Genomic DNA, 105131 nt, shown 5'->3' with positions numbered 1-105131 from the left:
CAGGCCGCCCGCCCCCACCGCGCCCGCCATCGCCGACGCGTTGATCATGGCGATGACGCTGACCGTCATGCCGCCGATGATGCCCGGCAGCGCCTCGGGCAGCAGCACGTGCCGCACGATGTGCCAGCGCCGGCAGCCCATGGCGCGCGCCGCCTCGACCAGACCGGGGTCCACGTCGTTCAGGCTGACCTGCGCAATGCGCGCAAAGAACGGAATCAGGTTGGCCGACAGCGGCACGATCGCGGCCCATGTGCCCAGCGTCGTGCCGACCAGAAAGCGCGTGAACGGCAGCATCGCCACCAGCAGGATGATGAACGGGATGGCGCGGAACGTGTTCACCGTGATCGACAGCGCCTTGTTGAACCGCGGACGCGGGTAGAGATTGCCGGGCGCCGTGATGGTCAGCACCACGGCCAGCGCCAGGCCGGTCGCGATGGCGATGGCGGCGGAAATGCTTACCATCGTCAGGGTCTGCAGGAATGCCTGCAGGTACTTGTCAAGCATCGGTAGCGACATAGCCCAGCACCTTGATCTGATCGGCCACCAGCGCGGCGCGCGCGGCCTCTTCCTGTAGCGCGTGCGCGGGCACGGACACCAGCAGACTGCCCTGCGCATGGCCGCGCAGCCGGTCCAGTCCGCCGTGCAGCAGCGTGGCCCCCGGCCCCATTGCCGCCAGCGCCTGGAGCGACACGCCCTCCGGCCGATCCTGTCCTGTGAAGCGCAGGCGCAGCACCGCGACGCCGGGGCGTCCTTGCAGGTCGGGCACCAGCTTGGCCGCCAGGTCCGCTGGCAGGTCGTGCTGCAACGGCCGCAGCAGGGCGCGCGTGGCGTCGGCCTGGGGGTTGCCGAACACGCGCCACACTTCGCCCAGTTCGACGTTGCGGCCGCCGTCCAGCACCAGCACGTTGTGGCAGACCTCGCGGATCACGGCCATGTCGTGCGTGATCAGCACGACAGTCAGGCCCAGCTTGCGGTTGATGTCCAGCAGCAGGCCCAGGATCGACTGCGTGGTTTCGGGATCGAGCGCGGAGGTCGCCTCGTCGCACAGCAGGATCTCGGGCTCGTGGACCAGCGCCCGCGCAATGCCCACGCGCTGCTTCTGGCCGCCGGACAGCTTTGACGGATACACGTCGGCCTTGTCCCGCAAGCCCACCATCTCAAGCAGCGCTTCGACCCGCGCCCGCGCCGCGGCGGGCTTCACGCCGGCCACGCGTAGCGGCAGCGCGACGTTCTCGGCCACCGTCTTGGCGGACAACAGATTGAAGTGCTGAAAGATCATGCCGATCCGGCGGCGCAGGCCGACGAGCGCATCCTCGTCCAGGCTGCCCACGTCCACGCCGTCCACCCGCAAGCGGCCAGCGCTGGGGCGTTCCAGCATGTTGATCGAGCGCAGCAGCGTCGACTTGCCCGCGCCGCTGCGGCCGATGATGCCGAAGACCTCGCCGCGCGCGATCGAGAACGACACGTCCGACAGCGCCACGACGGGGCCCGCGGGCCCTTGATATTGCTTTTGCAGGCCCTCGAACACGATGTGCGCGTCGCGCCCCGGCGATGGCGCTGCGCCGGCCGCGTCCGCGGCCAGGGAAAGTTCGCGTTGCATCTTGGCTTAGAAGACCGGAATCACCGAACCTTCGAACTTGGTCAGGATGAACTGGCGAACCTCTTCCGAGTGATACGCCTTGACCAGCGCGGGCACCCACGGCGCGTCCTTGTCCTTCTCGCGCACGACGATGATGTTCACGTATGGATTGTTTTCTTTCTTCTCGACCGCGATGCCGTCGCGCGTGGCGATCAGCCCGGCCTGGTACGCAAAGCTGTTGACGATGGCCGCGGTGTCCACGTCGGGCAGCGAACGCGCCAGCACGACCGATGCGCTTTCCACGAAGTTGAGCTTCTTGGGATTGGACGTCACGTCGGCCAGCGTGGCGGTGCCGGTGGCCGGGTCGAAACCGTCTTTCAGCGTGATCAGGCCCTGGTCGCGCAGGATGACCAGCGCGCGCGTCTGGTTGCTGGGGTCATTGGGAATGCCGACCTTCGCGCCCTCCGGCAAGTCCTTGAGCGACTTGTATTTCTTCGAATAGAACGCGATGGGCGAGATCAGCGTGTTCGCGACCGGCACCAGCTTGTAGCCGCGCTGTTTGATCTGGTCGTTCAGGAAGGGAATGTGCTGGAAGGCGTTGGCTTCCAGGTCGCCGTTGTTCAGCGCTTCGTTCGGGCTGGCGGTGCCGGTGATGACGACGGGCTCGACGGCCAGGCCGTTTTTCTTGGCCACCTGCGTCACCACTTCCCAGATCTGCTCGTCCACGCCGCCGCGCACACCCACCTTGAGCGGCTTCGGGTCTGCCGAGAACGCCGGGCCGTGGAACATGGCGGCCGAGGCCAGCACGGCGCCCAAGAGGCGCTTGAACAGCGGCGTCCATGCGATGCGCGATTGCTGCGCGCCTTGGGAAACGCCTGCATCCGCGGAAGCCCCGGCGGCAAGAATACGGATAGTCATGATGGAATCGCCTCTAAGTCAACGCAGTTATGAGAGAGACGATTCTAGGGACGGGGCTTATGCGCGCGAACGAATAGTTGGTTGAGTCGTTATTACGGGGTTTTTTGGATATGGCGCGTTGGCATATGGCGCGCCGGCGCGGTGCCGAACGCGCAATCAGGCCGGGTCGATCAGGCCGGGTCGATCAGGCCGGGTCGATCAGAACGGCTTGACCACGGCCAGCGTCACGATGGCCGTCGCCGCCAGCACAACATAAGGCGCCTGCAGATCGATCAGGGGCGGCCGCTTGCCGCTGCCGCCGGCCATGCGCCGCAGCGATGCACTTTGCATGCCGAGCAACCCCGACAGGCTCAGCGCAAAGGCCACCTTGATCCAGATCCAGTTCATCGCGAACCACCCGAACGTCATGGCCAGATGCAGGCCGATGAGCCAGGTGATGACCATGGCCGGTGTAGTGACGTAGAGCGTCCAGCGGCGTAGCGCGTGGAGCATCTTGCGTTCCTTCGGCGCATCTTCACCTTCCTGCGGCTGCGAGGTCAGAAGAAACAGGGCAACGAAGAGCGAGCCGCAAAGCCACGCGACAGCGGCCGCGACGTGGGCCATTTTGAGGAGTTGATATGTCATGCGCGGCATTATCGCCGCTCGCCGGAAGACCCGTGCGGCGCGTGCGCGCAGGCAGTTTGCGATACGGCAAACCGGGCGGCGGTCGATGCGCCAGGGTGTGGGGCGCTAGTTGCCGGACTGCGGCGCGGGCGACGTGGCTGGGGCGGCAGGCGAACCCGTATCGGGCGTCGCTGCTGCGGGCGCTTTTTCCGTGGCCGATCCGGCAGCCGGCGCCCCTTGGACAGGCGAACCTGCGGCAGGCGAACCTGCGGCAGGCGACCCTGCGGCAGGCGATCCTGCTGCAGGCGACCCTGCGGCGGGCGCTCCCCCCGTAGGCGTCTTCGCAGGCGCTGCATCGCCAGCCGGGGCCGGCTTGTCACCGCCAGCCTCCGTCGGATTCAACGTATCCGCCGGCGCATTCGGAGCCACCACCGGGTCTGCGGGCGCGGGCGCCGGGGCGGACTTGGGCGCGGCGCCCTTCGTCCGCACGGGCGGCTCATGCGGCGCGGCAGCCGCCTGCGCATCCGGCAGGAACCGCTGCAGCAACTGGAAGAACCCGTCATAGAACTTGGGCCGCGTCACCGTCTGGCTGGCGGTCTTGACCAGCGAATCGTCGCTGCCCCCAAACGGCATGGACACCTGCCCCAACACGCTGACGCCCACGCTGGCCGAGTTGCCGGTGCGTTTGATCGAATAGCGGTCCTGCACGGCGTTCGCAAATACGGTGGTGCGGTCGCTCGCACCGCCGTCCGATGCACATTCGACGTTGAAGCTGATCTGCGTATGCTGCCCGTCCTCGCCCTCGAAGTTCTTGTGGCCGGTGACGCGAGACGGCTCGTACTTGTCGATGAGATAGCCCTGGCTGAGCAAGGCGCGGCGGCCCGCGTCGCACGCGGCGCTGCTGGCCGCCGGAACGCTGCGCGAATAAGTATCCGTTTGCGCGAAGTCCTCGCGCTCGTAGACGGGCTTGGGGGAAGAACATCCGGCCAGGACGGCCGTCAGGGTGGCAAACAACGGAAAACCGATACGGCGGGTGACGCGAGGCATGAGAGGTCCGGCGTGGGGCGACGACCTGCATTATCGGACAAGAAAACCGTTTATTTATTGGGGACAGGATACGCCGGAGATATGTTGAAACAGGTTCGAGCGGTCCGTCATGACCGTCAAAGCGGTTCCCCCTGCGTGCCGGCGGGCGCATCCCGTACCGACACACGTCGTAATTCGTATCGAAATCGGCGCGCCATTCCATGGCCCGCGCGCAACACCCTTCGCAACGCGTCAGTGCACACGTTCCTGAACCATGCCGATGCGCCGCGGGCCTGCTGCCGGCGTGCGGCGCAAACCCGCAATCAACGCGCGGCGCGGGCCGAGGACGGCTGCTCGTCCAGCTCGCCCAGGATTTCCGCCGCCAAGCGCACACGCGCTTCGTTCGGATAGTTGCGATTGGCCAGAATGACGATGCCCAACTTGCGCGCGGGCACAAACGCCACATAGGCGCCAAAGCCGTTGGTCGAGCCTGTCTTGTTGATCCAGCTCTCGGCCAGCGGCGCCAACGGCGGTTGCAGCGCCTGGGCCGGATGGCTCTGGCTGTTCAGCGTGCCGGCGTTGGCCGTCAGCAGCGTGTCCAGCGCCACCGGATACGGAAACTGTTCCCACGCCATGTCCTGCGTCATGCCGCCCACCTGGTAATAGCCGACGTGGGTGTCGGCGAGCGCGCGGCGGATGTCCTTGTCCAGCACGTCCATGTCCATGCTGGCTTCAACGTAGCGCAGCATGTCGCGCGCGCTGGACTTGACGCCATAGGCCTCGGCCGCGAGCACGCCGGGATTCACGCGCACCGGCGCGCCCTGCTTGTTGTAGCCCTGCGCATAGCGCGACATCTTGGCGGCGGGCACATTGATATACGTGCTGGACAGGCCCAGCTTCGGAAACAGGTCCTTTTCCATCGCCTGCGCGAACGGCTGCTTCATGCTGGCGGCGGCCACGACGCCCAGCATGCCGATGCTGGGATTGGCATACGAGCGATACGTGCCCGGCGCGTGCTCGGGCTTCCATGCCTTCAGGTATTGCATCAACTGCGCGTTGTCGCGCACGTCGTCGGGCACCTGCAACGGGAAGCCGCCCGTGGTGTGCGTGGCCAGGTTCACCAGCGTCAGCTTGGCGAACTCGGTGCCGGCAAGCTCGGGTACGAACCGCGCCGGACTGTCGGTCAGCGTCAGCAGCCCCTTGGCCTGCGCGTAGGTGGCGAGCGTCGCGGTGAAGGTCTTGCTGATCGACCCCAGCTCGAAGAGCGTGTCCCGATTGACCGCGCGCCGCGTTTCCAGCGATTCGACGCCGTAGGTGTAGAAGCGCTGGCGGCCCTGATGCGTGACGGCGATCACCATGCCCGCGATGTCGTGCTGCCGCATGACCGCGCGGGCCGCTTCGTTCACGACGCTGTCGATGTAGGGCAATTCAGAGCGGCCAAGGGCGGGACCGGACACGGCCGTAAGAAGGCCGGCGCAAAAGAGGCCGGCGCAGAGGTGTCTACGGGTGGTCATGCAACGTTCTCAGGGAGGGGGACGGACAAACCGGCGGGATGGGCGGCGCGGCGATGCTGAATCGTACCGCGACGCGCGTCCATCCAGGCGCATTTTTCCCTCCCTGCCGTGGCCTCAGGGCCTGGCGCAGGCGCGCCTTCGCCCTGCGCCCTGCGTCAGGCTAAGGCCGGCTCCGCGCGCAGCGGCTGAGCCGCATTCCCGATCCCCGTGCCGTCCTGCACCGTGCCGACTATGTCTTTGCAGACTTTCCCCTCCTTCATCACCAGAACGATCCGCGCGGGATCTACCAGCAGCGACAGATCGTGCAGCGGGTTGCCGTCCACCATGACGACGTCGGCCAGATACCCCGCCCGCAGCATCCCCAGCTCGTCAGGCCGCTGCATGATTTGCCCGCCCAGCCGCGTGGCCGCGACCAGCGCCTCGACCGGCGTCATGCCGATGTAGTCAACGAAGTATTGGAGGTCGTTGGCATTCGTGCCGTGCGGCATCCAGGCGAATCCGTAGTCGCCGCCCGGCAGGATGCGTATGCCGCGCTTGTGCATCTTGCGCAGGCTCTCCGCGGCGATTTCCAGCTCGCGCTTGTAGCCCATGCTTTCGGCTATGGCGGGCGTGATGCCGTAGTCGGACGCATGATAAGCGGTACGGACCAGCCAGCCGATGCCCGGCGCGACGAAATGCTTGTCCTTGTTGGCCTCCAGCATGTCCAGCGCTTCGTCGTCCGCGAAGCTGGCGTGATAGACCATTTCGATGCCGTGGCGCACGCATTGCTTGACCGATTCGCTGGACCGCGCGTGGGCCGCGATCCGCTTGCCGTACCGCTTGGCCTCCGACGCCAGCATGGCGATCTCGTCTTCCGCGAAGGGCGACATTTCGGCCGGCAGGCCGGCGATGTATTCGCCCGACAGATTGATCTTCAGATGGTCGACGCCGTACTTGATGAACGTCCGGACCGAGCGGCGAATCTCTTCGGGACCGCTGCAGACGCTGCCAAAGCTCAGCTCCTCGAAGTGCATGTGCGGCAAGGTGTTGTCGCCCAGCGCGCCGATGGTCGTGATCTCCTGGCTGCCAGCCAGGTAGCGCGGCCCCGGGCACTCGCCGGCCTCGATCGCGTTGCGCAGCACCACGTCCAGCCGCGGCTTGGCCGCCGCCGCGCCAATGGCGGACGTCCACCCCATTTCCAGATAGCGCTTGGCCACGCGGACACACCAGAGGATGTGCTCCTCGGGCGGCATGAACTGAATGGCCGCCAGCGTGGGCTGGTCATTCCACGAGAAATGCGTGTGCGCCTCGGTCATGCCCGGCATCAGGAACCGGCCTTTGCCATCGATGACGCGGGCGCCGTCCCGGTTGACGCGTTCGGGCTGGCGCGCCACCTCGGCGATGCGGCCGCCGTCGATGAGTATCTCTCCGTCAAAGACGTCGTCGCCGCTTCCGTCAAAGATGACGGCATTGGTAATTGCGATTTTGGACATGCGTAGTCTCCTCCTGGCCCGCGCAGGGCCGGAATTTTTTTATGAAAAGTGTTGATGCGAAATCGGTGCTGCGGATCGATGCTGCGAAGCCGGTGCTGCGGACCAGGTACGGCGAGCCTGGCAGTCAGCCGCGCCTCACCGGACCAGGCCCGAATGAAACGCCTGGAACGCTTCGATGCAGGCACCCGGCTGCTCAAACGTGGTCCAGTGCCCGCAGTCCGGCACGATGGTGCAGCGGCTGCCCGGGATACGCCCTGCCATCACCTGCACGTTCGCTGGCGGCGCCACGCCGTCCTCTTCCCCCGTCACCAACAGCACCGGCACGTCCAGGCGTTCAAGATCGGCAGACTTCGCGTCGGCCAGCGCTTCGCAGCTTTGCGCATACCCGTCCGGCGGCTGCCGCATCACGCTTTCGCGGACCAGGGCCAGCACCGCCGGCAGATCCGCCTTGGTGCGGCGGCTGGTGGCGCCTTTGACGATGGCATCGGCGATCTCCTGCATGGCAGGCGCGCCCTGCCGGGCCAGCGCCGCGCGTGCCCGGATGCCCGGCCTCCCCGCCTCCGGCGGTTCGGCCAGCGGCCCGAACAGCACCAGCGACCGGACCCGGGCCGGTTCCTTCAACGCCAGATGCTGCGCGACGATGGTCCCCAACGAATGCGCCGCAACGTGCACCGCGCCGCAGTCCAGCGCTTTCAGCACCGCGACCAGCGCATCGACATAGCCCGCGATGGACAGTTCGCCATCCGGCAAAGGCGACCTCGCGCTGCCGGGCAGATCCGGGCGGATGACGCGATACCCCGTCAACGCGCCCATCAGCGGCGTCCACGTGTTGGACGAGCCGCCCAGCCCGTGGATGCACAGCAATGCGGGCCCGTCGCCGTCGACTTCCACCGTCAGGCCATTGATCGTCGTTGTCGTCATGACGCCTTCTCCACGAATTCGTTCTCGATGCTGCCCAGCCCTTCCACCTCCACGCGCACCACGTCGCCGGTTGCCAGATACCGGGGCGGCGTCATGCCCATGCCGACACCCGCCGGCGTCCCGGTGGCAATCACGTCGCCCGGGTACAGCGTGATGCCGCGCGAGATCGTTTCGATCAAAGCCGGGATGTCGAAGATCATGTTTTCCGTGGGACCGTCCTGCCGGAGTTCGCCGTTGACCCAGCAGCGCACGCGCGTCCTCGTCCCATCGAACGCATCCGCGGTGACGATCCACGGCCCCATCGGACAGAAGGTATCGAACGACTTGCCCATGTCCCATTGCTGGTGCCGCATCTGCACGTCGCGGGCGGTGACGTCGTTGATGACGGTGTAGCCGAAGACGTGATCCATGGCGGCGCCGCGCGCGATGTTCTTGCCCGTCTTGCCGATGACCACGCCCAGCTCGGCCTCGTAGTCGATCTGCGCGGACACGCCGACCGGCAGCAGGACCTGCGCACGCGGCCCCACCACGCATTCCGGCACCTTGGTGAAGACGATGGGCCACGATTCCGGATTGGCGTCGTTGTCCTTGAAGACGGACGCAGACAACTCCTTTGCATGCGCGTGGTAGTTGCGCCCCACGCACCAGACGTTGCGCCGAGGCCGGGGCAGCGGCGCCCGCAGGTCGACGTCGGACAGGCGCAGCGGCGCCAACGTGCCGGGCAGCGGGCGGCCCGCCGTCAACAGGTCGATCACGGCCTGCGCGCCGAGCTGCCTACCCGCGTCGTCAAGCGCCAGCGGCGCGACCGTCAGGCCGTCGTCCGAGACCAGGCCGACGCCGGGCTCTCCATTCATCAAGTAACTTGCAATGCGCACCGCGGTCTCCTTCGTGCTTCGGAAAATCGGCGAGCGGTTCATGCCTCGCCGTCAGCACGACTTTAGGAGCGCCGGCGTGGCCGCGCTTATCGTTCGGTGCGGGAACTTATCGCAGAGTCAGATGGCGTGATAGGTGTATACACCTAGAGCCCGGCAATGCCCGAAACCACGCCCATAAAATTCCCGCAGAAGGCCCCGGCGGACAGGTGGCCCCGGCGAGGCGAGCGCGCGCTCATCGCCCGATCAGAAACTGGGAGACAGATCATGCAAGAGACTTACGCCTTGCACGAAGGCGCGTTCGGCCGCGCGGTCGTGCTGGAGCTGCGCGGGGATTTGATTGCGCATGCGCATGCGGAAGTGCAGCTTGCCCTGTGGCTGGGCGGCGCAAGAGCCGAGGCGCACGTCGGCTCGAAACTGGTGCCTTACAGCGAACACCTGGCGTTGGGCACCAACACCTACGAATCCCATGACGCCCGCCTGCTCGACCGCTCGGGTCCGGCCGTCTTCCTTGTCCTGTACATCGCCAAGCCCTGGCTGGACGAGCGCCGCGCCGCCACCGGTCGCCCGTTTCATTTCACCGCGCCCGGCGTGCCAATCGATCCGGCCGTGCGCCAGGGCTGTTGGAGCCTGCTGGACAAGATCGTCGCGCCGCAGGACCATCCGCGCGCCGACATCGACGCCGAGGTCGAAGCGCTGCTGCAGGCGGCGATCGAATCGTCCTCCCAGGCCAGGCGCCCGCCCGGCGCGGCCTCCCGCCCGCAGACGCTGGACCGGCGGCTTCGCACTGCCATCCTGTACATGCGCGAAAACGTCCACGAACCGGTTGCCGTGGAAGATATCGCCAGCAAGGTGGGGTTGTCGCGAGGCCACTTCTTTGCGCTCTTCCGGGACCAGCTCAACACCACGCCGCAGGTGTTCTGGAGCGCGGTGCGCGTGGAGGAAGCCGTGCGCAGGCTGGTCCAGCAGGAACAGCCGCTGACCTCGGTGGCGATGGACCTGGGGTTTTCGACGCCCGGCAACTTCTCGCGGTTCTTTCGCGATCACATGGGCGTGTCGCCGTCGCGCTTCCGGCGCGCGGCCTCCGGGTCTGCGCCGCATCTGCTGACGGGGATTCCCTGACTACGCTTCTCCGCACTCCCAACGCGGAACCACCTCGAAAGGCGCATCCTCCGCCGGCGGCAACAGCGCCAATGCCGCGTCCACGGACGCCTCATTGATCCAAACCGTCGAGCCGTCCACCGGCGCTGGCGGGGCATCCGCCATCAACCGGTCCAGTTCCGCCTGCATCACCGGCGGCAGGTATTCCTTCAATGCGTTGATGTTCGCCGCGACACAAGCCACCGCCTCGGCCGCCGTGAGGCCATCCTCGACAAGATGCCCCACGTCCGCCGCGCTACGCACCAGCGCGTCGAACACAAACGCCTCGAACGATGCCCACTCCACGCGCGCATCGCCGCTGTCATGCCAGACGAGCGCAACGCCCACGCCGCCGCCCGCCGTGGGCGTCAGGCAATAGGCATCGCCCGCGCCGGACTCTGCAAAGGGCAGAAAGCGCCTGCCATGCTGATAGCCGGGATTGAGCCATTCCTCGGCCGTTTGGCGCGCCTGCTGCGCGTCGATCCATTCCAAGTCATCCATGCAGGACAGCACGGGCCGCGCGGCCAGCGTATTGCCCTTCCAGTCGGCGCGCCACGCCGCGCTGTCCTCGCCATAGCCGGTGCGGCCGGCATCGATCAACCGGGCCAGCATGCCGGGCAAGGCTACGCCGCAGTCCGCGGCCAATTCGGCAAACGTTGCCATTCGTCTTTTTCCTTCGTCAGAACTCAAGCACATCCAGAAAGCACTCGGCCTCGACGGGGTCGCCCAGCACAATGGTCAGCGACTGCAACGCACGCGTCCGATGCTCGGGCCTGATTTCCCAGTCATCGTTGCGCAGGTCTTCGTCGGCCTCCAGGCAGACGACGCCGACCGCGGCCACCGCGGCCGCGAACGTCGGCAGATCGGGCGCCACCACGGCGGCGTCCCATGCGCCCGTGCCGTGCATGGCGTAAAGAATCTTGCCGGTTTCCGTGTCCAGGATGAAGGGGTCCGCGTTCTGGTCGGCAATCACCAGCCAGTTGTCCTGCCATTCTGCTACGCGTTCGCCGTTCGACGCGTCCCAGCGATAGCCGGCCTGCCGTTCCCAGAGCTTGTAGAGCGGCGGAAAGCTGATGTTGGTTTCGGAAAGCGTGATGCCGACCGGTCCCACGTTCTGGTGATAGGTGGCGCCCCACGGCCCCACCTGTTCGTAGAAGTCGGCGAGCACCTGTGGCAGCGCAATGTCGCCCTGCCACGCGTCGCGCGGCTGCGGGCGCAGTTCGCCAAACCGGGCGAACTGCGCCCGGAGGGATTCAAAGGAATTCATGTTGGATGCGTATCTGGACAACGTATTAGCGATAAATCTTGCCGCGCCGTCAGCGCGGACGGTAGCGCGGGTGGTAGCAACTGAACTTCGCACGCGGCGCCAGACCGCATTTTGCTACATTTGAACGCCCTGCTCCGAGGCGACGCACGATTGAAGCGCCACAGGGCGGCGGCAGAAGAAAACCGCTTTCGACAACGGACAATCCATGCGCCTACCGTTTGCAGTTTCCGCCTTAACCTTTGCCGCACTCCTCGCCGGCTCCGGCGCTCACGCGCAGCAATGGTTCGAAGTGCCGCCGCGTCCCGATCACCCCAACGTCTCGATCCGGATCGGGGGCCTGCCCAACACACAGCAAGCGTCGGGCAACGCCCGCGGCAGGATGGAACTGCGCTATACCGCTGCGCAGACCATTCCGGGCGCGGACAAACAGCCCGTGCGCTATGACCGTTCGGTGACCGAGGTGCTGTTCGATTGCCGCCGGTCGCAGGTCGGCTTCTTGCCGGCCACCAGCTACTTCCTGAACGACACCCTGGTCACCACCATCAAGGACGAGACACTGGACGAAAGCCAGGTTCAGTTCGTGCGCTTTGCGCAAGGCAGCCCGCAGATGAAGGCGTTGCAGGCCGCCTGCGGAAAATAGCGGCGCTAAGCAAGCATCAACGTGCCCGGGGCGCGAGTGGGATCTTGCTCCGGTCCGCGCCGCGTGGCGTCTTCGGACAGCCGGAACACGCCCACCGCCCGCACCAGCTCGCGTGCCTGGTCCTGCATCGAGCCGGCGGCCGCGGCGGCTTCCTCGACCAGCGCCGCGTTCTGCTGCGTCACCTCGTCCATCTGCGCCACGGCAAGGTTCACCTGATCGATACCGCTGGCCTGTTCGTGCGACGCGGCGGCGATCTCGCCCATGATGTCCGTCACATGCTGCACGGCGGTGACGATCTCTTGCATGGTGGCGCCCGCGCCCTCGGCCTGACGCGCGCCCGCGCCCACCTTGCCGGCGGAATCCTCGATCAAGGCCTTGATCTCGCGCGCGGCCTGCGCGCTGCGCTGCGCCAGCGAGCGGACTTCGCCCGCCACCACGGCAAAGCCCTTGCCCTCCTCGCCCGCACGGGCCGCTTCAACGGCCGCGTTGAGCGCAAGGATGTTGGTCTGGAACGCGATGCCGTCGATCACCGACACGATGTCGGAAATCTTGTGCGAGCTGGCCGAGATCTCCTGCATGGTGCCGACCACCGCGGACACCGCCGCCCCGCCGCGCAGCGCGATTTCCGATGCGCTGGCTGCAAGGTGGTTGGCCTGGCGCGCGTTGTCCGCGTTCTGCTTCACGGTCGAGGCAAGCTCCTCCATCGACGCCGCGGTTTCCTCAAGCGATGCCGCCTGTTCTTCGGTGCGGCTGGAGAGATCGGCGTTGCCCGCCGCGATCTGGCTCGAGGCGCTGGAAATCGTTTCCGACCCGTGCCGGATCGCACGGACGGCGCCCGCCAGCCGCTCCTGCATGTCCTGCAAGGCGTGAAGCAGGCGCCCGGTCTCATCGCGGGAGCCTGCTTCGATCCGCTGGCCCAGGTCACCGCCCGCCACGGTTTCGGCGGCCTTGACCGCACGCGCCAGCGGACGGGTGATCGACCGGCTGACCCGCCACGCGAGCAACGCGCCCAAGGCGAGCGCCAGGCCGGCCAGGCCCACGTTCAGGCGCTCGGCTTCCTGGATGACGGCCTGGCTTGCAATGCCGGCCTCGTCCATGTCGGCCGACTGTTCCCGGGACAACGCGATGATGTGATCCTGCAGGCTGTCCAGAATGGGCAACGTCTCTTGCAGCATGCGCTGGCGGGCGCCGTCGCGATCAGCGCTCCTGAGCAGGGCGCCCACCGACTGGAAGGACTTCACGTAGCGGCCCCGAGCCTCTTCCAGCGTGCGCAGCCGGGCGCTGGCATCGGCCGTCGCCATCAACGGCCGCAGGGTGGCCAGGGCGTCGTCGATGCGTTTACGGTTGGCCTCGATCTGCTGGAACAGCTTGTCCATCGCGGCCGGGTCGGCGTTGACGATCAGTTCCAGATTGACGCGGGCGTTGGCGCGCGTCGTGACGTCGACCACCGAGATCGCGTTGGCCTTCACCCAGGTTTCCTGCGTGATGGCGCGGTTGATGCTGCCGATGCGTGTCAGTTCGAAATGCGACACGCCGGCCAGGGCCAGCAGCAGGGCCAGCACTACGCCGAAGCCCAGGCCCAGTTTGGTGCCGATGGAGAGATTGCCGAAATGGGTGCGGAGCTTCATAGGGGGGCCTCAGGGAAAACCCCAGTCTATGTTTCCCGACACATTTCGCAAACATTTGCGCGCGGCGTTGTTTGCGATTCCACAAAGACAACGAAGATAAGGCGTGGCGCAGCAACACTGCTGAAACAAGCTTGACGTCGGCCCGCGAGCGGCAGCGTTCAAGCGGAGTTTGCCGCGCAATCGCCGTGCTATTGATACCGCTCGCGATATCCCACGGGCGACATGCCGCAGTATTTGTTGAAGATGTCGCGGAAGGCCTTGGTGTCGTTGTAGCCGACTTCGTACATGACTTCGGCGACGCTCTTGCGCGAGCTTTCCAGCCGCTGCTTCGCGGCTTCGACGCGCACGCGCTGAACGTATTCCACGATGCTGTTGCCGGTGGCCTGGCGGAAGCGCCGCTCCAGCGTGCGGCGGCCCAGCGCGTGGCGGCCGGCCAGTTCCTCGACGGTGATCTTTTCCTGGTAGCGGCCTTCGATGTATTCCTGCACCGCCCGCACGATCTCGTCCGCGTGCGACTTCTGACCCATGAAGACGGAGAACGGCAACTGGCTTTGGCGGCTCCAGTCCAGCTGGAAATACTTGGCGCACCAGATCGCGGTGTCGCGGTCGGTGTACTTTTCGATCAGGTGCAATACCAGATGCGCGGCCGAGAATGCGCCGCCGCTCGTATAGACCCCGTTTTCTGCCATGACGACGCGATCGCTGGTCCATCGCACCGTCGGAAAAAGGCTGGCGTACAGGTTTTGCGCAACCCAGTGCACCACCGCCTGCTGCCCGTCGAGCACGCCGCCCGCGGCGAGCAGCGCGGCGCCCATGCACAGACTGGCGACCTCGCCGCCTTCGCGGTGATGGCGCGACAGCCATTCGATGAGTTCGCGGTTGGACAGGACCGCGTCCGATACCGAACCCAGAAGCGGCGGCGCAATGCAGATATGGATGTCGGTGGCGTCGGCCAGCACCATGTCGGCCTGCACCTTGATGCGTCCGTCGTCCAGACTGACCTCGCGCGTCAGCGCTAGCGTGCGCACATGGAACCGCGGCTCGCGGCCGTGCGCGCGCAGGTATTCGTTGGCCACCATGAAGCCGTGGCGCGCGGTTTCCAGGGACGCAATATTGGTCCCCTTGGGCAGCAGGAACGCGACGTTTTTCATGTTGCCAAGCATACGCCTGCAGGCTGACGCAATCCACCCGCAAGATTGTCGCAATTGCCTATCTGAAAGCCGCGCGGATCCCGATAAAGTGGTTCCTGCCGATCCAGGAATCCGGACGGCGGCCGGAACGGATTGCGGACGTGCCGGCCCAAACCAGAACAACACGGACGTGAGGAGTGATCGATGGACAAGTACATAGACGGTTTCCTGCTGTGCGTACCCAAGGCCAACCTGGAGACGTACAAGAAAATGGCCACGCACGCCGAAGGCATCTGGCGCGAGCACGGCGCGCTGGACTACCGCGAAGGCGTGGCCGACGACATCGACGGAGAAGGCTTCGCGTCGTTCAGCGCGGCAGCCGGCGCGCGCGAAGGCGAAGTCGTGGTCTTTGCGTGGATCCTGTACCCCAGCAAGGAAGCGCGCAACAGCATCAACGCCAAGGTGATGTCCGATCCGCGCCTGGCGGACATGTGCTGCGAGGGCGTGTTCGACGTCAAGCGCATGTGCTGGGGCGGCTTTGCCACGCTGGTCGGCAACTAGCGCGCGCGGCCACGCCCCGAGCGCAACCATTCAACCCGCAGCCGTTCAATAAACCTGGAGACACATCATGGCCACCAAAGCAGCCAAGCCCATTCCCGACGGCATGCACACGCTGACGCCGCATATCATTTGCGAGGGCGCCTCCGACGCGCTCGCCTTCTACAAGAAAGCCTTCAATGCCGAGGAGCTGATGCGGCTGCCCGGACCCAACGGCAAGATCATGCACGCGGCCATCCGGATCGGCGATTCGGTCCTGATGCTGATGGATGATTTTCCGGAATGGGGCAGCCTGGGACCGAAGGCGCTCAAGGGCACGCCCGCGGTGCTGCATTTGTATGTGACCGACGCAGACGCCGCGATCCAGCAGGCGGTCGCGGCGGGCGCGCAAGTCACGATGCCCGCTGCCCACATGTTCTGGGGCGACCGCTACGGGCAGGTGGTGGACCCATTCGGCCACCGCTGGTCCATCGCCACGCACATGCAGGACCTCACGCCCGAGGAGATCCAGCAGAACATGGCGAAGATGGGGCCGATGGATGGCTGCGGGGACTCGTCAAAAAAATGAGGCTGTGGCGCGACGCGGGCGACACCGCGTCGCCTGGTTTCATCAGGGGGCCAGTTGCGGGTACGGTCCCAGGAAATCCAGCTTCCCGATCGGCACGCCAGCCTGGCGCAGGATGCCGTAGGCGGTGGTCACGTGGAAGTAGAAGTTGGGCAGCGCGAACGTCAGCAGATACTCGTCGCCCTGGAATTCAGGCTTGAAGTTGCCAAAGCTCAGCGTGATGCGGCGGCCTTCGGCGCCGTCGACCTGCTCGGGCTTGACGCTTTCCAGATATGCGATCGTGTCCGCGACGCGCTGCTGCAATTGCGCAAGCGTGGTCTCGGTGTCGGCGAATTTCGGGGCGTCGCCTTGCGACAGGCGCTGTGCCGCGAACTTGGACGCATCGCTGGCACGTTGCACTTGGCCCGACAGCGGATACATGTCGGGCGCGAGGCGCGCGTTAACGAGTTCCGCAGGGTCGATGCCGGTGGCTTGCGCATGCGCGGCAGCCTTTTCCAGCAGCGCGGCCAGCACGTTCAGGCCGCGGATGAAGACAGGCACGGACGCCTGGTACATGGACAGGGGCATAAAGACGATTTCCGTAAAAATGGGGGTTGGCGAAGGGTATCAACGGGCGCCAGGCGCTTTGGGATGCAGCGATGTTACGCCGCCGCGGGGTCGCCCGGACGCCGGTGCCGGCGACAACATCATTCTGGATGCCCGGACAATGGCGCACCGCAGCCGACCACCTGCCTGCTGCCCACCGCCAGCCACCGGCCAGTCCTTTTTGACGCCGGTGTCTGTCATTGCGCAACGGCAATCGCGCCCGTACGCCGCTGACTCTGAAAGAACCGCCACACCAGCGCGGAGGCATCAGGACCGCTGCGCGCGTGATACCGGATGGCAGGATCCCCGCCACTCCAGGCGTGTTCAAGCCGCGTGATCTCGCACAACCGCAGCACCGTCTTGCGGCCTCGCAGCACATCCACCCTGCGGTACGCTTTTTCGGTGCCCAACCCCAGCACGCGCTCGATCGGCAACGCGTGCGGATCGGCGGCATTCAGGTTGCGGAACTGTTCGAACAACTGCCTGGCATTGCGCGGCGCCACGGCCGGATCAAGCTGGCCGTGCAGGATCAGTGCCGGCATGCCCAGGTCGAAAACGGCGGGGTCCGCCACGGCTTGCACCAGCGGCGCCAACGGCTTGATACTGCCGCGCCGCATCGTGCTCAGGCCATTGCCGGCGTTATGCGCGTCGCCCACGACCGGCCCCGAGTGCATGGCCACCGCGGCGATCAGGCTTGGATGACGCAGGGCGACCAGTGCCGCCATGCCCGCCCCTGCCGACAGGCCCGCCACGTAGACGCGTTCGGGGTCCAGACCGTGGCGCACGACTTCCGACCGGATCAGGGCCGCGATCAGATCAGCCTCGGCCCCGCCATGATCGTCATCCGGCTGAAACCAGCGCCAGCAGCGCTGCACCTGACGCGCCAGGGATTGCTGCGGATACAGCACCATGAAATCCCCGGCGTCCGCCCACTGGTTCATGCGCGATCCACGCGCGAAAGCCTCGGCTGTCTGCCGGCATCCGTGCAGCATTACGACCAGCGGCATGCCGGCGGCTGTGGCAGTTGCGGAGGCGGGGGTGTAACGCGCAAAGGCCAGCCGGCGGCCGGTCTTGTCCGTGAACTGGCGGGAGGCCTCCCAGCGGCCGGCGCCAAGCGACGCCGCCTCGGGCGCCGCTGCCCTGCCCGCGCCCGCCGTCCCGCCCGGCCGCGCCGTCTTGACCGCCCGCCCCGCCGTGGTGCCGGCGGCCGTCTTGCGCGCCGGCGTGGCGCGCTTGCGGGCGGGTTTGGGGGCCGCCATGCGCATTGCCGTGCGCTGGAGGCGGGTGATTTTTTTTGCCGCTTTGAAAAACAGACTGCTGAAACTGCGCGCCATTGTTAGGGCCTGTTCGGAGGTTCCTGTTTGCCGCGCCGCCCGGGGTGCCGGGGTTGGCAGCGCCGGACGGCGGTCGCCGCGGCTACGCCGCTCCGCAAGGCGGATGCCTGTCGTCTGGTGCGCACGCGTGGACGGGCGGAGAGGACGCCCCAACCGAAAGACCTGGAGCCGGATTCATTGAGTGCTTCCCCTAAGAGTGTCGATCACGGCAGCGCCTGGCGCGGCCGACGTGCAAGCCCGGAGTGAAGAACATGCGACGCCTCTTTGGGCGGTTCGTTCGCGGGACGAATGTATCACAGCGTAACGACGTTGCGATCGGTCAAGCCTACTCGACGCGCGCCTTGAGCGCGCATGCCAAAAAGCCTAAGGTGGAAAACTTGTCATCAACAGGCTCCCCATGTTTCCCAACGACCGACCCCAGACCCTGGGCGAAGAAATCGCCAACAGCATCAGCCACGGCCTGGGCGCCGTGGGCGCGCTGGCCGGCACGCCGCTCCTGATTGCCGCCGCCGTGCGCCAGGGCGATGCCGCCTTCATCGCTGGCGCCGCCGTGTTTGCCGCGTCAATGTGCCTGCTGTACCTCGCGTCCGCCATCTATCACGCCCTGCCCCGCTGCCGCGCCAAGCAGATCTTCAATGTGCTGGACCACTCGGCCATCTACCTGCTCATCGCGGGCACCTACACCCCGTTCGCGCTGGGCGCGCTGCGTGGCCCTTGGGGGTGGACCCTCTTCGGACTGGTGTGGGGCCTGGCGCTGCTGGGCGTGGGCCTGAAGGCCAGCAAGCGGCTCAACCGGCCCGCGCTATCCACGGGCCTGTATCTGGCGATGGGCTGGATCGTCGTTATCGCGGTCAAACCCTTGCTTGAACTGGTGCCGACCGGCGGCCTGTGGTGGCTGGTGGCTGGCGGCCTCGCCTACACCGGCGGTGTGGTCTTCTTTGTGTTCGACAACCGCTGGCGCTACAGCCATTTCATCTGGCATCTGTTCGTGCTGGCCGGCACCGTCTGCCATTTCTTCGCGGTGTTCTGGTACGCGGCGTAAGCCCGCAAAAGCGCCCGATCCGCTTCCGAAGGACAAACCTAAGGACACATCGCGGCCAGCAGCGACTACGAAACCGCGCAAAACGTTTCGAACGCGAGGGACCGGCGTCCCCCGGGGCTGCCCCCGCACCGCGCGTCAGAGATCTCGTGGTCTGCCGACACAGGAAAACACATCGCGAAACTTGTCCCACGGCGGTCCGGCTGGTCATCATGGTCGGACTTTCAACCGGAACAAGGAGTTTTGATGCAGCGTTCCAAATATGCATTCCTATCCGCCGCCATTCTGACGACGGCGCTGTCCGGTGCCCCTGCCCTGGCTCAACAGGCCGCCCAGGCTCCGGCGCAGACGCAAGCTCAGCCGGGCATGGCGCCCGCCGTGCAGAAGCCGACGGATCAGCAATTGCAGAAGTTCGCTTCGGCGTCGCAGAAGATCTCTGGCGTCGTTGACGAATACCGTCCGAAGGTCGAAGCCGCCAAGACCGACGACGCCAAGCAGAAGGTCGTCAAGGAAGCGGACGAAAAAATGGTCAAGCTGGTCCGCGCGGACGGGCTGTCGGTCGAGGAATTCAACGGCATCGGCCAGGCCGTGCAGCAGGATCCCCAGCTTCGTGATCGCCTGATGAAGATGCAGCCGGCGCGGTAAGCCCGGGCGCAGACGGGCACGCAGTCACGCAACCCACGACGGCCGCCTCGTAAAGACAAGGCGCCGCATGCCCTGAACGGAAATGCGGCGCCTTGCGCATTTTGCGCGGCCTGACGCTGCTGTTGTATCAGGTCTTCAGGCGGTAGCCCGTCTTGAAAATCCACCGCACGCCGATCAGGCATGCAACCAGGAAGGCCAGCGTCATGCCCACGCTGACGCCGATGCTGACGTCCGCCACGCCAAAGAACGCCCAGCGGAAACCGCTGACCAGGTAGACCACCGGATTGAACAGCGTGACGGTCTGCCAGAACGGCGGCAGCATGTTGATCGAATAGAACGTGCCGCCCAGAAAGGTCAGCGGCGTGATGATCATCAACGGAATGATCTGCAGCTTTTCAAACCCGTCGGCCCAGATCCCGATGATGAAACCGAACAGGCTGAACGTGACGGCGGTCAGCACCAGGAACGACAGCATCCAGAACGGATGCGCCACGTCGAACGTCACGAACAGGCGCGCGGTGGCCAGCATGATGAGGCCCAGGATGATGGACTTGCTGGCGGCCGCGCCGACGTAGCCCATCAGGATTTCCACATACGAAATGGGCGCCGAATGGATTTCGTAGATCGTGCCTGAAAAGCGCGGCATGTAGATGCCGAACGAGGCGTTGGCCACGCTCTGCGTCAGCAGCGACAGCATGATCATGCCGGGCACGATGAACGCGCCGTAGCTCACGCCGTCAATCTCGACCATGTGCGAACCGATGGCGGAGCCGAACACGACGAAGTAGAGAGACGTTGAAATCACCGGCGACAGCACGCTTTGCATGAGCGTCCGCCAGGCGCGGGCCATTTCGAAAAGGTAGATGGCGCGGATGGCGTAGAAGTTCATGATTGACCGTGCACCAGGCTGACAAAGATGTCCTCGAGCGAGCTTTCCGAGGTGTTCAGGTCTGCAAATTCGATCTGCAGGCGGCTCAGGTCCTGCAGCAGACGCGAAATATCGCCGCCGCGCTCGTTGTCGTAGGTATAGACGAGCTTGTAGCCGTCGGGCGAAAGCTCGAGCTGGTAGGCGTCCAACGCTGTCGGGATGCCGGGCAGCGGCGCCTTCAGTGTCAGCGCAAGCTGGCGTTTGCCCAGCTTGGCCATCAGCGCATTCTTTTCCTCGACCAGGATGATTTCGCCCTTGCGGATCACGCCGATGCGGTCCGCCATTTCCTGGGCTTCTTCAATGTAGTGCGTGGTGAGGATGATGGTGACGCCGCTTTCGCGCAGCCGTCGCACCATTTCCCACATGCCGCGCCGCAATTCGACGTCGACACCCGCGGTGGGTTCGTCCAGGAACAGGATGGCCGGTTCGTGCGACAGCGCCTTGGCAATCATGACGCGCCGCTTCATGCCGCCGGACAGCGCCATGATGCGGCTGTCCTTCTTGTCCCACAGCGACAATTCGCGCAAGACCTTTTCGATATAGGCGGGGTCCGCCGGCTTGCCGAACAACCCGCGGCTGAAGGTGACCGTGTTCCAGACGCTTTCGAAGGCGTCCGTGGAAATTTCCTGTGGCACCAAACCGATCTTGGACCGGGCGGCGCGGAAATCGGACACGATGTCGTGGCCGTCAGCCAGCACCGTGCCGTGGGTGGGATTGACGATGCCGCAGATGATGCTGATCAGCGTCGTCTTGCCCGCGCCGTTCGGCCCGAGCAACGCGAAGATTTCGCCGCGCTGGATGTCCAGGCTGACATTCTTGAGCGCCTGGAATCCCGACGCATATTGCTTGGATAAGCCTTGTACTGAAATGACTGGCTGCACGCGAGCCCCCAACTGGACCATAGCCGGAGGATTTTACCCGTCGCGCGGCCCGCGCTTGTTCAACCTGGCGGAACGGTGTGTTTTCTTTTTGGGAACACTGGAACTAGTTTTTGGAACACTGGAACTAGAAGTCGTCGTCCTCTTCAACCTTGGGCATCAGGTACGCCGTCAGCGCGCTGGACAGGCCGGCCATCACCCACAAGACAAAGAACGACACCGTGTAGAAGCCCATTCTGCCGGTTGGGACGTAGCCGAAAATGGCCACGTCCAGCGGATCGATCAGGGCGAAGATCAGTGCGCTACCCGCAGCCGCCGCCATGAACGACGGCCACAGGATCCACATCAAAGATCGCAATCCCATGCCTGAACTCCCCCGATCAAGGTTTGGCGGCTGCAGAGCCGGCGGGCGTCGGCGCCGGGCTCGCGGTCGCGCCGGACGCGGTCTGTTCGATGACCAGACCGCGTTTGACCACACCCTCCTGGATGGGCTGGCTGGCGAATTGGGTCATCGCGAAGTAGATCGTGATGAAGCAGCCGACCATGGCGGCGAACGGACCCGCCATCAGGATCCACGGCCACGGCTCGCGGTACCAGGGCTTGGCGGGATGCGCCGCGTCGGCGGCGTCAACGGTGATTTGTGCAGCGTTCATGAAGATTCCTTTTGGTGACCAGGGCGGTGTCTGCCCTACTCGGGCACGTAGAAACTGGCAGCTTCGTCGGTTTCAACCTGCCGGTTCTCGCCATCCTGCCCCTTGGCGCGCAGCGTGATGGGATGGGCGCCGGGCGCCGCGCCCGCCGGGGCGCGGATGACCATCGGCACCAGTTTGTTGGCGGCGGGTTCGACCTCGACCACGTCCGATCCCTGTTGGCCCGCCAGCACCGCCAGGTCGGGCATGCCTTCGGCCGTCAGGCGCAGCCGCATGGGCGCGTCCGACGTGTTGATGATCTGCAGGCGATACACGTTTTCGATCATGCCCCCTGCCACCTCGCGGCCCAGCACGCCGCGGTCGCGGATCACATCGACGCGCAGCGGGTTGCGGACCACCAGCGAGACGACGAAGGCGATCGCCAGCAACAGGATCAACGTGCCGTAGATCAGGACGCGGGGCCGCAGCAGATGCGACCGCGCGCTCTTCGTGGACAGGCCATCCAGCATGGCGCGCTCGGACGTGTAGCGGATAAGGCCCGGCTCGTACTGCATCTTGTCCATCACCTGATCACAGGCGTCGATGCAGGCGCCGCACCCGATGCACATGTACTGCAGACCGTCACGGATGTCGATGCCGGTCGGGCAGACCTGCACGCAGAGACTGCAATCGACGCAGTCGCCCAGCCCCTTCGCCTTGTGGTCCACCTTGCGCGAGCGGCCGCCACGCGGATCGCCGCGGCGCTTGTCGTAGGTGACGACGAAGGTGTCCGGGTCGACCATCACGCTCTGGAAGCGGGCGTACGGGCACATGTACTTGCACACCGATTCGCGCATGAAGCCGGCGTTGCCCCAGGTGGCGAAACCGTAGAACAGCATCCAGAACCACTGCCAGGGTCCGAGCTGCAGCGCGAAGAGTTCGTGGCCGAGCTCGCGGATGGGCGCGAAGTAGCCGATGAACGTAGAGCCGGTCCACCAGGCCAACGCGATCCACAGGAAGTGCTTGGTGAACTTCAGGCGGAACTTGCGCCAGCTCCAGGGGGATTCGTCCAGCCGGATGCGCGCGATGCGGTCGCCTTCGACCTTGCGCTCGATCCACATGAAGATTTCGGTGTAGACGGTCTGGGGACAGGCGTAGCCGCAGAACAGGCGCCCGGCCACCGCGGTGAAGAGAAACAGCGCCAATGCCGAAATGACCAGCAGCACGGCAAGGTACACGACGTCCTGCGGCCACAGCACCAGGCCGAAGATGTAAAACTTGCGCGCGCCCAGGTCGAACAGCACCGCCTGGCGGCCGTTCCATTCGAGCCAGGGCAAGCCATAGAAGATGATCTGCGTGATAAAGACGAACGCGATGCGCCAGCGGGCAAAGATGCCACTGACGGATCGCGGATAGATCTTGCTGCGCACCCCCGCCAACGTCTGCTCCAGGGTCTCCTGGCCAGGACGCGGCGGCCGCGTATGCGGCCGCCAGGGCGGCGGGTCACCGCCAGGCGAACTGCTGACGCTTGCGGTTGACCCATCTTCCATTTGCTGCTCCGTGCTTGTAAGTGCTTAGTGATATGGGAGGCCGCGCGGCCTCCCATTTACGTGCTGCCGGTTCACTGCTTGGCAGTGCTGGCCTCGGCCGGCGCGGCAGCGGTCTGCGTAGACGCGTCGGGCTTGTTGGACAGTCCCCAGACCCACGCAGTCAGGATCTTGATCTGCTCGGAACTCAGGATGTGTTCGTGCGCCGGCATGCGGTTGTCGCGGCCATCAAGAATGGTCTTGACGATGCTGGCTTCCGAACTGCCGTAGAGCCACACGTCGTCCGTCAGGTTCGGCGCGCCGACAAGCTGGTTGCCCTTGCCATCGACACCGTGACAGGCGACGCAGAAGTTGGCGAACTCGCGCTTGCCGCGGAACACGCGGACCGGATCGGCGGTCAGGCCCGACAGCGAACGCACGTACTGCGCGATGTCGCCGGCCATCTTGGGATCGATCGAAGCCTTCCAGGGCGGCATGATGCCGTGGCGGCCTTCCTTGATGGTCTGCATGATGGCTTCGGGCGAACCGCCGTGCAGCCAGTCGCCGTCCGTCAGGTTGGGAAAGCTGGGCGCACCCTTGGCGTCGGAGCCGTGGCACTGCGCGCAGGTGTTCAGGAAGAGACGCTGGCCGATTTCACGGGCGCCCGGATCCTGCGCAATCTGCGGCACCGTCATGGTCTCGAAGCGCGCATAGATGGGACGCACGGCTTCAGCCATCTTGGCCTGCTGCTGCGCCACTTCGTCGGCGCTGCTGTAGCCCAGCTTGCCCTTGTATTCGCCCAGGCCCGGCATCAGGAAGAGGTATCCCAGTGCAAAGGCGCAGGCCAGCAGGTACATCCACGTCCACCAGGTGGGGACCGGGTTGTTGAGTTCGGTCAGGTCGCCGTCCCAGACGTGCCCGGTGTCCTCGACCTGCCCGCTGGCCGGCTTGGCGGTGAGCCAGCGGCGTTGCGTGTACAGCAGCCACACGCACCACACCACCCCGCCCACGGCGACGATCGAGATGAAATACCCCCAGAAGCCATTGACGAAATCGCTCATGACCGATTCGCTCCATCTTGTTGTGCCTGCCCGAATTCATCGGGCAGTGCGAACGGCAGCATGGCCGACTCGCGGTTGGCGCCCTGGCGGCCGCGCGAGCAGGCCCACCAGACGATGCCGAAAAAGGTTGCCATCGAGATGGCGGTGACGATTGCGCTCAGGTAGCCGACCATGATCAGCCTCCCGTGGCCGCTTGCGCGGCGGGTTGCACGGCGGATTGGGCAGCGGGTTGCTGAGCCTTCTTGGCCGCTTCCGCCTTGGCCTCTTCGGCCTGCTTGGCAAGCTGCGCCTTGCGCACGCCGACACCCAGGCCTTGCAGATAGGCCACCAGCGCGTCTTCTTCCGTCTTGCCTTCGATGGCCTTGGGCGCGGCGGCGATTTCCTCGTCGGTGTAAGGCACGCCCAGGGCACGCAGGGCACGCATGCGCTGGTCGACGTTCTGGCCGGTGATGACCGTCTTTTCCAGCCACGGATACGCCGGCATGTTGGATTCCGGCACCACCTTGCGCGGATCGCGCAAGTGGATGCGGTGCCAGTCGTCGGAGTAGCGCTCGCCGACGCGCGCCAGGTCCGGACCCGTGCGCTTGGAACCCCACAGGAACGGGTGATCGAACACCGACTCGGACGCCAGCGAGTACGACCCGTAGCGCTGGACTTCAGCGGCGAGCACGCGCACCTGCTGCGAGTGGCAGCCCACGCAGCCTTCGCGGATGTAGACGTCGCGGCCCATCAGCCGCAGCGGGCTGTAGGGCTCGACGCCCGCCACGGGCTGGGTGGTGCTGTGCTGGAAGAACAGCGGGATGATTTGCACCAGGCCTGCGAAGGAGACCACCAGGATGCTGGCGATGATCATCCAGCCGATGTTCTTCTCGAGGGTCTGATGAGAAAAGAAGCCGTGATTCTTGTTGGCCATGATGTCCTCGTCAAACAGTGGCCGGCACGGCGGTCGCGGGGACCGACGGACGGGCGGCATGGGGATCGTCTTGCGGAATGGCGGGATTGACCGCGGTCGCGCCGCTCACCGTCTTCCATACGTTCCAGGCCATGACGAACACACCGCACAAGAACAGGGTTCCACCCAGCAAACGGATCAGGTAGTACGGAACGCGCGTCTTCAGTTCTTCGACGAAGCTGTAGACCAGGGTGCCGTCCGGCGCCGTGTCGCGCCACATCAGGCCCTGCTGCACGCCGGCGATCCACATGGCGGCGATGTACAGCACCACGCCGATGGTCGCGATCCAGAAGTGCAGTTCGATGGCCTTGACGCTGTACATCTTTTCGCGGCCATAGAGGCGCGGGATCAGGTAGTAGAGCGAGCCGAACGAAATCATGGCGACCCAGCCCAGCGCGCCGGAGTGCACGTGGCCGATGGTCCAGTCCGTATAGTGCGACAGCGCGTTCACGGTGCGGATCGACATCATCGAGCCTTCGAACGTGGACATGCCGTAGAACGACAGCGCAGTGACCATGAACTTCAGGATCGGGTCGGTGCGCAGCTTGTACCAGGCGCCCTGCAGGGTCATGATGCCGTTGATCATGCCGCCCCAGGAAGGCGCCAGCAGGATCAGCGAGAAGGTCATGCCCAGCGACTGGGTCCAGTCGGGCAGCGAGGTGTACAGCAGATGGTGCGGGCCCGCCCACATGTACGTGAAGGCCAGCGCCCAGAAGTGGACGATGGACAGGCGGTACGAGTAGATGGGACGGCCGGCCTGCTTGGGCACGAAGTAATACATCATGCCCAGGAAGCTGGTGGTCAGGAAGAAGCCCACCGCGTTGTGGCCGTACCACCACTGCACCATGGCGTCCTGCACGCCCGCGTAGGCGGAGTAGGACTTCCACATCGACACCGGCATTTCAATGTTGTTGAAAATGTGCAGGATGGCGATGGTGAGGATGTACGAGCCGAAGAACCAGTTGGCCACGTAGATGTGCTTGGACCGGCGCTTGATGATGGTGCCGAAGAACACGATGGCGTAGGCGACCCAGACCAGCGTGATCAGGATGTCGATGGGCCATTCGAGTTCGGCGTATTCCTTGCTGCTGGTAAAACCCATGGGCAAGGTGATGGCGGCTGCGACGATGACGACCTGCCAGCCCCAGAACGTGAAGGCGGCGAGCTTGTCGCAGAAGAGGCGCGCCTGACAGGTGCGCTGGACGACGTAGTAGGACGTCGCGAAAAGTGCGCTGCCGCCGAAGGCGAAGATCACGGCGTTGGTGTGCAGCGGGCGCAGGCGGCCGTAGCTGAGCCATGCGGTGTCGAAATTCAATTGAGGCCAAATTAGCTGAGCGGCCAGAAAAACACCGACAGCCATGCCGACAATGCCCCAGACCACGGTCATGATGGCGAACTGCCGCACGACCTTGTAGTTGAAGGTATCGGACTTGCTTGCGATTGCGGGGCAATCGTTCATCACCCATCCCCTAAAGTAACAAGAACTTCCAGGCTTCGATGATGGGACTAGTCACTCGAGGAGGCGTTGATTTGGATCAACCGGGTTGCGACGCCTTGGACATCGCTGCATAACCGCAACGCTATTAGGGGTATCGGGCCGTGAAAAGACCTGGCCGATGCGCCGCGGCGGGGTCCGCAGAGGCGCATCGGCGGCGGTAATTTGCGCCGCGGCGATCAGCGGCGGCCGGCGGCGCCGCTGTCGTCGTCGCGCAAGATGGCCGTGCCGGCGCTGTCGGTGTCGTCGTACTGACCGTTGAAGACGGCCCACCAGAGCGACACGCCGATCGCCAGCACGAAAAGCAGCGACAGCGGCAGTAGCAGGTAGAGGATGGTCATGGCGCTGCTCCCAGTGCGGCGCCAGCGGCCAGACGGCCCGACCAGTCGCGGCGGCACAGGCGCCAGGAGTTGTAGGCCACGGCCAGCGACGACACCAGCATGGTGATGGCGGCAAGCCAGGGCGTGACCCAGCCCACCAGGGCCAGCGGCGTCATTAGCAAATGCCAGACGAGCGAGCCGTAAAGATTCTGCCGCGCCTTGCGCCGGGCTTCGGCAAGCAGCGCGTCAAGCGCGGCCTCGGGCATGTCGGGGTGCGCTGCCAGCGCGCTGTGCGCGGAAGCCATGGCGGTGGGAACGGCCATGGACATGGCACAGGGACAGCTCATGACCAGCAGCGCCACCATGACGGGAATGCTGTGGGCGGGATCGATGTAGGCCCAGCCCGCCGCGGCGGCCAAGGCCAGCGCGACCTGCACCATGACGAAACGCGACGCCACGCGGTCGGCGCGCGTGCCGAGCAACAGGCGCTGGTCTTCGACGCGGGCATGGCGGCGGCCGGCGGAACCCGCGCCGCCGAAGGATTGTCGGGCGCACAGTTCCAGATAACGTGCGGTCAGCAGGAACGCGACGAACATCGTGACCGAGTCGAAATAGACTTCGCCCCGCCCCGTATACGTGGCGTGGACGCTGGGGATGAAGGCGGCGATGATGCCTAGCGCCACCGGCACATCCATGCCGGCGCGGCCCTGCCGCAGATTGGCGCCCGCGTGGCGCCAGATGGGCCATGCCGAATACAGGACGACGGGCACGGTCAGCGCGAAGCTGGCCCAGTTCATGAGGACGATGGCCCAGTCCAGGGTTTCCAGCGCGTCGGCGGGCATGGATTCATGGCGCAGATAGCCGGGCCAGGCGAACATCATGACCTGCATCATTGCCAGCCAGGCCAGCGACAGACGCACCAGCGCATGGCGGCGTTGCTGGCGGTCGGCATCGGGCAGGCTGGCCGGGACGGCGAAAATCGATTTGGCACGCATGTTGCCGATGGTAGTCAGGCCTGTCCCCGACCGCCTTGATCTGAATCAAGACGCCAAAGACGATTTGCCACTGCCCCGCCGCCGCGCTTCGGCAACATGCCGCCCGCCCATCCTCCGGCACTGATCTATGTGACGGGTGGCGCGCGGACGGGGCAACTGATAAAACGGTGCTCTGGCCGCTGCGGTTGTCCATTGCGCTGCCGCAGCCGCCTCCCCTACGCCCGCGGCACGTCCGCAGGTTCCGGCGCTGTCCGGCCGCGCTCGACCAACATGGGGCCGTGGTGACCATTCACCTGGCTTGCGGTATGCAGAAGACATCGACGCGGCGCCCCGTCGGGGTTTTTGTAACCGGCACCGATACCGGTATCGGCAAGACGCTGGTGTCGGCCATCCTCGCCCGCGCCTGGAACGCCGACTACTGGAAACCCGTGCAGACGGGTGTCGCCGAGGATCCGGGCGATACCGACACCGTGGCCCAGCTGGCGCAGTTGCCGCCCCACCGCCTGCATTTGCCTGCCTACGTCCTCCAGGCGCCGCTATCGCCATGGGCGGCAGCCACGCTGGAAGAGACCGTGGTCGATGCCACCAGCATCGTGCCGCCCCCGACACGCGCGCCGCTGATCGTGGAAGGCGCGGGCGGCCTGTATGTGCCGATCGACGATACGCACATGATGATCGACCTGATCGCGCGCCTGGGCATGCCGGTGGTGTTGGCGGCGCGCAGCGGACTGGGCACCATCAACCACACCTTGCTCAGCCTCGCGGCGCTGCAGCGGCGCGGCATTCCGGTGCTTGGCGTGGTCATGAGCGGACCGCTCTCCGCGGGCAACAAGGAAGCCATCGAACGCTTTGGCCGCGTGCGGGTGCTGGCCGAGATACCGCCGCTGCCGCGTGTGGACGCTGCCGCGGTCGACGAACTAGCCAAGGGCATTGCGCCGCTGACCGAATGTCTGGCGTCGCTGTACGGCGCCGAGGCCGAAGCGGACTAGCCGGGTCGGCAGCTTCGTGCGCGGCGCGTCACTGCCGCGCCATGTCGATGAACGCCCGCAGCGCCGATGACACACGGCGCTGGCGGGGGTAATACAACATGAATCCGGGGATCGTCGGGCACCAGTCCTCCAGCAGCCGAACCAGCTTGCCGGATGCCAACAGCCCGGCAACGTAGTTTTCCGGCACGTAGCCGATGCCGATGCCGTCGGCGGCCGCCCGCACCTCGGCGTGCACGTCGCTCAGGGCCAGACGCCCCGGCACGTCGAACTCCAGCACCTCGCCGTCCCGCTTGAATTCCCACTTGAAGTACCGGCCACTGGGGAAACGATAGCGGACGCATTCGTGCCTCATCAGGTCAGCCGGATGCCGTGGCGGCTCGCGCTCCCGCAGGTAATCCGGCGAGGCCACCACCACGGAGCGCAGCGCCGGGCCGATAGGCACGGCCACCATGTCCTCGGGCACCGCTTCGAGCAGACGCACACCTGCGTCGAAGCCGGACTTCACGATGTCGACAAAGCTGTCGTCTTCGCCGATCTCCAGGCGGATGTCCGGGTAGGCGGCCAGGAACTGAGCCGCCATCGGCATCAGCAGCAGGTACGACGCCGCGCGCGACGTATTGATGCGCAGCGTGCCGGCGGCGGAGCCGCGAAAGTGGTTCATTTCGTCCAGCGCATCGTCCAGACCGTGCAGTACCGGCTGCAGGCGCTCGGCCAGGCGGTGGCCGGCTTCGGTCAGGGCGACGCTGCGTGTGGTCCGGTTGAACAGGTTCACGCCCAACCGCTCTTCGAGGTTGCGGATGGCATAGCTGACCGCCGACGTGGACAGGCTGAGCTCTTCGCCCGCTTTGCGGAAACTGCCCAGGCGGGCCACCGCGGAGAACGCGGCAAGGTGGGACAGGTTGTCGAGCGCCATGATTGTGCAAATTTGTTCAATAAATCATGCCGAAATTCTAGCTTGAACCGCAAAGCAGCCCGGGATTATTGTGAACACCTGCTCAATAAACATCCCAAGAGGCCGTCATGATCCAAGCCCAAGGCTACGCCGCCCACAGCGCCGACACCCCGCTCGTCCCCTTCAGCTTCACGCGCCGTGAACCCGGCGATGACGATGTACTGATCGACATCCTGTATAGCGGCATCTGCCACTCCGACCTGCACCAGGCGCGCGGCGACTGGGGCAATTCCATGTACCCCATGGTGCCCGGCCACGAGATCATCGGCCGCGTCGCGCAAGTGGGCAAGAACGTGTCGAAGTTCAAGGTGGGCGATTACGCCGGCGTGGGTTGCATGGTGGACTCGTGCCGCCATTGCAAGGCATGCCAACTGAACCTTGAACAGTACTGCGAGGAAAACGCCACGCTGACCTACAACGACAAGGAACGCGGCAGCGAACAGCTGACGTTTGGCGGGTATTCCGATCGCATCGTGGTCCGCGAGCATTTTGTCGTGAAGGTGTCCGACAAGCTCGACCTGAAGGCCGTCGCGCCGCTGCTGTGCGCCGGCATCACCACCTACTCTCCGCTGCGCCACTGGAAGGTCGGCCCCGGCAAGAAGGTGGGCGTCATCGGTCTGGGCGGCCTGGGCCACATGGGCGTCAAGTTTGCACACGCGATGGGCGCTCACGTGGTGATGATCACGACGTCTGCCGACAAGGCGCGCGACGCCAAGCGTCTGGGCGCGGACGAAGTGCTGGTGTCGCGCGATGCCGACGCCATGGCCGCGCACGCCGGCACGTTCGACTTCCTGTTGAACACCGTTCCCGTCAGCCACGACGTCAATCCCTACATGGCGCTGCTGGCGCTGGACGGCACCATGGCGCTGGTGGGTGCATTGACGCCGCTGGATCCGATCCCCGGCGCCAACCTCATCATGGGCCGCAAGTCCCTGGCGGGCTCGGCGATCGGCGGCATGGAAGAGACTCAGGAGATGATGGACTTCTGCGCCGAACACAACATCGTCAGCGATGTCGAGATGGTGCCGATCCAGGCCGTCAACGAGGCCTACGAGCGGCTGGTGAAGAACGACGTGAAATACCGCTTCGTGATCGACATGGCTTCGCTGAAGGAAGAACGCGCCGCCGCGTAGGTCAACACACACGCAATGCAAAGCGGGGCCGGGTTCGTTACGGATGCAAACAAAAAAAGCGGACCCTGATTCACGTCGTCAATCGGGATGGCGGCCGACCTGCGCGCCGCAGACCTACACCGCATCGCTTAGGACAAAAGGTTGAGATTTCACTTCAACCGTTCCTCTGGCCTCATCCACCCTACAACCTTCGTTCGCATCCATCCGGCTTTTCCGGCCGTTGCTGCGGTCGCTCGTGGAATCGCGTGCGGGCGCAGCCGGGGCACGCGCGGCCTCCCGTCACGACATTGACGGCAGACGCGGCGGGCGGATAGATTTTTGCCACTTGCACCGTTCGATTCAGATCGGGCAAATCAAGCAGTCCGACATTCAAGCAGTTCGCTGTGCGCAGTTCGATTCGCAGGTAGCTGGACCATCGCCCTTACACGGGCATGGGCAGGGATTTGTTTCCCGGGTTCCTTGTTTGGAGAACTGGCATGGCCACGAAAAAGCCTCGTCCGGCCGAGAAGACCGACACCGTGAAACGCCGCGAACCTGCGGCAGGCGAACCTGCGGCAGGCGGCCCGGCGGCGGGCAAACCTACAACGGGCGGACCCACCGCAGGCGGACCAAGGGTGGTGATCGATGGCGGCGTTGTCCGCATCCCGCCCATCCTTCCCCTCTTTCCGCCCGATCACAACCGCAACTTCTTCGACGGCTCGCGGCCCGGCCATCCGGTATTGCGCGCCGATGATCTGCTGGCCTTGCGCATCGAACTGCGCAACCTGACCATCACGCCGGGACAGCCGCCGCGGCTGCAAAAAACCGCCAGCGGCGCCGCGACGTTGATCCTGCACTTTCCGCCGCAGTCCATCGCCGAGGAAACGTTCTTCGAGACTGCGGCCGCCGGCACGAAGAACCCCGACCCGCCGCGTCCCGGCACGCCCGCCAAGCCCGAGCCGTCCGGCGGCGGCGCCGAGCCGCCGACCGGCCCGCCGGTGCGCGCCCGCATCGCCAACGAGTCCCGGCTGGCCTTTACCGTGCCGGACGGCTTTGACGTGCCGTACACGCTGGAGGGCGTGCTGCAGGCCGTCGAGTCGCTGCCGTTGGCCGTACCCGCCAACGCACGGCCGCCCACGGCCAAGGCGCCGCGCCCCCCGCTTCGCTGGCACGACCTGCTGGAGATCGGTTTTGACAAGCGCGTGGCCAAGCTGCCCCCGGCGCAGCGCGCGGCGCTGTCGAGCTTTGCCTTGCGCAACGCGCGCATCGCCATGCAGCCCGACGCCCCCGGCGCCAATCTGCTGCTGCGGCAGGCAAGCGGCAGTCCGGGACTGCGGGCCTACCGCCTGCCGGCCGTCCGGACCGACGCACCGCCGCTGCGCGCCGGCGACATCGCCATCCCCGTGCCGCGGGGGCCGCGCCCCGCGCCGCCAACGGCGCAGCAGACGGCGATCGAACTGCCGTGGCGGCTGATCCTCAGCCCATATGCACAGGAGCGCTGGCGCCACGCGAAATCCCCCGCCACGTCAACAGCCACGCTGCATACGGAGCTGTGGCACTCGCGGCTGCTGGCGCCGGCGTCGTCCGATCCCGACGTCGAACCGCCGCAGGCCGACGCCCAGCGCACCGTGCGCGCGGTCTGGGCATTGGGCGGCGAAGGCACCACGAAGCCCATGCAATCGGCCTTTCCCGTGCCGGCCAGCACGTATCTGCCCGCCCCCGGCATCAGCCCCTTCCGCATGCCGATGGACGACTTCGACCGGTTCCAGATCGCGCATCTGTCTTCCAATTTCTCGGTGGCCAATTACGCGCCGCAGGCCATCGGCACAAACCTGCTGATGTTGTCCGCGCTGGGCGCATGGCTGGATTCTCGCGGCAACTGGGATGCGCCCGGGCTGTCGCTGGAAGAATGGACGCATCGCGGCGCGATGGGCCGCGACCACTATGTGCGCGTGGTCTACAAAGGTCTGCTGTTTCCGTTCGGCCATCGCGTCTCGCTCATCAAGGTCAGCGAACGCAAGTTCCATCGCGACCGCAGCGGCAATCCGGCGTACCTGCGCCAACGCCTTTTCATCGTCGTGCGCGAGCGCGAAAAGGTTTTTGCGCATCCCGACTACGTGACGCGCGATCCGGCGGGCAACACCGTGTTCCTGCACCGTCAGATGCCGTTGACCAGCGTGCGCATCCTGACCTCGTCCACGCCCAACCTGGATTCGCCGCTGGCATCGCCCGGCGGCGTCTTGGGCCAACTGCTGTTCTGGCCCTACGTGGGCGGGGCACCGTTCCGCTTCGCCTGCGCGGCCACGGACATCGACGGGCGCGTCATGCAGTTCGACCTGCCCATGATCTTCATGGACGGCGGCGAGGCCTGCCCGCGCAAGCAATCCGGGCAATGGCTGACTCCCATGTTCGACAAGGCGGAGGACTTTGCCGAAACCGCCCGGACCGCGTGGCGAAACGCCCCGCTGTCGCAGCGCAGCGCGCCCATGAACCAGCAGCAGGTAACGCTGGCGCCCAGCCAGAAGGCGGGCGACACCGCTGCGCAGGCCGACTCGCTGGAATTCGACGCGGTCGTCGACAAGGGCAATGTGCAGTTGCGGGCGTACAGCGACGACCTGACCGGCCCCGTCTTCTATCCTTACATCCGGCGCGCCGCCATCCGCATCGCCGCGCTGGCCAAGCTGACCGGCAGCGCAAAGAACAGCACGCTGACATGGAATCCGTACTACCTGGCGCACGGCTTTGACGGCAATGCCGGACAGGTGTTCGGCGACATCGATGCGGAGCCCGGCTACCAGGGCGGCGCGTCCCTGGACTTTTCGGCGCAAGGCGACCGCTCGGGCGGCTTCGTGCAGCCGAATCTGCGGCCCACGGCGCTGTCGCGGCTGGCGGGCCCGATCAGCGGCAAGGCCGACGACTTCATCGCCGGGCGCATGATCGGCGCCGACGTATTCCCCGCATCGGGCGGCGGGCTGCCGTTGCCGCTGTTGTTTGGCTGCATTCCGCTGGGCGACGTGATCCAGGTCGTGGAGGACGTGGCCGGGCAGGCGGACAAGGTGCCGCGCTTCGTGGCCGAGGCCTGCTCGCAGCTCGAAAGCCTGGTGAACGACGCGGGCCGGCTGTACGGGCTGGTGGCGGGCATGGTGCAGGAACCGGGCCGCATCGCGCAAGGCGCCCTCACCGCGCTGGACGACACGCTGGACGACCTGCAGGCGCAGGCCGAGGCGTACGCGCAACCCCTGGTGCAGAACGCGCGCGACCAGGTGGACGCGCTGGCGGCGGCGGCCACGGCGATCAGCGCCCAGGTAGCGCAGCTGGCCGGCATGTCCTTCGACACGGCGCCCGCCCTGCCCGGCCTGCCAGCAGCGTTGACCGCAGCGCAAGGCGCCATCACCAACTTGCGGGGCGCGGCGGATGCCAAGGTCGGCGGCGTCTCGCTGCCGTCGGGTCTGCGCCAGTCGCTGCTGGAAGCGGCACGGACAGCCGAAATCCTGGTCAACGGCCTGGGCGTCGTGCCCGTGCTGCTGACGCAAGGCAAGACGCTGTACGACGCGCTGGATGCGCTGGTCGGGCAACCCGATCAACTGGGCGCGATCTTCTCGGACCCCACGGTGCTCAAGCCCCGGCTGCAGGCCGTTTCCGCGGCGGTGCAGCCGCTGGCCGACACGATTGCCGCTTCCGTACTGCTGGACGGCGCGCCGCGCCAATTGCTGACCACCGCGCTGCGCGCCGTGAAAACCGCCATGGACGCGGTGCTGGCCAGCGCCGAGCTGCTGGAGATGCTGACCGGCGACGAATTGACACTGCGCTTTGACTGGAACCCCGCGATCAAGAGCTGGTCGCTGGTCGCGGGCGAACCGCCGCTCTTTCGCGCCAATGACCCGCAGGGCTTTCGCGTGGCCGTGGAAGCCAAGGTGCGCAAGAACGGCCAGAGCGCGCCCAAGCTGTCGGTGACGTGTTCGCTCAAGAGCTTTGACCTGGTACTGATCGCGCCGGCCAGCTTTCTGGAGCTGAATTTCGAGAAGATCGAGTTTCGCGTGGACACCGCGTCCAAGATAAACGTGGACGTGCTGCTGACCGGCATCAAGTTCGTCGGGCCGCTGTCGTTCGTGGAAACGCTGCGCGACCTGATTCCGCTGGACGGCTTCTCCGATCCGCCGCATCTGGACATCACGCCGCAAGGCATCGACGCAGGCTACAACGTGGCGCTGCCGGCCATCGCCATCGGCGTGTTCAACCTGTCCAACCTGAGCCTGGGCGCGGGCTTCACGGTGCCCTTCATCGGCCAGCCGCTGTCGGTGCGCTTCAACTTCTGCACACGCGAGCAGCCCTTCAATCTGTCCGTCTGCATGTTCGGCGGCGGGGGCTTTTTCGGCATCACGCTGGATCCGAAGGGCGTGCAGATCATGGAGGCGGCGTTCGAGTTCGGCGCCAGCGTGTCCGTGAACCTGGGCGTGGCCTCGGGCGGCGTGCACGTCATGGCGGGCATCTATTTCCGCATGGAGCAGACCGCGTGCTCGCTGACCGGGTACTTCCGCATGGGCGGGTACGTCAGCGTGCTGGGCTTGATCAGCGTGTCGATCGAGCTGTACCTGGAGATGCGCTACGAGTTCGAAAGCGGCAAGTGCGCCGGACGCGCCACGCTGACGATCGAGATCGAGATCTTCATGTTTTCCAAAACCGTGGAGATCAGTTGCGAGCGCAAGTTCGCGGGCGCCAACGGCGACCCGGGATTCCGCGACCTGATGGGCCCGCGTCCCGACCTGCCGCTGGACGAGGAACTGGCGCTCATCGACGACGACAGCCGCTACGCCTGGCGCGAATACGCCGAAGCCTTTGCCTGAGGACTGCCCATGCCCAAGCAAACCATCCTGTGGACCGTCATTCCCAACGGCCGCGTGCCGGACGGTGAATTCGCCGGCCGTCTGCGCGTGTCCATCGTGACGTCGCCCCGGCTCACGCCGCAGACCGCCGACGAGCAGCGGCTGGATGCCTACGCGGACTGGGTCGACTGGCCCGCCACGCTTGCCCGCGCGCGCTTCACGCTGAACGCCGATGGCGAGGAGATCCCGCTGGAAACGCTGCCGCAGGCCGATTCGCAGCTCTGGACGCGGCTCCTGCCGCCCGCAACGCCCGTGGCGGGCTTTGTGTTCCGCGACATGAGCCGCGTGAACCTGTTTTCGTTTTCCGTCGCCAGCGTACTGAGCCTGACGCGCGAGCATTACGGAAACCTGGCGCTCAACGCCACCACCACGCACCCGACGCTGCTGCCATGGCGCAACGCGCATCCCGGGTTGCGCGGCCTGCTGGAAGCCTGCGGCACCCGGACCGAACACGTGCGCGGCGACGGCCGCGAGCGCGTCGAACAGCTGGTGCCGGGCCTTGACCGGTTCTTCGGCGATCGCGAAGGCGGCATCGACCGCGCGCTGCGCGGACAGGTCTATGGCGAGCACAGCGTGTATCCCGGCAAGACCACTGCCCCTGGCGGCGAGGCCGATGGCAAGCCGCAGGCCGGCCCCACGTTTGCGCTGCGCGCCATGCCGGGCCGGTGGCAGGACCCGGCGCATCAAGGCGTGGACCAGAGCCTGATGGCGAGCTGGCGCTCGCAGGGCGAGTACACGCTCTTCATGGCCAACCGCTTCTACCGCCGCGATCCGCCCACTGCCGCCCAGCGTGCGATCCGGCGGCCCGACGGCAAGAACGTACCGCCTCCGCCCAAGCAGCCCGAGATGGATTTCCACGCCATCGTGGCCTCGTATGGCGATTACCCGGCGCTGATGCGGCGGCTGGGGCTGGTGATCGACTGCGTGCTGCCTGCCGATTCGCCGCTGGACAAGCGGATTGCCGCCGGGCAGCAAGCCCAGGGCCGAATCTTTTTGGCGCCGCGCTGGGACGGCGGACAGGCCGAAGGTGGCGCCTTTCCCGCAACGGCCTGGTGGGGCGATGCCGAGCGCTTCACGACGCGGCCGCGCAGCCCCGACCATGAACGCGGCATGCTGCGGCTGCGCAGCGCCGACGACCGGTGGAATCTTACTGAGCCGCGCAATCCGCTGTTCGACGTCTACCAGCTGGATCCGGACGGCGCCGCGCTCAAGACGGTCGACTTCGTTTTGACGGCACAGAACCTGATCGGCCGCAGCCTGAAGCACGGCGCCGACGGCGAGGTGACCTACAGCACCGGAGACAAGCAGCCGGTGGCGGCGCTGCGTTCCGGCGGCCTGGGCATTTCGCGCCGCGACCGTGCGCGCGAAGTCGCGCAGAATGCGGCCTCGGCGGCGCTCAAGAATGCGGCGCTGGAAGGTGCGCCGGGCAGCATGCTGCTCTACACGGAAGACCTGCTGCGCGGCTACCGTATCGACGTCCAGCCCTACCCGGCCAATGACCCGCAAAAGTGGCAATCGCTCTGTCATCGCCACGGCGTGTACCGCTGTACCGACGGCGGCCCGGACCTGGATCTGCCAGACGACGAAGGCTACGTCAAAGGCGCGTCCGCCACGGGTGGCGGGCAGCCCGACGATCACTACCTGCACGAATCGCTGTTCCGCTGGACGGGCTGGAGCCTTGTCGCGCCGCGCCCCGGGCGCACGCTGCGCGACCAGACGGACCCGGCAAGCGGCGTGCAGGGCGAACGGCCCGAGGACGTGCAGGACACGGTCACGGACAAGGGCAACGGGCTGGCGGTGACCTTCAGCGCAGTCAAGGGCAGCCTGCCGCGGCTGCGCTACGGCATGCCTTACCGGCTGCGGGCGCGTCTGGTCGACCTGGCAGGCAACAGCCTGTCGCCGGACGATCCGTCGCTGGAGAAAGACGACAACGTCACGCAGCCGGTGACCTATTGGCGCTTCGAACCTGTGGATCCGCCCGCGCTGGTGCATCGCACGCGGACCAGCGAGGGCGAATCGCTGGAACGCCTGGTGATCCGCAGCAACCGCGGCCAGGATCCGCAGGCCTATCTGGCCAGCCCGGATTTCCTGGCGTCGGTGACCACCACCGATTTCACCTACAGTCCGGTCAACGAACGGCATGTGGTGCCACCGAAAGCCGCCCAGCTGCAATGCGAAACGCATGGGCTGTTCGACAGCATGTTCGGCACCGCGGATGGCATCAAGAAGGCGTACGAGATTTCGGCGCGCGACATCGGCACGCTGTTCGACAAACTGCCCGGTTCGCAGGTGGAGCTGATTACCCCGCAAGCGCTTGCCGAGGTCGCCCGGACGGATCAGGTGCCGCCGCAGCAGCCCAGCGCTGAAGAACCCACGGGTCAGCGTCTGGCCCCCGGCCAATACGTGATCCACGGTGAGGCGCAGGTCCGCACGCCGTATCTGCCCGACGCGGCCGCCTGGGGCATCTGCCTGCGTGCGCAACCCGGCTACAGCCTGCCGGGCGTCACGGGCCCGGCCTTGCTGGGGGAAGGCGTCGCCGTGTTGGCCACGCCTTCCGCCGGCGAACTGGTGCTGCTGGTCACCTACGCGGGCCAATGGCCCGACACGCAGGGCCTGCGCATTGCGCTGGCCGAACGCCCCGCCACGCTGACCGATCCGCCGTGCGCCGAAAGCTATCCGGACGACGGCATGCCCAAGTGGGACAAGGACAACCGGATCCTGACGTTCTTCCTGCCCAAGGGCATGATTGCGCGGCTGCGTTATTCCAGCTTCGTGCACCACGGCCTGCTCAATACGTTCGGCCTGCCGGAATGGACCGGCACCGACGCCGGCCGCAAGACCTTGCAGACCGCCGCCATCCTGGGCAACTGCTGGATGCTGACGCCGTACCGCCCGCTCGTGCTGGTGCATGCCACCCAGCAGCCCGTCTGCGACCCGCTCCTGCTGCTGCCCGGCCAACCGCAGCGCGAGCCCGGCGCGGCGCATGTCGATCTGGAAGCGCGCGTGCGGCTGCACGGGCCGACGACCGGCAAGATCGAGATCGAGGCCGACTGGCACGAATGGGAAGACGATCCGGCGCGGCCGCGTCCAAGACGGCTCGACGGTCACGGCGTGCTGGCCGAAATGCCGCTGGCCGAGAACTATCCCAACCTCTTCAGCCTGAGCCACATCATCGCGGAACAGTCGTTCAACGGCACACGCCAGCGCGCGCCGGGCAACCGCCATGAATTCGGCGATACGCGCTTCCGGCTGATCCGGTACCGGCTGCGCGCCACCACTCGGTTCCGCGAGTACCTGCCGCCCGCGCTCTACGACCAGACGGACAAGGTGACCGTGTTGGGGCCCATCGCGCAGGGGCCGCTGGTGCAGGAAGGCGCCCCGGACGACCCCGGCGCACCCGTGCTGGCGCAGGCCGGCGAAGCGCCCAACACCATCGTGCCGGCCAGCGCACCGCCCGATGCCCCGCGCCTCATGTACGTGCTGCCCACCTTCCGCTGGCAGCAGACCGCGGGCGACGGCACGCTGGACATCACGCGCCTGGGCAACGGGCTGCGCGTGTGGCTGGAGCGCCCGTGGTTCTCATCGGGCGACGGCGAACTGTTGGGCGTGGTGATCTACGGTGAAAACAAGAACTTCACCGACGTGCCCGACGCCTTGACGCCGCTGGTCACGCAGTGGGGCATGGATCCGCTGTGGGACGCGCCGCTGCCCAAGCACCGCACCCGCGCCGCCGACTTTCCGGCGCGCGTCATCGACGAGGACGTGCCGTTGCAGGAAATGCCCGGCCAGCGCGTGCGCGTGGTCGGTCACCGCGTGCGATGGGACGACGAGCGTGCGCGCTGGTACTGCGACATCGAGCTGGACCCGGGCCGCAGCTATATGCCGTTTGCGCGGCTGGCGCTGGCGCGGTATCAACCCAACGCGATCGACAGCGCCAAGCTCTCGCGCGTCGTGCTGGCCGAGTTCTCGCAGGTGCTGCCGCGCCGCCGTGCCGTCTTCACCCGCCAGCGCGGCCGGCTGGCGTTCACGCTGCGCGGCGTGGTTCCGGCGCACGGGCCGATGCAGTTCCCGATGGAGTCCGAGTACCTGGACATCTCGTTCATCCCCGGCCCCGGGCAAACGGGCGAAACCGGCCGCAACCGGGTCGAGCTGGTGCTGCAGACCCGAGATCCGGCGCTCGATACCGACCTGGCGTGGACCGATACCAGCGTGCTGGCCTCCAGCCTGCTCAGTCCAGCCAGCGGGGGCATCGCGCAGACGATCAGTCCGGCGGTCACCGACGTGGCGCGCCGGTTGACCCCGCGCGACGTGTCGTTGCACGAGGCGCCGGCCCGGCTCGGCGAGATCGTTGCCGGTCCGGTGGTGCGTTTTCCGCCGGTGTTCGAAGGCCCCGTGCTGGGCGAGCTGCTGGACCCTGTCATCTGGAGCGCGGGCGTCCCCCTGCCCGATCTTGGCGGCAAGCCGGCACGCGTCGCGGTGCGCGAGTACGAGCGCTATTACACCGACAGCACCGTGCCCGAGCAGCGCGCGGGCGCCGTGCGCCAGCGGCGGGTGGTGGAGGAGCGGCTGGTGTATTCGGCCGTGTTCGATTTGTGAGTTCGATCTGTAATGCGGCGGCGCGGACGGGTGGTGCGGGCAAAAAAAGAGGGTGCCCGCAGGCACCCTTGAATCCACCCTACAACAGCACCTGCAACTACACACCTGCGCGCGGCGTCCGGCATCCCATGTGGGAACCGGGCGCCGCCGGTCGACACAGCCGCGTTATGCGGCCTTCTGCGTCTTGCCGTGTTCGAACTGCGCTTCCTCGGTCGAGCCGGTCAGCGCGGTCGTGGACGACTTGCCGCCCTCGATCGTCTGCGTCACGGCGTCGAAGTAGCCCGTACCCACTTCGCGCTGGTGCTTCACGGCGGTGAAGCCCATTTCGGCAGCGGCGAATTCCTTCTGCTGCAGTTCCACGAAGGCGCTCATCTGGCGGCGGGCGTAGCCGTGGGCCAGCTCGAACATGCCGTAGTTCAGCGCGTGGAAGCCGGCCAGCGTGATGAACTGGAACTTGTAGCCCATGGCGCCCAGTTCGCGCTGGAACTTGGCGATGGTGCCGTCGTCCAGGTTCTTCTTCCAGTTGAAGGACGGCGAGCAGTTGTAGGCCAGCAGCTTGCCTGGGAATTGGCGATGGATGGCGTCCGCGAACTTGCGGGCGTATTCCAGGTTGGGCGTGGACGTTTCGCACCAGATCAGGTCGGCGTACGGCGCGTAGGCCAGGCCGCGCGAAATGGCCTGATCGATGCCGGCGCGGGTGCGGAAGAAGCCTTCCACCGTGCGATCGCCCGTGATGAAGGGACGGTCGTTCTCGTCGACGTCGCTGGTCACCAGGTCGGCGGCGTCGGCGTCGGTGCGCGCCAGCAGTAGCGTGGGCGTGCCCATCGTGTCGGCGGCCAGGCGGGCCGACACCAGCTTGGCCACGGCTTCGCGGGTCGGCACCAGCACCTTGCCGCCCATGTGGCCGCACTTCTTGACAGAAGCCAGTTGGTCTTCGAAGTGGACGCCCGACGCGCCGGCCTCGATCATGGCCTTCATCAGTTCATACGCGTTGAGCACGCCGCCAAAACCGGCCTCGGCGTCCGCCACGATGGGCGCGAAGAAGTCGATGTAGCCCTCGTCGCCGGGGTTCTTGCCTTCCATCCACTGAATCTGGTCGCAGCGCGTCAGCGAATTGTTGATGCGGCGAACCACTTGCGGCACGGAGTTGGCGGGGTAAAGCGACTGGTCGGGATACATTTCGCCGGCCAGGTTGGCGTCGCCGGCGACCTGCCAGCCTGACAGATAGATGGCCTTCAGGCCGGCCTTGACCTGCTGCATGGCCTGGTTGCCGGTCAGGGCGCCCAGCGAATTGACGAACGGCTCGCTGTGCAGGAGTTCCCAAAGACGCGTGGCGCCGCGGCGGGCAAGCGTGTGTTCGACGCTGATCGAGCCACGCAGGCGGATGACGTCTTCGGCGCTGTAGTCGCGCTTGATGCCCTGCCAGCGGCTGTTTTCGGCCCAATCTTTCTGGAGATTGCGGATTTCGGTTTCGCGATTGCTCATTGTGATGCTCCTGGTCAGTGATAAGAGACTTCAAAAGATTCGCGTCTGGCTTTGCGTGAATCGATGGGAGAAAGTCTATGCCTGTGCTGCGGAGCAATGTGACGCCGGGTCTTATACAAGAGGAAAAATCTTAGTCCGTTAAATCAATGGGTTACAGACGGGATTTTGTATAATGAAACGCCATTGTCGTTTGTGAAATGCCGTCCCGCTGCTGCGCAGCACGGACTTTCACATGCCGAGAATTACGTTTCACATTGCGGAAAATCGGCCGCTTTTTAAGCGCCTACAATGCCGCCATTCCCCGTTCTATTTGTCTCTGCTATGACCCTGTCTCACGGCCCGCTTGGGCAGAGCGTGGCCTACGCCTCGCAATACGATCCCTCGCTGCTGTTTCCCATTGCGCGTTCGCACAACCGCACAGCGCTCAATCTGACCGCCGGCAACCTGCCGTTCACGGGCGTGGACCTGTGGAACGCCTATGAGCTGTCGTGGCTGGATGCCAAGGGCAAGCCGCGGGTGGCGATGGCGACGTTTTCGGTGCCGGCCGACAGCCCCAACATCATCGAATCCAAGTCGTTCAAGCTGTACCTGAATTCGTTCAACCAGACCCGCCTGGTCAATTCGGCAGCCCTGCGCGGCCGGCTGGAACGCGACCTGAGCGCAGCCGCGGGCGCGCCGGTCGGCCTGGACTTCTTCCTGCCGCAGCGGTTTTCCGAGCTGCAGATGGGCGAGCTGGACGGCATCTATATAGACAAGCTGGATATCGAGATCGACACCTACGAGCCCGCGCCCGAGCTGCTGCGTACCCGGGCGGGCGATGTGGTCGAAGAGACGCTGGCGTCGCGCCTGTTGAAGTCGAACTGCCCGGTGACGGGCCAGCCCGATTGGGCGACGGTGCAGATCCGCTACCGGGGCAAGCCGATCGATCGCGAATCTCTGCTGCGTTATGTGGTGTCGTTCCGCCAGCACGCGGAGTTCCACGAGCACTGCGTCGAGCGCATCTTCAGCGACATCATGCAGGCCTGCGGGCCGGAGCAGTTGACGGTGTATGCGCGGTATACCCGGCGCGGCGGGCTGGACATCAATCCGTGGCGCAGCAACTTTGAAGCGGCGCCGCCCGCGGACGTGCGCACGGTTCGGCAGTAAGCAGTTCAGCAAGCGAAGCCGCGCCGATATCGGCAATCGATAACCGGCGCTTACCGCAAACGGCCTTCCCGGGAACTGCCCGGGAAGGCCGTTTTGTTTCACCGTTGTCGCATCACTTCACGAACGGTTCGGGCCGCGGCGTGTCGTCTTCGGACGGGGGCAGGAACGGGTACTGAATGACCGGCTGGTCGCCCGTCAGCGTCTTCAGGAACGCGACGATCTGGCCGTTTTCCTCGGCGGTGAATGTGCGGCCCAGTTGCAGGCGGCCCATCACGTCGACGGCCTGCGTCAGCGTGGCCGCTTCGCCGTCGTGGAAGTACGGATAGGTCAGCGCCACATTGCGCAGCGTCGGCACCTTGAAGTTGAAGCGGTCCGCGTCCTTGCCCGTGACCGCGGCGCGGCCTTCGGCCTTGTTCTCGGTGACGTAGGGCGTGACCAGACCCATCTTCTGGAACGAGTTGCCGCCCACCGCCACGCCGTTGTGGCAGGCCACGCAGCCGCTGTTCTTGAAGAGCTCATAGCCCGCCAGCTCGCGCACCGTCAGCGCGTTCTTGTCGCCCTTGAGCCATTGGTCGAAGCGCGAATTCGGCGTGACCAGCGTTTCTTCAAACGCGGCCAGCGCGCTGGTGACCTCGTCAATGGTGATCTTGTCCTTGCCGAAGACTTGTTTGAATTCGGCGCGGTAACCGGGGATGGAATTGAGCACCTGTACCGCCAGCTCGTGCGTGGAGGCCATTTCCATCGGGTTTTCGATCGGGCCGCCGGCTTGCTCGCGCAGGTCCTTGGCGCGACCGTCCCAGAATTGGGCAATGTTCAGGCTGGAATTGAGCACGGTGGGCGAGTTGATGCCGCCCTGCTGCCACTTGTGTCCGATGGAGGCCTTCAGGTTGTCCGAACCGCCCATGGCCAGGTTGTGGCACGAATTACAGGAGATTGCGCCGGAGCGCGACAGTCGGGGATCGAAGAAGAGCTTCTTGCCCAGCTCGACCTTGGCCGGCTCTTTGATGACCGCCGGTTCGATGGGCTGGATGGGCTCTTGCGATGCGCTCCAGACCTGCCCTGCCCACAGTCCGAGTACCAGCCCCGCAGCCAGCAACGTGGTTTTCTTTCTCATTTGCTTCTCCTGTGAATAACCAGACCAACCATGTGGTTATTACAGCGAGGAAGCCATGCCGTGACCTTGCGAGGCGTCAATCGGCGCCGGCCGGCGCCAGAGGCCGAAACCGAAGCTTGACGGCGCGCAACGTGGCGTCGGCGCCGTCAAGGCGGATCAAGAGTGTCCAGCGGTCAGGGGCGTGCGGCGGCCACCGTGGCGGGCGGCTCGGCGCGGCGCGCCTGCACCGCGATCCACTGCGCCAGGAAGGCGGCCACGGCGAACGCCACGCCCGCGCCCACCCACGGCCCCTGCCGCAAGCCGGCGTCCAGCAGCAGACCGAAGGCCAGCGGCCCCAGGGCCGAGCCGACATCCATCCCCGAATACACCAGGCCGTACACCGACCCCGTCGAGCCTTTGGGCGTCACGCGGCGGATCAGCATGTCGCGCGACGGCGCGGCCACGCCCGAGCAGAATCCCGCCAGCCCCACGACCGGCGCAGCCAGCACGGCGGGCACAAGGCCCAGCGCCAGCACGACCAGCGTCAGACCCGCCAGGATGAGCGCGACCATGACGGTGCGCTCGGTACGCGGATTGGCCGACACCAGGAAGCCGCCCGCCGCCATGCCGACGGCCGAGGCGACCATGTAACCGGACAACGCCGAGCTGGCCGTGACCTTGGACAGGTCGTACAGCTGACCCAGCAGCGGGATCGTGTAGTTCTGCACCGAGGACAGCGCAATGGACGTGCAGGCAAAGAAGAGGAATGCGCCCCAGAGCGCGGGCTTGGCCAGCAGCGTGGACAGGGTCGCGAGCACGCCTTCCTGCGGCTTGGCGGCAGGCTTGGCCGCATTGCCGGCGTCCTTGGCGTCGCCGCCCGCGTCCACGGGGGACGGGCCGCCCAGCAGGTTGCGGCCCAGCACCGTCAACAGCAGCACCAGCGCCACGAGGCCGGCGGCGCTGTAAGCCGCGACGCGCCAATTGGCGAGCAGCGTGATGGTCGTGATGAACACGGGCGTCAATGCCCAGCCCAGGTTACCGGTCAAACCGTGCGTCGAGAAGGCGTGGCCCAGCCGCGGCGCGGTAATGCGGTGATTGATGATGGAATAGTCCGCCGGATGGAACACCGAATTGCCGATGCCCCCAACGACGGCCGCGGCCATCAGCATGACGTAGCCCGTGGCTGAGCCGATCAGCACGCCAGACAGCACGAAGCAGGCCAGCCCGAACCACAACACGGGACGCGCGCCAATGCGGTCGACCACGAAACCCGACGATGCCTGGCCGATGCCGGACACCACGTAGAACGTGGACACCAGGAGGCCCAGTCGCGCGAAGTCCAGTCCGAATTCCTGGCCCAGCGCGACGTACAGCGACGGCAGGACCAGCTGGAAGAAGTGGGACGAGGCATGCGCCACGCCGATGAGCAAGATGATTTTCCAGTCGCGCCGGCGTACGGCGGCGTCCGAGAGCAAGGGGGTGGCGACGGTAGCGGTGTTCATTGCACAGGGCCGCGCATGGGCGGCAGGTTGCGGGCCGCCTTGGGCGGCTCGCGGGTTGTCTCCGGCGTCGCGCAGACTTGTGTCCGGGCGACGTATTCATGGCGATTGCGGCGCGCGTGCCGTGCCGGATCGAGCCGGCATATCGCTCTTGAAGTGACACGGCGGCCGTCTTGCGCGAGCCGGGCCGCCGTGCGGTGTTGCAACTGCACCGGGCCGGCTGTTGCGCAGCCGGCCCGGCAAATCGGTCACATGGCCTTTTCGCGGATTGCGGGCCAGGCGCGCTGCAGGTAATACAGCATCGACCAGACCGTCAGCACCGCGGCCACGATGATCAGGATGTCACCCAGCAGCTTGGTGTTGATGCCGTAGATGGACTGGTTATACAGCAGGCACGGAATTGCGATCATCTGCGCGGCGGTCTTGAACTTGCCCAAGCGGTGCACGGCCACGCTGGCGCTGGCGCCGATCTTGGCCATCCATTCGCGCAGCGCGGAAATGGTGATTTCGCGGCCGATGATGATGAGGGAGATGAAGGCATCGACGCGGCTCAGGTCGAGCAGCACGATGAGGGCGGCGCAGACCATCAGCTTGTCGGCGACGGGATCCAGGAAGGCGCCAAATGCCGATGTCTGGTTCCAGCGCCGGGCGAGCCAGCCGTCAAACCAGTCGGTCAGCGCGGCAATGATGAATGCCCATGCCGCCAGCGTGTCGCGCATGGGAACAGACATCCAGCTTTCGGGCAGATAAAACAGCCCGACCACCAGCGGAATCATGGCGATACGCAGCCACGTCAGAATAATGGGAACGTTAATTGGCATAGTGTCCGTATCCTAACAGAGGGTGGTCCCCCCCGAAGCGCCTTTGGCGCCTCCCCCAGGGGCGCCGCAGCGGACCGGCGGAGCCGGATCCGCGCGGCCCGGATCGCTCGTCGGGGCGGGTGGTTGGAATTTGGGGTTTGGCATGTATGTGGTCGGCGGCGAGGGTGACACGAATTCGTGACATCTGGGCGATTCCGGGGCTTCAGCGCAGCGCCTCGTAGATGCGGATTGCCAGGTCCTGCGAAATGCCGTCCACCGATGCCAGGTCCTCGATGCTGGCGCGGGCGACGCCGGAGAAGCCGCCGAAGCGGGCGAGGAGGCGCTGGCGGCGGCGGGCGCCTACGCCTTCTATTTCTTCCAGGCGCGAGACGTTGCGCGTCTTGGCGCGGCGGGCGCGCATGCCGGTGATCGCGAAGCGGTGGGCTTCGTCGCGCACCTGGGCGATCAGCATCAGGGCGGCGGATTCGCCGCCTAGCGCGACGGGCGGGCGGCCGTCGGCGAAGACCAGGGTTTCCAGGCCGACCTTGCGCCCTTCTCCCTTTGCCACGCCGACCAGGGTCTGGATGTCCAGGCCCAGTTCCGCGAAGACCTTGCGTGCGACCTCGACCTGGCCCTTGCCGCCGTCGATGAGGACGAGGCCAGGCATCTGCGCGTCGCCATCGGCGACCTTGGCAAAGCGGCGGGTCAGCACCTGGCGCATCGCGGCGTAGTCGTCGCCGGGCGTGATGCCGGCGATGTTGTAGCGGCGGTACAGCGAGGGCTGCATGTCGTGGTGTTCAAACACCACACAGGACGCCTGAGTGGCTTCGCCGGCAGTGTGGCTGATGTCGAAGCATTCGATGCGCAGGGCGTCCAGCGCGGCTTCGTCCGTGTCCAGATCCAGGGCTTCGGCCAGCGCCAGCGTTCGGGCGGCGCGGGCGCCGGATTCGGTCAGCGCGCGGGCGAGCGCCATCTCGGCGTTCTTGGCGGCCTGTTCCAGCCAGGACCGGCGAGTGCCTTGCGGACGCGTCAGCACTCGGGACGGCCGGCCGCCGGATTGCTCGACCAGCAGCGTAATCAGCTCAGGATCGGGCAAGGTATGCGAACAGACCAGGATGGGGGGCATCGCGTTGTCGGTGTAATGCTGGGCCACAAAGGCCTCCAGCACCTGCGGCGCGGCCTCGCCCTCGGCGTGCGACGGAAAGAACGGTTTGTCGCCCAGATGGCGGCCGCCGCGGACCATGGCCAGGTTCACGCAGACCTTGCCGCCGGCGATGGCCACCGCAATGATGTCGGTGTCCTCGCCGCTGACGTTTTCCATGGTCTGCTGGTGCAGCACGCGCGCCAGCGATCCCATCTGGTCGCGCAGCGCCGCGGCTTCCTCGAAACGCAGTTCCATGGAGGCCTGCAGCATGCGGGCCTCGATCTCGCCCATGACGTCCTTGGCCTCGCCGTTCAGAAAGCGCACGGCGCGATGCACGTCGCGGTCGTATTCGGCCGCCTCGATCGCGCCCACGCACGGCGCGGAGCAGCGCCCGATCTGATGCAGCAGACAGGGGCGCGAGCGGTTGGCAAAGACGCTGTCTTCGCAGGTGCGCAGGCGAAACACCTTCTGCAGGATCTGGATGGTTTCGCGCACCGCCCAGGCGTTGGGGAACGGGCCGAAGAACTGTCCGCGCTTGTTGGTGGCGCCGCGGTAATACGCGATGCGCGGCCAGTCATGCCCGGTAATGTGCAGGTACGGATAGGACTTGTCGTCGCGGAACAGGATGTTGTAGCGCGGCTTCAGGCTCTTGATGAGGTTGTTTTCCAGGATCAGCGCTTCGGCTTCCGAGCGCGTCACCGTGACCTCAAGCCGCGCCACCTTCGCCACCATCTGGGCGATGCGCGGGCTGGACAGCGTCTTCTGGAAATACGACGAGACGCGCTTCTTCAGGTCGCGCGCCTTGCCGACATACATGACCTCGCCGGCCGCATCCAGGTGCCGGTAGACACCCGGCAGATGCGGCAGGTCAGAGAGGAACGATTTGAGATTGAAGTCGTCGGGCATTCTGGTAACGGCTTTCGGCTTGCAGGGTGTCCCAATCGGGCGCGTCGAAACGCGGCATCAGGCGCCGGATGCGCGCCACGGACTCGGGCGCATGGTCGAACTCCAGGCGCGCCAGCAGGTCGTCGGCCAGGTCCGGGCGGTTGCACACCAGCACCATGTCGCAGCCGGCGCGCAGCGCGGCGTTGGCGCGGTCCAGGATGTCGCCCGCGACCGAGGCGCCTTCCATCGTCAGGTCGTCCGAGAACACGACGCCATCGTAGCCCAGTCGCTTGCGCAGGATGTCCTGCACCCAGCGCTTGGAAAAACCGGCGGGATGCTTGTCCACCTTGGGGTAGATGACGTGCGCGGGCATGACGGACGGCAGCACGGCGTCGCCCAGCCATGCATAGGGCGCGGCGTCGTCCTTCAGGATTTCATCGAGCGTGCGCGGATCGACCGGGATCTCGTGGTGCGAGTCGGCGCCCACGTAACCGTGGCCGGGGAAGTGCTTGCCGCAGGACGACATGCCGGCCAGCGCCAGGCCCTGAACCAGGGCGCGCGACAGCATCGTCACCACGCGGGGATCGTGGTGGAAGGCGCGGTTGCCGATCACCTTGCTGACGCTGTAGTCCAGGTCCAGCACCGGGGTGAAGCTCATGTCCACGCCGCAGGCGCGCAGCTCGGCGGCCAGGACGTAACCGGCCTCGGTCGCCAGGCGCATGGCCTGCAGGGGATCGGTGTCCCACAGTTCGCCCAGCGCGCGCATCGGGGGCAAGGGCGTGAAGCCGTCCTCGCGGAAGCGCTGCACGCGGCCGCCTTCGTGATCCACCAGGATCAGCAGCGGCTCCTTGCGGGCCTTGTGGATCTGGCGCGTCAGCGCGGTGAGCTGGGCGCGGTTCTCGAAATTGCGGGCAAAAAGAATGACGCCGCCCACCAGCGGGTGGCGCAGGCGCTTCTTTTCCGCCTTGGTGAGCGAATATCCCGCCACATCGACCATCACGGGGCCGGGGGGCAGGACCGCCTTGGATTTTTTCTTGGCCATGGAGGCTGTCCTTGTAACTGGGTGCGGCAAGCCGGCGGGGATGGCCCCGAGTGCAGGGCTTAGGGCTTGCGCTCGACCACCACATACGCGGCGGCCATGTCGGATTCATCGGTAATGGAAACGTGGGCCGCGCCAAACCGGTCAGCGTACCAGCTCAGCAGTTCGGGTGCGATCACCAGCACGGGGCGGCCGCCCGGCGCGTTCAGCGTCTGCACGCGCCGCCACGTCATCGGCATGCGCATGCCCAGCCCGATCGCCTTGGAAAACGCTTCCTTGGCGGCAAAGCGCGTCGCCAGAAAGCGCAGCCCGCGCACCGGGTCGCGGGCGCGGCGGGCGTGGAATTTCAGGAGTTCCTCGGGGCCGAGGATCTTTTCGGCAAACCGGTCGCCGTGGCGGGCGAGCGCGCGCTCGATGCGGTCGATGCGCAGGAGGTCCATGCCGATGCCGGCAATGGCGCCGGCGGGCGTGGCGGAAGAAGAGTCGGACATCGGCATCGCCTGGCTAGCGGTCAAAACGCGTCATCGGCCCGCGTTCAAAGCCCGCGCAGCGCGTGCAGGCGCGCCTGCACCATCAGCGCCTTCATGTCGCACACGGCCTTTTCCCAGCCGTCGAAGATAGCCTGCGCGACGATGGCGTGGCCGATGTTGAGTTCGGAAATGCCGTCCAGCGCGGCCACCGGCTTGACGTTGCCATAGTGCAGGCCATGGCCGGCGTTCACACGCAACCCGTGGCGCAGCCCTTCGGCCACGGCCACGCGGATGCGTTGCAGTTCCGCTTCGGCGGCTTCGCCCTCGGCTTCGGCGTAGGCGCCGGTGTGCAGTTCGATGACGGGTGCGCCGGCCTTGGCGGCTGCGGCGATCTGGACTGGGTCCGGATCGATGAACAGCGACACGCGGATGCCGGCTTCGGCCAGCAGCGCCACGGCGTCGGATACGGGGCCAAAGGCGCCGGCCACTTCAAGCCCGCCCTCGGTCGTGAGCTCGGTGCGCTTTTCGGGCACCAGGCAGACGTCGCTGGGCTTGACCGCGCAGGCGATCTCCAGCATTTCCGGCGTGACCGCGCATTCCAGGTTCATGCGGGTGCGCAGTTGCGGGCGGATCGCGTAGACGTCGGCGTCCTGGATGTGGCGCCGGTCTTCGCGCAGATGCAGCGTGATCAGGTCGGCGCCAGCATCTTCGGCGCGCAGCGCGGCGGCGATCGGGTCGGGATAAGCCGTATGGCGCTGCTGCCGCAGCGTGGCGACGTGATCAATATTTACACCGAGTTCTATCATTGCACTTTCGTTGTTTCTTCCCAGCCGCCGCCCAGCGCCTTGTACAGCTCCACGCGGTTGATCAGCGCGGCCAGGCCGGTTTGCACGAGCGACAGCTGGGCGTTGAAAAAGTCCACCTGCGCGGTCTGCACCTGCAGGTAGCTGTCGATACCGTTGGTATAACGCAAATTCGACAACTCCAGCGTCCGCGCCGACGAATCCTGCAGCGCGCGCTGGGCGTCGAGCTGCGCCCCGTAGGTGGCCTCGCCCGCCAGCGCGTCCGACACTTCGCGGAACGCCTGCTGGATGGTCTGTTCGTACTGCGTGACGGCGATATTGTCGCGCGCCTTGGCCAGGCTCAGTCCCTCGCGGATGCTGCCGCCGGCAAATAGCGGCGTCGTGATCGACGGCGAGAAGCTCCAGTAGCCCTGCCCGCCCTTGAAGAGGTCGCCCAGCGACGGACTGGCCACGCCCAACAGGCCGGTCAGCGAGATGGTCGGGAAAAACGCCGCGCGCGCCGCGCCGATGTTGGCATTGGCGGACAGCAACTGGTTTTCGGCGGCCGCGATGTCGGGACGACGTTCCAGTAGGTCGGACGGCAGGCCGGACGGCACCGTGGCCAGCAACTGGTCGCGGCCGAACGTGGCCGGCGGGGGCAGCGTGTCGGGCAGCGGCGTGCCCACCACCAGCACCAGCGCGTTCATGGCTTGCGACCGGGCGCGGGCCAGTTGCGCCAGGTCGGCGGAAGCCGTGTCCAGCAGCGACTTGGATTGGTTCAGGTCCAGTTCGGACGCGACGCCGCCATCGAAGCGGCGTTTGACCAGGTCATACGATTCCTGGCGCGAGGCCAGCGTGCGCTGCGTCAATTCCAGCTGGACCTCGGCCGCGCGCAGATTGAAATAAGACTGCGCGACGGATCCGACCAGCGTGATGTGCACGCTTTTTTGTGCCTGTTCCGTCGACAGGTACTGCTGGTACGCGGCTTCGGACAGGTTGCGCAAGCGGCCGAACAGGTCGATCTCGAAGGTCGTCAGACCGATCCCGGCCTGGTACGAACTGCTGATGGAACTGGAATCGGGACCGCCGGCCCGCATGTTGGCCGGCAGATGCTGACGCTGGCCCTGGATGCCGGCGCCGATGCTGGGCCATTGCGCGCCGCGCTGGATGCCGTACTGCGCCCTGGCTTCTTCGACACGCTGGACCGCAACGCGCAGGTCGCGGTTGTTGACCAGCGACAGTTCGATCAACGCCTGCAGGCGCGGGTCGCGGAAAAATTCGCGCCAGCCCAGGTCCGCGGCAGGCGTGCCGGCTTGCGGCATCACGTCGGCGGCGGGCTGCGAGCCCTGCGTGGTGGCGCGCGTATACGCGCCGTACTGCACCTTGGGCTGGTCGGGCCACGCCGGGCTGACCGGCGCGTCGGGACGCTTGTAATCGGGAGCCAGCGAGCAGCCGGCCAACGCCACCGCCACAAAGGCGGACAAGGCGGTCTGTCTGAACATCAGGGCTTTCATTCCTTGCCCTCCTGGCCACCAGTGGGTTGTGCGGGCTGCGGCGTTCCGGGCAAGGACGCCTTTTCGGCCTCCGCCTTCTTGGCAGCCTGTTCTTCCTCGAAGAGACGCTTTTCGGCGCCCAACAGGCGCGGGCGGGTCTTGAAGAGACCCAGCACCACCACGAAGAACGTCGGCACGAAAATCACGGCGAACGGCGTGGCGGCCAGCATGCCGCCCAGCACGCCCAGGCCCACTGCGCGCTGGCTGGCCGCACCGGCGCCGGTGGCCATCGCCAGCGGGATCACGCCCAGGATGAACGCCAGCGACGTCATCAGAATCGGACGGAAACGCAATCGCGCCGCCTCGACCGCGGATTCATAAAGACCCATGCCGCGGGCGTACTGGTCCTTGGCGAACTCCACGATAAGAATGGCGTTCTTGGCCGCCAAGCCGATCACGGTCACCATCCCGACCTGGAAGTACACGTCGTTGGACATGCCCAGCGCGCTGACCAGCGCCACCGCGCCCAGCATGCCCAGCGGCACCACCAGCATGACGGAAATGGGGATGGCCCAGCTTTCGTACAGCGCGGCCAGCACCAGGAACACGACCAGCAGCGACAGGCCCATCAGGATCGGGGCCTGGTTGCCGGCCTGCAATTCCTGGTAGGACAGCCCGGTCCACTCGTAGCCGAAGCCTTGCGGCAACTGGGCGACCAGACGCTGCATTTCTTCCATGGCCTGACCGGTGGAGTAGCCCGGCGCCGAGGCGCCGCCGATACGCATGGACTCGTAGCTGTTGTAGCGCACCACCTGCACCGGCCCCTGAACCCATTCCGCCGACACGAACGTCGACAGCGGCACCATCCCGCCCTGCCCGTTGCGCGCGTTCAGCTTGAGCACGTCGGACAACTGCATGCGGTACGGCGCATCGGCCTGGACCCAGATGTTCTGCATCCGGCCCATGTTGGGGAACTTGCTGAGATACGCCGAGCCGACGGCGGTGGAAATGAGCGAGGCGGCTTCATTGAAGTCCACGCCCAACGCGGCCGCCTTGTCGCGGTCGATGTTCAGCGTGAGCTGCGTGCCCGCCGACAGGCCCGTGATGCGGACCTGCGACAGGATCGGGCTCTTCATGGCCTCGCCCATCAGCTGGGCGGTGGCCGCGGCCAGCGCCTCGGTGCCGGCCGCGCCGCGGTCCTGCAGGCGCAGATCGAAGCCCGTGGCGTTGCCCAGCGACGAAATGGCCGGCGGCACCAGCGTGAACACCTGCGCATCATGGATGCCCATGAGCTGCTTCTCGAAAGCGGTGAACGCAATGGCGCCGGCGGAATCCTGGCGCTCCTTGCGGTCCTTGAAGTCCTTGAGCGTGGTGAACGCAATGGCGGCGTTCAGGCCGTTGCCGTTGAAGCTGTAGCCCTGCACGGCGATGATGTTCTCGACGGCGGGAATGCTCTGGAAGTATTTTTCGACCTGCTCGATGACCTCGACCGTGCGATTGGCGCTGGCGCCGGTGGGCAGCTCGATGTTGCTGACCACATAGCCCTGGTCTTCCTCGGGCAGGAACGACGACGGCAGACGCAGGTACAGCCAGCCCAGCAAGAGGACCAGCACCAGGAACACCAGCATCATCCGGCCGCCCTTGTGCAGGATGCGCGACACCCAGTTCTGGTAGCCGTGGGTGGTGGCGTCGAACTTGCGGTTGAACCAGCCGAAGAAACCCTTCTTGTCCTCGTGGTGGCCCTTGGCCACCGGCTTGAGGATGGTGGCGCACAGCGCCGGCGTGAAGGTCAGCGCCAGCAGTGCCGAGAAGAAGATGGACACGGCCATGGCCACCGAGAACTGACGGTAGATCACGCCCACCGACCCGCTCATGAAGGCCAGCGGCAGGAACACTGTCACCAGCACCAGCGTAATCCCGATGATGGCGCCGCTGATCTGCGGCATGGCCTTCTTGGTGGCCTCTTTGGGCGGCAAGCCCTCGGTCGCCATGATCCGTTCAACGTTTTCGACGACCACGATGGCATCGTCCACCAGAATCCCGATGGCAAGCACCATCGCGAACATGGTCAGCACGTTGATCGAGAATCCAAGCGCCAGCATCACCGCGAACGCCCCTAGCATGGCCACCGGAACGACCAGCGCCGGGATCAGCGTGTAGCGCACGTTCTGCAGGAACAGATACATGACCAGGAACACCAGCACCATGGCTTCAGCCAGGGTGTGCAGCACCTGTTCGATGGACACCTTGACGTAGGGCGCGGTGTCGTACGGCACCGAGTACTGGATGTTGTCCGGGAAGTACTTGGACAGCTCCTGCATCTGGTTGCGCACGCCTTGCGCCGTGGCCAGCGCGTTGGCGTTGGGCGACAGCACAATGGCGAAGGCGGCTGTCGGCTTGCCGTTCAGGCGGGCGCCGAACTGGTAGTTGTCGGCGCCGACCTCGATGCGGGCGACGTCGCGCAGCAGCACCTTGGAGCCGTCGGTATTGGCGCGCAGGACGATCCGGCCGAAGCCGTCGACCGTGCTGAGCTGGCCGTTGGCCGTGACCGTGGCCGTGATGCGCTGCGAATCCGGATTGGGCGGCGCGCCGATGCTGCCGCCGGAGATCAGCACGTTCTGGCCGGCGATGGCGTTATTGACCTCTGACATGCTGAGGTTGAAGCCCACGAGCTTGGCCGGGTCCACCCAGATGCGCATCGCGCGCGGCGCGGCAAAGAGCTGGAACTGACCCACGCCCGGCACCCGGGACACCGGGTTCTTCACGTTGCGGGTGATGTAGTCAGCCAGGGCCGTCTGGTCCAGCGTGCCGTCCGTGGACGACAGCGTCACGATCATCAGAAAGCCGGTGCTGGTCTGCTCATACTGCAGGCCCTGCTGCTGCACGGCGGCGGGCAACTGGGCGATCACGTTGGACACGCGGTTCTGCACGTCCACCTGTGCCAGGTCGGGATTGGTGCCGGGCGCAAACGTGGCGGTGATGGTCGACGTGCCGTAGGAATCGCTGACCGACTCGTAATAGATCAGGCCCTTGGCGCCGTTGAGCTGGTCTTCGATGATGCTGGTGACCGACTCGGCCACTTCCGGGGCGGACGCGCCCGGGTAGGTGGCCGTGATCGTGATGGCGGGCGGCGCCACATCGGGGTACTGCGCGACCGGCATGTTCGGGATGGCCAACACCCCTGCCAGCAGAATGAAAAGGGCGACTACCCAGGCGAAGATTGGTCGATCGATAAAAAATTGCGGCATGTGGGCTGACTCTGAAAGCGATGCTCACCAAAGAGGAACGCGGCGCTTGCTGCGCCGCGTGCCGCTTACGATTTCTGGCCTGCGGCCTTGTCCTGCTGGGCAGGTTCGGCCGGCTTGGCGCCGGGCTGCGGGGCGGATTCGGCGGGCTTGGCGGCGGGGGCTGCCCCGGGGGCTGCGGCACCCTCAGCGGGCTTGGCGCCAGGCTGCGCGGCTGGCGCGCCGCCCTGTGCAGGCGCCCCGCCCTGTTTCCATTGGCTGACCTGCACCGGCGCGCCGGGGCGGATCTTTTGGAAGCCCTCGACCACCACCACGTCGCCGGCCTTCAGGCCGCTGGTGATCAACCAGTTGTTCTGGAAGGCGCCACCGGTGGTGACCGGCGACTGCGCGATCTTGTTGTCGCGCACCAGCATCAGGCTCTGCTTGCCATCGGCCGTGCGTTGCAGCGCCTGCTGGGGAACCATCAGGGCAACGTCGTCAAAGCCCTGCTCCAGCCGGACGCGCACATACATGCCGGGCAGCAGGATGCCGTCGGGATTGGGGACTTCGGCCCGCAGGTTCACCTGGCCCGTGCTGGGATCCACGGTGATGCCCGTGAACAGCAGCTTGCCGGGGTGATCGTATTCGGAGCCGTCTTCGAGCACGACGGTGGCGCGGGCCGCGTCCTTGCCCACCTGCTGCAGACGGCCGCTGGCAAAGGCGCGGCGCAGCGCGGCCAGGTCGGCGGTGGACTGCGTGAAGTCGACGTAGATGGGGTCCAGCTGCTGCACCGTGGCCATCTGCGTGGCGGAGGTGGATTCGACCAGCGCGCCTTCGGTGACCAGCGGCTTGCCGATGCGGCCGGTGATCGGCGAGGTGACGTCCGTGTAGCTCAGGTTGATCGCGGCGTTGTCCTGCGCGGCCTTGGCGGCGGCGACGGTGGCGTCGGCCTGGCGGAAGGATGCCACGGCGTTGTCATATTCCTGCTTGCTGACGGCGTTGGCCTTGACCAGCGGGGCATAGCGGTCGGCCAGCAGCTTGGCGCTGAACAGGTTGGCCTGCGCCTGCTTCAACTGCGCAGTTGCCTGATCGTAGGCGGCCTTGTAGGGCGCCGGATCGATCTTGAACAGCAGCTGGTTTTCTTTCACATCGCCGCCCTGCTCGAACGTGATGCGCTGCACGATGCCGGTAACACGGGCGCGGATCTGCGCGTCGCGCACGGCGTCCACGCGGCCGGGCAGTTCAGAGACGATGGGTGCGCGCTGCGGCTGCACGGTGACGACGCTGACCTGGGGCATGCCAGGATTCATCTGGGGCTTTTCACCACAACCCGCCAATATCAGCGCGAGGACGCCACCGGAAACAGCCAGACCCGAAAATCGTTTAGGCGAAAACCGCATTGAAACCCCCGCGTAGCGTAATGAATCGCGTCGTGAAATCGCGTCAGGAACCGCAGCAATCCGAACGTGCCAGGAGGCAGCGATCAAATCATGACCAAGCGTCACCAACGACACGTGAATAGCCCAGTAATGTAACTCAGATATTGGGGAAATCACGTACTTTCGGGCAGTTCGGGGGAACTTTCGGGAGTAATTCCGCAACAATCTTTAGCCGGTGGCGAGCTCCCGCAGATTGCCCAGGAATGCGTAGCCCACGCCATGCACCGTGTGCAGCGGCAGCCGTGCGCCCGCAAGGCGGACCTTGGTGCGAAGCCGGCAGATGGCGACGTTGAGCGACCGCATGTTCATGCCGCCCCGCAAGGATTTCACTTCGCTGCGGGCCAGTTCGCGGCGCGGGTTCTTCAACAGGCACGCAAAGCAGGCGCGCTCGACCTCGGTGAGATCCAGCCGCACGCCGTTGGGCAGTTGCAGCGTCCAGCCCCAATAGAGCAGGCTCCACCAGCCGTCGACGGGTTCGTGCGCCTGGCTGGAAGACCACGGGCCGGAAGCATTAACACCGGCAGCAACGCCAGCCGTCATGCCAGGCGCAACGCTGGCAGAAACGCCAGCGTGAACGGAAGCGATACCGGGATCAGGAAAGGGAGCGTTCAAGGCGGATCTCCACCAGGACGGCCGGTGGCACGCTTTGGGGCGGCCCGTCCCGGAACAAGGTTGCGGTTTGTCCCGGAAGGCTACCCTCACGGCGGGGTTCTGCGCCCGTCGCCGCTCATCTATCAGACCAATCCGACTTTTACGCCGCCGGATGATCCCGCCGCCAGCTACGAATGATGGGTGCCGTTGCGATGAATGTCGTGCGTGACGAAGCAGCTGTCCTGCGTCGGACGGGCCAGGATGCCCGGCTTTTCAAGCGTGCGGCGGATGTCCGTCAATCCCGACTCCCAGTGCTCGCGCATGGCTTCGGTGCCGAACTCGTAGTCCTTGGAGTACCGCTCGCGGTGCTTGGCCTCGTAGATGAGGTTGATGATGTTGGTGGCCGGCGTGTGCGAAAGCTTGCGGATGTCGGCCAGGTCCGGCGCGTCGCGTTCGCTTTCCGGCAGGCGCTCAAGCAGCCGCTGCAGCCCGTGCCGCAGTTTCAGCACGCGCCGCAACTGATCGGTGACCAGACGGGTGCGGCTGGAATACTGGATATCCTTTTGCCGCTCGGCCACCTCTTCGAGCGACGTGGGCAGTTCGCCGCGCGCCGGCCAGAGGTCGACCTGGAACGCGAGCGTGTCACGCATGTTTTCGGTGGTCAGCACTTGCGCCAGCGGCGTGTTGGAGACCACGCCGCCGTCCCAATAGTGCTCGCCGCCGATCTCCACCGACGGGAACCCCGGCGGCAAGGCGCCCGAGGCCATGACGTGCTCGGGCCCCAGCGTGTGATGCAGGGTGTCGAAATACGCGAAGTTGCCCGAGCGCACGTTCACGGCGCCGAAGCTGGCCCGCACCGCGCCGCTGTTGAGCAGCTTGAAATCCACGAACTGGCGCAGGGTGTCGACCAGCGGCGTGGTGTCGTAGAAGCTGGTGGAAGCGGCGCCGCGGCCCCGCACCAGATAGGGCGGCGGAAAGCGCGGCTTAAAGAAACCGGGCTGGCCGGTCAACAGGGCCTGCATTGCCGAGACCTGCCCGTTCATCGCGGGCGAGCCAAAGCCAAACGGCTGGCCCTCGAACATGCGGGTGAAGGCATCACCCCAGGGCAACGAGGCAAAACCGGTAGGCCGGCAGATACTTTCCCAGAAGCCGCGCAGCCGGTCGACCCGCTCGTCTTCCGGGGATCCTGCGATGATGGCGGCGTTGATCGACCCGATGGAAATGCCGGAAATCCAGTTGGGCCGGATGCCGGCTTCGTGCAGGCCCTGGTACACCCCCGCCTGGTAGGAACCGAGCGCGCCGCCACCCTGCAGCACGAGCGCGACGGTATCGTAGGGCGGCGTATCGCCGGTGTCTTCGGCCAGAGCCTTGCGGCGAGCGGTCATGCGGCGTCCTCTATCGCTTGGTCTTGTCCGGCACCTGCGGCGTGCCGACGCCGGCGCGGAACGGGTATTTGGCGAAGACCTCCGCCACCACCTTGTCCACGTTCTCCGCCGAACCCGCGCTGTCGGGATTCTGGACCTCGCCCACGGCGACGCCCTCCCAGACCAGTTGCCGCCGCCGCGCATCCACCAGGTCGACGCTCAGCGTGCCTTCGGTGTATTGGTAGACGTCGTCGCCCCAGCCGTAGCCGGGCCAGCCGCCGTAGAAACCGGCGCGATACCCGTAATACGGGCCCATGGGCGCGAAGCCGGGCGTGACTTCGGTCTGCTGCTGGAGCTTGGCGCCGAAATTCAGAAGCAGGTCGGGATTGGTGGCGCTGTAGGTATAGCCGCGCATTTCCATCTGGCCGCGGGCCGCGCTCTTGAGCCGTTCGGTCAGCAGCGTGTTGTAGCCGGCCTTGTCCGTCCCCAGCGGAGACATGTAGCCGAACGTCTGGTACTGCGCAAAATTTGCCTGGTGGTCGTAATCGCTCTTGACCGTTGGGCCTGAGGCGCAGGCCGCCAGTAATGCCGTCATGGAACCCGCCGTCAGCAATTTCAACGCTTTCATGTCGATCTCTCCGTGAGTTCAAGGCGACCACATAGTGCCGCGAAGCCATCAAAGTTTCAACAGAATCTCATTCGCAACCACCAAAATTCCAGGCAAGATCACGCGATGCCGCGCTTGCCGCCAGATTGGGGGTGCCTGTTCACCGGCGCGTCCGGACTGCCGTGGTCGTGCAGGACGACTTCCACGCCGCGCAGGACCACTTCCCCAACGCCCCGCGCGCCGGGTCCATTACACTTCCGGTCGCTTCCGGCCATCCCTACAGACACGCCCATGCTTGAACTCGACGGCTCCATTTGGTTTCGCTCCGGCGCCCAGACCTGGGGCGGCAAGAACCGCATTGATCTGCTGGCGCAGATCGACGCGACCGGATCGATCACGGCGGCGGCGCGCGCCGTGGGCATGAGCTACAAGGGCGCGTGGGACGCCATCGACGCCATGAACAACCTGGCCGGCGAACCGCTGGTGCTGCGCGCGGCGGGCGGCAAGGGCGGCGGCGGCACGCAGCTGACGGACCGGGCGCGCCGCCTGATCACGACCTTCCGGGCGCTTGAAGTCGAACACCGCAAGTTCATGGACAACCTGACGCGCGCGGGGCTGGATGCCAGCGGCGACATCGACCTGATGAGGCGTTTCATGCTCAAGACCAGCGCACGCAACAAGTTTCTGGGCACCGTCATCGAGATCCGCGAAGGCGCCGTCAACGATGAAGTGGTGCTGCGCATCGCCGGCGGCCACACGGTCACGGCCACCATCACCCGCGAAAGCACCAAAGAGCTGGGCCTTGCGCCCGGCAAGGAAGCCATCGCGCTGGTCAAGGCGTCGTCGGTCATCGTCGGCGCGCCGGGGCCTGGTCTGCGCCTGTCGGCGCGCAACCAGTTGCAGGGGCGCATTACTGATCTGCGCCCGGGCGCCGTCAACAGCGAAATCTTGATTGCCATGGACGGCGGCGCCACGCTGGCGGCCATCGTCACGAACGAGAGCGCCGCAGACCTGGAGCTGGATGTCGGCGCCGAGGCGGTGGCGATCTTCAAGGCGTCCAGCGTGATTCTCGGCGTGCTGGACTGACTTCTGCAGTCAGGGCGGCCTTCACCCAAGTCCGGCCGTCACGTGAATCCGGCCTTCACCATGTTGATTACAGCCCCACGTTCTCGTCGTGGCGCCCCACCCTGCCCTCGCGCACCTCGAACACCTCGTCGGCCAGGGCCTCCACGTCCGCGGGATCGTGCGTGATCAGCAGCATCGGCACATCCAGCTGCCGCTGCAACGCATCCAGTTCCTGCCGCATCTTGCCGCGCAACTGCGAGTCCAGCGCGGAAAACGGTTCGTCCAGCAGCAGGATGTCGGGCTGCAGCATCAGCGCCCGCGCCAGCGCGACGCGCTGCTTCTGCCCGCCCGAAATCTCATTGGGATAGCTGCCGACGATGGCGCCCAGCTCAAAAGCGTCGACCCAGCGCTGCGCCTCGCGCGTCACCTCGCGGCGTGGCGGATTGAGCCAACCGCCGCGCAGGCCGAATGCGATGTTCTGCGCCACGGTCAGATGGGGAAACAGCGCGTAGTCCTGAAACAGATACGCCACGCGGCGCGATCGCGCCGGCAGGTTGATGCCGGACTCGCTGTCGAACAGCACCCGTCCATTGATGACGATGCGCCCGGCGTCGGGGCGCAGCAATCCGGCCACGGCCCGCAAGGTCAGGCTCTTGCCCGCGCCCGAGGGCCCGAACAGCGCGATGCGTTTGGCGGCCGACTTGAACTGCACGTCGAGTTTGAATTTGCGGTCGCCCGACACCATATGCTTGCGCACGGCAAGGTCGATACTCATCGCCCGCCTCCGTTGCGCTGGCCAGCGCCGATGGGCACCAGTTTGCCGGCGGCCAGCAGCACGACGATGCAGGTGATGGATGTGACCAGCACCAGCATGTTGGCGGTGGCGTCATCGCCCGCCTGCACCGCTTCGTAGATGGCGACCGACAGCGTCTGCGTGCGGCCCGGCAGGTTGCCGGCGATCATCAGCGTGGCGCCGAATTCGCCCAGCGCCCGCGCAAACGCCAGCAGCACGCCGGCCGCGATGCCGCGGGCAGCCAGCGGCAAGGTGACACGAAAGAACACGCCCGCCTCGCCCACGCCCAGCACGCGTGCCGCGTTTTCAAGCTGGCCATCCACGTTTTCAAACGCGGCCCGCGCCGACTTGAACACAAGCGGAAAAGCCACCACCGACGCCGCGATCACGGCGCCCTGCCATGTGAAGACCAGCTCGATATTCCAGCGAGCCAGCGTCTCGCCGATGATGCCGCGCCGGCCCAGCAGCACCAGCAGGTAGTAACCCAGCACGGTCGGCGGCAGCACCAGCGGCAGCGTCAGGATGGCGTCCAGCAGGTCGCGGCCGGGCCAGCGCCAGCGCGACAGGCCGTACGCCGCAGCCGTGCCGGCCACGGTCGCCAAAAGCGTCGCCCAACCGGCCACTTTCAGGGAAAGCAGCAGCGGGACCCAGACCGGATCACTCATCAATACCTACGATTCAACAAAGACTCAGGGCTTCTGAAAGCCGAAACGCGACAGTATCGCCTGCCCGGCGGGCGACATGACATAGGCCACGAAGCTTTCGGCCTCCTTGGCCGCGGACTCGCGCGTGGTCAACGCAATGGGATAGGTCACGGGCGTGGTCGACGGCACGCGCACGGCGACATTGACCTTGCCCGGCATGATGGCCGCGTCGGTCGCGAACACGAAGCCCGCATCGACCTCGCCGCGCGCCACGTAGTCCAGGCTTTGGCGCACGTTCTGCGCCAGCACGCTCTTGGCCTGCACGGCGTCCCACAGACCCTCGGCCTGCAGCGCGGCCTGCGTATAGCGGCCGACCGGCACCGAGGCCGGATTGCCGTAAGCAATGCGCTTGACCTCGTCGCGCTCCAGGTCCTTGAGCGATTTGATGCCCGCCTTGCTGTCGGTCGGAACGATCAGCACGATCTGGTTGGCCGCGAAGTCCACGCGGGTGGCAGGCTTGACGGCCTTTTCCTCGACCGCCTTGTCCATCGCCTTCTGGTCGGCGGACGCGAATACATCCGCGGGCGCGCCCTTCACGATCTGCTGCAAGAGCACGTCGGAGGCGCCGAAGTTCAGGACCACCTTGGTGCCGGCATGTTCCTTTTCAAAGCCCTGCGCCACTTCCTTGAAGGCATTGGTCAGGCTGGCGGCGGCCGACACCACGATTTCTCCGGCGCTGGCATTGGCGCTCCAGGCGGCGGCAAGCGCCACGGTCAGCGCCACGAGCGGGCGTTTGTGCAACATGTATTTCTCCTGTGGATGGCGGCGTGTCAGGATCGAAATATATCCAGGTATATAACGGTCGTCAATTTCGCTCGCCACAGGGGTTTATGAAATATCAAGGGAGACGCCGGGCGGCGGAATCAGCCGCGGTCGACAGTGGTGACGTGCACGGACTCGGGCGCCAGCGCGACGCGCAGAAAGTCCAACGCGGTTTCGGGCCGGGCCGCGCCGCACATGAAGATGTCCAGAGCCGCGAAGCAGTGCTCCGGCCAGGAATGGATGCTGATATGGGATTCGCTGAGCAGGATCACGCCGGTTACCCCCGCCCCTTCCCCGAAATGATGGAAATGGGTGCTCAGCACCTGCGCCCCGGCCGCGCGCGCCGCCGCGGTCATGTGCCGTTCCAGCGCCTGCGCGTCGGTCAGGAGGTCTGGCGCCACGCCGCGGAAATCCGCCAGCACGTGCCGGCCGGGTGTCCCGTACACGGTCACTTGTGGGATCCGCCCGAGGACCAGCCCGAGCCGCCCGAAGAGCTGCTGCCCCAACTGCTGCTACTGCTGCCGCCGGAGAGGCGCGTGCCCGGCGCACTGGCGCTGGTGGTGGCCAGCACGACCACCATCGCGTACATGGCATACAACAACTTGCCCTTCATCTATTCGTCCTCGCCTGTCAGCATGTCGGCCAGCATGGCCGGTAGCCAGAGAAACACCATCCCGATCAGAACCGGAATGAAGCGGCCGGCAAAAATATTGTTGAAGTTCAGGAACACCATCGCGATCAGCGCGCCCTTGGCCCATTTGCGATAGCCGCCCCCGCCCTTGGCCGACGCCATCCGCATCGCCTTCTGGCGATTGAGCTCCGGGCGGTCGAACCACTGCGCCAGTTGCGCCGGCGACACCGGCGCCGACGCCGACCAGCCCAGTTCCTTGTCGGCCAGTTCGCGGGTCAGCTTCAACGTGCCGACCTGGTAATCCGTGATCTGCGTGCTGTCGCCGACCTTGACGCGCCAGTTGAACGCGCCCAGCGCCATTTCAACGCGCGAGGTGTAGTCGTACAGCTTCTGGTACACCCGGTTGCGCCAGCGCACGCTGGTGGCGTTGTTGTGGCTGGGCCAGGTGTCGCAGACCTGCACGCGTTCCCAACCCTCGTCGGACTCCACCAGCCAGACGAACCCCTTGGCCGGGTTGAACAGCAGGTATTCCATCCAGCTTGAAGGTTCTTCGGGATCGGGATCGGCGCACTTCATCAGGCCGATCAGCGTGAAGTCGGCGCCTTCCATCTTGGCGACCGAGCCCAGCGGCAGCGTGGCGCGGATCTTCTGCACCTTGCGCGCCTTTTCGATGACCTCGGCGGTGGGGCCCGAGCAGTCGACGGCGGCGGCGCACGACGGGCAAACGACATTCGTGGCCATGGCGGCCACGAAGGAGATCGGCGCGCCGCAGTTCGGGCAGTCCAGCGCCTTGATCTGGCCGCGAAAGCGTCCCGCGGTTTCCTCGACCTGTTCTTTGGTGCGCAACGAGCCCGTCTGCATGGCGGACAGGTCGAACGCCTTGCCGATATAGAGTTCGGGCTGCGGACCGTCCGAGAAATCCAGCGTCAGGAACGCGTCCAGGCTGCGGTAGTCGGCCACCTTGGCCTGCCAGCCGTCGCCCGGCACGAAGGGCAGCTCGCCCTGCGCGCCGCCTGCCTGGCTGGTGCGCACGTCCGCCGCCACGAAGCGCTGGCCGTCCAGTTTCAGTTCGTCGCCGGGCGAGATGCTGTCGAACGCCGGCATCTCCTGCACGGACTTGACCTTGCGCCGCCGCGTGACGGCATACTGGCCCGAGGCGTCCGACAGCCAGCCGTCGGACGCGTCATCGAACCACACGTACCACTCGTTCCAGAAACCCTCGTCAAAGCGCATCTGGATGCGGCCGATGACGTCAAAGCGCTTGCCGTCATAGGTGCCCGTCGCGCCCAGGCACAGCGGCGAATAGTCCTCAAGGACGTCGGCCGCCTCGCCGATGCGCCTGACCGACTCGGCATCCTTGAGCAAGGTACTGCGGCAGGCGCCGCAGACCGCCATGACGGAGGCCGCGGACGTGAACTTGACTGGGGCGCCGCACTGCGGACACAGAACCTGCTGCATGGGGCCTTAGCTGGTGAGTTTCTTCAGCACCTCGGCCTTGGCCGAGTCGTAGTCCGCCGCCGTGATGAGGCCCTTGTCCAGCAGGTCTTTCAATTGCTGCAGGCGCTGCACCGGATCGGCCTGCGCGGGCTGAGCGGCGGGTTGTTGCGGCTGCTGCTGCGGCTGCTGTTGGGCCGGCTGCTGGGGCTGGCCCTGAGAAACGCCCAGTCCCTGCGCCATCGTCTGGCCCAGCGCCGCGCCGGCCGCCAGGCCCGCCCCGATGCCGGCAATGCCGCCTTCGTTCTGCGCGGCCAGCGGAATCGACGACGCCGTCTGATACTGCGTGAACTTGCCCAGGTCGCCGGCCATGCCCATCGAGATCCGGGTGTCCAGCGCCTTCTGCAGCTCTTCAGGCAACGACACGTTCTCGACCGTGAAGTTGTCCAGCTTGACGCCGTAGCGGTCGAACACGGGCGCGAGCTGTTCGGCGATGCTCTGCGACATCAGGCCCTGGTTGCCGGCGATGTCCAGGAACGGCACCTTGGAACTGCCCAGGGCGGTCGTCATGGCGGCCACGACCATATTGCGCAGTTGCGCTTCAAGGTCGTCCACGGTGTACACGTCGCGCGTGCCGCTGATTTCGCGGTAGAACTTGCCGGGATCGGATATCTGGTACGAATACACGCCAAACGCACGCAGGCGCACCATGCCGAATTCGCTGTCGCGCAACGTCACCGGCTGCGCCGTGCCCCAACGCCGGCCCAACTGCAGGCGGGTGCTGAAGAAGATGACGTCCGACTTGAAGGGCGACTCGAACAGCTTGTCCCAGTTCTTCAGGTAGGTCAGGATCGGCAGCGTCTGCGTCGTCAGCTTGTACATGCCGGGGCCGAACACGTCGGCCACCTTGCCTTCGTTGACGAACACCGCCATCTGCGATTCCCGCACGGTCAGGCTGGCGCCGTACTGGATTTCGAAATCCTGCATCGGATGGCGCCAGGCGAGCACGCCGTCGCGATCCTCGTTCCATTGCAGGATGTCGATGAACTGCTTGCGAATGAATGAACCGAGACTCATGGAAAGTCCTCCTGTGTCAGATCGGAGAGTGCGCGCCGCTCAGGTCAGGCAGGCGGCGTTGACGATGCCGGCCGCCAGCGAAATCGCGCCGATCAGGCCGCCCATGGCGATGTTGTTTTCGGCGATGGCGTCGGTCATGCCGCGTATGGCCTTGGACACCACCGCGTAGACGACGATCTGCACGATCATCGCCGCCACGCCCCAGACCACGAACATGACGAAGCTGGCATGGACCGCGATGCTGGAACACAGGGTCAGGCTGAAGCCGACCAGCGCGCCGCCATAGGACAGGGCGGCGGCAATGTTGCCCTCGCGGATGAGGTCGAATTCCTTGTAGTGCGTGATGGCCGTGTAGACCGCCGTAAAAACGCCCAGCATGACAAGCGCCGAGACGATATAGATCAGATAGGTCACCGCCGGATGCATTGCTTCTCCCATTGCCAGCCTCCCAATTGCGCGCAGTATATACGTCGCGTTCGATATACTGCGAACGCATTTTTTGGCTCGGACACTCCCATGCGCGACCGCGTTCTCATTCTCTCGGTATTGATCGTTGCGTCCTGCGGGTTGGGCTACGAGCTCATCAGCAGCGCGCTCGCCAGCTATTTGCTTGGGGATTCGATCCTTCAGTTCTCCTCCGTGATCGGGTGCTATCTCTTCGCGATGGGCATCGGTTCATGGTTGTCAAAATATGTAAGAGACGAAGACGTTCTGAATCGCTTTATCGACGTCGAGCTGCTGGTGGCGTTGTTGGGCGGCGTGTCGGCCGCAGTCCTGTTCCTGGTGTTCGCGTGGCTGTCCGCGCCCTTTCGCGCGGCGCTGTATGTCGGCGTCTTCATCATCGGACTGATGGTCGGCATGGAGATCCCGCTGGTGATGCGGGTCTTCAACCAGCGCAAGGCCGAATTCCGCGAAATCGTCAGCCGCGTGCTGACCTTCGACTACCTGGGCGCGCTGGCCGTGTCGCTGGTGTTCCCATTGCTGCTGGCGCCCAAGCTGGGGCTGCTGCGCACCAGCTTCCTGTTCGGCATCCTGAACGCCAGCGTCGCGCTATGGACCACGTGGCTGTTCCGCGCCGAAGTCACCCGCCCCGGCGAAAAGGCCGTGCGCGCCGGCGTGGTGCTGGGGATTCTGGGCCTGGGGTTCGTCTATTCCGGCAGCATGACCGCCTGGGCCGAAAAAGGCCTGTATGGCGACGACATCATCCACGCCGAGACCACGCAGTATCAGCGCCTGGCCGTGACGCGCTGGCATGACGACCTGCGCCTGTACATCAACGGCAACCTGCAGTTCTCGTCGCGCGACGAGCACCGGTATCACGAATCGCTGGTGCATCCCGGCCTGCAGGTGCTGCCGTGGGCGCGCAACGTGCTGGTGCTGGGCGGCGGTGACGGCCTGGCCGTGCGCGAGATCCTGAAATACAAGCACGTCGAGCACGTCACGCTGGTGGATCTGGATCCGGCCATGACGAATCTGTTTTCGCGTTCGGACCCGCTGGTCGCGCTGAACGCGGGCGCGCTCAAGGACCCGCGCGTCACCGTCATCAATGACGACGCGGGGCGGTGGCTGGAGACACACGCCGAGGTCTACGACTTCATCGTGGTGGACTTTCCCGATCCGTCCAACTTCGGTTTGGGACGGCTGTATTCCGTGCCGGTCTATCACCTCATGGCGCGGCACCTGGCCGAAAACGGCTACATGGTCGTGCAGTCCACCTCGCCCTACTTCGCGCCGCGTTCGTTCTGGAGCGTGGACGCCACCCTGAAGGAAGCCGGCCTGAACACCTGGCCGTATCACACCTACGTGCCGTCGTTCGGCGACTGGGGTTTCATCCTGGCCAGCAAGCGGCGCGACTACGCGCCGCCCGAAAAAATCACCGTGCCCACGCGCTATCTGGACGCCGTCACCGTGCGCGAGCTCTTTCACTTTCCCGCCGACATGCCGGCGCTGGCCATGCCGCCGAACCGCCTGAACGAACAATCGCTCGTGCGCTACTTCGACGAGGACTGGCGCAAGGTCATCCGCTGATGCGGCGCCGCAGCTTCCTGTTGGGCGCTGCCACGGCCGCCGCGGCGGGCTCGGTCGGCTATTGGCGCGCGCGCGTCGTCGAGACGACGCCCGACGTGCACTATCCCGGCATGCAAGCCGGCCACGCGCTGCGCGACAAGGCCGCCCTGCCGCAGCCGTCGGCCACGCGGCAGCATGAAGTTGCAATCCTGGGCGCCGGCGTGGCGGGCCTGTCCTGCGCGTGGAAACTGGCCCGAGAAAGCTTCTCCGATTTTGTCGTGGTGCAGGGCCCCGAATTCGCGGGCAACGCCGCGGCGGGCGTGCGCGATGGGCTGGACTATCCGCTGGGCGCGCACTACCTGCCCTTGCCCTCGCTGGCGTCCGCCCACGTGCGTGAAATGCTGGCCGACTTCGGCATCATCGAGCGCGGCGCGGGCGACGCGCGTCCCTACTACGACGAAGCCGTCCTGGTGCATTCCCCGCAGGAAAGACTGCTGCGCAACGGGCGCTGGGAAGAACACCTGCTGCCGATGACGGACGTGCCGGATGCCGACGCCGCCCAGCACCAGCGCTTTCTGGCCCTGGTCGATCAGCTGCGCACACAGGTCGGCAGCGACGGCCGCAAGGTGTTCTGCATTCCGCTCGACCTGTCGTCGCGCGATCCGGCGTGGCGCGCGCTGGACGCGCTGACGTTCAAGGACTGGCTGGCGCGTGAAGGCTATACCTCGCCCGCGCTGCATTGGTATCTGAACTACTGCTGCCGGGACGACTACGGCGCGGGAATCGAGGTCGTCTCCGCGTGGGCGGGGCTGCATTACTTTGCCAGCCGCGACGGCCATGCCGCCAATGCCGGCGAAGGCGCTGTGCTGACCTGGCCGGGCGGGCTGGCGACGCTGGCCGAACGGATGCGCGCGGCCATCACGCAAAAGCTCGGCCACGCAGACTGGCTGCTGCCGGGCACGGCGGTGCGTATCGAGGAACTAGCCTCCGGCCCGCGCGTCCTGTGCATCGAGGAGTCGGCCGATGGCGCCGCCCGCGCCTATGCCTTGCAAACCCGCCGCACCGTCTGCGCCATGCCGCTCTTCGTCGCGCAGCGCCTGCTGCCGGACATCCGCGCGTACGGCTACGACCCGGCCACGCACGCCGCGCCGCACGCGGCCTGGATGGTGTCGAACTTCGTCATGGACGGCTATCCGCTGGAAGCGCCGGGCGAGCCGCTGTCGTGGGACAACGTCGTCTACGAAGGCCAGGCGCTGGGCTACGTCGTGTCCACCCATCAATTGCTGCGCGTGGCGCGCACGCCGCGCAGCGTGTTCACCGCGTATCACGCGCTGAGCGGCCAGACGCCGCAGGCGGCGCGCGAATGGCTGACGCGCGCCAGCCCGCAAGACCTGCGCGACGTGGCCGCGGTGGATCTGGTGGCGGCGTATGGCAAGGAGTTCTGGCGCAATGCGCGCCAGTTGGAGATCACGGTGCGTGGCCACGCCATGGCTACGCCGGTGTGCGGCTACCTGTCCAATCCGGGCCTGGCTGCCCTGCGTGCCGTGGACGGTCCGGTGCTGTTCGCGCACGCCGACCTGTCGGGGTATTCGGTTTTTGAAGAAGCCTCATGGTGGGGCGTGACGGCAGCAGCGCGTATTCTGGGCGGCCATCGACAAGGATGAGACAAGACATGGGTAAACACGTCATCGTGCTGGGCGCCGGTATCGTCGGCGTCTGCTGCGCGCTGGAACTGCAGCGGCGCGGCATGTCGGTCACGCTTGTGGATCGGCAGGCGCCCGGGATGGAAACGTCGATGGGCAACGCCGGGGTGCTGGCCCGCAGTTCGCTGATGCCGTTCAATCACCCTGGCCTCTGGGGACAACTGCCGCGTCTGTTGAAGAACGACACCGTCCAGTTCCGATACCGCTGGCCGTACCTGGCGTCGAACCTGGGCTGGGCAGCGCGATTCCTTATGAGCGCGCGGCCTTCCGTCTTCCAGGAGACTGCCCGCGCATTGGACGGCCTGATCCGGCTGTCCGCGCCCGAACACCTGAAGCTGCTGGATGAAAGCGGCGCGCGCCACCGGCTGCGCGACACCGGCTGGATCTTCCTGTACCGCACGGCGGCGGCCTGGAACGCGGGCGCATTGGCGCGCCGCACCTTCGCGCAGTACGACGTGCCGACCCGCGAACTGAACCCTGCGGAACTTGCCGAGGTCGAACCCGCCCTGTCGCCGATCTTTCACCGCGCATTGTGGATTCAGGGTTCGTATTCGGTGGATGATCCGCACGAGGTCGTCGCCGCGTACGCCCGCCTGTTCCAGCGCGAGTGCGGCACGTTCAAGCGGATGGACGCCGCCGCCATCCGCCGCGATGGCAATGGTTGGGCGGTGCAAGGGACAAGCGCATCGGAATCGGTGTCGGCCGACCGGCTGGTCGTCGCGCTGGGGCCGTGGTCCAAGGCGTTGCTCAAGACCACCGGCATCAACCTGCCCATGGCGTTCGAACGCGGGTATCACATGCACTACAGCGGCCGCGAGGGCGCGCGCGTCACGCGGCCGGTTTACGACACCGGCGGCGGCTACGTCCTGTCGCCCATGGCGCGCGGGCTGCGCCTGTCGACGGGCGTCGAGCTGAACGCTTGCGAGGCGCCCGCGCGTCCCGAGCAGCTGGATCTGGCGGAACAGCGCGCCCGCGAGGCCTTCCCGCTGGGCGACCGGCTGGACGCCGCCGCCTGGCTGGGCCGCCGCCCCACCCTGCCCGACAGCCGCCCGATGATCGGCGAAGCGCCGCGCCATCCCGGCCTGTGGCTGGCGCTGGGGCACCAGCACATCGGCTTCAGCACCGCGCCGGGCACGGCAAAGGTGCTGGCGGAACTGATGCTGAACGGTGCGGCGGCGTCGCGCCACGCGGCCTTCCGGCCCGGCCGCTTCATCTAGGCAAACGCGGTCCTTGAAGGACCGCGTTGTTGACCGCGCTATTTACCGCGCCTTTTCGTCTTCAGCCCAGCAAAAGCGCATCGTCCGACAGCTTCTCGCCCCGCACCCGCTCGAACATGGCCAGCAGGTCCGGCACGTCCATGCCGCGGCGCTCGTCGCCGGACACGTCCAGCACGACCTGGCCCTGGTGCAGCATGACGGTGCGGTCGCCGACATCCAGCGCCTGGCGCATGCTGTGCGTGACCATCATGGTGGTGAGCTGGTTTTCTGCCACGATGCGCGCCGTCAGTTGCAGCACGAAGTCCGCGGTGCGCGGGTCGAGCGCGGCGGTGTGCTCATCCAGCAGCAGGATGCGCGACGGTTGCAGCGCCGCCATCAGCAGACTGACCGCCTGGCGCTGGCCGCCGGACAAAAGGCCGATGCGGTCGGTCAGGCGGTTTTCCAGGCCCAGACCCAGCGTGGCAAGGCGCTCGCGAAAGCCCGCTTTCATCGAGGCCTTTACGGCGCGGCTATAGCCGCGCGAGGCGCCACGCATCTGCGCCAGCGCCATGTTTTCCTCGATGGTCAGGTCTTCGCAGGTGCCCGCCATGGGGTCCTGGAACACGCGGGCCACGCTGCCGGCGCGCGCCCACACGGGCTTGCGCGTCACGTCCACACCATTGATGTCGATGCGTCCCGAATCGATGGGCAGGTCGCCCGACACGGCATTCAGGAACGTGGACTTGCCCGCGCCGTTGGAACCGATCACGGTGACGAACTGGCCTGACGGGATTTCCAGCGTGAGGCCGCGCAGGGCGCGGGTCTCGATGGGCGTACCCGCGTTGAAGGTGATTTTCAGGTCTTTTGCGGACAACATATCAGCGCCCCTTCTTGCCGACCAGGCGGCGCTTGAGCATGGGGATGACCAGGGCGATCGTGACGAGCACCGCGGTGACGAGATTCAGGTCCTGCGCCTTCAGGCCGATGAAATCGCTGTTGAGCGCCAGGGCGATGAAGAAGCGGTAGACGATGGCGCCGATGATGACGGCCAGCGTGGCCAGCACCAGCTTGCGCGACGGCAGGATGCTTTCGCCGACGATCACCGCGGCCAAGCCGATCACGATGGTGCCGATGCCCATCGAGATGTCGGAGCCGCCTTGCGTCTGCGCGAACAGCGCGCCGGCCAGTGCAACCAGCGCATTCGACAGCGCCATGCCGCCCAGGATCATGCGGCCGGTGTTCACGCCTTGCGCGCGGGCCATGCGGCCGTTGGAACCGGTGGCGCGCACGGCCAGGCCGGTCTGCGTGGCAAAGAACCAGTCCAGCGCCAGCTTGCAGAGGATGACGATGACGATCAGGAGCAGCGGCCGGGCGACGTAGTCGGAAATCCACGCGGGCTGCAGGATCGTGAACACGGTGGGTTCGGTGATCAGCGGCACGTTGGGCTTGCCCATGATGCGCAGGTTGATCGAATACAACGCGATCATCATCAGGATGCTGGCGAGCAGATCCATGATCTTGAGCTTGACGTTCAGCCAGCCCGTGACCAGCCCGGCGGCCGCGCCGGCGATGGTGGCGATGATGGTGGCGGAAAACGGATCGGTGCCCGAGGCGATCAGCGTCGCACAGACCGCGCCGCCCAGCGGAAAGCTGCCGTCCACGGTCAGGTCCGGAAAGCGCAGCAGGCGAAAGGAGATGAACACGCCCAAGGCCACCAGACTGAAGATCAAGCCGATCTCCAGCGCGCCTAACAACGAGAACAATGACATGGGTCAGATCCAATCAAGATAAGAAACGAGCATATTAAAGAAGTGAAACGTACGATTTCTTGCGTTCGCGGGTCAGTTTTACCCGAGCTTTCGCAATGAACGTTTCCCGGCATGGATTTTCTCTCGTTTCCCGCCCGCGTGCCTACGCGCCGGCGCAGCCAGCGAAAGCACGAGACCTGTCAAGGAAGCAACAACGCCGGGCCGCGAGCATCTTGTGAACGCTGCCGCCCTGTGGAACATCGGGTAAGCACACCACGAAAAACGCAAGAAAAACCCCGCGCACGCCGGATAGGCATGGCGGGGCCGATTTCGCGCCGTATTATTTCACGACCACCGCGGCGGACTTGATCAGCGCCTCGGGCAGGGTCACGCCCTGCTTGGCGGCCGCGCCCGGATTCACGTACAGCTCGAGCTTGGAGCTGGTTTCAGACGGAATGGCGCCGGGCTTCTCGCCCTTCAGGATGCGCACGACGACCTTGCCGGTCTGCACGCCCAGATCGCGGTAGTTGATGCCCAGGGCGGCAATGCCGCCGCGCTTGACGCTGTCGGTATCCGACGCGATCAGCGGGATCTTGGCGTCGTTGCCCACCTTGACCAGCGACTCATACGCCGACACGACGTTGTTGTCGGTGTTGGTGTAGATGACGTCGACCTTGCCGATCAGGCTGCGGGCGGCGGATGCCACGTCCACCGAGCGCGGGGCGGCGGCTTCGACCAGGCTCATGCCCGACTTGGGCAGGATTTCCTGGAGTTTCTTGACGACGACGACCGAGTTGGCCTCGCCCGGGTTGTAGACGATGCCGACGCGCTTGGCGTTGGGCAGGATCTTCTTGATGAGTTCAACCTGCTTGTCCAGCGCCAGCAGGTCCGACACGCCGGTCACGTTGGTGCCCGAGGCATCCATGCTGGACACGAGTTGCGCGGCAACCGGATCGGTCACGGCGGAATACACCACCGGCACGTCCTTGGTGGCGGCCACGACGGCCTGCGCCGACGGCGTGGCGATCGCGACGATGGCGTCCGGGCGGTCGCCGACGAACTTGCGGGCGATCTGCGCGGCCGTGCCGTTGTTGCCTTGCGCGCTTTGATACTGCCACTTCAGGTTCTTGCCCGGCTCGTAGCCGGCTTGCTTGAGGGCGTCTTGCACCCCGTCACGCACGGCGTCCAGCGCCGGATGCTCGACGATGGCGGTCACCGCGACGGACTTTTGCTGCGCGGCGACCGGTGCGGCGATGGCCATCGCCAGCGCCATCGCGCCAACCGTCAGAAAATGTTTTTTTCCGATCAGCATATGTTTGCTCCTTGAACCCTGGGTGTTGCTTGTTGAATTTGCCGGTTTCTTCATGGCGGGCGCGGGTTTTTGATCCGTTTGTCCTGCCACAAAGCCGTATAGTCTAACGTGCCGTCCACCAAATGGACTTGGGGGGAATCCCTGTAATGGTGCATCCATACAGGCGCGCCCCGACCCGAGGCAGCGGCGTGAATATACTGACATCCGCCGGGCAAACGCCGTTCATCCCGTTCCGCGTGCCCGCCGACGGCATCCCGAGGCCAATATGATCAAACGCGCACTGGGCCGATCCGGCCTGCAGATTCCCCCGCTCACTTTCGGCGGCAACGTCTTCGGCTGGACCGTCGACGAGGCCGGCACCTTTTCTTTGCTGGATGCGCTGGTGGACGCCGGCCTGAATTTCATCGACACGGCCGACATGTACTCGCGCTGGGTTCCCGGCAACCAGGGTGGCGAATCCGAAACCCTGATCGGCAAGTGGCTCAAGCGATCGGGCAAGCGCGACCAGGTGCTGATCGCGACCAAGGTCGGCATGGAGATGGGTCCAAGCCAGAAAGGCCTGTCGCCCGCCTACATCCGGCGCTCCTTGGACGCATCGCTGGCGCGCCTGCAGACGGACTACGTGGACCTGTACCAATCGCACCAGGACGACCCGGACACGCCGCTGACCGACACGCTGGCCGAATACGCCAAGCACATCGAAGCCGGCAAGGTGCGCGCGATCGGCGCGTCCAACTACACGGCGGTGCGGCTGTCGGAAGCCCTGATCGCCAGCGAGCGGCACAGCCTGCCGCGCTACGAAAGCATCCAGCCCGAGTACAACCTGTATACCCGCGAGCCCTTCGAATCCGGCCTGCAAAGCCTGGTGAAGACCCAGCAGATGGGCACGATCAATTACTTCGCGCTGGCAAGCGGGTTTCTCAGCGGCAAGTACCGCGGTCCCGAAGATGCAGGCAAGAGCGCGCGCGGCAAGAAGATCGTGGACACGTATCTGAATGATCGTGGCTACCGCATCCTGAAGGCGCTGGACGAGGTGGCCGAGGACGCCGGCTGCACGCCCGCACAGGCCGCGCTGGCCTGGCAGATCGCGCAGCCGGGCATTACGTCGCCCATCGTCAGCGCCACCTCGCTCGCCCAGCTGGACGAACTGGTCAAGGCCGCCAGCCTGACGCTGACGCGCGACCAGCTGGCCCGGCTGAGCCAGGCCAGCGATTGGCGCTGAGGTTGCTTAGTCCAGCCGCTTAGTTCAGCCGCTTAGTCCAACGTCACGCCGGAGTCCTTGACGACCTTGGCCCAGCGCTGGACTTCGCTGTCGACGAACTTGCCGAACTCGGCGCCGGTCAGCGTGGGCACGCCCGTGCCGTTGCCCGCCCAGGTCTCCTTCAGCTTGGGCGTGTTGAGCGCCTTCGTGATCTCGGCGGCCATTCTTTCCGTGGCTTCCTTCGGCGTGCCCGCGGGCGCCCAGATCGCATACCAGGTCGACACCACGTAGTTCGGCACGCCGGCTTCGGCAGCCGTGGGCACGTCGGGCAGCGACTGCGAACGCTCCGTGGCGGCCACCGCCAGCGGCTTGATCGCGCCAGCGCGGATGTGGCCGGCCGACGAGCCCAGGCCGTCAAACGCCAGATCCACCTGACCGCCAATCAGCGCCGACAGCATGGGACCCGCGCCCTGATACGGCACGTCCACCAGCTTGACCCCCGTCTGCATCGCGAACAGCTCGCCGGCCAGGTGGTGCGTGCTGCCCTTGCCTGCCGTGCCGAAGTTGATTTCGCCGGGGCGTTTCTTTGCGTAATCGATGAACTCCTGCAAGGTCTTTACCGGCAGCTTGCTTGCGTTGATGACGACGACCTGCGGCGGCTGCGCCACCAGGGCGACCGGCACGAAATCCTTCTGAATGTTGTAGCTCAGGCTCTTGTACAGGGAAGGCGCCAGCGCATGGTGCGCGCCGCCCATGAAGAACGTGTAGCCGTCGGGCTTGGCCTTGGCCGCCACGCCGGCGCCCACGGTGCCGCCCGCGCCGCCCTTGTTGTCGATGACCACCGTCTGGCCAAGCTGCGTGGTGAGCTGCGCGGCCAGCGGACGGGCGAACGTGTCCGTGCCGCCGCCGGCGGGAAACGGAACGATCAGCGTGATGGGGCGTTCGGGCCATTGCGCGGCGGCAACGCCGCCGAAACCCAGGGCTGCCACGGCGAACACGGCCGCGGCGGTGGTGCGATAAGTCATTTTGTCTCCTCTTGCTGCATCGGGGTACGGCGCCTGTTTTCTGGCGTCTCGTCGCTGAGATATTTTTTTCTTCTGAATGCGGCGGGCAGGTCTTATCGGGGCATTGGATGGGGATGCTTCTCCTTAGCTGCGGTAAATGAACGCGGTGAAAGAATGCGGTGGTAAAAAAGCCGGCCCCGCGGGGACCGGCTTCGGTATGGACTACAGCGCCTTGTAGGTGTCGCGCAGCACGTTCTTCTGAACCTTGCCCATCGTATTGCGCGGCAGTTGGTCGATGATATGAACGCGCTTGGGCACCTTGAAGTTGGCGATGCGGCTCTTCAACTCCGCCTGCATGGCCGAGGCGTCCAGCGTCGCGCCGTCCTTGGGCACCACCACCGCCACGACGGCCTCGCCGAAGTCCGGATGCGGCACGCCGATCACCGCCGACTCCGACACGCCCGGCATGTCGTCGATGAGCGTCTCGATCTCCTTGGGGTACACGTTGTAGCCGCCGGAGATGATCAGGTCCTTGCTGCGGCCGACGATCGACAGATAGTCGTCGGGCGCCGTGCGGCCGGCGGACTCGCCGCCCCAGCGGCCCACGTCGCCGGTCTTGAACCAGCCGTCGTCGGTGAATTCTTCGCGCGTCTTTTCCGGCATGCGCCAGTAGCCCGAGAACACGTTGGGACCGCGCACCTGCACGTTGCCGATCTCGCCGGGTGCGAGCGGCTTGCCGGCGTCGTCGACCACCCGGACATCCACGCCCGGCAAGGCCCGGCCGACGGTGCCCGCCAGGCGCTCGCCCAGCGCGGCGTCGTACGGGTTGGAGGTCAGCATGACGGTTTCGCTCATGCCGTAGCGCTCAAGAATGGGATGGCCGCTGCGTTCCTTGAAGTCGGAGAACGTTTCGGCCAGCAGGGGCGCGGAGCCCGAGATGAACAGGCGCATGTTGGCGCAGACGTCCCGATTGAAGCGCGGATCGGCCAGCAGACGCACATAGTAGGTCGGCACGCCCATCATCACGGTGCTTTGCGGCAGATAGTGCAGCGCCTGGTCGGCATCCAGCTTGGGCAGCCAGATCATCCGGGCGCCCGCCAGCAGCGCGCCGTGCGACGCGACGAACAGGCCGTGCACGTGGAAGATCGGCAGCATGTGCAGCAGCACGTCGTCCTCGCGCCAGCCCCAGTATTCATGCAGGGTGCGCGCGTTGGCCGCCAGATTGCCGTGCGAGAGCATCGCGCCCTTGCTGCGGCCCGTGGTGCCCGACGTGTACAGGATGGCGGCCAGGTCGTCCGGCTTGCTTTCAACGGTCTTGAACGTCTGCGACAGGCCGCCGGCCGCGTCCAGCAGCGTGCCGGTGCGGTCCTCGTCCAGCGTGTAGACGTGCGGGCAGTTGGCCTTGTCGGCGGCGCGCTTGACCCAGTCCAGGTTCTTGCTGGCGCAGACCACGACGGACGGCTCGGCGTTGCCCAGGAAGTATTCGATTTCGGATTCGCGGTACGCGGTGTTCAGCGGCAGGTACACGAGGCCGGCGCGCAGCGTGGCCAGGTACAGCAGCAGCGCCTCGGGCGACTTTTCGACCTGCACGGCGACGCGCGCGCCGTCGGGCAGGTTCAGCGATTGCAGCAGGTTCGCCAGGCACGCGGTCGCGCGGTCGATGTCGTCCCAGGTGTATTGGAGGTCGGGCGTTTCCAGCGCGACTTTGCTGCGGTCTTTGGGAAAGCCGCCTTGCAGGACAGCGTATAGGTTGGCGTTGCTCACCTGTCTAGTCTCCGGTAAAGGAAGGGTCTTCGCCGGCCAGGAAGGCGCGCACGCCCTCGCTGTGGTCCCGGCTTTCGGCATAGGAGAAATAATCGCGATACTCGTCCTCGGTCAAGGCGGCGCCGGTGGCGAGCCTGGCGGACAAGCGTTTGTTGATGCGGGCGGCCAGCGGCGCGCCCTGGGCGATGCGGTCGGCGCTGCGGCGGGCGGACGTGGCCACGTCGCCGTCGTCGACGATGCGGGTCAAGAGACCCAGGTCTTTGGCTTCGGCGGCGCCGAACACCCGGCCTTCCAGCAGAATGGCCAGCGTTGCGGCCCTGCCCGCCAGCGCCAGCAGGCCGCGCATTTCGTCCGGGGCCATCGGAAAACCCAGGCGATTGATCGGCACGCCGAAGCGGGCCGACGCGCCGGCGATGCGCAGGTCGCACTGGCACGCGATTTCCAGCCCGCCGCCGACGCACACGCCGTCGATCTGGGCGATGACCGGTTGCGGGCATTCGGCCACGGTGCGCAGGGCGGGCGCCAGGATCTCGCGGTGATAGCGCTGCACACCGGCCATGTCGGCGCGTTCGGCGGGGAACTCGCGGATGTCGGCGCCGGCGGCGAAGTTGCCGCCCTCGCCGCGCACGATCACGCAGCGCACGGCGTCATCTTTCGCGATTCGCGTGAACACATCGCGCAGTTCGCGCCACATGCCCACCGTGATCGCGTTCAGACGCCCCGGGTGCGACAGCGTCACCCAGGCCAGATGCCCGTCGCGATCGAGCCGCACACTGCCTTGGCCTTGGCTCTGGCCTGCCACGTTCTCCGTCATGTCCCCTGCCCTTGTTGTGATTGTCAGGAACCCGCCGCCGTGTGTCCGGCGGTCAGGCCACGCGCCCCACACCGCGGCTGATCTGCGGCTTGCCCTCGTTCAGGCGCTGAAGGTTGGTGTCCAGTTCGTCCAGGTCATACAGGTAATTGACCATCATGGCGCACGACTGCTTGAGCCCCTTGGGCGAGGTGTCGGCCGCCCAGTTCAGGCGCTCGATCCGCGCGCCGTTGCCCAGATGGAAACGCGCCACGGGATCGACCGGCAGACCGTTCTTCATCGACTGCAGATAGCAGGCCGCCAGCCGGAAGCCGGCGCGCTTGACCACGTCGGGCGCCTTGCCCTGCGCGGCCTTCGCCAGACGCGCGACCCAGCGCTGCCCGTCCGGCACGCCTTCACGCTGGCGGTCCTTGGCACGCGTCTTGTCTTCGCGCACGATCGCCTCGACGGCCTGCGCGTCCTGCTTGCCCAGCCAATCGGTAAAGCCCGGAATCGGCGACAAGGTGGCAAAGGCCTTCAGCTTGGGCAGTTCTTCCAGCAGCTGCTCGACCACGCGCTTGAGCAGGAAGTTGCCGAAGCTGATGCCCTTGAGGCCCGGTTGCGTGTTCGAGATGGAGTAGAAGATCGCCCAGCGCGCCTTGTCCAGGTCCTGCGGCGGCAGCGTGCTGTCCAGCAGCACCTGCACGTTGTCGGCCATCTGGCTGGCAAAGGCCACTTCCACGAAGATCAGCGGCACGCCGGGCATCTGCGGATGAAAGTACGCATAGCAGCGGCGGTCGGGCGCCACGCGGTGGCGCAGGTCGTCCCAGGACTTGATCTCGTGGACGGCCTCGTAAAGGATCAGCTTTTCCAGCAGCGACGCGGGCGAATCCCAGGTCAGCGGACGCAGTTCCAGCAGGCCCACGTCGAACCAGGCCGACAAGAGGCCTTCCAGCTCCTTGTCCAGCGACTGGATGCCCGCCACCTGCTTGCGCCAGCGCAGCATGTCCGCGCGCAGTTCCACCAGAAAGCGCAGGCCCTGGGGCTGCGCGTTGAACCGCTTGAAGAGGCGCACCCCCTCGCCGCCATCGCCCGCATACGTGGCGCGGATCTGCGCCAGCGCGGCCAGCATCAGGCGGCGATCCTTGCCGTCGGCCGCGGCGTATTGCTCGCACCAGCGGCGCGCCAGCTTGTTGGCGGCCACGTCGGTCAGGCGCGCCTCGAACAGGCGGCGGACTTCGGATTCGCTGGGCAGGCGCCCGCGCTCCCACAGCCGGCCCAGCCGCGTGATCAGGCTGGCGCTTTCGGCCGCGGCGGCGGCATCGACCAGATCGGCCTCGGGCTCAGGCGTGCGTGCGCCGCGCGCGGGCGCGAGATTGGCGGGTGCGGACATGGGCGGGCTCCTCGATGACGATGGGATCGGACGGCGCCGCGTCGGCGGCGTCTTCGTTGCTAAGGACGCGCAGCGCTTCAAGCTGGCGCATCAGATGGGTGTGCGCCAGCGCCTGCGCGGCGTCGGAATCATGGGCCTTCAGGGCCTCGAAGATGGCAAGGTGTTCGGCGCAGGACTGCTCGATGCGGCCGGGCCGCGACAGGCTGCGATGGCGCGACAGGCTCAGCACCTTGCGCAGGTTGCCCACCATGTCGGACAGCCATTGGTTGCCGGCCAGCGCCTGGACGGCTTCATGAATGAGGTAATTGGTCTTGTAGTAGGCGTCGATGCGGCCCGCCTTCGCATGGCCGGCCAGCGCGGCGTGCAGCGGTTCCAGTTCGGCCAGCTGCGCGTCGGTGGCCTTGCGCGCGGCCTCGAAGGCGCAGCGCCCTTCCAGCATCGCCATCAGCGGGAAGATGTCTTCCAGATCCTGGGCGGACAGTTCGTTAACGAAGCAGCCGCGGCGGGGTTCCAGCCGGACCAGCCCTTCGGTGGCCAGCACTTTCAACGCTTCGCGCAGCGGCGTGCGCGAAATGCCCATTTCGCCGGCCAAGCGGAGTTCATCGATCCATTCGCCGTTACGCAGCGACCGCGCATGGATCATGCCGCGCAGGCGGTCCGCGACTTCCAGATACAGGGCTTGCCGGACGATAGGTAGGGTCATGGGCAGACGGCGGGGAAATGCCGTAATTCATAATTATGAATAAGCCGATGATAGACCCGGGGCTGGAGAAAGGTAAAGCCGGGGCGGATTGGGAGCTTCCCTAATAAGAAGGGGCTGCGACGTCGGACGGCATAGTTATGGACACGGACCACGATCCCGAAAGCTGGTCGGAAATAGGACTGAATTACGACTAAACTTAGTCCGATCAAGCCTATGATTTGGGAGTCCTACCCATGAAATACTCCACTCAAGTGAAGCCGATCTCATACCTTAAGAGTCACGCCGCCGAGATCGTGACCACGCTGACCGAAACCCGCGAACCCATGCTGATCACCCAGAACGGAGAGGCCAAACTCGTCGTCATGGACGTACGAAGCTTCGAGGAGCAGGAGCAAGCCATGGCCCTGCTTCAACTGCTTGCGGGCGGCCGCAAAGACATCGAAGAAGGACGCGTCATCCCGGCGGCGGATGTATTCGCGCAGATTGAAGCGATGGATCGGGACGATTCCGAATGAGTCGAACGGTGGTCCTTTTGCAGACAGCCGCAGATGATCTCCAGGAGATACGCCGCTACATCAGAAAGAACTTCTCGCAGCAGGTCTGGCTCGATTCATACGCCCGGATCAACAAAGCCATTCTGAATCTCGAACAATTCCCCTACGCGGGGCACCCCCTCCCGGAGCTGCCTGCCACCCACTTCATGCAAATAGTCGCGGTCAAAAATCGGGTCATTTATGAAGTTGTTGCAGACAAGGTATATATCCACCTCATCTGCGATAGCCGGCAGGACTTCAAGATCAAACTCGCCCGCCGGCCGCTCAGGACGCTGCGCTTCTGAATCGCTTCAAAAATGCAGTACCCCGTCTACTGCATGCCGCGTCAACGAGCGCGCCCAGCGGCGAGCAGGCAGCCCGTACTTCCCTTCCACGATCTCCGCGCGCGCCAGCAATTCAGCCGGGGTAATCGCCAGGCCGGGGCCGGAAAACGCCAGAACGATCTGGTTGCCGGCCTCGACTTCGGGCAGCAGCACGATGCGGTCGTCGAACGCCTTGGACAGGTTGTCGATGTTCTTGCCAAAGCTTTCGTGCCGGCCGAACAGGTTCACGGCCAGGATGCCGACCTCGCCCAGCACGCGGCGGCAGTCGCGGTAGAACTTCACGCTGTCGCGTACCGGGCCCTCGGCGGCCGCGTCGTACAGGTCCACCATCAGCACCGGGCAGCGTCCGGCGTTCAGCGGATCGGCCACCCACGCGCCGGCGTCGGCGTGCTCGACCTGCAAGCGGTTCGCGCCGGGCAGGCGGAAGAACATATGGCAGGCGGCGGTGACGCGCGGATTCCATTCCACGGCCAGCAGCGGGCCGCGCGTGTGCTTGGCGCAGAAGCGCGCCAGCGACCCGGCGCCCAGGCCCAGCATGCCGATGGCCTCTTCCTTCGGCGGCTCCAGGAACAGCAGCCAGGCCATCATCTGCGCGGTGTATTCCAGCACCAGATCGGCGGGGCTCTTGATGTTCATCGCGCCCTGCACCCATTCGGTGTTGAAGTGCAGATAGCGGACGCCGTCGGCTTCGGAAAGCGTCGGCTGGTCGAGTTCGGAGGGGAAGTTGGATTTGTACATGGGCGCGATTGTAGGCCGGCCGTCCCGTCCCCGGCCGCCGATTACGCCGCCGCTTCCCAGATGCGCTCGAGCAGGTCCGGGCCGGACACTTCAGCCTCCAGGCTGGCCGACAGCCGCAGGACGCGCTTCAGGTACAGATGCGCATCGCACTCCCAGGTCACGCCCAGCGCTCCATGCGTCTGGATCGCGTTCTGGGTGGCGCGGCGGCTGGATTCAACGGCCAGCAGCGGCGCGAACAGGCAATCGGTTGCCGCCGACGCCGCGCGGTCATCGAGGGCCGTTGCCGCCGCCCAGCCCGCGAGTCGTGCATCGTCCATCGCCATCCAGTCCTCGGCCAGCCGATGCTTGATCGCCTGATTGGCGCCGATCGCGCGGCCGAACTGCTGGCGCTCGCGGGCGTACGACGCGGCCATGTCCATCGCCGCCGAAGCCGCCCCCAGCATTTCCGCCGACCGCAGCAAGCGCAGACGCGTGCGAAGCAGATGCCACGTGCCCGGCTTGACCTGGACATCGGTGCTTTCCAGGACCGCGGGATCCGCCGCGACCCCGACCGGCATGGTCGGATCCAATCCCGCCACGCCCGCCACAGGTAACAGCAGATCCAGACGCACGGACGCCGGACCAGCCTCGCGCACGGCAAGCGCGCGCACGCCCTCGCCGGCGCCTTCGATGAAGGCCGACCCGTCAGGGCGCAGTGCCGCATCGGCGTACCAGGTATCGCCGGCCATCATGTCGCCGGCCCATTGCGCGATAGCCCCACCCGCCTCGCACAGCGTCGGCAGCATCACCATGTTGGACACGAGCGGCAGGCTCAGCAGATGGCGCCCCGCTTCCTCGGCGACGATCCAGGCCTCGCGCATGCCCAAGCCGAGTCCGCCTTGTGCCTCGGGCGCCAGCAAGGCGGGCCAGCCCTGATCGGCCAGATCGCGCCACAGCGCCTGGCGGGCCGGCGCATCTTGATGACAAGCGCCGCGCGCCATGGCCACCGGATGGCGCTGCGACAGGAAACGGTGCGCGGCGTCGCGCAGCATGCGCTGGTCTTCACTCAGATGCAGATTCATTTACGGTCAGCCCTTAGGCAGGCCGAGCATCTGCTCGGCGATGATGTTGCGCTGGATCTCGGACGTGCCCGCCAGGATGGTTTCGGCCCGCGACCATAGATAGGCGTGCGTCAGCGACGCCGCGCGGGTGTCAGCTGCGTCCACGCCCAGGCAGGCGTCCTCGCCCAGCAATTGCATGGACAGTTCGATCAGGCGCTGGTGCGCCTCGCTCCAGTGGATCTTGGTGGACGATCCTTCCGGTCCGGGCGGATCGCCCCGCATCGCGGCGGCCAGCGCGCGCTGCGATTTCAGCGCCAGCACGTGGCTGTCGGCCGCCAGCCGCGCCCAGCGATGCCGCACCGATGCCGATGCCGACGACGCCGGCACGCGGCCCTGCTTGTCCGCCTGCAGCGCCAGCGCGCGCACCTGACGCAGCTCCTGCGAAAAACGCACGAGTCGCGGGATGAAATACGTGCCGCGCTCGAAGCTTGCGGCCGCCATCGCGATGCGCCAGCCCTGGTTCAATCCGCCCAGCAGCGCGTCCTGCGGAACGAACACGTCCTCGAAAAAGACCTCGCAGAACTCGGCTTCGCCCGTGAGCTGGCGGATGGGTTCGACCCGCACGCCGGGACTGCGCATATCCACGAGCAGGAAGCTCAGGCCTTTGTGCCTGGACGCGTCCGGATCGGTGCGCGCCAGCACGAAGCACCACTGCGCCCGGTCCGCAAACGAGGTCCAGATCTTGTGACCGTTCACGCGGAAGCCGCCCGGCGCCGGTTCCGCCCGCGTACGCACGGCGGCCAGGTCGGACCCGGCGCCCGGCTCTGAATATCCCTGGCACCACACCTCGCGGTTCGACAGGATGCCGGGCAGAAACCGTTGCTTTTGCGCCTCGGACCCGAAATGCAGCAGGGTAGGCGCCAGGATGCCGTGGCCGATCAGGTTCACGCCCAGCGGCGCGCCGCAACGCGCGTGCTCTTCATGGAAGACCGCCTGGCGCGACAGCGGCAGCGCCTTGCCGCCGTATGCCGCCGGCCAACCCAGCCCGGACCAGCCGTTTGCGCACAGCGTGTCTTCCCAGGCGCGCCGGTAGTCCAGATTGCGCGGGTCGGCCCCGCCGGGCCAGGACCGCGCAAACGCTGCGTAGGCCGTGTCGAGCCAGCCCCGAAGCGTCTGCCGGAACGCCTCGTCGTCCAGCGCCGCGCTGTCGGGCACGGCGGTTTGCTGCATCGTCATGCCTCACTCCAGCCGGATGTTCGAGTCGCGCGCCACCTTGGCCCAGGTCGCCACGTCTTTCTGGATGAACGCGCCGAAGGCTTTGGGATCACTGCCGATGATGTCCAGCCCCAGCCCCTCGAACTGCTTCTTCACGTCGGGCTGCTGCAGGATCTGCGCCAGGTTCTGGTAGAGCTTGTCGATCACGGGCTGCGGCGTGCGCGCGGGCGCGACCAGACCCAGCCACGGCATGGCCGAATAGCCCGGCAGGCCGGACGCATCCACCGTGGGCAACTCGGGCAATGACGCCGAAGGCTTGGCCGTCGTGACCGCCAGCGCGCGCAGCTTGCCGTCCTTGACGAAGGGGCCCGACGAGGCCCACGCATCGAACATCACCTGCAGACGCCCCGCAACCAGGTCGTTGAGCGCGGGCGCGCTGCCCTTGTAGGGAATGTGCGCCATCTGCACGCCGGCCATGCTGTTGAAGAGTTCGGCCTCCAGGTGGGTTGAACTGCCCGTGCCGACGGAGCCGTAGCTCACCTTGCCCGGATTGGCCTTCAGGTAGGCGATCAGCTCGCCGACATTCTTGGCCGGCACCGACGGGTGGACACCCAGCACGTGAACCACCGACGCGACTTGCGTGATCGGGGCGAAGTCCTTGACCGGGTCGTAGTTGACCTTGGTGTAGATGCTGGGCGCGATGCCCAGCGACGACGCGGCCATCAGCAGCGTGTAGCCGTCGGGCTCGGCGCGGGACACGTAATCGGACGCGATCATGGTGCCGCCGCCCGGCTTGTTTTCCACGATCACCGGCTGGCCTAGCTTTCCGCTCAACTTTTCGGCCAGCAGACGGCTCATGATGTCGGTCGCGCCGCCGGGCGAGAACGGCACCACGATACGCACGGGGCGCGCGGGGTAGTTGTCCTGGGCTTGCGCGACGCTCGTGGCGCCGATGCAGGCCAGTGCGACGCCGGCCAATATTGTCTTGATCATGCTTGTCTCCTCCTGAGGAATGCGCAGACGCGCTACGGGGTTGCGGGCAGGATCAGCGCGTCCAGCACCGCAACGCCCTGTCCCGCCTCTTTGATCAGCAAGGGATTCACTTCTATTTGCGCCACATGCGCGGGCGCGGCAAGCAAGGCGTTGCCCACGGCCACGATGCTCCTGCACGCCGCCGCCAGATCGCCCCGGGGCTTGCCCCGGAAACCGTCCAGCAGCGCAAACGCCTTGAGCTCCTGCAACATCTGCAAGGCGATGTCCGCGTCCACCGGCAGGAGCCGGTGACTGGTGTCCTGGTAGATCTCGGTCAGCACCCCGCCCAGGCCCACCGTCAGCACGGGGCCGAAGACCGGATCGCGCGTGGCGCCAACGATGATCTCCGCCACACCGCGCTCCATCTTCTGGACCATGACGCCGTCGATACGCGCATTGGGCTGCGCGCGCGCCACCGCCTGCGTCACGGTGGCATGGGCCACGCGCACCGCCTCGTCGTCCGCAAGGTTCAGCGCGACGCCGCCCGCTTCCGTCTTGTGCGCGATGTCGGGGCTCAGGATCTTCAGGGCGACGGGATAGCCTGCAATGCGCGCATCGCGCACGGCCTCGTCCGCATTGCGCGCCACCGCGGTGGCAGCCTGGGGCAGACCGAACGCGGCCGCGAAGGCGCGAGCGTCCGCTTCGTTGCATGGCAGAGCCGGCGCGCTGGCCATCTCCAATGCGGGCGCCGCCGCCTGCCGCCGGGCCGTGCGCGCGTCACACCACAGCAAATATGGCGCCAGCGCCGCGACGGCCAGACCCAGATCCTCGAACACCGCGACTTCCGCCTCGCGCAGCGCGGCACGGCTTTGCGCGAGGCCCGTATCGATGGCGACGAACAACCGCGGGTGCTCCCGGGACGCTTCGGCCAACGCGTCGGCCATGCGGTCCAGCATGTACCCGGGCGCATACACGACCACGGCATCGATGGCGTCCGACGTGCCCAACGCCTGCAGCACGGTGCGCACAAAGGCGGGATCGTTGACCACGTTGCCGGTCACGTCCACCGGATTGCCCACCATGCCGTAATCCGGAATGCCGCCGCGCAGCACCTCCTGCAGATCCGGCGGCAGGTCTGGCAGCTCCAGCCCCGCACCGATGAACTTGTCGGCCAGGATGGCCCCCAGCGCCCCCGACATCGTCAGCACCGCCACGCGCTTGCCGGCCGTGCGGTGGCGCAGCGTCGCCAGACTGGCCAGATGCGCCATCTGCGCGAAGTCCGTGGCCTCGATGACGTTCAACTGGCGAAAGGCAGCCGCATACACGCGGCGGTCGCCGGCCAGCGCCGACGTGTGCGACTGCACGGCCTGCGCGCCCTTGTCGGTGGCGCCTGCCTTCAGGGCAATCAGCAGCTTGCCCTGGCGTTCCAGCTCGCGGCACGCGCGCACGAAGCGGCCGCCATCGCGCAACTGTTCGATGTAGCCGAGCACGATTTCCGTCTGCGGGTCCGCCGCCAGATATTCCAGGTACTGCGAAAAATCCAGGCAGGCCTCGTTGCCGGTGTTGATGAAGTGCGAGAACGGCAGCCCCAGCCTGCGCGCGATCGCGTACACCGCCGCGCACACGTTGCCGCTTTGGGTCAGCAGGCTGACCGAGCCCGGCCCCTCCTGCGCCGGCGCGGTCTTGAAGACCGACGCGAAGGCGGTATGCGCCTGCGTGTTCAGGTTTGCGAATCCCATGCAATTCGGGCCCGCGACCGCCATGCCGCTTTCCGACACGAAGGCCTCCAGTTCGTCCTGCAAACGCGCGCCCTCGCCGCCCGCCTCGGCAAAGCCCGCGGCATACACGATGGCCGCGGGGATGCCCCTGGCATGGCAGCGCCGCAGCATGGGCGTGACGTCGGCCGCGGCGATGGCCAGCACCGCCAGGTCCACCGGCTCGGGCACGGCTTCGATGTCGGGCCAGCACCGCAGGCCGAAGACCTCCTGGTATTTCGGGTTGACGGGATAGATGCCGCCCGAAAAGCCAAAGCGCGTCAGCAGTTCCAGCGGCATGCCGCCAATGCGGCCCGGGTTGGCGCTGGCGCCGATCATGGCGATCGATCGCGGATTCAGCAGCGGTTCAAGGCGTGAGGTCATGCGGCTTCGCCTTTCTTGTTGCGCTGGATGGCCTGCGCCAGGCCGCGCTCGCGCACCGCCTGGAATTCCTCGCTCAGGTGCGACAACTGATGCGTGTCGAAGTGCGCCGACAGCGCCGTGCGAAAGCCCTGCGCGTCCGCCGTGCGGTTCAGCGACCGCTTGATCAGGCGCAGTCCGAACGGCGGCGCCTGCGCGATGCGCTGGGCCAGCGCCAGCGTGGCGGCATCCAGTTCGGCTTCGGGCACCACCCGGTTCACCATGCCGATGCGCAATGCCTCCTGCGCATCGACCTTCTCGCCGGTGTAGAGCATTTCCTTGGCCTTGCGCAGCCCCATGACCCAGGGATGAATCAGCACCTCGGTGGCGGCCGCGGCCAGGGTGTGTCCGACCGGGTCCGAGAAGTACGCCGTGTCCGAACACACCACCAGGTCGCACATGTTGGCGATCATGAATCCGCCCGCCACGCACGCGCCCTGCACCTGCGCCACGGTGGGCTTGGGGAAGTCCCAGATGCGCAGGCAATACCCGTAGTAGCGGCGGGACTCGTAATCCCAGCGTTCCTCGACCGTGAAGTCGGCGCGCTTGGCCTGGGCTTCCTTCAGGTCATGCCCGGCCGAGAAATGCGCGCCGCGACCGGCCAGGATGACCACCCGCACCGCATCGTCCTGCTCGGCGCGCGAGAGGGCGTCATCCAGTTCGTCCAGCATCTGCTGGCTCTGGGCATTGCGCGCGGATTCGCGGGCCAGACTGATGCGGCATACCGCGTCGTGCCGTTCGACGGCCAGGGTGGCGTATTCCATGGTCTCCTCGTCCTTGTCATGCCGCGCCGTCGGATGCAGCGCGATCTCCATGCATTGAATTAACGCACTACAAATCCTAAAATACAAAATATTCGAATCCTTTTTCCCACAATATGAACAACCTAGGATCCACCGGCGGCACGCAGAGCATGCGCCGCGCGCTCGGCCTGTTGCGCGTGCTGGCGCAGCACCAGGAAGACGGCATCGACCTGCAGGGCGTCATGGCCGCCACCGGCCTGGAGCGTTCCACGGCGCACCGCCTGCTCAGTTGCCTGCTGGAAGAGCAGTTCGCCGAACGCGACCGCGCCACCCGCCGTTATCGGCTGGGCGTGGATTCGATGCAACTGGGGTTTGCCGCGTTGCGGCGCACACCTTTGCTGGACGCCTTGCGTCCGTTCGCGCAGAAGCTGGCACGCCTGTCTGGCGACACCGTGTTCCTGGTGATCCGCCAGGGCGACTACGCACTATGTTTGCTGCGCGAGGCCGGCTCATTTCCCGTCAAGGTATTCACCATCGACCAGGGCGAACGGCGGCTCTTGGGCGTGGGCGCGGGCGGCCTGGCGCTGATGGCAGCCCTGCCGGACGACGAGATCGCCGCGCTGTACGCAAGGCATGCGGCCAGCTACGCGCAGATCCGCGTCTCCAGCACCGCGCTGATGAAGGCGGTCAGGCAGACGCGCAATGCGGGATATTCCGAGATCGTGGACACCATCACGCCTGGCGTGTCCGGCGTGGGCGTGGCGTTTCCGGTGTCGGAGCTGACCTGGGTGGCGTTCAGTTTTGGCGCGATCAGCAGCCGGCTCGACGCGCCGCGGCGGGCGCAGATGGGCGCAATGCTAAACGCCGAATGCCAGGCGTGGGCCCAGGACTATCTGGGCCAGGCGGCCCCATGAAAAAACCCGCGAGGATCCGGCGCAGCCGGAACCTCGCGGGCTTGCCGAGCCGAACGAATCAGATCCGTTCGAAGATCGCGGCGATGCCCTGCCCGCCGCCGATGCACATGGTCACGAGCGCATAGCGTCCGCCCACGCGCTGCAGTTCATGCAGGGCCTTGGTGGTGATGATGGCGCCGGTCGCGCCGATCGGGTGGCCCAGGCCGATCCCGCTGCCGTTGGGGTTCACCTTGGCGGCGTCCAGCTTCAGTTCGCGCGACACTGCGCATGCCTGCGCGGCAAACGCCTCGTTGGCCTCGATGACGTCCAGCTGGTCGACCGTCAGGCCCGCGCGCTTGAGCGCCGCCTGCGTGGCCGGCACCGGACCGATGCCCATGATGTCGGGGTCCACGCCCGAATGCGCGTAGGCCACCAGACGCGCCAGCGGCTTGACGCCGCGTTTGGCCGCGACAGACGCGTTCATCAGCACCAGCGCACCCGCGCCGTCGTTCAGCCCGGACGCATTGCCCGCCGTGACGGTGCCGTTTTCCTTCTGGAACACCGGCTTGAGCGTGGCCAGGCTGTCGGCCGTGACGTCGCGGCGCACGTGTTCGTCGGTGTCGAACACGATCTCACCTTTGCGCGACTTGATCTTCACGGGCACGATCTGGTCGCGGAAGTAACCCGCATCGATCGCGGCGGCGGCGCGGCGGTGCGATTCCGCGGCCGTGGCGTCCTGGTCCTGCCGGTTGATGCCGAACTTGGCGGCCACGTTTTCCGCCGTGACGCCCATGTGCATCTTGCCAAAGGGGTCGGACAGCGCGCCGGTCATCATGTCCAGCATGACGCTGTCGCCCATGCGCGCGCCCCAGCGCTGGGCCGGGGCGATGTACGGCGCGCGGCTCATGCTTTCGGCGCCGGCGCCCACGGCAATGTCGGCGTCGCCCAGCATGATGGTTTGCGCAGCGGACACGATGGCCTGCAGGCCCGAACCGCACAGGCGGTTGACGTTGAACGCGGGCGTTTCCTTGGAGATGCCGGCATTCATGGCGGCCACGCGCGACAGGTACATGTCGCGCGGCTCGGTGTTGATGACATGGCCGACGGCGACATGGCCGACTTCGTCGCCCGAGACGCCTGCGCGTTCCAGCGCGGCCCGGATGACGGTGGCGCCCAGATCGCAGGGGGGCACATCCTTGAGCGCGCCGCCGAAATCTCCAATGGCGGTGCGGACGGCCGAAGCGACGATGACTTCATTCATGGTGTTTCCTCCTTGTAGTGCGTTGTGGTTCGTGCGTTGTGGGTCGCGCGATGCGGTCCATGAAGTGCGTTCCATCATACTGCCCGCCACTCGATACAAAACCCATATCGCAAACCCGCAAAATAATATTGGACAGCTATCAGTGCATTCCCGGATAGTGGCCGTCGGCGCCTGTCGCGGCGCCCTTGCCTGACCCGGAGCGACTGATGATCGATACGCTGGAACTCACTGCCATTCCTCCCGAGGATGAAGCCTTGCGCACCGAGGTGCGCGCCTTCCTGGCCGATGCGCTGGACGGCCTGGAGCCGGATGAGCGCGCCCGTTCATGGATGGGTTTTGACGCGGGCTTTAGCCGCCAGCTTGCCGAACGCGGCTGGCTGGGCCTGACGCTGCCGCGCGAATACGGCGGCGCGGCACGCGGCCACTTTGCGCGATTCGTGTTGTCCGAAGAATTGCTGGGCGCGGGCGCGCCGGTGTCGGCGCACTGGATTGCCGATCGCCAGAGCGCGCCGCTCATCCTGAAATACGGCACGCCAGCGCAAAAGGATTTTTATCTGCCGCGCATCTGCGCCGCGCAGGCCTTCTTCTGCATCGGCATGAGCGAGCCGGGCTCCGGTTCGGATCTGGCCAGCATCCGCACCCGAGCGGAAGCCGTGGCGGGCGGCTGGCGGTTGAACGGCAGCAAGATCTGGACGACGAACGCGCACCGTTCGCACTACATGATTGCGCTGGTTCGCACGTCCGGCACCGCGGACGACCGGCATCAGGGGCTGTCGCAGGTGATTGTGGACCTGTCGTTGCCCGGCGTGTCGGTGCGCCCGATCGAAGACCTGGCGGGCGATACGCACTTTTCGGAAGTCTTCTTCGACAACGTCGAATTGCCCGACGAGGCGCTGATCGGCGAAGAAGGCGGCGGCTGGGCCCAGGTAAATGCGGAACTGGCCTTCGAGCGCAGCGGCCCCGAGCGCCTGTATTCCAGCATCGCCCTGCTGGAGTGCTGGCTGGCACATTGGCACGATGACGGTGGCGATGCCGATGCCGCCAGCCGGACAGCGCTGGGCAGCATCCTGTCGCAGATGGCGGTGCTGCGCGCGATGTCGCTGGCCGTGGCCGGCAAGCTGGCGGCGGGCCTGAGCCCCGCCACGGAGGCATCGCTGGTCAAGGATCTGGGCACCGAGCTTGAACAGGCGATTCCGCGCCTGATCGGCGATACGCTGGGCAGGCACCCCGACCGCCCCGTGCCGCTGCCGCTGCTGCGCACGCTGGCGTATCTGGAACAGGTCGCGCCGACGTTTTCGCTGCGCGGCGGCACCCGCGAAATCCTGCGCGGCATCATTGCCCGCGGCCTTGGCCTTCGATAAGGACGACCGTCATGGACAACATTTTTGGCGATGCCGCCGAACGCCTTTTTGCCCAGACCTGCACCCCGGATGTGATCCGCCGCGCCGAACGCGGTCAGCCATCCGGCGACGCATGGCAGGCCTGCGAGGACGCGGGGTTCGCGGATGCGCTGGTGCGGGAAGATCATGGTGGCGCGGGCCTGGGCCTGGCCGACGCGCTGCCCGTCGTGCTGGCGGCGGGGCGCCATCTGTGCCCCTACCCCATTGCCCACACGCTGCTGGCGCGCGCGTGGCTAAGCCGCGTGCAGCGGCCGCAGGCGGCGGGTGCCATCGCGCTGGCACCGAACGGCTTTGCGATCAACGGCGGGCGTATCGCGGGCGTGAGCGTAGCGTGGGCGCGCAGCGCTGACTACGTGCTGGCCGGCATCGATGGCCAGACCTGGCTGCTGCCCATGCAGGCGGCGCGCGTCGAATCCAACGGCGTGCACGGCAGCCTGGACGGCGGCGTTTCCTGCGCGCTGTCCGACGCCGAACGCCTCGACAGTCCGGCGCCGCTGGATACGATGGCGGCGACCGCCTACGCGGGGTTGATCGCCGGCGCCATGGATCGCGTGCTGGCGATGACGCTGGACTATGCGAACCAGCGCGCGCAGTTCGGCAAGCCCATCGGGCGCTTTCAGGCCGTGCAGCAGCAGATCAGCGAGATGGCCGAACAGGTGTGGGCCGCCCGCATGGCCGCGCAACTGGCTTTTCAGGGCAATGACGGGCTGCCCCGTCCGCTGCTCGCCGCGCTGGGCAAGGCCCGCGCCAGCCAGGCCGTGCCGCGCGTGGCCGACATCGCGCACGCGGTGCACGGCGCCATTGGCGTCACCGAGGAGTACGACCTGCAGTTGTATACGCGCAGGCTGCGCGAATGGCGGCTCGCGGCGGGATCGGAATCGTATTGGCATGACCGCATCGGGGCTGACGCCCTCAGCAGCCGCAGCGACGCGCTGACCTATCTGCGTACGGCGTTGTACGGCAAGGAAACGGCATGAAGGCCGATCCGCGCCAGCGTTTCGCGTCAAAAACACGATGTAACGCGCCCTGCTTGCGGCAATGCCGCAGGCAGGCTTAGGATGGTGCTTCGATCCTCACCACCGATTCGGGAGCACATCGTGAAGACAGTTGCTGAGCTTCTCAGGGAAAAGGCCAATCACGCCGTCGTAACGGTTTCGCCGGATTCGTCGGTCTTCGACGCGATCAAGACGATGGCCGACCGCAGCATCGGGGCGGTGGTGGTGGTGGAAGGCGACGTGGTGCTGGGCATGCTGACCGAACGCGACTACGCGCGCAAGATCGTGCTGCAGGACCGGTCGTCGCGCACGACCAAGGTGCGCGACATCATGACGGACTCGGTGTATTACGTCAGCCCCACCGACACGCGGGAACACTGTATGGCCATGATGACCGAGCGGCATTTCCGCCATCTGCCGGTCATCGACAACGACAAGCTGATCGGATTGCTATCCATCGGCGACCTGGTCAAGGACGTGATGAGCGAGCAGAAATTCATCATTCATGAACTCGAGCGCTACATCACGGGGGAGCGTGGTTGACGGGTGAGTGAGGCCGGCGGTATCTCGCCGGCTGCGCCCGATGGGCCTCGCTTGGCCGGCAGCGCGTAGCCGGCAGCGCGTAGCCGGCAGCGCCTAGCCGGCCGTACCTAGCCGGCCGCGCCTAACCGGCCGCGCCTAACCGGCCGTACCTAGCCGGCCGCCAATATCCTCGTCGCCGGGACGATGAGCCCCAGGCCGGCGGCCAGCAGCAGCACGAACACCATCCGCTTGACCTTCTTCATCGAATTCTCGGTGCTGAAGCGGCGCGCAAACCACGTCACGCCGATCACGACCGGCAGCGCCTGCACGCTCAGCCAGAACGATGACGCCATGAACGCGCCCTGCCCGGTCACGAGCGCCAGGCGCACCGTGGCATTGAGCGAGAAGAGAATCAGCAGGCTGTTGCGGATGGTGGCCAACGGCAGCGGCTGGCGGTACAGGTGATAGACCATGGGCGGACCGGCGCTGGAAAACAGGCCGCCCAGCACACCCGAAACGCCACCGAAAAATACGCTGGAAGTGCGGGACGACAACTGCGCCAGCGGTTGGGTTCGCGTCACGAGCAAAATGGCGCAGGCCAGGATGGTGACGCCCAGCAGCAACTGCAGCAACACCGCCATGGACCCGCTGATCCACGTCAGCGCGGCCACGCCCACCCCGACGCCGGCCAGGCTGCTGACGGCGGCGGGGGTCAGCAGCGACCAGTTCACCTGCGGCTTGGCGCGCAGCAGCGTGACGCCCGCATTGACCAGGGACAGCACGCTGACCACGTTGGCGACTTCGGACACCGAGGCAAGCTGGAACACGCCCGACAGGCCCAGCAGCACCAGGCCGAACGCAAAGCCCGTCATCGTCTGGGCATAGGTGGCAAGCGCCACGCAGGCCAGAAACAGCAGATGTTGATAGATGCTCATGCAGGAAGAGCCAGACCTCGGCTCTGCCCGGCTGCGCGCCGATTGGGGCGGCAGGAGAGCGGATCGACGGGAAACGGCGGCGTAATGGTTGATGTGACAACGATTTTTCGCCGGGGATGATAGCACCGGGTGCGGCACGCATTCCGGCCCCGATATCGCCGATTCCACACATATGGTCACAAACTGATGCGCTCATGCACCCCGGGTGCGGCCGACGGCCGCTATCCTTGCCGCCCGGTAAGCCCTTCACGCCGGTCCCGCCGCGCCATCCCGGTTCGCGGCGCGCGGCCGGACCGCCTGCGTAGCGTAAATGACGCCCCGCGAGAATGACGCCCAAACAGACCACTATCAACACGGTGACGCTGACCTGCTCCACGTGCGGCAGCGCCAGTTTCACCAAGCTGGACACCAACGAATACCAGTGCAGCCACTGCCATGCGGTGACGCTGGTCGAAGACAACGTCGCGCAGCGGCTGGAAAAGATCCTGCGCAACATCCAGCAGCCCAAGCCTGCGCCCATCAAGCCGGCCGCCATCGCGGCGATCTCGGCGGCGATCCTTGCCGCCGTCATCATCCCGCTGGTCGTCTCATCGCTGAGTTCGCGCCCGTCGCCCCTGCCCGCCCGCATTGTCGAACCGCCCATCGACGCCTCGCTGGTCAAGCTGACGGACGTGCAGGAGGTCAAGACGCGCGGGCGCAACGAGCTGGTCATGATCGTGCGCAACGAGACCGGCCGGAAGATCGACGTGCCGCGCGTGACGGCATCGTTCTTCCAGGGGGATCTGTCGCTGTCCACCGTGTCGGGCTCGGCGCCCGCGCGCTCGCTGGAACCGGGGGAGTACACCCCGCTGAAGATATCGTTGCCGTCCAAGGCGTACAGCCGCTACGACTTGCAGGTCGGCACGCCGTCGCCCGCGCGCGGCAAGAACAACGATGTGGCTGCCAGCCGCGTTCAGCTTGTGCGCAATGACGGCAATTACCGTCTGGTCGGCCTGATCCGCAACCAGGGCACCAACCCCGCCAGCAGCACGCAGATCACCGTCATGCTCTATGGCGCCGACGGCGGCCTGATCGGCACGGGCAACGGCTACGCGACCGCCAGCCCGCTGGCCCCCGACGCGCTGACGTCCTTCGACGTGCGCTGCGAAATGCTGCGCGATGGCGAGGTCGCCTCCTACGATTACATGGTGCAAAGTGAAAGCTGACCCCTCCTCCTCCCGGCGCCTGTCGCGGCCGGCCCTGGCAGGGCTGGCGCTGATCCTGTTTGGCGCGGGCGGGTATGCCGCGTGGAAATACACCGCGCTGGGATCCGCCAGCCCGCCCCCGGCGCAGGCGCAGGCCGTGGCCAAATCCGCCGAGCCCGAGGCCAAGCCGCCCGTCAGCCGCATCGTGCGCGTCAGCCCGGCCAACACGCGGGTCATCGACCACGTCCGTCTGACCACCGAAGAACTGCTGGACCCGGATTTCGCCCTGTTTGATGCCGGGGCGTTGAAGCTGTCCGCACCTCGCCGGCTGCTGGACGAAATCGAACGCCCGGTGCTGTATGCCGAACTGGTCAACACCAGCGACCAGTTCGTAGCGCTGTCGCCCCGGGCGGAAATCGCGGTGTTCGACGGGTCGCGTCCGCTCGAGCTGCGCCAGGCCTGGAGCCTGCCGACGCATCTGTACCCTGGCGAGCGCGTGCCCGTGGCGCTGACCGGGCGCGTGGAACGCTTTACGGAAGTGAAAACCAACTGGCTGCCCGCCAAACGCGCTGCCCTGCCCGGCCCGCGTCCGCAGTTGGCCGTCACGGTGGAAAACACCGAAGCCGCCATCGGCACCGGCACGCTGAACTTCACCTACCGCTTCCGTTACAAGTACGTGACGGTGCACGGCCGGGTGCGCAACGACAGCAGCAGCGAGGTCGAGAAGGTGCGCGTGTGGGTCAGCCTGTATGACGCGCAGGATCAGCTCACGGGCGCCACGTTCCAGGAACTGCGGGTGCCGCGTCTGCCGCCGGGCGACAGTGCGCCGTTCCAGGTGGACGTCAAGCAATACGGCGGCAACTTCGCCCGCGTGGGCGTGGTGTACGACGCCACGGCGCCCTGACCGGCTGGCGGTGGGCTGTTTTAGCGAAGCGGCCCTCGGGGCCGCTTTTTCTTTGCGGGGCGCCCGGGCCCTTGTCGTCCAGGGGCCCCGCCCCCACCTCCCCACCCGCTGCCGCGTGCCGCCGACTCCTGCCGCCCGAGGCCCGCAGCCGACGACCAACGCCGGACGCCCGACGCCGGACGCCCGTCGCCCCGCCAAGGCGTCGCCACCGAACAACAGCTATCGGCTCAAGTCTTATATAAGATATAAGACATTTGCTACCGGCCCCCACTTGCTTCTACAATTCCGGCCGACAACCCTTCTTCCAACCCGACTTTGAGCAGGCCTCACATGCTGGATACTTACCGCCAACACGTCGCCGAACGCGCGGCTCTGGGGATTCCCCCGCTGCCCCTTACGGCCAAACAAACCGCTGAACTGATCGAACTGCTGAAGAACCCGCCCGCTGGCGAGGAGCAGAACCTGGTCGAGCTGCTGACGCATCGCGTGCCGGCCGGCGTGGACGATGCCGCCAAGGTCAAGGCCTCCTACCTGGCCGCCGTGGCGCTGGGCAAGGAAGCTTGTGCGCTGATCAGCCGAGCCAAGGCGACGCAACTGCTGGGCACGATGCTCGGCGGCTACAACATTGGCCCGCTGGTCGACCTGCTGGATGATGCGGAAATCGGCACCATCGCCGCCGATGCGCTCAAGAAGACCCTTTTGATGTTCGACGCCTTCCACGACGTGAAGGAAAAGGCCGACAAGGGCAACGCCAACGCCAAGTCCGTGCTGCAAAGCTGGGCCGACGCCGAATGGTTCACCAGCCGTCCGGAACTGCCGGAAAGCCTGACCATCACGGTCTTCAAGGTCCCTGGCGAAACCAACACCGACGACCTGTCGCCCGCCCCCGACGCCACCACGCGTCCCGACATCCCGATGCACGCCCTGGCGATGCTCAAGAACAAGCGCGACGGCGCTGCGTTCGAACCGGAAGAAGACGGCAAGCGCGGCCCGGTCAAGTTCATCGAATCCCTGAAGGAAAAGGGCCACCTGGTCGCCTACGTGGGCGACGTGGTCGGCACGGGTTCGTCGCGCAAGTCGGCCACCAACTCGGTGCTGTGGTTCACGGGCGAAGACATCCCCTTCGTGCCGAACAAGCGCTTTGGCGGCGTGTGCCTGGGCAACAAGATCGCCCCGATCTTCTACAACACGATGGAAGACGCCGGCGCCCTGCCGATCGAACTCGACGTTTCCAAGATGGAAATGGGCGACGTGGTCGAACTGCGCCCCTACGACGGCAAGGCCATCAAGAACGGTGAAGTCATCGCCGAATTCGAGGTCAAGTCCGACGTGCTGTTCGACGAAGTGCGCGCCGGCGGCCGCATTCCGCTGATCATCGGCCGCGGCCTGACCGCCAAGGCCCGCGAAGCGCTGGGTCTGGCGCCCTCGACGCTGTTCCGCCTGCCCAAGGATCCGGTCGACTCCGGCCGCGGCTACACGCTGGCCCAGAAGATGGTCGGCCGCGCCTGCGGCCTGCCGGAAGGCAAGGGTATCCGCCCGGGCACCTACTGCGAACCGAAGATGACCTCGGTCGGCAGCCAGGACACCACCGGCCCGATGACCCGCGACGAACTGAAGGACCTGGCCTGCCTGGGCTTCTCGTCCGACCTGGTGATGCAGTCGTTCTGCCACACCGCCGCCTACCCCAAGCCCGTCGACGTCAAGACGCACCACACGCTGCCTGAGTTCATCAGCACGCGTGGCGGCGTGTCGCTGCGTCCCGGCGACGGCGTGATCCACTCGTGGCTGAACCGCATGCTGCTGCCCGACACCGTCGGCACCGGCGGCGACTCGCACACCCGCTTCCCCATCGGCATCTCGTTCCCCGCCGGCTCGGGCCTGGTGGCCTTTGCCGCCGCCACCGGCGTCATGCCGCTGGACATGCCGGAATCGGTGCTGGTCCGCTTCAAGGGCAAGCTGCAACCCGGCGTCACGCTGCGCGACCTGGTCAACGCCATCCCGCTGTACGCCATCAAGCAAGGCCTGCTGACGGTTGCCAAGCAAGGCAAGAAGAACATCTTCTCCGGCCGCATCCTGGAAATCGAAGGCCTGCCCGACCTGAAGGTCGAACAAGCCTTTGAACTGTCGGACGCCTCGGCCGAACGCTCGGCCGCCGGTTGCTCGGTGTTCCTGAACAAGGAACCGATCATCGAGTACATCAACAGCAACATCGTGATGCTCAAGTGGATGATCGCCAACGGCTACGAAGACGAGCGCACGCTGGGCCGCCGCATCAAGGCCATGGAAGCCTGGCTGGCCGATCCCAAGCTGCTGGAGCCGGACGCCGACGCCGAATACGCCGCGGTCATCGAGATCGACCTGGCCGACGTGCATGAGCCCATCGTTGCCTGCCCGAACGACCCCGACGACGTCAAGACGCTGTCGGAAGTCGCCGGCGCCAAGATCGACGAAGTGTTCATCGGCAGCTGCATGACCAACATCGGCCACTTCCGCGCAGCGTCCAAGCTGCTCGAAGGCAAGCGCGACATTCCGGTCAAGCTGTGGGTCGCTCCCCCGACCAAGATGGACGCCACGCAGCTGACCGAGGAAGGCCACTACGGCGTGTTCGGCACCGCCGGCGCCCGCACCGAAATGCCGGGCTGCTCGCTGTGCATGGGCAACCAGGCGCAGGTCCGCGAAGGCGCGACGGTCATGTCGACGAGCACCCGCAACTTCCCGAACCGCCTGGGCAAGAACACGAACGTGTACCTGGGTTCGGCCGAACTGGCCGCCATCTGCTCGAAGCTTGGCCGCATCCCGACCAAGGACGAGTACATGGCCGACATGGGCGTCATCAACAAGAGCGGCGACCAGATCTACCAGTACCTGAACTTCGACAAGATCGCCGACTACAAGGACGTGGCGGACGTGATCGAGGTCTGATCCCGACTCCCCTGCCAGGCCTTGCGGCCTGAACAACGGCCCCGTGCAATCGCCCGGGGCCGTTTTTTTCACCTTTATCCGGGCAATTCGGATCGGCGCGCAGCCTGTATAACGAAACGTTTCAATACAATCCAGGCATGCCGGTGAGACGTCGGCCGCCAACGCCGGGAAAGCCCCGGCGCATTTTTCCTGGAGGAAGCCTGCCAATGATCCGGCTATTGCCGCCGACGCTGTTGCTGACGCTAGCCGGCTGCGCCACCGCGCCGCCCTCGAATCCCGACAACATCTGCGCCATCTTCCGAGAGAAACCGGAATGGCACGACGCGGCGCTGGACGTGCAGAAGAAATGGGGCGCCCCGGTGCCGGTGCCCATCGCGATGATGTACCAGGAGTCGTCCTTCAAGCACGACGCTTTGCCGCCGCGCTATTACTTTCTGGGCTTCATCCCTTGGGGCCGCGTCAGTTCCGCCTATGGGTATGCGCAGGCCAAGGACGAAACCTGGGCCGACTACAAGCGCGAAGCGGGCGGCTGGACGTCCAGCCGGGACAATTTTGCCGACGCGCTCGACTTCATGGGCTGGTACATGAGCAAGACGCAGCGCATCAACGGGATCTCTAAGTGGGATGCGTATGGGCAGTACCTGAACTATCACGAAGGCTGGACCGGATACCGCAACCGTAGTTATGACCGTAAGGCGTGGTTGAAGACCGTGTCGCAGAAAGTGCAGGCGCGCGCCGAGAAATTTACCGCGCAGTACAAGAGCTGCGAGTCGAGCCTGTCGCGGGGCGGATGGTTCTGGTAAGGCGTCGCCTGTTGGGTGTCTGACACCCCGCAGAGACGACGGTACAGGCTGAGGATCGTCTCCCGAGGTGGTCAGACACCGTTGTGCACCTGCGCGGCGACAGGTCAAAAAAAATCCCCCGCGTCGCGAGGCTTTCGGGGGATTTTTCATGTACGGGCATCAGCCCGCAGCGATCAGAAGTCCATGCTCGCCGACAGCGAGAACGTGCGCGGGCCGCCCAGGACGAGGTAGCCGTTGCCCGGGTAACCGCCCACCGACGACCAGTAGTTGCGATTGGCGATGTTGTCGACGCGGGCGCGCAGCGTCACGACGTGGCCGTCGACGTCCATCATGTAGCGCAGGCCGGCGTCAAAGCGCGTCCAGCCGGGAACCTTGAGCGTGTTGGCGTCATCGGCATACGACGAGCCGGTGTAGACCACGCGGCCATCGATGGCCAGGCCTTCCACGCCCGGGATGTCCCATTCCACGCCCATGTTGGCCTGGAAGCGCGGCACGCCGATCACGCGGTTGCCGTTCAGCGAGGCGGTGCCGGTCTTGACCTGCTTGGCATCCAGCCAGGTCAGGCCGCCCAGGAGACGCACGCTGCGCACGGGCTCGCCGAAGACGGTCAGTTCGACGCCTTGGTGGCGGTCTTCGCCCGAATTGGTCAGCTCGTTGCTGGCGTTGTAGGCCGCGCGCGGCTTGTCGGTCGAGAAGAACGCCAGGCCGCCGCCGAGGCTCTCGCCTTCGTACTTCACGCCCACTTCCTTCTGCTTGGACACGAAGGGCGGCAGGCTCTGGCCAACGTTCGGCACGGGACGGCCGCCTGCCGTCGCAGGCGCGGTCGGGCCGGCAACCAAGGCTTCGATGTAGTTGGCATACAGCGAAACGCTCGGCGCCACCTTGAACACCAGACCGAAGGCCGGCGAATTGTGGCTGGCGTCGTAGGCGCCGCTTTCCGCGCCGGTGTTGTAGGCGTAGTCACGTTGCGACATGCGCTGATGACGAATGCCGGCGGTGAACAGCACCTTGTCGTCAAGGAAGGACATCGTGTCGCCGATGGCATAGCTGCTCAGGCGGGTACGGCCTTGCAACGCGGGGTTGTCCAGATCGTTGCCGCGCAGCGCGCCGGCACTGAATGCAGGCTTGTCGTACGAGATGGGATCGTAGATGTTCGTGGGGAACGTGTTGCGGAAGTCCATCACGTACGCGTTCTTCTTCTTCAGATCGAACCACGAGGCCGACACGACGAATTCGTGACCCACGGGACCGGTGCGCAACTTGCCGCGCAGGCCGATTTCTCCCGTGTTGACGCTGTCTTCGCGGGTGTTGTCGAAGCGGTAGAAATTGCCGGCGCCGGTGCTGCCATTGGTGAGCGTGATGTTGCCCAGCGAATTGGCTTCGTCGCTACGGCGCATGCCGAACGCGCCGTACGCGGTCAGCTTGTCGCTGAAGTCATGTTCGGCGCGCAACGTGCCGAAGACGTCGCGCTCGTTGGAATAGGTCCACGGCTGCGCATAGTTCGAGCTGGCGTCCGGCGCATCGGGCACGGTCGTGACACCGGCGCCCAGCGTCACGTTGGGACGCGGACGCTTGAGCTTGTTTTCCTGCCAGCCGATGTCGGCGGACAGGCGCGTGTCGGCCGACCGCCAGTCCAGGCCCAGCGAAACGACGCTGGTGCGGCTGTGTTCGTCATCGATCGCCGTGTCGCCGCTGCGTTGTGCGGCGTTCAGGCGGATGCCGGTACTGTCATCCGGGCCGAAGCGGCGCGCGATGTCGGTGGAAAGCTGGAATTGGCCGCCGCTGGAAACGCCCGTGGTGACGCGCGTCAGCGGTTCGTTCGGCGCGCGCTTGGGCACCAGGTTGATCACGCCGCCGATGCCGCCGCCGCCGGGCGTCGCGCCCGTCAGGAAGGCGGTTGCGCCGCGGAGCACTTCCACGCGCTCGAACAGTTCGGTGGCAATGTATTGGCGGGGAAGCAGGCTGTAGAGGCCGTTGTAGGCCACATCATCCGAGCTCAGGATGAAGCCGCGAATGAAGTACGACTCCTGGAAATTACCGAAGCCGCGCGCCACGCGCACGCCCGAGTCGTTCTGCAGCACATCGCCCACGCTCTTCGCCTGACGATCCTGGATCAGCTCATTCGTGTAGCTGGTCACGCTGAACGGCGTGTTCATGAAATCCTCGGTGCCGAGGATGCCGACACGGCCGCCGCGGGCCACCTGGCCGCCCGCGAACGGCGCCGACAGGCCGCCGGCGGACGCGTCAGCGCTCGCCTCGACCCGGATGGCGTCCATCGAGGTCACGGGACCGCTGGTCGTGGCGGGCTGGGTCGTCTGGGGGGCTGTCTGGGGCGCGGTCTGGGCGTGGACGGCGCCAAAGCACGGCAGCGCGGCGGCCATGCAAGCGAGAGTTCTGATTTTCATATGGGGACGCTGGTGGTGCGGAAACAAGCTCCGCGGTGCGGTGGGGAGATCCGCTTGAGAGATCTGACGCGCTAGATGTTACCAAAAGAGAATCGTTCTCATTGCGTCCCTCAAGAAGAATCCGTGTCCAACGTTGCGGCTGAACAACAGATTCCGTCCTGATTCAGCAGATGCTCAATGCATCTTCCGCCGCCGGGCTCTCCACGGCGTCGTATGCCGTCAGCGCCTCGGCTAGGGCCGCATCGGCAGCCGGCGTGATGCCGGCGCCCTGCTCCGACGCCGCCACGACGGCGGGGCCGGCCACCAGCACAAAATGAACGGGCACCTTGCCCGCCATCAGCAGCAGCACGCCTTCTTCACCATCCGGCGTGGCGCTGGCGGCAGCGGCGGAACCGGCGGGCAACACCGCAAAGTCCGGATCGCCCCCCGCCACCTTGGGCAGCGGCGGCCCGCCCTTGCTGCGGTGCCTGGCGCGCACGCCCAAGTCGCCCTGCACCGCATAGAACCAGGCATTCCAGCCAGGCGGCATGGGCAGGAGCGTCGTCGCGCCCGGCCGCAGCCAGCCGTCCAGGATCAGCAGCGGTTCGGGCGTGCACAAGGGCGATTCAAGACCGGCATAGGTGCCCGCCACCACGCGGACCTTGCCCGAGGGGGTCTGAATGACGGGCATGTCCGCAGCGCGCAGCAACGAGGTAGACGGCGGCAGGGACTTCAGATGCGCCGGGTGGTCGATGAAGATCTGCAGCCCGTGCAGCGTGGCGTCGCCCGCCGGCCGTTGCGCGTGCACGATGCCTCGCCCGGCTTGTGTCCACTGCAGGTCGCCCGCGCGGATTTCGCGATTGTTCTCGATGCCTTCCAGGCTCTGCATGACGCCCGTGCTGTCTTCCAGCAGCAGCGTCGCGGCGCTGACGCCGGCGTGCGTATGTGGCTCAAACGTGGGACCCGTCATGACGAAGTGGTCCACCAGCACCACGGGCGACATGCCCCCCGAAAAATCGGTATGGCGGAACTGACGGATGGTGCAGGCGTCGCCCAGGTAGCGGCTGGATCCGGCGATGACGGCGCTGAGATGAAGAGTCAAAAAGTGCTGCCTTGCTGTTTGCTGAACATGTATTGCGGCGACAGCTTATGAGGTCGGCCCGCCGGACAGTAGGGGCCAATTTCAGGAATAATTGTCCCGGCTGTCAGGACAATGACATCAAATTTTCGAATTTCTCCTATTAAAACGCTGTATGCCTAACTACGTTCATCGCCTTGAAGACCTGCTGCTTTTCAGCGAAGTTGTCGAAAAAGGTGGCTTCTCGGCGGCCGCACGTGTGTTGAATATGCAACGTTCCAAGCTCAGCCGCCGGGTTGCGGAGCTTGAAGCGCGCCTGGGCGTGCGGCTGCTTCAACGCAATACGCGCCGAGTGTCGCTGACGCCGATGGGCGAACAGATACATGCCCATGCGCAGGCGCTGGCCCGCGAAGCGCGCAGCGTCTTCGATCTGGCTGCGTCGATGGGCGATGCGCCAGCCGGCATGCTGCGCATCACCGCGCCGGCGCCGCTTGCGACGCGGGTGTTGGGCGGACTGGTCGCCCGTTTCTGCGCGGACCATCCCCGCGTGCGGGTGCTGCTGGATACCCGCGACCAGATCATCGATCTGGTCGGTGAAGGCTACGACCTGGCGTTCCGCGCCCAGGCGTCTTCGCTCACGGATGCCAAGCTCAATGCGCTGGAAATTGCCCCAGTGCCGCTGGCGCTGGTGTGCAGCCCTGCGATGGCCAGATCCGCACCGCGCCACCCGCGCGATCTGGCTACCCTGCCCCTGCTGGCCCACGGCACGCAGGATAGCCCGCACACCTGGCGGCTGACCGGGCCGGGCGGTGAAATGCAGTCAGTGGAGTTCAAGCCGCGCAGCCTGAGCAGCAATATGGACACGCTGCGCGCAATGGCCGGCGCGGGGCTGGGCGTGGCGCTGGTCCCGCGCTATCTGTGCGGCACTGAACTCGACCAGGGCGATCTGGCGCATATCCTGCCCAGCTGGTCGGCGGCGCCCGCGCGGATC

Annotated in this window: 93 protein-coding genes and 2 pseudogenes (1 of these 95 cut by a window edge); 28 read left to right on the top strand and 67 right to left on the bottom strand. The window is 66.1% G+C overall.

Annotation, left to right across the window (positions count from 1 at the left end; genetic code table 11):
• The 4 genes from MHZ91_RS08570 to MHZ91_RS08555 all read right to left on the bottom strand — a co-directional run.
• Positions 1 to 516, bottom strand: a 516-nt coding sequence (locus MHZ91_RS08570) for a methionine ABC transporter permease (protein WP_239213290.1), incomplete at its 3' end; no start/stop codon positions are given.
• Positions 497 to 1600 (bottom strand): methionine ABC transporter ATP-binding protein, encoded by a 1104-nt coding sequence (locus MHZ91_RS08565; RefSeq protein ID WP_239213288.1) that lies wholly within the window; start codon positions 1598 to 1600, stop codon positions 497 to 499. The genes MHZ91_RS08565 and MHZ91_RS08570, both read right to left, overlap by 20 nt.
• A 6-nt stretch (positions 1601 to 1606) precedes the next feature.
• Positions 1607 to 2368, bottom strand: a complete 762-nt coding sequence (locus MHZ91_RS08560) for a MetQ/NlpA family ABC transporter substrate-binding protein (RefSeq protein WP_239213300.1) — start codon at positions 2366 to 2368, stop codon at positions 1607 to 1609.
• 327 nt (positions 2369 to 2695) lie between these two features.
• The gene (locus MHZ91_RS08555; RefSeq protein WP_239213286.1) at positions 2696 to 3121 is read right to left on the bottom strand and encodes a CopD family protein; all 426 of its coding nucleotides are present in this window, start codon (positions 3119 to 3121) and stop codon (positions 2696 to 2698) included.
• Between MHZ91_RS08555 and MHZ91_RS28350 the strand changes: the two genes are divergently transcribed.
• A complete protein-coding gene (locus MHZ91_RS28350; RefSeq protein ID WP_370647793.1) occupies positions 3115 to 3435 on the top strand; it encodes a pentapeptide repeat-containing protein in 321 nt (106 codons plus the stop codon). The two genes, MHZ91_RS08555 and MHZ91_RS28350, sit on opposite strands and share 7 nt — an antisense overlap.
• 205 nt (positions 3436 to 3640) lie before the next feature.
• On the opposite strand, the pseudogene MHZ91_RS08545 reads toward MHZ91_RS28350, so the two are convergent.
• The 5 genes and pseudogenes from MHZ91_RS08545 to MHZ91_RS08525 all read right to left on the bottom strand — a co-directional run.
• Positions 3641 to 4147: pseudogene (locus MHZ91_RS08545) on the bottom strand (DUF2242 domain-containing protein); the annotation flags it as partial.
• A gap of 302 nt (positions 4148 to 4449) precedes the next feature.
• Entirely contained in the window at positions 4450 to 5640 is a 1191-nt protein-coding gene (blaAMZ, locus tag MHZ91_RS08540) for an AMZ family class C beta-lactamase (RefSeq protein ID WP_239213284.1), read from the bottom strand.
• Positions 5641 to 5795: 155 nt separating this feature from the next.
• The gene (locus tag MHZ91_RS08535; protein ID WP_239213282.1) at positions 5796 to 7112 is read right to left on the bottom strand and encodes an amidohydrolase family protein; all 1317 of its coding nucleotides are present in this window, start codon (positions 7110 to 7112) and stop codon (positions 5796 to 5798) included.
• A gap of 135 nt (positions 7113 to 7247) precedes the next feature.
• Positions 7248 to 8033, bottom strand: a complete 786-nt coding sequence (locus MHZ91_RS08530) for an alpha/beta fold hydrolase (RefSeq protein WP_239213280.1) — start codon at positions 8031 to 8033, stop codon at positions 7248 to 7250.
• Positions 8030 to 8908, bottom strand: a complete 879-nt coding sequence (locus MHZ91_RS08525; protein WP_239213278.1) for a fumarylacetoacetate hydrolase family protein — start codon at positions 8906 to 8908, stop codon at positions 8030 to 8032. Before MHZ91_RS08525 ends, MHZ91_RS08530 begins: the two co-directional genes overlap by 4 nt.
• Positions 8909 to 9172: 264 nt before the next feature.
• On the opposite strand from MHZ91_RS08525, the gene MHZ91_RS08520 reads away from it, so the two are divergent.
• A complete protein-coding gene (locus MHZ91_RS08520) occupies positions 9173 to 10027 on the top strand; it encodes a helix-turn-helix domain-containing protein (RefSeq protein ID WP_175123591.1) in 855 nt (284 codons plus the stop codon).
• Here MHZ91_RS08520 and MHZ91_RS08515 read toward each other — a convergent pair whose 3' ends face one another.
• Both MHZ91_RS08515 and MHZ91_RS08510 read right to left on the bottom strand, forming a co-directional pair.
• The gene (locus tag MHZ91_RS08515; RefSeq protein WP_239213277.1) at positions 10028 to 10708 is read right to left on the bottom strand and encodes an SMI1/KNR4 family protein; all 681 of its coding nucleotides are present in this window, start codon (positions 10706 to 10708) and stop codon (positions 10028 to 10030) included.
• Positions 10709 to 10724: 16 nt separating this feature from the next.
• Entirely contained in the window at positions 10725 to 11312 is a 588-nt protein-coding gene (locus MHZ91_RS08510) for an SUKH-4 family immunity protein (protein ID WP_239213275.1), read from the bottom strand.
• Between the two features lie 205 nt (positions 11313 to 11517).
• Here MHZ91_RS08510 and MHZ91_RS08505 point away from each other — a divergent pair, with 205 nt between their 5' ends.
• Positions 11518 to 11952: a hypothetical protein gene (locus MHZ91_RS08505; protein ID WP_239213273.1), complete on the top strand. Its 435-nt coding sequence runs from the start codon at positions 11518 to 11520 to the stop codon at positions 11950 to 11952.
• 5 nt (positions 11953 to 11957) lie between these two features.
• Here the strand turns inward: MHZ91_RS08505 and MHZ91_RS08500 are convergent, their stop codons facing one another.
• Together MHZ91_RS08500 and MHZ91_RS08495 are read right to left on the bottom strand one after the other, a co-directional pair.
• Complete coding sequence (locus tag MHZ91_RS08500) at positions 11958 to 13580, bottom strand: methyl-accepting chemotaxis protein (RefSeq protein ID WP_239213271.1); 1623 nt, start codon at positions 13578 to 13580, stop codon at positions 11958 to 11960.
• A gap of 188 nt (positions 13581 to 13768) precedes the next feature.
• A complete protein-coding gene (locus MHZ91_RS08495; RefSeq protein ID WP_218344657.1) occupies positions 13769 to 14743 on the bottom strand; it encodes a GlxA family transcriptional regulator in 975 nt (324 codons plus the stop codon).
• Between the two features lie 171 nt (positions 14744 to 14914).
• On the opposite strand from MHZ91_RS08495, the gene MHZ91_RS08490 reads away from it, so the two are divergent.
• Both MHZ91_RS08490 and MHZ91_RS08485 read left to right on the top strand, forming a co-directional pair.
• Positions 14915 to 15271 (top strand): DUF1428 domain-containing protein, encoded by a 357-nt coding sequence (locus MHZ91_RS08490; protein WP_056323968.1) that lies wholly within the window; start codon positions 14915 to 14917, stop codon positions 15269 to 15271.
• A gap of 67 nt (positions 15272 to 15338) precedes the next feature.
• Positions 15339 to 15836 (top strand): VOC family protein, encoded by a 498-nt coding sequence (locus MHZ91_RS08485; protein WP_239213269.1) that lies wholly within the window; start codon positions 15339 to 15341, stop codon positions 15834 to 15836.
• Between the two features lie 42 nt (positions 15837 to 15878).
• On the opposite strand, the gene MHZ91_RS08480 is transcribed toward MHZ91_RS08485, so the two are convergent.
• Both MHZ91_RS08480 and MHZ91_RS08475 read right to left on the bottom strand, forming a co-directional pair.
• Positions 15879 to 16400, bottom strand: coding sequence for a DUF1993 family protein (locus MHZ91_RS08480; protein WP_175123599.1), 522 nt, complete (start codon positions 16398 to 16400; stop codon positions 15879 to 15881).
• 215 nt (positions 16401 to 16615) lie between these two features.
• Complete coding sequence (locus MHZ91_RS08475) at positions 16616 to 17677, bottom strand: PHB depolymerase family esterase (protein WP_239213267.1); 1062 nt, start codon at positions 17675 to 17677, stop codon at positions 16616 to 16618.
• 472 nt (positions 17678 to 18149) lie between these two features.
• Here MHZ91_RS08475 and MHZ91_RS08470 point away from each other — a divergent pair, with 472 nt between their 5' ends.
• Positions 18150 to 18794 carry a hemolysin III family protein gene (locus tag MHZ91_RS08470; RefSeq protein ID WP_175138118.1) on the top strand — a complete coding sequence of 215 codons (645 nt, stop codon included), beginning with the start codon at positions 18150 to 18152 and terminating at the stop codon, positions 18792 to 18794.
• A gap of 243 nt (positions 18795 to 19037) precedes the next feature.
• Complete coding sequence (locus MHZ91_RS08465) at positions 19038 to 19436, top strand: DUF4168 domain-containing protein (protein WP_175123602.1); 399 nt, start codon at positions 19038 to 19040, stop codon at positions 19434 to 19436.
• A gap of 127 nt (positions 19437 to 19563) precedes the next feature.
• Here the strand turns inward: MHZ91_RS08465 and MHZ91_RS08460 are convergent, their stop codons facing one another.
• The 11 genes from MHZ91_RS08460 to MHZ91_RS08410 form a co-directional block, all read right to left on the bottom strand.
• Positions 19564 to 20325 (bottom strand): ABC transporter permease, encoded by a 762-nt coding sequence (locus MHZ91_RS08460; RefSeq protein ID WP_175138116.1) that lies wholly within the window; start codon positions 20323 to 20325, stop codon positions 19564 to 19566.
• On the bottom strand, positions 20322 to 21245 hold the full coding sequence (locus MHZ91_RS08455) for an ABC transporter ATP-binding protein (RefSeq protein ID WP_175123604.1): 924 nt from the start codon (positions 21243 to 21245) through the stop codon (positions 20322 to 20324). The genes MHZ91_RS08460 and MHZ91_RS08455 overlap by 4 nt, the downstream gene beginning before the upstream one ends.
• A gap of 124 nt (positions 21246 to 21369) precedes the next feature.
• Positions 21370 to 21606 carry a hypothetical protein gene (locus MHZ91_RS08450; RefSeq protein ID WP_175138114.1) on the bottom strand — a complete coding sequence of 79 codons (237 nt, stop codon included), beginning with the start codon at positions 21604 to 21606 and terminating at the stop codon, positions 21370 to 21372.
• Between the two features lie 16 nt (positions 21607 to 21622).
• Positions 21623 to 21895, bottom strand: a complete 273-nt coding sequence (locus tag MHZ91_RS08445) for a FixH family protein (RefSeq protein WP_239213265.1) — start codon at positions 21893 to 21895, stop codon at positions 21623 to 21625.
• Between the two features lie 35 nt (positions 21896 to 21930).
• On the bottom strand, positions 21931 to 23421 hold the full coding sequence (gene ccoG / locus MHZ91_RS08440; RefSeq protein ID WP_175123607.1) for a cytochrome c oxidase accessory protein CcoG: 1491 nt from the start codon (positions 23419 to 23421) through the stop codon (positions 21931 to 21933).
• A gap of 71 nt (positions 23422 to 23492) precedes the next feature.
• Positions 23493 to 24458 (bottom strand): cytochrome-c oxidase, cbb3-type subunit III, encoded by a 966-nt coding sequence (gene ccoP / locus MHZ91_RS08435; protein ID WP_239213264.1) that lies wholly within the window; start codon positions 24456 to 24458, stop codon positions 23493 to 23495.
• Entirely contained in the window at positions 24455 to 24631 is a 177-nt protein-coding gene (locus MHZ91_RS08430; RefSeq protein ID WP_056563017.1) for a cytochrome oxidase, read from the bottom strand. The genes ccoP and MHZ91_RS08430 overlap by 4 nt, the downstream gene beginning before the upstream one ends.
• 2 nt (positions 24632 to 24633) lie before the next feature.
• Complete coding sequence (ccoO, locus tag MHZ91_RS08425; RefSeq protein WP_175123609.1) at positions 24634 to 25371, bottom strand: cytochrome-c oxidase, cbb3-type subunit II; 738 nt, start codon at positions 25369 to 25371, stop codon at positions 24634 to 24636.
• Between the two features lie 10 nt (positions 25372 to 25381).
• Positions 25382 to 26869, bottom strand: coding sequence for a cytochrome-c oxidase, cbb3-type subunit I (gene ccoN / locus MHZ91_RS08420; protein ID WP_175123610.1), 1488 nt, complete (start codon positions 26867 to 26869; stop codon positions 25382 to 25384).
• A gap of 215 nt (positions 26870 to 27084) precedes the next feature.
• Positions 27085 to 27246, bottom strand: coding sequence for a cbb3-type cytochrome oxidase assembly protein CcoS (ccoS, locus tag MHZ91_RS08415; RefSeq protein WP_105239608.1), 162 nt, complete (start codon positions 27244 to 27246; stop codon positions 27085 to 27087).
• Complete coding sequence (locus MHZ91_RS08410; RefSeq protein WP_175138111.1) at positions 27243 to 28220, bottom strand: hypothetical protein; 978 nt, start codon at positions 28218 to 28220, stop codon at positions 27243 to 27245. The genes ccoS and MHZ91_RS08410 overlap by 4 nt, the downstream gene beginning before the upstream one ends.
• A 212-nt stretch (positions 28221 to 28432) precedes the next feature.
• On the opposite strand from MHZ91_RS08410, the pseudogene bioD reads away from it, so the two are divergent.
• Positions 28433 to 29209, top strand: a pseudogene (gene bioD, locus MHZ91_RS08405) (dethiobiotin synthase); the annotation flags it as partial.
• 28 nt (positions 29210 to 29237) lie between these two features.
• Here bioD and MHZ91_RS08400 read toward each other — a convergent pair.
• Positions 29238 to 30122, bottom strand: coding sequence for a LysR family transcriptional regulator (locus MHZ91_RS08400; protein WP_218344652.1), 885 nt, complete (start codon positions 30120 to 30122; stop codon positions 29238 to 29240).
• A 107-nt stretch (positions 30123 to 30229) separates the two neighbouring features.
• On the opposite strand from MHZ91_RS08400, the gene MHZ91_RS08395 reads away from it, so the two are divergent.
• From MHZ91_RS08395 to MHZ91_RS08385, 3 genes are all read left to right on the top strand, one after another.
• Positions 30230 to 31294, top strand: coding sequence for an NAD(P)-dependent alcohol dehydrogenase (locus MHZ91_RS08395; protein WP_239213262.1), 1065 nt, complete (start codon positions 30230 to 30232; stop codon positions 31292 to 31294).
• Between the two features lie 476 nt (positions 31295 to 31770).
• Complete coding sequence (locus tag MHZ91_RS08390) at positions 31771 to 36117, top strand: hypothetical protein (RefSeq protein WP_239213261.1); 4347 nt, start codon at positions 31771 to 31773, stop codon at positions 36115 to 36117.
• A 9-nt stretch (positions 36118 to 36126) separates the two neighbouring features.
• Positions 36127 to 40752, top strand: a complete 4626-nt coding sequence (locus MHZ91_RS08385; RefSeq protein WP_239213260.1) for a hypothetical protein — start codon at positions 36127 to 36129, stop codon at positions 40750 to 40752.
• 165 nt (positions 40753 to 40917) lie between these two features.
• Here the strand turns inward: MHZ91_RS08385 and aceA are convergent, their stop codons facing one another.
• Positions 40918 to 42237: an isocitrate lyase gene (aceA, locus tag MHZ91_RS08380; protein ID WP_175123617.1), complete on the bottom strand. Its 1320-nt coding sequence runs from the start codon at positions 42235 to 42237 to the stop codon at positions 40918 to 40920.
• Between the two features lie 321 nt (positions 42238 to 42558).
• Here aceA and queF point away from each other — a divergent pair, with 321 nt between their 5' ends.
• On the top strand, positions 42559 to 43383 hold the full coding sequence (queF, locus tag MHZ91_RS08375; protein ID WP_239213259.1) for an NADPH-dependent 7-cyano-7-deazaguanine reductase QueF: 825 nt from the start codon (positions 42559 to 42561) through the stop codon (positions 43381 to 43383).
• Between the two features lie 112 nt (positions 43384 to 43495).
• Here the strand turns inward: queF and MHZ91_RS08370 are convergent, their stop codons facing one another.
• From MHZ91_RS08370 to MHZ91_RS08310, 13 genes are all read right to left on the bottom strand, one after another.
• Complete coding sequence (locus tag MHZ91_RS08370; RefSeq protein ID WP_239213258.1) at positions 43496 to 44497, bottom strand: cytochrome-c peroxidase; 1002 nt, start codon at positions 44495 to 44497, stop codon at positions 43496 to 43498.
• A gap of 173 nt (positions 44498 to 44670) precedes the next feature.
• Positions 44671 to 45978 (bottom strand): MFS transporter, encoded by a 1308-nt coding sequence (locus MHZ91_RS08365; RefSeq protein ID WP_239213257.1) that lies wholly within the window; start codon positions 45976 to 45978, stop codon positions 44671 to 44673.
• A gap of 245 nt (positions 45979 to 46223) precedes the next feature.
• Complete coding sequence (gene pgsA, locus MHZ91_RS08360; RefSeq protein WP_175123621.1) at positions 46224 to 46796, bottom strand: CDP-diacylglycerol--glycerol-3-phosphate 3-phosphatidyltransferase; 573 nt, start codon at positions 46794 to 46796, stop codon at positions 46224 to 46226.
• 202 nt (positions 46797 to 46998) lie between these two features.
• Entirely contained in the window at positions 46999 to 48825 is a 1827-nt protein-coding gene (gene uvrC, locus MHZ91_RS08355; protein WP_175138103.1) for an excinuclease ABC subunit UvrC, read from the bottom strand.
• Positions 48788 to 49846, bottom strand: a complete 1059-nt coding sequence (gene nagZ, locus MHZ91_RS08350; protein ID WP_239213255.1) for a beta-N-acetylhexosaminidase — start codon at positions 49844 to 49846, stop codon at positions 48788 to 48790. The genes uvrC and nagZ overlap by 38 nt, the downstream gene beginning before the upstream one ends.
• A 59-nt stretch (positions 49847 to 49905) precedes the next feature.
• A complete protein-coding gene (gene acpS, locus MHZ91_RS08345; RefSeq protein WP_370633063.1) occupies positions 49906 to 50340 on the bottom strand; it encodes a holo-ACP synthase in 435 nt (144 codons plus the stop codon).
• Positions 50341 to 50378: 38 nt separating this feature from the next.
• The gene (gene pdxJ, locus MHZ91_RS08340) at positions 50379 to 51119 is read right to left on the bottom strand and encodes a pyridoxine 5'-phosphate synthase (RefSeq protein ID WP_239213253.1); all 741 of its coding nucleotides are present in this window, start codon (positions 51117 to 51119) and stop codon (positions 50379 to 50381) included.
• On the bottom strand, positions 51116 to 52609 hold the full coding sequence (locus MHZ91_RS08335; RefSeq protein ID WP_239213251.1) for an efflux transporter outer membrane subunit: 1494 nt from the start codon (positions 52607 to 52609) through the stop codon (positions 51116 to 51118). Before MHZ91_RS08335 ends, pdxJ begins: the two co-directional genes overlap by 4 nt.
• A complete protein-coding gene (locus MHZ91_RS08330) occupies positions 52606 to 55836 on the bottom strand; it encodes a multidrug efflux RND transporter permease subunit (protein ID WP_239213249.1) in 3231 nt (1076 codons plus the stop codon). Before MHZ91_RS08330 ends, MHZ91_RS08335 begins: the two co-directional genes overlap by 4 nt.
• A 65-nt stretch (positions 55837 to 55901) precedes the next feature.
• Positions 55902 to 57212: an efflux RND transporter periplasmic adaptor subunit gene (locus MHZ91_RS08325; RefSeq protein ID WP_175123628.1), complete on the bottom strand. Its 1311-nt coding sequence runs from the start codon at positions 57210 to 57212 to the stop codon at positions 55902 to 55904.
• Between the two features lie 207 nt (positions 57213 to 57419).
• Positions 57420 to 57863: a helix-turn-helix domain-containing protein gene (locus tag MHZ91_RS08320; protein ID WP_239213247.1), complete on the bottom strand. Its 444-nt coding sequence runs from the start codon at positions 57861 to 57863 to the stop codon at positions 57420 to 57422.
• Positions 57864 to 58030: 167 nt separating this feature from the next.
• Positions 58031 to 59227, bottom strand: coding sequence for a patatin-like phospholipase family protein (locus MHZ91_RS08315; protein WP_239213245.1), 1197 nt, complete (start codon positions 59225 to 59227; stop codon positions 58031 to 58033).
• Positions 59228 to 59237: 10 nt separating this feature from the next.
• Complete coding sequence (locus tag MHZ91_RS08310; protein ID WP_175138098.1) at positions 59238 to 59834, bottom strand: DUF4136 domain-containing protein; 597 nt, start codon at positions 59832 to 59834, stop codon at positions 59238 to 59240.
• Between the two features lie 270 nt (positions 59835 to 60104).
• Here MHZ91_RS08310 and MHZ91_RS08305 point away from each other — a divergent pair, with 270 nt between their 5' ends.
• The gene (locus MHZ91_RS08305) at positions 60105 to 60899 is read left to right on the top strand and encodes a TOBE domain-containing protein (protein ID WP_239213243.1); all 795 of its coding nucleotides are present in this window, start codon (positions 60105 to 60107) and stop codon (positions 60897 to 60899) included.
• 67 nt (positions 60900 to 60966) lie between these two features.
• Here MHZ91_RS08305 and MHZ91_RS08300 read toward each other — a convergent pair whose 3' ends face one another.
• The 8 genes from MHZ91_RS08300 to MHZ91_RS08265 all read right to left on the bottom strand — a co-directional run bounded on the left by MHZ91_RS08300 (position 60967) and on the right by MHZ91_RS08265 (position 66705).
• Entirely contained in the window at positions 60967 to 61653 is a 687-nt protein-coding gene (locus tag MHZ91_RS08300; protein ID WP_239213241.1) for a sulfate/molybdate ABC transporter ATP-binding protein, read from the bottom strand.
• Entirely contained in the window at positions 61650 to 62336 is a 687-nt protein-coding gene (gene modB / locus MHZ91_RS08295) for a molybdate ABC transporter permease subunit (protein ID WP_175123634.1), read from the bottom strand. The genes MHZ91_RS08300 and modB overlap by 4 nt, the downstream gene beginning before the upstream one ends.
• A gap of 24 nt (positions 62337 to 62360) precedes the next feature.
• The gene (gene modA, locus MHZ91_RS08290; RefSeq protein ID WP_239213239.1) at positions 62361 to 63119 is read right to left on the bottom strand and encodes a molybdate ABC transporter substrate-binding protein; all 759 of its coding nucleotides are present in this window, start codon (positions 63117 to 63119) and stop codon (positions 62361 to 62363) included.
• A gap of 119 nt (positions 63120 to 63238) precedes the next feature.
• Complete coding sequence (gene speD, locus MHZ91_RS08285; RefSeq protein ID WP_175123636.1) at positions 63239 to 63589, bottom strand: adenosylmethionine decarboxylase; 351 nt, start codon at positions 63587 to 63589, stop codon at positions 63239 to 63241.
• Positions 63586 to 63750 carry a hypothetical protein gene (locus MHZ91_RS08280; RefSeq protein WP_175138093.1) on the bottom strand — a complete coding sequence of 55 codons (165 nt, stop codon included), beginning with the start codon at positions 63748 to 63750 and terminating at the stop codon, positions 63586 to 63588. The genes speD and MHZ91_RS08280 overlap by 4 nt, the downstream gene beginning before the upstream one ends.
• Positions 63751 to 65226 (bottom strand): DUF4178 domain-containing protein, encoded by a 1476-nt coding sequence (locus MHZ91_RS08275; protein ID WP_239213237.1) that lies wholly within the window; start codon positions 65224 to 65226, stop codon positions 63751 to 63753. It lies immediately after the preceding gene.
• A gap of 6 nt (positions 65227 to 65232) precedes the next feature.
• Positions 65233 to 66279, bottom strand: a complete 1047-nt coding sequence (locus MHZ91_RS08270; protein ID WP_239213235.1) for an SPFH domain-containing protein — start codon at positions 66277 to 66279, stop codon at positions 65233 to 65235.
• Positions 66280 to 66318: 39 nt separating this feature from the next.
• Positions 66319 to 66705 carry a DUF350 domain-containing protein gene (locus MHZ91_RS08265; protein WP_105239633.1) on the bottom strand — a complete coding sequence of 129 codons (387 nt, stop codon included), beginning with the start codon at positions 66703 to 66705 and terminating at the stop codon, positions 66319 to 66321.
• A gap of 90 nt (positions 66706 to 66795) precedes the next feature.
• Between MHZ91_RS08265 and MHZ91_RS08260 the strand changes: the two genes are divergently transcribed.
• From MHZ91_RS08260 to MHZ91_RS08250, 3 genes are read left to right on the top strand one after another with little or no spacing between them, the layout of a single operon-like run.
• On the top strand, positions 66796 to 68307 hold the full coding sequence (locus tag MHZ91_RS08260; RefSeq protein WP_218344640.1) for a polyamine aminopropyltransferase: 1512 nt from the start codon (positions 66796 to 66798) through the stop codon (positions 68305 to 68307).
• Entirely contained in the window at positions 68307 to 69950 is a 1644-nt protein-coding gene (locus tag MHZ91_RS08255; RefSeq protein ID WP_239213233.1) for an NAD(P)/FAD-dependent oxidoreductase, read from the top strand. The genes MHZ91_RS08260 and MHZ91_RS08255 overlap by 1 nt, the downstream gene beginning before the upstream one ends.
• A gap of 8 nt (positions 69951 to 69958) precedes the next feature.
• Positions 69959 to 71206 (top strand): FAD-binding oxidoreductase, encoded by a 1248-nt coding sequence (locus MHZ91_RS08250; RefSeq protein WP_239213231.1) that lies wholly within the window; start codon positions 69959 to 69961, stop codon positions 71204 to 71206.
• Positions 71207 to 71267: 61 nt separating this feature from the next.
• On the opposite strand, the gene MHZ91_RS08245 is transcribed toward MHZ91_RS08250, so the two are convergent.
• The 3 genes from MHZ91_RS08245 to MHZ91_RS08235 form a co-directional block, all read right to left on the bottom strand.
• The gene (locus MHZ91_RS08245; protein ID WP_175123643.1) at positions 71268 to 72062 is read right to left on the bottom strand and encodes an ABC transporter ATP-binding protein; all 795 of its coding nucleotides are present in this window, start codon (positions 72060 to 72062) and stop codon (positions 71268 to 71270) included.
• Position 72063: 1 nt separating this feature from the next.
• A complete protein-coding gene (locus tag MHZ91_RS08240; RefSeq protein ID WP_056563113.1) occupies positions 72064 to 72954 on the bottom strand; it encodes an ABC transporter permease in 891 nt (296 codons plus the stop codon).
• 319 nt (positions 72955 to 73273) lie between these two features.
• Positions 73274 to 74245, bottom strand: coding sequence for an ABC transporter substrate-binding protein (locus MHZ91_RS08235; protein WP_056563116.1), 972 nt, complete (start codon positions 74243 to 74245; stop codon positions 73274 to 73276).
• A gap of 265 nt (positions 74246 to 74510) precedes the next feature.
• Between MHZ91_RS08235 and MHZ91_RS08230 the strand changes: the two genes are divergently transcribed.
• Positions 74511 to 75467, top strand: coding sequence for an aldo/keto reductase (locus MHZ91_RS08230; RefSeq protein WP_239213229.1), 957 nt, complete (start codon positions 74511 to 74513; stop codon positions 75465 to 75467).
• 32 nt (positions 75468 to 75499) lie between these two features.
• Here MHZ91_RS08230 and MHZ91_RS08225 read toward each other — a convergent pair whose 3' ends face one another.
• The 5 genes from MHZ91_RS08225 to MHZ91_RS08205 all read right to left on the bottom strand — a co-directional run bounded on the left by MHZ91_RS08225 (position 75500) and on the right by MHZ91_RS08205 (position 81100).
• Entirely contained in the window at positions 75500 to 76471 is a 972-nt protein-coding gene (locus MHZ91_RS08225) for a tripartite tricarboxylate transporter substrate binding protein (RefSeq protein WP_175123645.1), read from the bottom strand.
• A 201-nt stretch (positions 76472 to 76672) separates the two neighbouring features.
• Positions 76673 to 78214, bottom strand: a complete 1542-nt coding sequence (locus tag MHZ91_RS08220; protein WP_175138085.1) for a malonyl-CoA synthase — start codon at positions 78212 to 78214, stop codon at positions 76673 to 76675.
• 4 nt (positions 78215 to 78218) lie between these two features.
• A complete protein-coding gene (locus MHZ91_RS08215; RefSeq protein WP_239213228.1) occupies positions 78219 to 79028 on the bottom strand; it encodes an enoyl-CoA hydratase/isomerase family protein in 810 nt (269 codons plus the stop codon).
• A 52-nt stretch (positions 79029 to 79080) separates the two neighbouring features.
• A complete protein-coding gene (locus tag MHZ91_RS08210) occupies positions 79081 to 80397 on the bottom strand; it encodes a malonyl-CoA decarboxylase domain-containing protein (protein ID WP_218344633.1) in 1317 nt (438 codons plus the stop codon).
• Entirely contained in the window at positions 80348 to 81100 is a 753-nt protein-coding gene (locus MHZ91_RS08205; RefSeq protein ID WP_175123649.1) for a GntR family transcriptional regulator, read from the bottom strand. Before MHZ91_RS08205 ends, MHZ91_RS08210 begins: the two co-directional genes overlap by 50 nt.
• Before the next feature lie 233 nt (positions 81101 to 81333).
• On the opposite strand from MHZ91_RS08205, the gene MHZ91_RS08200 reads away from it, so the two are divergent.
• Together MHZ91_RS08200 and MHZ91_RS08195 are read left to right on the top strand one after the other, a co-directional pair.
• Positions 81334 to 81615: a type II toxin-antitoxin system Phd/YefM family antitoxin gene (locus tag MHZ91_RS08200; protein WP_191575764.1), complete on the top strand. Its 282-nt coding sequence runs from the start codon at positions 81334 to 81336 to the stop codon at positions 81613 to 81615.
• Entirely contained in the window at positions 81612 to 81938 is a 327-nt protein-coding gene (locus MHZ91_RS08195; RefSeq protein WP_239213227.1) for a type II toxin-antitoxin system RelE/ParE family toxin, read from the top strand. The genes MHZ91_RS08200 and MHZ91_RS08195 overlap by 4 nt, the downstream gene beginning before the upstream one ends.
• 6 nt (positions 81939 to 81944) lie before the next feature.
• Here the strand turns inward: MHZ91_RS08195 and MHZ91_RS08190 are convergent, their stop codons facing one another.
• The 6 genes from MHZ91_RS08190 to MHZ91_RS08165 are packed head-to-tail and all read right to left on the bottom strand — an operon-like array spanning position 81945 to position 88880.
• The gene (locus MHZ91_RS08190) at positions 81945 to 82715 is read right to left on the bottom strand and encodes a spermidine synthase (RefSeq protein WP_239213226.1); all 771 of its coding nucleotides are present in this window, start codon (positions 82713 to 82715) and stop codon (positions 81945 to 81947) included.
• Positions 82716 to 82756: 41 nt separating this feature from the next.
• Entirely contained in the window at positions 82757 to 83776 is a 1020-nt protein-coding gene (locus MHZ91_RS08185; RefSeq protein ID WP_239213224.1) for an acyl-CoA dehydrogenase family protein, read from the bottom strand.
• 6 nt (positions 83777 to 83782) lie between these two features.
• A complete protein-coding gene (locus MHZ91_RS08180) occupies positions 83783 to 84991 on the bottom strand; it encodes an acyl-CoA dehydrogenase family protein (RefSeq protein ID WP_239213222.1) in 1209 nt (402 codons plus the stop codon).
• 3 nt (positions 84992 to 84994) lie between these two features.
• On the bottom strand, positions 84995 to 85963 hold the full coding sequence (locus tag MHZ91_RS08175; RefSeq protein ID WP_175123652.1) for a tripartite tricarboxylate transporter substrate binding protein: 969 nt from the start codon (positions 85961 to 85963) through the stop codon (positions 84995 to 84997).
• Positions 85964 to 85995: 32 nt separating this feature from the next.
• The gene (locus MHZ91_RS08170) at positions 85996 to 88080 is read right to left on the bottom strand and encodes an acetate--CoA ligase family protein (protein ID WP_239213220.1); all 2085 of its coding nucleotides are present in this window, start codon (positions 88078 to 88080) and stop codon (positions 85996 to 85998) included.
• A complete protein-coding gene (locus tag MHZ91_RS08165; protein WP_175138156.1) occupies positions 88077 to 88880 on the bottom strand; it encodes an enoyl-CoA hydratase in 804 nt (267 codons plus the stop codon). The genes MHZ91_RS08170 and MHZ91_RS08165 overlap by 4 nt, the downstream gene beginning before the upstream one ends.
• A gap of 113 nt (positions 88881 to 88993) precedes the next feature.
• Between MHZ91_RS08165 and MHZ91_RS08160 the strand changes: the two genes are divergently transcribed.
• The gene (locus MHZ91_RS08160) at positions 88994 to 89773 is read left to right on the top strand and encodes an IclR family transcriptional regulator (RefSeq protein WP_175123654.1); all 780 of its coding nucleotides are present in this window, start codon (positions 88994 to 88996) and stop codon (positions 89771 to 89773) included.
• 58 nt (positions 89774 to 89831) lie between these two features.
• On the opposite strand, the gene MHZ91_RS08155 is transcribed toward MHZ91_RS08160, so the two are convergent.
• On the bottom strand, positions 89832 to 91013 hold the full coding sequence (locus MHZ91_RS08155) for an acetyl-CoA C-acyltransferase family protein (RefSeq protein WP_239213218.1): 1182 nt from the start codon (positions 91011 to 91013) through the stop codon (positions 89832 to 89834).
• A gap of 206 nt (positions 91014 to 91219) precedes the next feature.
• On the opposite strand from MHZ91_RS08155, the gene MHZ91_RS08150 reads away from it, so the two are divergent.
• From MHZ91_RS08150 to MHZ91_RS08140, 3 genes are all read left to right on the top strand, one after another.
• A complete protein-coding gene (locus MHZ91_RS08150; protein WP_239213216.1) occupies positions 91220 to 92374 on the top strand; it encodes an acyl-CoA dehydrogenase family protein in 1155 nt (384 codons plus the stop codon).
• A gap of 11 nt (positions 92375 to 92385) precedes the next feature.
• Positions 92386 to 93390 (top strand): acyl-CoA dehydrogenase, encoded by a 1005-nt coding sequence (locus MHZ91_RS08145; protein ID WP_239213214.1) that lies wholly within the window; start codon positions 92386 to 92388, stop codon positions 93388 to 93390.
• Positions 93391 to 93510: 120 nt separating this feature from the next.
• Positions 93511 to 93951: a CBS domain-containing protein gene (locus MHZ91_RS08140; protein ID WP_105239654.1), complete on the top strand. Its 441-nt coding sequence runs from the start codon at positions 93511 to 93513 to the stop codon at positions 93949 to 93951.
• Positions 93952 to 94100: 149 nt separating this feature from the next.
• Here the strand turns inward: MHZ91_RS08140 and MHZ91_RS08135 are convergent, their stop codons facing one another.
• Positions 94101 to 94865: a TSUP family transporter gene (locus MHZ91_RS08135; RefSeq protein WP_239213212.1), complete on the bottom strand. Its 765-nt coding sequence runs from the start codon at positions 94863 to 94865 to the stop codon at positions 94101 to 94103.
• Positions 94866 to 95191: 326 nt separating this feature from the next.
• On the opposite strand from MHZ91_RS08135, the gene MHZ91_RS08130 reads away from it, so the two are divergent.
• From MHZ91_RS08130 to MHZ91_RS08115, 4 genes are all read left to right on the top strand, one after another.
• Positions 95192 to 96070, top strand: coding sequence for an FxLYD domain-containing protein (locus MHZ91_RS08130; protein WP_239213210.1), 879 nt, complete (start codon positions 95192 to 95194; stop codon positions 96068 to 96070).
• Positions 96060 to 96953: an FxLYD domain-containing protein gene (locus tag MHZ91_RS08125; protein ID WP_175183969.1), complete on the top strand. Its 894-nt coding sequence runs from the start codon at positions 96060 to 96062 to the stop codon at positions 96951 to 96953. Before MHZ91_RS08130 ends, MHZ91_RS08125 begins: the two co-directional genes overlap by 11 nt.
• Positions 96954 to 97283: 330 nt before the next feature.
• A complete protein-coding gene (acnB, locus tag MHZ91_RS08120; RefSeq protein ID WP_175123661.1) occupies positions 97284 to 99875 on the top strand; it encodes a bifunctional aconitate hydratase 2/2-methylisocitrate dehydratase in 2592 nt (863 codons plus the stop codon).
• Positions 99876 to 100081: 206 nt separating this feature from the next.
• The gene (locus tag MHZ91_RS08115; protein WP_056563184.1) at positions 100082 to 100678 is read left to right on the top strand and encodes a hypothetical protein; all 597 of its coding nucleotides are present in this window, start codon (positions 100082 to 100084) and stop codon (positions 100676 to 100678) included.
• Positions 100679 to 100851: 173 nt separating this feature from the next.
• Here MHZ91_RS08115 and MHZ91_RS08110 read toward each other — a convergent pair whose 3' ends face one another.
• Both MHZ91_RS08110 and MHZ91_RS08105 read right to left on the bottom strand, forming a co-directional pair.
• Positions 100852 to 103083 carry a TonB-dependent siderophore receptor gene (locus tag MHZ91_RS08110; RefSeq protein ID WP_218344621.1) on the bottom strand — a complete coding sequence of 744 codons (2232 nt, stop codon included), beginning with the start codon at positions 103081 to 103083 and terminating at the stop codon, positions 100852 to 100854.
• Positions 103084 to 103246: 163 nt separating this feature from the next.
• The gene (locus MHZ91_RS08105) at positions 103247 to 104164 is read right to left on the bottom strand and encodes a pirin family protein (RefSeq protein ID WP_239213208.1); all 918 of its coding nucleotides are present in this window, start codon (positions 104162 to 104164) and stop codon (positions 103247 to 103249) included.
• Between the two features lie 151 nt (positions 104165 to 104315).
• Between MHZ91_RS08105 and MHZ91_RS08100 the strand changes: the two genes are divergently transcribed.
• Positions 104316 to 105131, top strand: partial view of a LysR substrate-binding domain-containing protein gene (locus MHZ91_RS08100; RefSeq protein ID WP_239213207.1) — the 5' portion only. The gene runs 93 nt beyond the window's last position; 816 of the gene's 909 nt are visible here — the first part of the coding sequence; it begins with the start codon at positions 104316 to 104318; its stop codon lies beyond the right edge, outside the window.

Source organism: Achromobacter sp. ACRQX (assembly GCF_022346505.1).
Taxonomy (GTDB): domain Bacteria; phylum Pseudomonadota; class Gammaproteobacteria; order Burkholderiales; family Burkholderiaceae_B; genus Achromobacter; species Achromobacter animicus.
The sequence above is the reverse complement of the archived record's forward strand: the minus strand, read 5'-3'. Positions and strand labels throughout refer to the sequence as shown.

Excerpts from the sequence above, each read along its gene's own strand:
- MHZ91_RS08565 (WP_239213288.1), bottom strand. The coding sequence starts at position 1,600 with ATGCAACGCGAACTTTCCCTGGCCGCGGACGCGGCCGGCGCAGCGCCA.
- MHZ91_RS08560 (WP_239213300.1), bottom strand. The coding sequence starts at position 2,368 with ATGTTCCACGGCCCGGCGTTCTCGGCAGACCCGAAGCCGCTCAAGGTG.
- MHZ91_RS28350 (WP_370647793.1), top strand. The coding sequence starts at position 3,115 with ATGTCATGCGCGGCATTATCGCCGCTCGCCGGAAGACCCGTGCGGCGC.
- MHZ91_RS08555 (WP_239213286.1), bottom strand. The coding sequence starts at position 3,121 with ATGACATATCAACTCCTCAAAATGGCCCACGTCGCGGCCGCTGTCGCG.
- blaAMZ (WP_239213284.1), bottom strand. The coding sequence starts at position 5,640 with ATGACCACCCGTAGACACCTCTGCGCCGGCCTCTTTTGCGCCGGCCTT.
- MHZ91_RS08535 (WP_239213282.1), bottom strand. The coding sequence starts at position 7,112 with ATGTCCAAAATCGCAATTACCAATGCCGTCATCTTTGACGGAAGCGGC.
- MHZ91_RS08530 (WP_239213280.1), bottom strand. The coding sequence starts at position 8,033 with ATGACGACAACGACGATCAATGGCCTGACGGTGGAAGTCGACGGCGAC.
- MHZ91_RS08520 (WP_175123591.1), top strand. The coding sequence starts at position 9,173 with ATGCAAGAGACTTACGCCTTGCACGAAGGCGCGTTCGGCCGCGCGGTC.
- MHZ91_RS08515 (WP_239213277.1), bottom strand. The coding sequence starts at position 10,708 with ATGGCAACGTTTGCCGAATTGGCCGCGGACTGCGGCGTAGCCTTGCCC.
- MHZ91_RS08510 (WP_239213275.1), bottom strand. The coding sequence starts at position 11,312 with ATGAATTCCTTTGAATCCCTCCGGGCGCAGTTCGCCCGGTTTGGCGAA.
- MHZ91_RS08505 (WP_239213273.1), top strand. The coding sequence starts at position 11,518 with ATGCGCCTACCGTTTGCAGTTTCCGCCTTAACCTTTGCCGCACTCCTC.
- MHZ91_RS08500 (WP_239213271.1), bottom strand. The coding sequence starts at position 13,580 with ATGAAGCTCCGCACCCATTTCGGCAATCTCTCCATCGGCACCAAACTG.
- MHZ91_RS08495 (WP_218344657.1), bottom strand. The coding sequence starts at position 14,743 with ATGCTTGGCAACATGAAAAACGTCGCGTTCCTGCTGCCCAAGGGGACC.
- MHZ91_RS08490 (WP_056323968.1), top strand. The coding sequence starts at position 14,915 with ATGGACAAGTACATAGACGGTTTCCTGCTGTGCGTACCCAAGGCCAAC.
- MHZ91_RS08485 (WP_239213269.1), top strand. The coding sequence starts at position 15,339 with ATGGCCACCAAAGCAGCCAAGCCCATTCCCGACGGCATGCACACGCTG.
- MHZ91_RS08480 (WP_175123599.1), bottom strand. The coding sequence starts at position 16,400 with ATGCCCCTGTCCATGTACCAGGCGTCCGTGCCTGTCTTCATCCGCGGC.
- MHZ91_RS08475 (WP_239213267.1), bottom strand. The coding sequence starts at position 17,677 with ATGGCGGCCCCCAAACCCGCCCGCAAGCGCGCCACGCCGGCGCGCAAG.
- MHZ91_RS08470 (WP_175138118.1), top strand. The coding sequence starts at position 18,150 with ATGTTTCCCAACGACCGACCCCAGACCCTGGGCGAAGAAATCGCCAAC.
- MHZ91_RS08465 (WP_175123602.1), top strand. The coding sequence starts at position 19,038 with ATGCAGCGTTCCAAATATGCATTCCTATCCGCCGCCATTCTGACGACG.
- MHZ91_RS08460 (WP_175138116.1), bottom strand. The coding sequence starts at position 20,325 with ATGAACTTCTACGCCATCCGCGCCATCTACCTTTTCGAAATGGCCCGC.
- MHZ91_RS08450 (WP_175138114.1), bottom strand. The coding sequence starts at position 21,606 with ATGGGATTGCGATCTTTGATGTGGATCCTGTGGCCGTCGTTCATGGCG.
- MHZ91_RS08445 (WP_239213265.1), bottom strand. The coding sequence starts at position 21,895 with ATGAACGCTGCACAAATCACCGTTGACGCCGCCGACGCGGCGCATCCC.
- ccoG (WP_175123607.1), bottom strand. The coding sequence starts at position 23,421 with ATGGAAGATGGGTCAACCGCAAGCGTCAGCAGTTCGCCTGGCGGTGAC.
- ccoP (WP_239213264.1), bottom strand. The coding sequence starts at position 24,458 with ATGAGCGATTTCGTCAATGGCTTCTGGGGGTATTTCATCTCGATCGTC.
- MHZ91_RS08430 (WP_056563017.1), bottom strand. The coding sequence starts at position 24,631 with ATGGTCGGCTACCTGAGCGCAATCGTCACCGCCATCTCGATGGCAACC.
- ccoO (WP_175123609.1), bottom strand. The coding sequence starts at position 25,371 with ATGGCCAACAAGAATCACGGCTTCTTTTCTCATCAGACCCTCGAGAAG.
- ccoN (WP_175123610.1), bottom strand. The coding sequence starts at position 26,869 with ATGAACGATTGCCCCGCAATCGCAAGCAAGTCCGATACCTTCAACTAC.
- ccoS (WP_105239608.1), bottom strand. The coding sequence starts at position 27,246 with ATGACCATCCTCTACCTGCTACTGCCGCTGTCGCTGCTTTTCGTGCTG.
- MHZ91_RS08410 (WP_175138111.1), bottom strand. The coding sequence starts at position 28,220 with ATGCGTGCCAAATCGATTTTCGCCGTCCCGGCCAGCCTGCCCGATGCC.
- MHZ91_RS08400 (WP_218344652.1), bottom strand. The coding sequence starts at position 30,122 with ATGGCGCTCGACAACCTGTCCCACCTTGCCGCGTTCTCCGCGGTGGCC.
- MHZ91_RS08395 (WP_239213262.1), top strand. The coding sequence starts at position 30,230 with ATGATCCAAGCCCAAGGCTACGCCGCCCACAGCGCCGACACCCCGCTC.
- MHZ91_RS08390 (WP_239213261.1), top strand. The coding sequence starts at position 31,771 with ATGGCCACGAAAAAGCCTCGTCCGGCCGAGAAGACCGACACCGTGAAA.
- MHZ91_RS08385 (WP_239213260.1), top strand. The coding sequence starts at position 36,127 with ATGCCCAAGCAAACCATCCTGTGGACCGTCATTCCCAACGGCCGCGTG.
- aceA (WP_175123617.1), bottom strand. The coding sequence starts at position 42,237 with ATGAGCAATCGCGAAACCGAAATCCGCAATCTCCAGAAAGATTGGGCC.
- queF (WP_239213259.1), top strand. The coding sequence starts at position 42,559 with ATGACCCTGTCTCACGGCCCGCTTGGGCAGAGCGTGGCCTACGCCTCG.
- MHZ91_RS08370 (WP_239213258.1), bottom strand. The coding sequence starts at position 44,497 with ATGAGAAAGAAAACCACGTTGCTGGCTGCGGGGCTGGTACTCGGACTG.
- MHZ91_RS08365 (WP_239213257.1), bottom strand. The coding sequence starts at position 45,978 with ATGAACACCGCTACCGTCGCCACCCCCTTGCTCTCGGACGCCGCCGTA.
- pgsA (WP_175123621.1), bottom strand. The coding sequence starts at position 46,796 with ATGCCAATTAACGTTCCCATTATTCTGACGTGGCTGCGTATCGCCATG.
- uvrC (WP_175138103.1), bottom strand. The coding sequence starts at position 48,825 with ATGCCCGACGACTTCAATCTCAAATCGTTCCTCTCTGACCTGCCGCAT.
- nagZ (WP_239213255.1), bottom strand. The coding sequence starts at position 49,846 with ATGGCCAAGAAAAAATCCAAGGCGGTCCTGCCCCCCGGCCCCGTGATG.
- acpS (WP_370633063.1), bottom strand. The coding sequence starts at position 50,340 with ATGCCGATGTCCGACTCTTCTTCCGCCACGCCCGCCGGCGCCATTGCC.
- pdxJ (WP_239213253.1), bottom strand. The coding sequence starts at position 51,119 with ATGATAGAACTCGGTGTAAATATTGATCACGTCGCCACGCTGCGGCAG.
- MHZ91_RS08335 (WP_239213251.1), bottom strand. The coding sequence starts at position 52,609 with ATGAAAGCCCTGATGTTCAGACAGACCGCCTTGTCCGCCTTTGTGGCG.
- MHZ91_RS08330 (WP_239213249.1), bottom strand. The coding sequence starts at position 55,836 with ATGCCGCAATTTTTTATCGATCGACCAATCTTCGCCTGGGTAGTCGCC.
- MHZ91_RS08325 (WP_175123628.1), bottom strand. The coding sequence starts at position 57,212 with ATGCGGTTTTCGCCTAAACGATTTTCGGGTCTGGCTGTTTCCGGTGGC.
- MHZ91_RS08315 (WP_239213245.1), bottom strand. The coding sequence starts at position 59,227 with ATGACCGCTCGCCGCAAGGCTCTGGCCGAAGACACCGGCGATACGCCG.
- MHZ91_RS08310 (WP_175138098.1), bottom strand. The coding sequence starts at position 59,834 with ATGAAAGCGTTGAAATTGCTGACGGCGGGTTCCATGACGGCATTACTG.
- MHZ91_RS08305 (WP_239213243.1), top strand. The coding sequence starts at position 60,105 with ATGCTTGAACTCGACGGCTCCATTTGGTTTCGCTCCGGCGCCCAGACC.
- MHZ91_RS08300 (WP_239213241.1), bottom strand. The coding sequence starts at position 61,653 with ATGAGTATCGACCTTGCCGTGCGCAAGCATATGGTGTCGGGCGACCGC.
- modB (WP_175123634.1), bottom strand. The coding sequence starts at position 62,336 with ATGAGTGATCCGGTCTGGGTCCCGCTGCTGCTTTCCCTGAAAGTGGCC.
- modA (WP_239213239.1), bottom strand. The coding sequence starts at position 63,119 with ATGTTGCACAAACGCCCGCTCGTGGCGCTGACCGTGGCGCTTGCCGCC.
- MHZ91_RS08280 (WP_175138093.1), bottom strand. The coding sequence starts at position 63,750 with ATGAAGGGCAAGTTGTTGTATGCCATGTACGCGATGGTGGTCGTGCTG.
- MHZ91_RS08275 (WP_239213237.1), bottom strand. The coding sequence starts at position 65,226 with ATGCAGCAGGTTCTGTGTCCGCAGTGCGGCGCCCCAGTCAAGTTCACG.
- MHZ91_RS08270 (WP_239213235.1), bottom strand. The coding sequence starts at position 66,279 with ATGAGTCTCGGTTCATTCATTCGCAAGCAGTTCATCGACATCCTGCAA.
- MHZ91_RS08265 (WP_105239633.1), bottom strand. The coding sequence starts at position 66,705 with ATGCATCCGGCGGTGACCTATCTGATCTATATCGTCTCGGCGCTTGTC.
- MHZ91_RS08260 (WP_218344640.1), top strand. The coding sequence starts at position 66,796 with ATGCGCGACCGCGTTCTCATTCTCTCGGTATTGATCGTTGCGTCCTGC.
- MHZ91_RS08255 (WP_239213233.1), top strand. The coding sequence starts at position 68,307 with ATGCGGCGCCGCAGCTTCCTGTTGGGCGCTGCCACGGCCGCCGCGGCG.
- MHZ91_RS08250 (WP_239213231.1), top strand. The coding sequence starts at position 69,959 with ATGGGTAAACACGTCATCGTGCTGGGCGCCGGTATCGTCGGCGTCTGC.
- MHZ91_RS08245 (WP_175123643.1), bottom strand. The coding sequence starts at position 72,062 with ATGTTGTCCGCAAAAGACCTGAAAATCACCTTCAACGCGGGTACGCCC.
- MHZ91_RS08240 (WP_056563113.1), bottom strand. The coding sequence starts at position 72,954 with ATGTCATTGTTCTCGTTGTTAGGCGCGCTGGAGATCGGCTTGATCTTC.
- MHZ91_RS08235 (WP_056563116.1), bottom strand. The coding sequence starts at position 74,245 with ATGCTGATCGGAAAAAAACATTTTCTGACGGTTGGCGCGATGGCGCTG.
- MHZ91_RS08230 (WP_239213229.1), top strand. The coding sequence starts at position 74,511 with ATGATCAAACGCGCACTGGGCCGATCCGGCCTGCAGATTCCCCCGCTC.
- MHZ91_RS08225 (WP_175123645.1), bottom strand. The coding sequence starts at position 76,471 with ATGACTTATCGCACCACCGCCGCGGCCGTGTTCGCCGTGGCAGCCCTG.
- MHZ91_RS08215 (WP_239213228.1), bottom strand. The coding sequence starts at position 79,028 with ATGACGGAGAACGTGGCAGGCCAGAGCCAAGGCCAAGGCAGTGTGCGG.
- MHZ91_RS08210 (WP_218344633.1), bottom strand. The coding sequence starts at position 80,397 with ATGTCCGCACCCGCCAATCTCGCGCCCGCGCGCGGCGCACGCACGCCT.
- MHZ91_RS08205 (WP_175123649.1), bottom strand. The coding sequence starts at position 81,100 with ATGACCCTACCTATCGTCCGGCAAGCCCTGTATCTGGAAGTCGCGGAC.
- MHZ91_RS08200 (WP_191575764.1), top strand. The coding sequence starts at position 81,334 with ATGAAATACTCCACTCAAGTGAAGCCGATCTCATACCTTAAGAGTCAC.
- MHZ91_RS08195 (WP_239213227.1), top strand. The coding sequence starts at position 81,612 with ATGAGTCGAACGGTGGTCCTTTTGCAGACAGCCGCAGATGATCTCCAG.
- MHZ91_RS08190 (WP_239213226.1), bottom strand. The coding sequence starts at position 82,715 with ATGTACAAATCCAACTTCCCCTCCGAACTCGACCAGCCGACGCTTTCC.
- MHZ91_RS08185 (WP_239213224.1), bottom strand. The coding sequence starts at position 83,776 with ATGAATCTGCATCTGAGTGAAGACCAGCGCATGCTGCGCGACGCCGCG.
- MHZ91_RS08180 (WP_239213222.1), bottom strand. The coding sequence starts at position 84,991 with ATGACGATGCAGCAAACCGCCGTGCCCGACAGCGCGGCGCTGGACGAC.
- MHZ91_RS08175 (WP_175123652.1), bottom strand. The coding sequence starts at position 85,963 with ATGATCAAGACAATATTGGCCGGCGTCGCACTGGCCTGCATCGGCGCC.
- MHZ91_RS08170 (WP_239213220.1), bottom strand. The coding sequence starts at position 88,080 with ATGACCTCACGCCTTGAACCGCTGCTGAATCCGCGATCGATCGCCATG.
- MHZ91_RS08165 (WP_175138156.1), bottom strand. The coding sequence starts at position 88,880 with ATGGAATACGCCACCCTGGCCGTCGAACGGCACGACGCGGTATGCCGC.
- MHZ91_RS08160 (WP_175123654.1), top strand. The coding sequence starts at position 88,994 with ATGAACAACCTAGGATCCACCGGCGGCACGCAGAGCATGCGCCGCGCG.
- MHZ91_RS08155 (WP_239213218.1), bottom strand. The coding sequence starts at position 91,013 with ATGAATGAAGTCATCGTCGCTTCGGCCGTCCGCACCGCCATTGGAGAT.
- MHZ91_RS08150 (WP_239213216.1), top strand. The coding sequence starts at position 91,220 with ATGATCGATACGCTGGAACTCACTGCCATTCCTCCCGAGGATGAAGCC.
- MHZ91_RS08145 (WP_239213214.1), top strand. The coding sequence starts at position 92,386 with ATGGACAACATTTTTGGCGATGCCGCCGAACGCCTTTTTGCCCAGACC.
- MHZ91_RS08135 (WP_239213212.1), bottom strand. The coding sequence starts at position 94,865 with ATGAGCATCTATCAACATCTGCTGTTTCTGGCCTGCGTGGCGCTTGCC.
- MHZ91_RS08130 (WP_239213210.1), top strand. The coding sequence starts at position 95,192 with ATGACGCCCAAACAGACCACTATCAACACGGTGACGCTGACCTGCTCC.
- acnB (WP_175123661.1), top strand. The coding sequence starts at position 97,284 with ATGCTGGATACTTACCGCCAACACGTCGCCGAACGCGCGGCTCTGGGG.
- MHZ91_RS08115 (WP_056563184.1), top strand. The coding sequence starts at position 100,082 with ATGATCCGGCTATTGCCGCCGACGCTGTTGCTGACGCTAGCCGGCTGC.
- MHZ91_RS08110 (WP_218344621.1), bottom strand. The coding sequence starts at position 103,083 with ATGAAAATCAGAACTCTCGCTTGCATGGCCGCCGCGCTGCCGTGCTTT.